At 48.6% G+C, this 83,298-nt stretch carries 73 protein-coding genes and 2 rRNA genes; 33 read left to right on the top strand and 42 right to left on the bottom strand.

The features are described from left to right. Positions 1–560: 560 nt before the first annotated feature. Positions 561–1,112, bottom strand: a complete 552-nt coding sequence (gene gmhB, locus GCE9029_RS23975) for a D-glycero-beta-D-manno-heptose 1,7-bisphosphate 7-phosphatase (RefSeq protein ID WP_062667659.1) — start codon at positions 1,110–1,112, stop codon at positions 561–563. A 128-nt stretch (positions 1,113–1,240) separates the two neighbouring features. Here gmhB and tsaA point away from each other — a divergent pair, with 128 nt between their 5' ends. Both tsaA and GCE9029_RS23965 read left to right on the top strand, forming a co-directional pair. Further along, positions 1,241–1,945, top strand: a complete 705-nt coding sequence (gene tsaA / locus GCE9029_RS23970) for a tRNA (N6-threonylcarbamoyladenosine(37)-N6)-methyltransferase TrmO (protein WP_062667654.1) — start codon at positions 1,241–1,243, stop codon at positions 1,943–1,945. 66 nt (positions 1,946–2,011) lie between these two features. Continuing rightward, the gene (locus GCE9029_RS23965) at positions 2,012–3,727 is read left to right on the top strand and encodes a proline--tRNA ligase (protein ID WP_062667641.1); all 1,716 of its coding nucleotides are present in this window, start codon (positions 2,012–2,014) and stop codon (positions 3,725–3,727) included. A 45-nt stretch (positions 3,728–3,772) separates the two neighbouring features. Here the strand turns inward: GCE9029_RS23965 and GCE9029_RS23960 are convergent, their stop codons facing one another. Continuing rightward, positions 3,773–4,705, bottom strand: a complete 933-nt coding sequence (locus tag GCE9029_RS23960) for a GGDEF domain-containing response regulator (protein ID WP_062667639.1) — start codon at positions 4,703–4,705, stop codon at positions 3,773–3,775. 201 nt (positions 4,706–4,906) lie between these two features. Between GCE9029_RS23960 and GCE9029_RS23955 the strand changes: the two genes are divergently transcribed. From GCE9029_RS23955 to GCE9029_RS23940, 4 genes are all read left to right on the top strand, one after another. After that, entirely contained in the window at positions 4,907–6,058 is a 1,152-nt protein-coding gene (locus tag GCE9029_RS23955) for a patatin-like phospholipase family protein (RefSeq protein ID WP_062667637.1), read from the top strand. A gap of 108 nt (positions 6,059–6,166) precedes the next feature. Continuing rightward, positions 6,167–7,021, top strand: coding sequence for a GGDEF domain-containing protein (locus GCE9029_RS23950; RefSeq protein ID WP_062667635.1), 855 nt, complete (start codon positions 6,167–6,169; stop codon positions 7,019–7,021). An 81-nt stretch (positions 7,022–7,102) separates the two neighbouring features. Beyond that, positions 7,103–7,309, top strand: a complete 207-nt coding sequence (locus GCE9029_RS23945) for a YaeP family protein (RefSeq protein WP_062667633.1) — start codon at positions 7,103–7,105, stop codon at positions 7,307–7,309. After that, on the top strand, positions 7,309–7,497 hold the full coding sequence (locus GCE9029_RS23940) for a DUF4250 domain-containing protein (RefSeq protein WP_062667631.1): 189 nt from the start codon (positions 7,309–7,311) through the stop codon (positions 7,495–7,497). Before GCE9029_RS23945 ends, GCE9029_RS23940 begins: the two co-directional genes overlap by 1 nt. A 70-nt stretch (positions 7,498–7,567) precedes the next feature. Here GCE9029_RS23940 and GCE9029_RS23935 read toward each other — a convergent pair whose 3' ends face one another. The 20 genes from GCE9029_RS23935 to rpsB form a co-directional block, all read right to left on the bottom strand. Next, the gene (locus GCE9029_RS23935) at positions 7,568–8,917 is read right to left on the bottom strand and encodes a sodium-dependent transporter (protein WP_062667629.1); all 1,350 of its coding nucleotides are present in this window, start codon (positions 8,915–8,917) and stop codon (positions 7,568–7,570) included. Positions 8,918–9,128: 211 nt separating this feature from the next. Further along, positions 9,129–9,440: a c-type cytochrome gene (locus GCE9029_RS23930; protein WP_062667627.1), complete on the bottom strand. Its 312-nt coding sequence runs from the start codon at positions 9,438–9,440 to the stop codon at positions 9,129–9,131. A gap of 56 nt (positions 9,441–9,496) precedes the next feature. After that, a complete protein-coding gene (gene tilS / locus GCE9029_RS23925) occupies positions 9,497–10,828 on the bottom strand; it encodes a tRNA lysidine(34) synthetase TilS (RefSeq protein WP_062667625.1) in 1,332 nt (443 codons plus the stop codon). Between the two features lie 90 nt (positions 10,829–10,918). Then, entirely contained in the window at positions 10,919–11,881 is a 963-nt protein-coding gene (gene accA, locus GCE9029_RS23920) for an acetyl-CoA carboxylase carboxyl transferase subunit alpha (RefSeq protein WP_062667623.1), read from the bottom strand. Between the two features lie 60 nt (positions 11,882–11,941). Beyond that, on the bottom strand, positions 11,942–15,421 hold the full coding sequence (dnaE, locus tag GCE9029_RS23915) for a DNA polymerase III subunit alpha (protein WP_062667621.1): 3,480 nt from the start codon (positions 15,419–15,421) through the stop codon (positions 11,942–11,944). A gap of 64 nt (positions 15,422–15,485) precedes the next feature. Further along, positions 15,486–16,088: a ribonuclease HII gene (gene rnhB / locus GCE9029_RS23910; protein WP_062667618.1), complete on the bottom strand. Its 603-nt coding sequence runs from the start codon at positions 16,086–16,088 to the stop codon at positions 15,486–15,488. Positions 16,089–16,091: 3 nt separating this feature from the next. Further along, entirely contained in the window at positions 16,092–17,231 is a 1,140-nt protein-coding gene (gene lpxB / locus GCE9029_RS23905) for a lipid-A-disaccharide synthase (protein WP_062667615.1), read from the bottom strand. Further along, positions 17,231–18,019 (bottom strand): acyl-ACP--UDP-N-acetylglucosamine O-acyltransferase, encoded by a 789-nt coding sequence (lpxA, locus tag GCE9029_RS23900; RefSeq protein WP_062667613.1) that lies wholly within the window; start codon positions 18,017–18,019, stop codon positions 17,231–17,233. Before lpxA ends, lpxB begins: the two co-directional genes overlap by 1 nt. Positions 18,020–18,021: 2 nt before the next feature. Next, the gene (fabZ, locus tag GCE9029_RS23895) at positions 18,022–18,474 is read right to left on the bottom strand and encodes a 3-hydroxyacyl-ACP dehydratase FabZ (protein WP_062667611.1); all 453 of its coding nucleotides are present in this window, start codon (positions 18,472–18,474) and stop codon (positions 18,022–18,024) included. A gap of 130 nt (positions 18,475–18,604) precedes the next feature. Beyond that, positions 18,605–19,630 (bottom strand): UDP-3-O-(3-hydroxymyristoyl)glucosamine N-acyltransferase, encoded by a 1,026-nt coding sequence (lpxD, locus tag GCE9029_RS23890; protein ID WP_062667608.1) that lies wholly within the window; start codon positions 19,628–19,630, stop codon positions 18,605–18,607. 12 nt (positions 19,631–19,642) lie between these two features. Then, positions 19,643–20,152, bottom strand: a complete 510-nt coding sequence (locus tag GCE9029_RS23885) for an OmpH/Skp family outer membrane protein (RefSeq protein WP_062667606.1) — start codon at positions 20,150–20,152, stop codon at positions 19,643–19,645. A 21-nt stretch (positions 20,153–20,173) separates the two neighbouring features. Then, on the bottom strand, positions 20,174–22,573 hold the full coding sequence (gene bamA / locus GCE9029_RS23880) for an outer membrane protein assembly factor BamA (protein ID WP_062667661.1): 2,400 nt from the start codon (positions 22,571–22,573) through the stop codon (positions 20,174–20,176). 37 nt (positions 22,574–22,610) lie between these two features. Then, entirely contained in the window at positions 22,611–23,966 is a 1,356-nt protein-coding gene (rseP, locus tag GCE9029_RS23875; RefSeq protein ID WP_062667604.1) for a sigma E protease regulator RseP, read from the bottom strand. After that, positions 23,963–25,159, bottom strand: coding sequence for a 1-deoxy-D-xylulose-5-phosphate reductoisomerase (ispC, locus tag GCE9029_RS23870; RefSeq protein WP_062667601.1), 1,197 nt, complete (start codon positions 25,157–25,159; stop codon positions 23,963–23,965). The genes rseP and ispC overlap by 4 nt, the downstream gene beginning before the upstream one ends. A 66-nt stretch (positions 25,160–25,225) precedes the next feature. After that, complete coding sequence (locus tag GCE9029_RS23865) at positions 25,226–26,074, bottom strand: phosphatidate cytidylyltransferase (RefSeq protein WP_062667599.1); 849 nt, start codon at positions 26,072–26,074, stop codon at positions 25,226–25,228. 10 nt (positions 26,075–26,084) lie between these two features. Continuing rightward, complete coding sequence (gene uppS / locus GCE9029_RS23860; protein WP_062667597.1) at positions 26,085–26,855, bottom strand: undecaprenyl pyrophosphate synthase; 771 nt, start codon at positions 26,853–26,855, stop codon at positions 26,085–26,087. A gap of 75 nt (positions 26,856–26,930) precedes the next feature. Next, complete coding sequence (gene frr, locus GCE9029_RS23855; RefSeq protein WP_002536380.1) at positions 26,931–27,488, bottom strand: ribosome recycling factor; 558 nt, start codon at positions 27,486–27,488, stop codon at positions 26,931–26,933. A gap of 57 nt (positions 27,489–27,545) precedes the next feature. Then, a complete protein-coding gene (gene pyrH / locus GCE9029_RS23850; RefSeq protein ID WP_062667595.1) occupies positions 27,546–28,274 on the bottom strand; it encodes a UMP kinase in 729 nt (242 codons plus the stop codon). An 86-nt stretch (positions 28,275–28,360) separates the two neighbouring features. Continuing rightward, positions 28,361–29,203 (bottom strand): translation elongation factor Ts, encoded by an 843-nt coding sequence (tsf, locus tag GCE9029_RS23845; protein WP_062667593.1) that lies wholly within the window; start codon positions 29,201–29,203, stop codon positions 28,361–28,363. Positions 29,204–29,334: 131 nt separating this feature from the next. After that, positions 29,335–30,063: a 30S ribosomal protein S2 gene (gene rpsB, locus GCE9029_RS23840; RefSeq protein ID WP_002536376.1), complete on the bottom strand. Its 729-nt coding sequence runs from the start codon at positions 30,061–30,063 to the stop codon at positions 29,335–29,337. Between the two features lie 322 nt (positions 30,064–30,385). Between rpsB and map the strand changes: the two genes are divergently transcribed. The 3 genes from map (at position 30,386) to GCE9029_RS23825 (ending at position 34,403) form a co-directional block, all read left to right on the top strand. After that, positions 30,386–31,183, top strand: coding sequence for a type I methionyl aminopeptidase (gene map, locus GCE9029_RS23835; protein WP_062667591.1), 798 nt, complete (start codon positions 30,386–30,388; stop codon positions 31,181–31,183). A 52-nt stretch (positions 31,184–31,235) separates the two neighbouring features. Next, positions 31,236–33,857 (top strand): bifunctional uridylyltransferase/uridylyl-removing protein GlnD, encoded by a 2,622-nt coding sequence (gene glnD / locus GCE9029_RS23830; RefSeq protein WP_062667588.1) that lies wholly within the window; start codon positions 31,236–31,238, stop codon positions 33,855–33,857. A 168-nt stretch (positions 33,858–34,025) separates the two neighbouring features. Then, a complete protein-coding gene (locus GCE9029_RS23825; protein WP_062667586.1) occupies positions 34,026–34,403 on the top strand; it encodes a DUF3461 family protein in 378 nt (125 codons plus the stop codon). 42 nt (positions 34,404–34,445) lie between these two features. On the opposite strand, the gene truC is transcribed toward GCE9029_RS23825, so the two are convergent. Both truC and GCE9029_RS23815 read right to left on the bottom strand, forming a co-directional pair. Then, the gene (gene truC / locus GCE9029_RS23820) at positions 34,446–35,177 is read right to left on the bottom strand and encodes a tRNA pseudouridine(65) synthase TruC (RefSeq protein ID WP_062667584.1); all 732 of its coding nucleotides are present in this window, start codon (positions 35,175–35,177) and stop codon (positions 34,446–34,448) included. Positions 35,178–35,188: 11 nt separating this feature from the next. Beyond that, positions 35,189–35,509, bottom strand: a complete 321-nt coding sequence (locus GCE9029_RS23815; protein WP_062667582.1) for a YqcC family protein — start codon at positions 35,507–35,509, stop codon at positions 35,189–35,191. 230 nt (positions 35,510–35,739) lie between these two features. Between GCE9029_RS23815 and GCE9029_RS23810 the strand changes: the two genes are divergently transcribed. The 4 genes from GCE9029_RS23810 (at position 35,740) to GCE9029_RS23795 (ending at position 39,325) form a co-directional block, all read left to right on the top strand. Beyond that, entirely contained in the window at positions 35,740–36,777 is a 1,038-nt protein-coding gene (locus GCE9029_RS23810; RefSeq protein WP_062667581.1) for a DUF3549 family protein, read from the top strand. 2 nt (positions 36,778–36,779) lie between these two features. Beyond that, positions 36,780–37,088 carry a DUF3301 domain-containing protein gene (locus GCE9029_RS23805; RefSeq protein ID WP_062667579.1) on the top strand — a complete coding sequence of 103 codons (309 nt, stop codon included), beginning with the start codon at positions 36,780–36,782 and terminating at the stop codon, positions 37,086–37,088. Positions 37,089–38,755: 1,667 nt separating this feature from the next. After that, positions 38,756–38,989 (top strand): DUF2789 family protein, encoded by a 234-nt coding sequence (locus GCE9029_RS23800; RefSeq protein ID WP_062667577.1) that lies wholly within the window; start codon positions 38,756–38,758, stop codon positions 38,987–38,989. A 57-nt stretch (positions 38,990–39,046) separates the two neighbouring features. Further along, a complete protein-coding gene (locus GCE9029_RS23795; protein WP_062667575.1) occupies positions 39,047–39,325 on the top strand; it encodes a DUF5320 domain-containing protein in 279 nt (92 codons plus the stop codon). Positions 39,326–39,341: 16 nt separating this feature from the next. On the opposite strand, the gene GCE9029_RS23790 is transcribed toward GCE9029_RS23795, so the two are convergent. Both GCE9029_RS23790 and syd read right to left on the bottom strand, forming a co-directional pair. Next, positions 39,342–40,115 (bottom strand): Zn-ribbon-containing protein, encoded by a 774-nt coding sequence (locus tag GCE9029_RS23790; RefSeq protein ID WP_062667572.1) that lies wholly within the window; start codon positions 40,113–40,115, stop codon positions 39,342–39,344. A gap of 6 nt (positions 40,116–40,121) precedes the next feature. Further along, positions 40,122–40,667 (bottom strand): SecY-interacting protein, encoded by a 546-nt coding sequence (gene syd, locus GCE9029_RS23785; RefSeq protein ID WP_062667571.1) that lies wholly within the window; start codon positions 40,665–40,667, stop codon positions 40,122–40,124. 62 nt (positions 40,668–40,729) lie between these two features. Here syd and queF point away from each other — a divergent pair, with 62 nt between their 5' ends. From queF to xni, 5 genes are all read left to right on the top strand, one after another. Next, positions 40,730–41,575 carry an NADPH-dependent 7-cyano-7-deazaguanine reductase QueF gene (queF, locus tag GCE9029_RS23780; protein ID WP_062667569.1) on the top strand — a complete coding sequence of 282 codons (846 nt, stop codon included), beginning with the start codon at positions 40,730–40,732 and terminating at the stop codon, positions 41,573–41,575. 80 nt (positions 41,576–41,655) lie between these two features. Then, positions 41,656–43,926, top strand: a complete 2,271-nt coding sequence (locus tag GCE9029_RS23775) for a tetratricopeptide repeat protein (protein WP_062667567.1) — start codon at positions 41,656–41,658, stop codon at positions 43,924–43,926. A 131-nt stretch (positions 43,927–44,057) separates the two neighbouring features. Further along, positions 44,058–45,614 carry a GGDEF domain-containing protein gene (locus GCE9029_RS23770; protein WP_062667565.1) on the top strand — a complete coding sequence of 519 codons (1,557 nt, stop codon included), beginning with the start codon at positions 44,058–44,060 and terminating at the stop codon, positions 45,612–45,614. A gap of 208 nt (positions 45,615–45,822) precedes the next feature. Beyond that, entirely contained in the window at positions 45,823–47,193 is a 1,371-nt protein-coding gene (ppnN, locus tag GCE9029_RS23765) for a nucleotide 5'-monophosphate nucleosidase PpnN (RefSeq protein WP_062667563.1), read from the top strand. A gap of 63 nt (positions 47,194–47,256) precedes the next feature. Further along, a complete protein-coding gene (xni, locus tag GCE9029_RS23760) occupies positions 47,257–48,027 on the top strand; it encodes a flap endonuclease Xni (protein WP_062667561.1) in 771 nt (256 codons plus the stop codon). 50 nt (positions 48,028–48,077) lie between these two features. On the opposite strand, the gene rlmM is transcribed toward xni, so the two are convergent. From rlmM to GCE9029_RS23740, 4 genes are read right to left on the bottom strand one after another with little or no spacing between them, the layout of a single operon-like run. Then, on the bottom strand, positions 48,078–49,145 hold the full coding sequence (rlmM, locus tag GCE9029_RS23755; RefSeq protein ID WP_062667560.1) for a 23S rRNA (cytidine(2498)-2'-O)-methyltransferase RlmM: 1,068 nt from the start codon (positions 49,143–49,145) through the stop codon (positions 48,078–48,080). Between the two features lie 57 nt (positions 49,146–49,202). Next, the gene (locus tag GCE9029_RS23750; RefSeq protein WP_062667559.1) at positions 49,203–49,577 is read right to left on the bottom strand and encodes a DUF423 domain-containing protein; all 375 of its coding nucleotides are present in this window, start codon (positions 49,575–49,577) and stop codon (positions 49,203–49,205) included. Then, entirely contained in the window at positions 49,574–50,209 is a 636-nt protein-coding gene (locus tag GCE9029_RS23745; protein WP_062667558.1) for an alpha/beta family hydrolase, read from the bottom strand. The genes GCE9029_RS23750 and GCE9029_RS23745 overlap by 4 nt, the downstream gene beginning before the upstream one ends. After that, the gene (locus GCE9029_RS23740) at positions 50,206–51,111 is read right to left on the bottom strand and encodes a transcriptional regulator GcvA (RefSeq protein ID WP_062667557.1); all 906 of its coding nucleotides are present in this window, start codon (positions 51,109–51,111) and stop codon (positions 50,206–50,208) included. Before GCE9029_RS23740 ends, GCE9029_RS23745 begins: the two co-directional genes overlap by 4 nt. Before the next feature lie 383 nt (positions 51,112–51,494). On the opposite strand from GCE9029_RS23740, the gene csdA reads away from it, so the two are divergent. From csdA to phaC, 6 genes are all read left to right on the top strand, one after another. Beyond that, positions 51,495–52,718, top strand: a complete 1,224-nt coding sequence (csdA, locus tag GCE9029_RS23735; RefSeq protein WP_062667555.1) for a cysteine desulfurase CsdA — start codon at positions 51,495–51,497, stop codon at positions 52,716–52,718. Between the two features lie 39 nt (positions 52,719–52,757). Further along, positions 52,758–53,183 carry a cysteine desulfurase sulfur acceptor subunit CsdE gene (gene csdE, locus GCE9029_RS23730; RefSeq protein WP_062667553.1) on the top strand — a complete coding sequence of 142 codons (426 nt, stop codon included), beginning with the start codon at positions 52,758–52,760 and terminating at the stop codon, positions 53,181–53,183. Positions 53,184–53,734: 551 nt separating this feature from the next. Further along, positions 53,735–54,475 carry an SDR family oxidoreductase gene (locus GCE9029_RS23725; RefSeq protein WP_062667551.1) on the top strand — a complete coding sequence of 247 codons (741 nt, stop codon included), beginning with the start codon at positions 53,735–53,737 and terminating at the stop codon, positions 54,473–54,475. Positions 54,476–54,491: 16 nt separating this feature from the next. Further along, complete coding sequence (locus tag GCE9029_RS23720) at positions 54,492–55,703, top strand: acetyl-CoA C-acetyltransferase (protein WP_062667549.1); 1,212 nt, start codon at positions 54,492–54,494, stop codon at positions 55,701–55,703. A gap of 48 nt (positions 55,704–55,751) precedes the next feature. Next, positions 55,752–56,099: a phasin family protein gene (locus GCE9029_RS23715; protein ID WP_062667540.1), complete on the top strand. Its 348-nt coding sequence runs from the start codon at positions 55,752–55,754 to the stop codon at positions 56,097–56,099. A gap of 64 nt (positions 56,100–56,163) precedes the next feature. After that, on the top strand, positions 56,164–57,987 hold the full coding sequence (gene phaC, locus GCE9029_RS23710) for a class I poly(R)-hydroxyalkanoic acid synthase (protein ID WP_062667538.1): 1,824 nt from the start codon (positions 56,164–56,166) through the stop codon (positions 57,985–57,987). A 62-nt stretch (positions 57,988–58,049) separates the two neighbouring features. Here phaC and tcdA read toward each other — a convergent pair whose 3' ends face one another. After that, complete coding sequence (gene tcdA / locus GCE9029_RS23705) at positions 58,050–58,850, bottom strand: tRNA cyclic N6-threonylcarbamoyladenosine(37) synthase TcdA (protein ID WP_062667536.1); 801 nt, start codon at positions 58,848–58,850, stop codon at positions 58,050–58,052. An 85-nt stretch (positions 58,851–58,935) separates the two neighbouring features. Beyond that, positions 58,936–59,835: a LysR substrate-binding domain-containing protein gene (locus tag GCE9029_RS23700; protein ID WP_062667534.1), complete on the bottom strand. Its 900-nt coding sequence runs from the start codon at positions 59,833–59,835 to the stop codon at positions 58,936–58,938. 125 nt (positions 59,836–59,960) lie between these two features. Here GCE9029_RS23700 and GCE9029_RS23695 point away from each other — a divergent pair, with 125 nt between their 5' ends. The 3 genes from GCE9029_RS23695 to GCE9029_RS23685 all read left to right on the top strand — a co-directional run bounded on the left by GCE9029_RS23695 (position 59,961) and on the right by GCE9029_RS23685 (position 63,213). Then, entirely contained in the window at positions 59,961–61,280 is a 1,320-nt protein-coding gene (locus tag GCE9029_RS23695) for an aspartate aminotransferase family protein (protein ID WP_062667532.1), read from the top strand. A 9-nt stretch (positions 61,281–61,289) separates the two neighbouring features. Further along, positions 61,290–62,123: a beta-keto acid cleavage family enzyme gene (locus GCE9029_RS23690; RefSeq protein WP_062667531.1), complete on the top strand. Its 834-nt coding sequence runs from the start codon at positions 61,290–61,292 to the stop codon at positions 62,121–62,123. A 121-nt stretch (positions 62,124–62,244) separates the two neighbouring features. Beyond that, positions 62,245–63,213, top strand: coding sequence for a TAXI family TRAP transporter solute-binding subunit (locus GCE9029_RS23685; RefSeq protein WP_062667529.1), 969 nt, complete (start codon positions 62,245–62,247; stop codon positions 63,211–63,213). A 217-nt stretch (positions 63,214–63,430) separates the two neighbouring features. On the opposite strand, the gene mltA is transcribed toward GCE9029_RS23685, so the two are convergent. After that, positions 63,431–64,513 (bottom strand): murein transglycosylase A, encoded by a 1,083-nt coding sequence (gene mltA, locus GCE9029_RS23680; protein ID WP_062667527.1) that lies wholly within the window; start codon positions 64,511–64,513, stop codon positions 63,431–63,433. 235 nt (positions 64,514–64,748) lie between these two features. Between mltA and GCE9029_RS23675 the strand changes: the two genes are divergently transcribed. Next, entirely contained in the window at positions 64,749–64,970 is a 222-nt protein-coding gene (locus GCE9029_RS23675; protein ID WP_062667525.1) for a hypothetical protein, read from the top strand. 2 nt (positions 64,971–64,972) lie between these two features. Here GCE9029_RS23675 and GCE9029_RS23670 read toward each other — a convergent pair whose 3' ends face one another. Further along, on the bottom strand, positions 64,973–65,317 hold the full coding sequence (locus tag GCE9029_RS23670; protein ID WP_062667523.1) for a DUF2850 domain-containing protein: 345 nt from the start codon (positions 65,315–65,317) through the stop codon (positions 64,973–64,975). Positions 65,318–65,494: 177 nt separating this feature from the next. On the opposite strand from GCE9029_RS23670, the gene argA reads away from it, so the two are divergent. Next, complete coding sequence (gene argA, locus GCE9029_RS23665; protein WP_197475423.1) at positions 65,495–66,850, top strand: amino-acid N-acetyltransferase; 1,356 nt, start codon at positions 65,495–65,497, stop codon at positions 66,848–66,850. Here the strand turns inward: argA and recD are convergent. Further along, positions 66,816–68,813, bottom strand: coding sequence for an exodeoxyribonuclease V subunit alpha (gene recD / locus GCE9029_RS23660; protein ID WP_062667518.1), 1,998 nt, complete (start codon positions 68,811–68,813; stop codon positions 66,816–66,818). The two genes, argA and recD, sit on opposite strands and share 35 nt — an antisense overlap. Then, a complete protein-coding gene (gene recB / locus GCE9029_RS23655; protein ID WP_062667516.1) occupies positions 68,800–72,381 on the bottom strand; it encodes an exodeoxyribonuclease V subunit beta in 3,582 nt (1,193 codons plus the stop codon). Before recB ends, recD begins: the two co-directional genes overlap by 14 nt. A 444-nt stretch (positions 72,382–72,825) precedes the next feature. Between recB and GCE9029_RS23650 the strand changes: the two genes are divergently transcribed. Continuing rightward, positions 72,826–74,439: a methyl-accepting chemotaxis protein gene (locus GCE9029_RS23650; RefSeq protein ID WP_062667514.1), complete on the top strand. Its 1,614-nt coding sequence runs from the start codon at positions 72,826–72,828 to the stop codon at positions 74,437–74,439. 26 nt (positions 74,440–74,465) lie between these two features. Here the strand turns inward: GCE9029_RS23650 and recC are convergent, their stop codons facing one another. Then, the gene (recC, locus tag GCE9029_RS23645; protein ID WP_062667512.1) at positions 74,466–77,861 is read right to left on the bottom strand and encodes an exodeoxyribonuclease V subunit gamma; all 3,396 of its coding nucleotides are present in this window, start codon (positions 77,859–77,861) and stop codon (positions 74,466–74,468) included. Between the two features lie 132 nt (positions 77,862–77,993). Next, positions 77,994–78,950 carry a TDT family transporter gene (locus GCE9029_RS23640; protein WP_497463373.1) on the bottom strand — a complete coding sequence of 319 codons (957 nt, stop codon included), beginning with the start codon at positions 78,948–78,950 and terminating at the stop codon, positions 77,994–77,996. Between the two features lie 133 nt (positions 78,951–79,083). Here GCE9029_RS23640 and GCE9029_RS23635 point away from each other — a divergent pair, with 133 nt between their 5' ends. Beyond that, positions 79,084–79,992, top strand: a complete 909-nt coding sequence (locus tag GCE9029_RS23635) for a LysR substrate-binding domain-containing protein (RefSeq protein WP_062667508.1) — start codon at positions 79,084–79,086, stop codon at positions 79,990–79,992. Here the strand turns inward: GCE9029_RS23635 and GCE9029_RS23630 are convergent. Beyond that, positions 79,989–80,675, bottom strand: a complete 687-nt coding sequence (locus GCE9029_RS23630) for a DNA-3-methyladenine glycosylase I (protein WP_062667506.1) — start codon at positions 80,673–80,675, stop codon at positions 79,989–79,991. The genes GCE9029_RS23635 and GCE9029_RS23630 overlap by 4 nt on opposite strands. Positions 80,676–80,757: 82 nt before the next feature. On the opposite strand from GCE9029_RS23630, the gene GCE9029_RS23625 reads away from it, so the two are divergent. Continuing rightward, positions 80,758–81,054, top strand: a complete 297-nt coding sequence (locus GCE9029_RS23625) for a YebG family protein (protein WP_046303019.1) — start codon at positions 80,758–80,760, stop codon at positions 81,052–81,054. A gap of 227 nt (positions 81,055–81,281) precedes the next feature. Next, complete coding sequence (gene dapD / locus GCE9029_RS23620; RefSeq protein ID WP_062667504.1) at positions 81,282–82,313, top strand: 2,3,4,5-tetrahydropyridine-2,6-dicarboxylate N-succinyltransferase; 1,032 nt, start codon at positions 81,282–81,284, stop codon at positions 82,311–82,313. 78 nt (positions 82,314–82,391) lie between these two features. On the opposite strand, the gene GCE9029_RS23615 is transcribed toward dapD, so the two are convergent. The 3 genes from GCE9029_RS23615 to GCE9029_RS23605 all read right to left on the bottom strand — a co-directional run. Next, positions 82,392–82,760, bottom strand: coding sequence for a DUF2799 domain-containing protein (locus GCE9029_RS23615; protein ID WP_062667502.1), 369 nt, complete (start codon positions 82,758–82,760; stop codon positions 82,392–82,394). A 196-nt stretch (positions 82,761–82,956) separates the two neighbouring features. Continuing rightward, positions 82,957–83,072: ribosomal RNA gene (rrf, locus tag GCE9029_RS23610) — 5S ribosomal RNA — on the bottom strand. 120 nt (positions 83,073–83,192) lie between these two features. Continuing rightward, positions 83,193–83,298, bottom strand: a 23S ribosomal RNA gene (locus GCE9029_RS23605); the annotation flags it as partial.

Below are 83,298 nucleotides of genomic sequence, written 5' to 3'. Positions count from 1 at the left end.
AATCCCCCGAAGGTTCAATGTTGTCGCTGCCGCTCGACTTGCATGTGTTAGGCCTGCCGCCAGCGTTCAATCTGAGCCATGATCAAACTCTTCAATTAAAGTTTTTGGCTCGATGAAATACTGTTGTGTTCTAACCCCTCTCTACAGAGTAAAGAAAGAGCAGAACGAATTGACTGTGCCGATATAACCGAAGTTATGTCGTTTGGTCACTCAGTAAACATCGATAAATCTTTTGTCTATCAAACACGAGTGCCCACACAGATTGCATAGGTCAAATTGTTAAAGAACTTGCTCAGCCTTGCTGAGCGGAGTGAGATTTAAACTCAACTCTTTTTTCGAGTCAAGCACTTTTGCTTTCCTCGTGTTAGCTGCGAACTTTGCCGTGCCAACGAGGAGCGCATTATAGGGAGAGATTTTTTGTTGGCAATACCTTTCTTATGAAAAAGTGGCTTTTTTTCTAAAAAACCGCTCAAGCGCTCAAAAGGCAACCAAAGAGACAAAAAAGCAGCCAATTTTGGCTGCTTTTTCTGTGTGGATTAGTCGGATTTTAATTTCGGATATCACTTTTTCAGGTATTGAGGCACATCAGCAATGCTATCAAGTACCGCTGTTGCCAGTTTTTCACCTTCCTCCGAGACTACCTTTCCAGTGCGAACCAGAATTTTAGTTGAAATACCTGCAGCTTCAGCAGCACGCATGTCGTCGGCCTTGTCTCCAATCATCACAGAATTTTCCATATCGATTTTGAGGAAATCCCGCGCAGAGAAAAACATACCTGGTTTAGGTTTACGGCAATCACAGTCTTGCTTGTATTTGTCATTGCCGTGTTCAGGGTGATGCGGGCAGTAGTAGATACCGTCAAAGTCCACGCCTTTATCAGCGAAGTTCCAATCCATCCATTCCGTCAGGTTGAGAAATTCATCTTCCGTATAGTAGCCACGGGCAATACCAGACTGATTCGTCACCAGCACAAGGAGATAGCCCATTTCTTTCAATGCACGGCAAGCATCGAAAACGCCATCTATATAATCAAAGTCATCTGTTGTACTGACATAACCATGATCAACGTTGATCACACCATCTCTATCGACAAAAACCGCTGGTCTAGCCAAAGCGCTACCCTCTATACATTATTACGCTGCGATTATGACACGCATTGCCAACGCAAGCATCCACGATTGTTAGGCCACCTTGACGAGTATGGTAAAGTTCCTCTGATAGCCTAATGAGTAAAACCAGTATGAAATATTCCCTGACGCCTGTCGGTCATATTGAATCCCCTTATAAAGAGAAATTCGCCGTCCCCCGTCAACCAGGACTTGCGCCAAGTGCTTTGGCATCTGTCGTTTTAGAAGGCGAAGCATGCAATGAAGACACAGTGCGTGGTATTGAGCAATTCTCGCACCTTTGGATTCTTTTCTTGTTTGACCAAAACCTCGAACAAGGGTGGACGCCAACAGTCCGTCCACCACGCCTTGGTGGTAATGAGCGTATTGGCGTATTTGCCAGCCGCGCAACCTTCAGGCCGAACAGTATCGGAATGTCGGTCGTGCCTTTGAAAGGGGTACGTAAAGAAGGTGCCAAAATAATCATTGATATTGGGAGTTGCGATCTTGTTGATGGTACGCCAGTCATCGACATTAAGCCTTATATTCCTTACTCGGATTCAATAGAAGATGCTTCAGGTGGATATGCTTCAGAAGCACCTCAAACACTCGATGTCCAGTTTGACACTCAACCTTTAGCCTTCTTAGCCAAAGATAAAGAAGGTAAAAATAAGCAACAGGTGATTAGTGAAGTACTCGCACAAGATCCACGCCCAGCCTATAAAAAGGGAAAAGCTGATACCAAGGAATATGCCGTTCACCTCTTTGACCTAAATGTGAAGTTTACCGTCGCTGAACCTGTAATCACGGTGACAACAATAGAAGCCTTTGGCGAATAGGGTTCTCGCTGTTAATATGACGCCCTTATACCCTCCATACTGTAATTAGATAAACGGATAGCTTAGATGCGTACCAGTAAATACCTTCTTTCTACTTTGAAGGAAACGCCAAACGACGCAGAAGTGATCAGCCACCAGCTGATGCTGCGTGCCGGTATGATCCGCAAACTGGCTTCAGGTCTATACACCTGGCTGCCAACCGGTTTGCGCGTACTGCAAAAGGTTGAAAACATCGTTCGTCAGGAAATCAACAACGCAGGTGCGATTGAAACTCTGATGCCCGTAGTTCAACCGTTTGAGCTATGGGAAGAGACAGGCCGCTCTGAAAAGATGGGTCCTGAACTGCTTCGCTTCACTGACCGCCACGAGCGTCCGTTTGTTCTGAGCCCGACGGCAGAAGAAGTGATCACTTCTCTTGTTCGTAATGAAGTGAACTCATACAAGCAACTGCCTTTGAATCTGTATCAGATCCAGACCAAGTTCCGTGATGAAGTGCGTCCACGCTTCGGTGTGATGCGTGCGCGCGAATTCTCGATGATGGACGCGTACAGCTTCGACATCGACAAAGAAGGCTTGCAGAAATCATATGAAGCAATGCACGTTGCTTACTGTGCGGCATTTGATCGTATGGGTCTGGATTACCGTCCAGTTCTGGCTGACACCGGTGCTATCGGTGGTTCTGCTTCTCACGAATTCCACGTTCTGGCAAACAGCGGTGAAGATACCATCGCATTCTCTACTGAGTCTGATTACGCTGCAAACGTTGAAATGGCAGAAGCCGTTGCACCTGCAGGTGAGCGCGCTGCACCAACTCAGGAAATGACGCTGGTAGATACACCTGATGCGAAAACCATCGCTCAGCTTGTGGAGCAGTTTGACCTGCCAATCGAGAAAACCGTTAAAACACTGTTTGTGAGAGCGTCTGACGCTGTTGATGCTGATCTGGTTGCGCTGCTGGTTCGTGGCGACCACGAACTGAACGAAATCAAAGCTGAGAAGCTTCCACAAGTTGAGATGCCGCTGCAATTCGCGACCGAAGAAGAAATTCGTGCGATTGTAAATGCAGGCCCTGGCTCACTGGGTCCAGTTAACCTGACCGTTCCTTTCATTGTTGACCGCAGTGTTGCAGCAATGAGTGATTTCGGCGCAGGCGCGAACATCGACGACAAACACTACTTCGGTATTAACTGGGGTCGTGACGTTGAGCTGGGTGAAGTGGCTGATATCCGTAACGTGGTTGAAGGTGACCCAAGCCCATGTGGTCAAGGCACTATCCTTCTGAAGCGTGGCATCGAAGTGGGTCACATCTTCCAGTTAGGTACTAACTACTCTGAGAAGATGAACTGTGGCGTACTGGGTGCTGACGGTAAGAACACCATTTTGGAAATGGGTTGTTACGGCATCGGCGTATCACGTGTTGTGGCGGCGGCTATTGAGCAGAACCACGACGAAAACGGCATCATCTGGCCAGATGCGATTGCACCGTTTACCGTTGCTATTGTTCCAATGAACATGCACAAATCTGAGCGCGTTAAAGAAGCAGCAGAAAAACTGTACGCTGATCTGACCGCAGCGGGCATTGAAGTGCTGTTCGATGATCGTAAAGAACGTCCAGGTGTTATGTTCTCTGATATGGAGCTAACGGGTGTGCCACACACTATCATTATCGGTGAGCGCAGCATGGACAACGGTGTGTTTGAATACAAACACCGTCGTGACGGCGAGAAAGTGCCAGTTGAAATGGAAAACATGGTTGAGTTCGTTAAAGCGAAACTGGCCTAATTCCGATAGCTGAATTGAAAAACGCCTCTTTTGGGAGGCGTTTTTTTATACGCAATTATCAAAGAAAGTAACGAGGTTTCGTCCTTTTTCTTTTGACTGATAGAGAGCCTGATCAGCATGACTGAAGTAATCTTCAACCCGCTCCACCCTCTCATCAGGAATGACAAAAGTAGCACCGAAGCTCATAGTCACAGGGATCACCCTCCCTTCAAACTCAAAGCGAAACCGTTCTATTTCCACTCGAATCCTTTCCAGCACCTTGTGGGCTCGCCCAGCGTCCTTCACACTAAACAGCAGTAAAAACTCTTCACCACCAATACGCCCAATCCTGTCATAAGGCCTAAGCTGTTGGCTGAGCAGTTCACCTAACTGGCGTAAAATTGCATCCCCCGCGGGATGACCGTATTTATCATTAATGCGTTTAAACCAGTCGATATCACACACAGAAAAACACAATCGACTTTCTGTTCTGACGGCACGAGAAAAATCCTCATGAAGCCTTTCAAACAAAGCACGTCGATTAAGTAATCCTGTCAATTCGTCATAACTTGCCAAATGATCGAGACGAGTCATGGCATCAACGAGTCTTGCCTGAAGTTCAAGCGTTCTTCGACCAACCTCCATCCTTGCTCTTAACACCTGAGTATTAAAAGGCTTAGTGACAAAATCGTTCGCTCCTTGATTCAACCCCTCAGCGATATGCTCTGCGCTGTCCCTTGCCGTACAAATAATGATGTAAGGAGGGTTTGCCATGTCTATCTGACGAATTTTCTGGCAAAGCTCGATACCGCTATAGCCTGGCATTTCCCAGTCAAGGATCAACAAAGAGGGAGGTTCAGGCTGCATCACCTGCTCCAGAGCCTCCAGACCATCATGGGCGACTACTGCTTCGATTCCCCATTTTTGTAGCAAAACTTCCACCAATTTGGCCGAAGCTTTGTCATCGTCAGCGATCAAAGCGCGTACTGAAAATGCCATCTCATACTCTTTATGAATGCTATTGAATAGAAATATACCATCCGTCGTTCTCTTACTATGAGGCAATGACAAAGTCGTCAGTGTCTTTTAGCTATAGATCACAATCAGTCAGCAACATTAGGAAATTCAAATGCATCTTCCTCTCAGAAGGATCGCTTCTGGTTCATACTGAAGATAAGCAAAATCAGGCAGGTACAAGTTATGTCGTCTACCGCGCGTTCCGCAATTCCTCGCAAAAACATCGCCCTGTTGTTAACAGGCGGTGGCGCGCGCGCGGCGTATCAAATTGGTGTGCTGAAAGCGATCGCAGAATGGTACCCACGAGTGCATCACAGTCCATTTACCATTTACTGCGGCACCTCGGCTGGTGCGCTCAATGCCACTTCCCTTGCCTGCCATACGTCATGTTTTCGACTCGGTGTCAAAAAACTGTCTTGGCTTTGGACAAACCTTACAACCAAAGATGTGTTTAGCAGCTCATTCTCAGGTATGTTCCAGCATATAGGGCGTCAGGGTTTTGCCCGCATGCAAGCCCAGTATCATTGCGCGCCTCCTTTCGGCCTTCTCGACAATAGGCCGCTGCGCGCCTTACTGAATAACGTCCTTAATTTCAGCAAGATAGAACATCAAATCCTCGCCGGAAATTTACGGGGGTTGGCCATCACCGCATCGAATTATCAAACCAGTAAGTCCGTCACTTTCTATCAGGGGCAATCTTGTATTGAGCCTTGGACACGATCACGGGCGATAGGGGTTCCTTGCCAGATTACCACGGAACACTTACTGGCCTCCTCTGCCATTCCCATCGTTTTTCCTGCGTCCCAGATCGGGCATAACTATTATGGTGATGGCTCTGTCCACCAAATTGCCCCACTCCGTCCAGCGTTGAAAATGGGAGCAGAACGGGTACTTATTATTGACTTAAACCCCAAGCAGATGCCAAAAAATCATGGACTTGCACATGCTCCCGGCCTAGCAACTCTTGGAGGTCATTTAATGGATGCTATCTTTGCAGATACGCTTTCTGCCGACCTAGAGCATCTGGATAGAATGAATGCCTTGGTAGGAAACATGGCAAAGACCAAAGCAGAAAAATTGGCGCTGCGGCAAGTCGATGCCTTTCACCTTTCCCCTTCAGAGCCCTTTGAACCCCTTGTTGAACGCTACTATTGTCATATGCCTATGGCAGTAAGAGGTCTGATGAGAATTCTGGGTATCAGTCCTGTTGAAGATGCGGCAATCACCAGCTATCTGCTGTTTGAGCCGAAATATATCAACCACTTAATTGACATGGGGTACCAAGACGCTCAGAATCGTCGGTCCGATTTAGCAGCCTTTCTCTCTGATGAGTAATCCCTGCTCTCTGGATGAAGCACATTAGCTCAGTAGAACTGGAACGCTTTTTGCTTTTGTTGATTAAAGCATAAACAGTGATAGTTTTTGGTTTCTGAGGCAATTTCGATGAGTACGCAACTGGAACAAGTAAAAAAAGCGGCGATTCAATCTCGTCGTGTTCCTCTGGGTGCGGATCAGCGTCTGATGGTGCTGCAGAAACTTCAAGGAAGATTGGATATCGATCCTCTGTTTGAAGTTTTTACCAGAGAGTTAGAAAAGCAAATCGACATCACCCGACTGATCTGGGAGCACGAAGAGATTTCCCATATCGTTCGTCGTGGCGGTGCTTCAGAGTACCGACAAACCTTTTCCCTCAAGTTCGCGAACACCTCGCTAGGCATGCTGCAATACAGTACTCCTTATAAACTTGATGATGACGAAATTGCCCTTATCCATACCTATCATCGCCTGCTCGCAGGTCCTTTGAGCAATGCCATTGAATACAATCGTGTTCGTAACCTTGCGCTCCTCGATAGCCTAACTGGATTGAACAACCGAACCAGCTTCGAGCAAGACATGCGTCAGTCCATCGCAATGACTGAACGTAATGATCATGGCTTAATTTTGATGATTTTTGACATGGATAATTTCAAACAGGTCAATGACACTTATGGGCACCTTGATGGTGACAAAGTATTGCGCCGTTTCTCTTTGCTATTAAAAGAGGCTATCCGAGCTTCTGACCGTTGCTACCGTCTGGGTGGGGACGAATTTGCTGTTATTCTGACACCGGCTACACGAGAGTCAGCACAGCTAGTGAACGAACGACTCAAGTCACTGATAGCTAAAGATCCACTCCTGACCGCACATAATATCTCCAGCTCTGTCGGCTGTTCAGCCTATCGCCAGGGTGACAATAATGTCTCCATGTTTGAGCGCGCAGACCGAGGTATGTACCGCAACAAACATAAACGCCGGTAACCCTTTAGATAACTGACCTCAAGGCTCCATTGCGGAGCCTTTTTACGTTATATTGGCTTCAGTTTTATTCAAGGAGTGGCTATGAGAGTCTACGATTGTTGCGATTTGATCCGTCAACGTTATTCAGAAATTGGCAGCGGCGAACAAGGTTATATTCCGCAGGCAATTGCTTGTGCTGTTCGTGCATTGAATGCAGTAGCATCTGACGAAACGGTTGCGCAAGAGCTACGCGAGCAAGCTGCCTTTGCAGCAGCAAACCTTCTGATCAGCGATCACGAGGACGCGTAATGGATCTAAAGAACTTTGACACCATGGATACCATCATGCTGATGAGTATCGTGAACATGAAGTTGCGGGACGATTTTTCTTCGCTGGAAGAGTTGGTGAAGTACTTTGATATTGATGCCGAAGCCCTGAAAGCAAAACTTGCCACTGCAGGTTTCGAGTACATGACTGAACAAAACCAGTTCCGCTAACAGCATCAACATCCAATAAAAACGGAAGCGCTACGGCTTCCGTTTTTGGTTTCTGTTTACTTGAAAAGGTTTAAACCAGCGACATCCAAATCACTGCAATAACCAGAACCGGACAAACAAATTTCACATACAGAGGCCAGACTTTCCAGAACAAGCCTTGTTCGATATCTTCGTAGCCTTGTCGAAGTTCTTCCAATTTCTGCGTACGTTTCCATACCCAACCACCATATAAACAGAAAAGAAGCGCAGCAATTGGCTGGAAATATTGTGTTGCGATAGTGGCAACCAGACCAAACAACTCACCAAAGTTAAACACAATCACCGCACTGAGAGCAGCAATCACGCCACCCAACAACCAGCTTGCAAAAGAACGTTTGGTACCAAGGCGTTCACTCACCAGCGCAACTGGACATTCAAGCATAGAGATAGACGATGTCAGCGCGGCAATCGTCATTAGCAGGAAAAACACCAGCGCAACAACAGTTCCAACTGAACCAAGGCCTTGAAACAGCATAGGCAGTACATCGAAGACCAGAGTAGAAGAGCTCAACAGCGCACCGTTAGCATCATAAATTTCAACGCCCTGACGCATAGCAGCAAACATGGCAGGCAGGATCACCAGACCAGCAATCACCGCCACAGCGGTATCCACCAGCGTGACATTCAGCGCCATTTTGGGCAGGTTCTCTTTGCGACTAAGGTACGAACCGTAAATCAACATGGAACAGCCGCCAATGGTCAGAGAGAAGAAGCCTTGCCCCATCGCGGCCAGAATCAGATCGCTATCCATCACTTTGGAAAAGTCAGGGATGAGGTAGTGTGCTAGACCATCAGTGGCTCCCGGCAATGTCATCACGTAAATGAAAAGCACAGCGAACAGAATGAAGAGTGCTGGCATCAGGCGCGTCGACCATTTCTCGATACCTTCTTTCACACCCGCCTGAACTATCAAGATAGTCAGCAGATAGAAAAGACCCGCGCCCAACAGATTTCGTTCAACCGAGAAACCCTTCAACCAGATTGCAGCGTCATGAAGCCCAATAAGCTCCGCACCTGCGGCAAGCAAGTAAGAAATTAGCCATCCACCAACGATGCTATAAAAAGCCAGTACCAGACAAGGCACCATCAGGCCGATAAGACCTACACCACCCCCAAACGTTTTTGATAACGGAGATCGTCCCAGTTTTCTCATGCTGTCGATGGGGTTTGCCTGACCATGACGGCCAATCGCCATTTCAACCACCAGCATAGGGTAGGCAACGATGAGGATCATCAAAAGGTAGACTAAAAGAAAGGCGCCACCACCGTTACTTGCTGCTTGTGTTGGGAATCCCCAGATATTACCCAGCCCCACTGCAGCACCGGCTGCTGCTAAAACGAAACCGAGTCTGGAACTAAAATGTTCGCGTCCAGCTGCCATTGTTTTTACCTCTCACGGCGTATCAGTGAGCTAGTACAATAGTAAAACCTAAAATTATCTTCAATAGCAGCAAGTTTGATCGAGCAAAAAACACTCAGGCAAAATAAAATATTGCGATCTGTCGTTAAGCAATTATCTTCCTCAACTAACTGTCAGACATAAAAAAGCCACGGCGTAGTCCGTGGCTTTCAATCTGTATTTGTCGGGGTGACTATTTCATCTGTGCAAAGTATGCAGCCAGATTTGCCATGTCAGCGTCACTCAGCATGTCTGCCTGAGGCTTCATGATCATCGCTTGCGCGCCAGTGCGTTCGCCGTTTTTGTAAGCTTTCAATGCTGAAACCAGATACTGCTCATTTTGGCCAGCAAGATTAGGGTAGCCTGGGATCACGGCAATGCCGTTGGCACCATGGCAAGCTGCACAGATTGCCGCTTTGGCTTTACCGGCTTCTGTATCTCCTGCAGCAAATGAAGGCGCAGCCATCATCATGGCTGCCAGACCTAAAGGTAAGAGTTGTTTCATCGCTTCCTCGCTTTATTGTTTTCCAGTTTTGTTAAATTGTTGCACGTAAAAGGTATTCACGCATTCAATGCTTGGGATTTGTGCCAGACAAGCTCACACTCATCCCCCACATAATCATTACAAACAAACAAATCTCCAACAGCAGCTACGGTGTCGCCATAAAGCAAAATCGGCGTTCTGCGGCGAAGCCAACTCGGGACTCCATACTCCTGAAACAGTTTTTTTAACTTTCTTTTACCTTGGCGGCCAACCGGGTGCGCAAACAACCTCTCCGGGTCAAAAATCACCCTTAGTGGCTCGTCTGTTCTCGGTGTTCGAAGCTTGAGCCCAGGAGCACCATTTTTGGCCTTCGTCAGTGCCAATACCCCTAAGTTATCCGGCAGTTGAACCGTCCTATCGACAGCCAACAATGAATCCCAATCGGAGATATCTTGATAATGCACTACAAACCAGAGTTTATTTTGATACCTGCGTACTTCTCCTTGAGATAGTCTCAAAGCCGGGTTGGCATCTTGCGCTGCATTTATGACCGATGAAAAAACCTCTCCCAACTGAGCTTGAGAAAGAGAGACCTTTCCCACGCACTTTAGCCAGCGTCTTACTAGCGCTCTCTGTAACACCATCGAGTACGAACTCACTTTGTCTATGCTAAAACTGGCATCTTCCCCTATCACTTCAGCATCGTAAGAAATAAGTAATTCATCAAGAAGGAGCTCCTGCTCAGCACAGTGATTGGCAGTACGGTTGATCGCTTTTGTTAACCCCGGCCAACGTTTGTTGGCAACTGGCAGCCATTCTTGCCTGATAAAATTACGGTCAAAGCGGTTATCCAGATTGCTTTCATCTTCAACCCAAGTCAGTCCCTGCGATTCAGCATATTCCCCAATTGTCTTTCTGTGTGCCTCAAGAAGAGGACGACATAACTCTGCATGCCCCATCGTTCGTGTTTCAGGCATAGCAGCCAAACCCGCGGGACCACTGCCACGCTTGAGTGCCAGTAAAAAAGTTTCTGCCTGATCATCGGCATGCTGCCCGGTCAACACCAGAGCATTGTCGTCAACTGATTTCAAAATAGCTTGATAGCGCGCATCCCTAGCGGCTTTTTCGAGGCTCTCCCCCTTGTGGGTGAGTGATACCCGAATACCCTTGAATGCGAAATCTGCTTCTTCAGCCCAACGCTCACATTGAGCCAACCAGGTATCGGCATTAGGACTTAAGCCATGGTGAACATGAATAACCAGATATTGATGTTGAGAATGAATATCCCGATAAGTTGCAAGCAAATCAAGCATCACACGCGAATCCATACCTCCACTGAAAGCCAACACAATTTGACGTGGGGCAGGCGTGTATTTATCAAGGACACTTTCAAACAGAGAGAACAGCATAGACACTTCGAGAATGACGAATTTTTCGAATCATAGCATCAGATACGAAAAAAGGGCCATTTGGCCCTTTCTAAATCAAACGGTTTGCGCTTAACAGTAACCGTAGCTCAGCAGACGCTGGTAACGGCGCTCACGAAGGTTATCAGAGTCCAGTTGCGCGAGCTCTTCAAGTTGACCCACCAACAGCGCTTTGACGTTTGCAGCAGTTTGCGCGAAATCACGGTGCGCACCGCCCATTGGCTCTTCGATGATGTTGTCGATAAGACCCAGCTCTTTAAGGCGAGGGGCTGTCATACCCATTGCTTCGGCGGCTTGTGGCGCTTTGTCTGAATCACGCCACAGGATTGACGCACAGCCTTCTGGCGAAATCACCGAATAAGTAGAGTATTGAAGCATGTTCACATAGTCGCCCACACCAATCGCCAGTGCACCACCAGAACCACCTTCGCCAACCACGTTAACGATAACTGGCACAGTCAGACCTGCCATTTCTTTCAGGTTACGTGCAATCGCTTCTGACTGGCCGCGCTCTTCAGCACCAACGCCAGGATATGCTCCTGCCGTATCAATGAAGGTAATGATTGGCATTTTGAAACGCTCAGCCATCTTCATCAGACGCAGTGCTTTACGGTAACCTTCTGGTTTTGGCATACCGAAGTTACGAATCACTTTCTCGCGGGTTTCACGGCCTTTCTGGTGGCCAATAATCATCACTGGACGGCCATCAATACGCGCCATACCACCAACAATTGCTTTGTCATCCGCGTATGCACGATCGCCTGCCAGCTCTTCAAATTCAGTGAAAATCAGATCCGCATAGTCCAATGTGTAAGGACGACGCGGGTGACGTGCCAGCTGTGCAACCTGCCAAGCACCCAAATCGCTGAAGATTTTCTTCGTCAATTCAGTGCTTTTGGTCTCCAATTGCTCGATTTCTTTGTCCAGGTTGACAGCCTCGGCTTCGTCGCCGCGCTTGGACACTACACGCAGGGCTTCGATTTTTGCTTCCAATTCCGCGATTGGCTGTTCAAATTCAAGGAAATTAAGACTCATAGAGAAAGAATCCTGTTAAGTAATAACATAGCCCCGCTCATTCCTGGCAGGGCCGAAGTATCAATCAAATTCCAGCTCGACCTGTTTATCGCCGAGCAGCGTTTTTAAATCATCGATCAGTTTGTCGTCTGGCGTAATACGCCACTCTGTACCTAAGACCAACTTTGCGCGAGCATCGTCACGCTGGTAGTAAAGGTTGACCGGAACCGTTCCCGCACGGTGCGGTTCCAGAATCTCACTGAATCGTTCAAAAAATTTGTTATCAATTTGCCTGTCGGTCACTGAGATAGCAAGACCACGCAGGTACTTTTCACGCGCTTGGGAGATATCAAGCACTTCTCGTGCAGACATTTTAAGGCCACCGTTGAAGTCATCAAAGCTGACCTGTCCCGATACCACCAAAATTCTGTCTTTTTCTATGAGATCCAGATACTTTTCTAGCGCATCTGAGAACAGCATCACTTCCATGCGTCCTGAACGGTCATCCAAAGTCAGGATACCGATACGGGTGCCTCGCTTGGTTGTCATCACCCGTGCGGCGATGACAAGGCCAGCCACTGTCGATACCACATCACGTTTGGTGGCATGTGCATCTTCTAAGCGCCAGGTAATGTAATGCTTCAGCTCTTTTACATAGCTATTGATCGGGTGCCCGGTGAGGTAAAGCCCTAACGTCTCGCGTTCACCTTCCAACCAGACTTTGTCTGGCCAAGGCGGGACTTTCGCATATTTGTGCTCCACTTCTTCCGGAGCATCCGTCAGTACACCGAACATATCAGTTTGACCAAAAGCTTCTGCCTGATGGTGTTGGCTTGCTGATTTCAATGCATCATCCAAAGAAGCTGTCATAGCTGCTCGGTGAGGTCCTAATCGGTCCATGGCGCCTGACTGAATCAGTTTTTCAATCACACGCTTGTTCACCTTCTTGGTGTCGATGCGAGCGCAGAAGTCGAAGAGATCGCGGAAGTAACCGCCCTCTTGACGCGCTTTGATGATGTTTTCAATTGGTGCTTCACCAACACCCTTGATTGCACCGATACCGTAAACAATTTCACCTTTTTCATTCACGTTGAAACGGTACAGACCTGCATTCACATCTGGTGGCAGCATGGTCAGTTTCATACGGCGACATTCTTCTACCAGGCCAACGATTTTGTCGGTGTTATCCATATCCGCGGTCATTACCGCTGCCATGAACTCAGCCGGATAGTGTGTTTTCAACCAAAGTGTTTGATAGGAAACCAGCGCGTAGGCTGCAGAGTGCGATTTGTTGAAGCCGTAACCCGCGAATTTCTCCACCAGGTCAAAAATCTTCATCGACAACTCACCGTCAACACCGTTGGCGATTGCGCCGCTTTCAAACGTCGCGCGCTGCTTTGCCATCTCTTCTGGCTTTTTCTTACCCATTGCACGACGGAGCATGTCTGCACCGCCAAGGGTATAGCCAGACAATACCTGAGCGATCTGCATGACCTGCTCTTGGTACAGAATGATGCCGTAGGTTGGATCCAGAATTTCTTTTAGTGACTCATGCTGCCAGGTCGCATCAGGGTAAGAGATCTCTTCGCGCCCGTGCTTACGGTCGATAAAGTTATCTACCATGCCAGATTGCAGAGGGCCGGGACGGAACAGAGCAACCAGTGCGATGATATCTTCGAAACAGTCAGGTTGAAGGCGCTTGATTAGCTCTTTCATACCCCGTGATTCGAGCTGGAATACTGCCGTGGTTTCTGAGTTCTGCAATACGCGGAATGAGGCCGTATCTTCGAGCGGAATCGACTCAATACGCACCGGCTCCAGACCACTGCGCTCCAGGCGCGGATTAATAAGCCCCAATGCCCAGTCGATGATGGTCAGGGTGCGCAGACCCAAGAAGTCAAACTTCACCAAGCCCGCAGTTTCTACGTCATTCTTATCGAACTGGGTAACCGGGAAGTGACCTTCAGCATCAGCATAAATCGGAGCAAAATCGGTGATCGTGGTTGGTGAGATAACAACACCACCCGCGTGCTTACCGGCGTTTCGTGTACAGCCTTCCAGAATACGACAGGTATCGATAAGCTCGCGGACTTCTTCATCCGCTTCGTAGATTTCACCCAGCTGCGGCTCTGCCACAAAGGCTTTTTCCAATGTCATCCCTGGATCGGGCGGCACCAATTTGGAAATACGGTCAACAAAACCATAGGGGTGACCAAGTACACGCCCCACATCACGGATTACCGCTTTGGCAGCCATGGTACCGAAGGTAATGATCTGGGATACCGCATCACGTCCATACATTTCGGCGACGTGATCAATCACCTGATCGCGTTTATCCATACAGAAGTCGACGTCAAAGTCGGGCATGGAAACACGTTCAGGGTTCAGGAATCGTTCGAACAGCAGATCGTATTCCAGTGGATCAAGGTCGGTGATTTTAAGCGCATAGGCCACCAGCGAGCCTGCACCGGAACCACGTCCCGGACCCACAGGAATCGCGTTGTCTTTCGACCACTGGATGAACTCCATAACGATGAGGAAGTAACCGGGGAAACCCATGTTGTTGATCACTTCCAGTTCGACTTCAAGACGCTCATCGTATTCTGGTCGACGCTTCAGACGCTCTTCTTCATCCGGGAACAGGAATTCCAGACGCTCTTCCAAACCTTCCCGAGACTTCATCACCAGAAATTCGGTTTCTTCCATACCTTCAGTTGGGAAGGCTGGCAGGAAGTATTCATTAAGTCGCACGGTGACATTACAGCGCTTGGCAATTTCTACCGTGTTTGCCAGCGCTTCTGGAATGTCATGGAACAGCTCACACATCTCCTCTTCTGAGCGAAGATGCTGCTGTGGGCTGTAGTTTTTCGGGCGGCGGGGATCTTCAAGCGTATAACCATCATGAATCGCGACACGAATTTCGTGGGCATCAAACAGATCTGCGGTCAGGAAACAAACCTCGTTTGTTGCCACGACAGGAAGATCTTGTTCAGCGGCAAAGTCGAGTGCGAAGTGAAGGTAAGCCTCTTCATCGGGACGACCCGTTCGCATCAGCTCAATGTAGTAGGAATCAGGAAAGTGCTCTTGGTAAAACGCGGCACATTCTGCCGCCATTGCCATGTTTCCCTTGAGCAAGGATTTACCGACATCCCCGTTCTTACCGCCAGAGAGGATAATCAGCCCTTCTTTGAGTTCAGCCAGCCACTGGTAATCTATAACCGGCTGGTGCTGAACATGACCGCGAAGGTAGGCTTTTGAAATCAGTAACGTAAGGTTTTTATAACCGACATTGTTTGCAGCGAGTACCGTAATTTGGCAAAGATCATCGCCAAAAGTGTCTGTTTGCATTTTAAAGTCAGCGCCGATTATCGGCTTCACACCCGTGCTTTGCGCCGTGTTGTAGAACTTCACCAAACCACATAGGTTAGTAAAGTCGGTCAATGCCATAGCAGGCATACCTAACTCGGCCACTTTTTTGACCAATGGCGGGACCTTGCCGAGGCCATCAACCATGGAAAAGTCACTGTGAACACGAAGGTGAATAAAGCGTGGGTCTGACATAGTACTCTTACGTTACTGATTTATTGTGTAGGTTCAGGGAGAGTTAGCTCCCTCCCTGGAAACATTATGCAATGCCGAGAGCGTTCTTAACAGGTTTAAAGCTCTTTCGGTGCTGGGGGATAGCACCATGTTCAGCAAGCGCTTCAAAATGCGCCTTGGTTGGATAACCTTTGTGCTTAGCAAAGCCATATTGGGGGTATTGCACGTCCAACTCTTCCATTTCCCGGTCTCGAACAACCTTAGCCAGAATGGAAGCTGCACTGATTTCTGCTACGCGCAAATCACCTTTCACCACCGCCTCTGCAGGGATATTCAACCCCTTTGGTACACGGTTACCATCAATCAGAACAAATTCTGGTTTGATGCTCAAACCAGCTACCGCGCGTTCCATCGCAAGCATAGTGGCCGAAAGAATATTGATATCGTCAATCTCTTCCGGTTCAGCTCGTCCCAATGACCAAGCCAATGCTTTCTCTTTAATTTCTTCGAAGAGTACAGCACGCTTTTTGTCAGTCAGTTTTTTGGAGTCGGTCAGCCCTTCAATCGGGTTGTTAGGGTCGAGAATGACGGCTGCCGTCACCACCGCGCCCACAAGAGGGCCACGGCCCACTTCATCAACACCGGCAATAAGCTCAGCGTCGGGATAAACAAAAGGTTCGAAGTCCATCGACTAACGTCCTATCAGTTTCAGTACCGCATCAGCTGACGTTTTATCAGCATCGCAGCGGATCATTTCATGAAGGCGGGTAAACTCCGCCATCAGAGCTTCATTGTCACTGTCGAGAAATCGGGAAACGTCAGCAGACAAGGTTTCTGGTGTGCAGGCTTCCTGAAGTCGTTCTGGAACCAACTCGCGGCCAGCGAGAATATTCGGCAGGGAAACAAATTCCGTCTTGAGCATGCGTTTGGCAATCCAGGCGGTGATGGCGTTAACTTCGTAACCCACAACCATAGGACGCTTCACCAACATACATTCCAGCGCAACAGTGCCAGAGGCTAGCAATACGGCATCAGAAGCGGTGATCACGTTTCGAGCCGTGTCATCCACCAGCACAAAGTCCAGTTCTAGTGCGGTTTGCTGCCATGCCTCTTCAAACTGGGCGCGGCGTTTCTCATTCACTAATGCCACCACAAAGCCTAGATCAGGATATTTTTCCTTGAGCAGTTTGCAGGTTTTGATGAAAGTCGGAGCCAACAGCTTCATTTCACCACCGCGACTCCCGGGTAAAACAGCAAGATATCGCTTGTCCTGCTCCAGTCCCAACAGTTCTTTTGCCGCTGATTTGTCGCTTACCATCGGGATATCATCTGCCATGGTGTGACCGACAAACGCACAAGGAACGTCAAACTTGTCATAAAAGGCTTTTTCGAAAGGCAGGAGTGCCAACACCAAATCGGTGGCAGCGGCGATTTTAAAGATGCGTTTCTGACGCCAAGCCCAAACACTTGGACTCACGTAGTGCACGGTTTTAATGCCGCGATCTTTAAGGTCCTTCTCAAGGCGCAAGTTGAAATCTGGCGCATCAATACCGACAAAGACATCTGGTGGGTTATCAGTGAAGTATTCGACAAGTTCACGCTTTACTTTGAGTAATCTCGATAAGCGTCCGAGCACTTCCACAATGCCCATCACCGCCAGCTCCTCCATGTCGAAAAGAGCTTCGCAACCCAGCGCCTTCATGCGAGGGCCGCCGATCCCGACAAACTCAGCATCAGGAAATTTGGCTTGGATAGCCTTGATAAAACCGGCACCTAAAATATCGCCGGAGATTTCCCCGGCGACAATTCCAATTCGAAGTGGCTTAGCCATTAGCGAATAATGCCTCGGCTTGAATTCTCGAAAAACTCAACGAAAAGCTGAAGCGCCTGTTCATCTTTCGACATTTCAACAACCTGCTTCTTCGCTTCTTCAAGTGTCTTACCTGAGCGGTACAGCTCTTTGTAAACAGCACGGATAGCTTTAATCGCACTCTTTTCAAAGCCACGACGCTTCAGGCCTTCCACATTGATACCAAACGGCGCGCAGTGGTTACCCTGAGCCATAACGTACGGAGGTACGTCCTGCACTACGATAGAACCACCACCCAGCATACAATGGCTGCCGATGGTACAGAATTGGTGAATAGCAGTCATGCCACCAACAATTGCGTAATCGCCAACAGTGACATGGCCAGCCAGTGTTGCATTGTTCGCGAAGATACAACGGTCGCCAATCACACAGTCATGTGCAACATGCGCATTGATCATGAACAGGTTGTCGTTGCCCACTTTTGTGGTGCCTTCATCCTGGATGGTCCCACGGTGCATGGTCACGCTTTCACGGATAGTATTACGATCACCAATAATCAGGGTCGTTGGCTCACCTGCATACTTAAGATCCTGACACTCTTCGCCAATAGAGGCGAATTGATAGATCTTGTTATCACAACCAATTTTGGTTGGGCCTTTGATCACAACGTGAGTTTTTACTTCGGTACCTTCACCGATTTCAACACCCTCGCCGATGAAAGAAAAAGCACCGACCTTGACGTTAGCACCAAGGATTACGCCTTCTTCCACAACAGCTGTAGGGTGGATTTGTGCGGTTTCATGAATCACGATTAGAACTCTCTTCTGGCACACTTCAGCTCAGCTGAACAAACAACCTTACCATCAACTTTAGCAACGCCTGTGAACGCAGCAATGCCACGACGCTCTTTGATGAATTCCACTTCCAGAACCATCTGATCACCCGGTGTTACCGGTGCGCGGAATTTTGCGTTATCGATGCTGGCAAAGTAGTACAGTTCGTTTTCTTTTGGTTGACCAAAGGTCTTAAACGCCAACAGACCGGTAGCTTGCGCCATGGCTTCCAGAATCAATACACCAGGAAATACTGGCAGCTGTGGAAAGTGACCAGTGAATTGAGGCTCATTGACAGAAACGTTCTTGATCGCGTGAAGGTATTTGCCTTCTTCGAAATCAGTAACACGGTCAATCAGCAGAAAAGGATAACGGTGTGGCAGCAGGTCTTTAATTTCGTTAACTGTCAGGATTTTATTTTCGCGACTCAAAGTTTTATTCCCGTATGAAATACTTATTATTTGTCGTTGAAGTAGCTGATAACACAAATGGCCCACACTGTAGGTTCATTCGATTATCGTATCGACAAGAACCACCAGAGCAGGCCATCGCGGACGGCTATTACTCGCTGTCTTCTAGCTGTTTTTCAACGGCTTTCAATCGTTTATGCATGTCTTCAATCTTCAGCACCCGCGCAGCGGTTTTGCGCCACTCTTTATTGGTCTGAAGTGGAATACCCGAAGAATACATACCAGGTTCAGTGATAGGCCGCATCACCATCGCCATTCCAGTGATCGTGACACCATCTACAATTTCCATGTGACCGTTAAAGACGCTGGCACCACCAATAATGCAGTGCTTGCCGACTTTAAGGCTACCGGCCATCGTGGTTGCCCCAGCAATGGCGGTATTTTCACCGATCGAAACATTATGAGCGATCTGGCACTGGTTGTCGATAATCACACCATCTGCGATCACTGTATCTTCGATAGCTCCACGGTCAATCGTCGTGCATGCTCCAATCTCAACACGATCACCAATGACCACACGACCAACCTGCGGGATTTTCATCCAGCGGCCTTTGTCATTTGCGTAACCGAATCCGTCAGAGCCAATGACAGTACCTGATTGAACAAGGCAAGAGTCACCCATTACCACATTATGATAGATAGTGACGTTTGCCCAAAGACGGGTATTCGCACCAAGTGTCGCGTTTTTGCCTACGAAACAACCTGCACCAACTTGCACGTTATCACCAAGCTCTACGCCGTCTTCAATCACTGCATTGTGACCAACAGACACACCATTCCCCAGCTTCGCTGTTGGGGAAACATACGCACTAGGTGCGATATCAACTGCACAGGCAGGTGTGGTATCCAGTAATTGCGCCGTCAATGCGTAACCCAGATAAGGGTCTTTCAATACCAACGCATTACCCGTGCAGTATGACAGGTCGGCTTCCTTGACCATCACAGCACTTGCCTGACATTCCGCAAGGTGTTTGCGGTATTTGCTGCTCGACAGAAACGTAATCTGCCCTTCACCAGCTTTATCCATACCTGCAATGGCACTGATTTGCACACTGCCATCACCGTGCAGCTCTGCACCCAGTTTTTCCGCTAATTCAGCGAGCGTAATAGAAGCCATTTTCTACCTTACTTATTTCACTGCTTTCAGTACTTTTTCTGACAGGTCATCTTTCGGGCTTGCGAACATCACAGCCTGACTATTGATAACCATGTCATAGCCTTCTTTCTTGGCAATTGTTTCAATAGTTTTTTGTAGTTTAACAACCAGCTTACGCTCTTCTTCCGCACCACGCTTACGCTGGTCTTCCTGAAGGTTTTTCGCTTTCAGTTTAAAGTCTGCATCCAGAGCCTGCAGTTCACGTTGCAGCTTGGTACGCTCTTTTTCGCTCATCAGTTCGCCATTGCGCTGCAGCTTTTCAACGCCTTTCTCTAATCTGTCACGCAGGCGATCCACTTCAGCAATACGATCTTTGAATTCTTTACGCAGTTTTTCGCTGACATTACTCTTCTTTGCCATCTGCGCCAGCACAGGCCCGGTCGCAACATACCCCACTTTTTGAGCCGCTTCTGCAGCAGTTGCATAGAAAGAAGCGGAAATAATGGCAAGGCTCAGGCCTGCAGCTTTGATAATAGGTTTCAAACTTTTCTCCTAACGTTGAAATCAGAACGTACGGCCAATAGTAAAGGTGAAGAACTCTTCGTCATCACCCTCGTATTTTTTGATTGGTTTTGCCAGCGAGAATACCAGCGGCCCCATTGGGGAACGCCATTGAATCGCCGCACCATACGATGCCCGGTAGTTCGATGGATCGCTGTAATCGTAAATGTATTCCTGACCACTAATCACGCGAGCGTCATTGAGGTCGTACTCGGTGTCCCATACAGATGCCGCATCAACAAACACACTGGTCCGGATGGTGTTTCTCGCTTCAGCAGAAACAAACGGCATAGGGAAAATAAGTTCAGCACTGGCCAATGCAATGGCATTACCACCGACTGAGTCATTACTACCCACAAGTGCTGGGTTATTACCTGCCCCCTGGTCATATACTGCTTTTGGACCCGCCGTATTCGAACGGAAACCACGTAGCGTTGAGTAACCACCTGCGTAGAAGTTTTCATAGAACGGCAGCAGGTAATCATTTTCGTCATTACTGCCATAACCATTGCCATAACCTAACCGGCCACGCATCAGGAAGGAGAAGTTATGATCATCATCCAACGGGAAGTAGTGACGAACATCGTATTGCGCTTTGAAGTACTGGGCATCAGAGCCTGGAACTGTCATTCGGAATGATGCACGTTGGTAATTACCTGCTGTCGGGAAGAAACCGCGGTTGAGGTTATTTCGTGTCCAACTCACCGACCAGTCAAAATCATCGACCACAAGTCCGCCATCGTCAGTCACGCTGTCGCCCATTGAATCGAGGAATTTTTGAATCTGGTAGTAACCACCAAGGTTTTCAATCTGACGGTGTGTGTAGCCCACGGAGAAGTCAAAGTAGTTGATTTCATCAAATGGGAAACCCCAGGTCAGACTGGTGCCGTAGCTTTTGTCGGTATAATCAACGATGTTTGCATCGGATGCTTCAAACTCGTTATAGAAAATACGACCACCAAGACTGATACCATCCAGGGTGAAGTAAGGGTCACGGTAATCCAGCGTCAGGTTCTTTTGGTAATCATTGATCATTGCATTGATACCAAAGCGGTTGCCGGTACCAGCAAAGTTATCTTGCTGAAGACCAGCCTGGAAACTGATCCCTGATTCGGTACCGTAACCGATACCAAAGTTCACGCTGCCAGAGTTGGTCTCTTTGACCACATATTCGACATCGACCTGATCGTCGGTACCGGGTACGCGAGAGGTACGTACATCTACCGTCTCGAAGAAGCCTAGACGGTTCAGACGATCTTTACTGGTTTCAACCGATTTTGAATTCAGCCAAGAGCCTTCCATTTGTCGCATTTCGCGGCGCAGCACTTCGTCTTTGGTGATTTGGTTACCAGAGAACTTGATGTTGCGAACGTAAATACGCTTACCTGGCTCTACGTTCACGTTAAGAGCAACGGTCTTCGCTTCATCATCGAATTCAGGAATAGTGGAAACCTGAGGATAGGCATAGCCTTGTTCACCGAGCTTACGCTTAATTTCATCCTCAAGGCGCGTCACTTTCTGGCCGCTGTACGTCTCACCGTCCTCAAAAGGCACCAAAGCCGCAAAGTCTGCGGTTTCTTTACCACCACGGAAACTCACGTCAGAAACGGTATAAGGTTCGCCTTCATTGATATTCAGCGTGATGTAAACGCCTTTTTTATCAGGAGAAATAGAAACATTGGCTGACTCAACGCGGAATTTCAGGTAACCACGGTTGAGATAGAAAGAACGCAGGTTTTCCAAGTCACCAGCCAACGCCTGCTTCTGGTACTGCTCATTAGCTAAGAAGTTCCACCATGGCACGTCTGCTCGCAACTCAAAGTTCCCCTTCAGCTCTTCATCAGAGAATACTTTGTTTCCGATAAAGTTAATCTGCTGAATTTTTGCAGAAACGCCTTCAGTGAAGACAAACTTTACGTCCGCTCGGTTTCGTGGAAGTGGAGTGATAACCGTATCTACTACAGCATTGTACTTACCTACGCTGTAGTAGAAGTCTTCCAACCCTTTTTCGATGTTGGAGAGCTTGGTGCGATCCAGTGACTCACCAACGCGCAACCCAGAAGCCGAAAGGTTCTCTTCCAGCTGCTCTTCTTTAATGGCTTTATTGCCTGAAAAAGAGACGCTGGCAATGGTTGGACGCTCGATAACCTTAACTAGTAAGTCATCACCATCACGGAAAACGCGCACGTTTTCGAAGTTACCTGTTGAGAACAGGGATTTAATGATCCCGGAAACATCGCCTTCATCGATGTTATCGCCAACACGTACCGGCATTGCGAGCAACGCAGCACCGAGGCTGACGCGCTGAAGCCCCTCAAAACGAATATCTTCCACCACGAACTCATCGGCCGTAACAGAACTTGAGAATAGAAGAGAGGCTAAAAGAAGTTTTTTCATCGCCATTGCTTGCTCTGACATTTCCTTGCTAAACGCTGAATGTTTATAGTCGGGCGAAATCGTTAAATATCGCTACAGCCATCAAAGTCATGATGATTGCTGTACCTACCCGATATCCCATATCCTGCACTCGTTCAGAGACGGGGCGACGTGTCACGGCTTCAATACCAAAAAACAACAGGTGTCCGCCATCAAGAACCGGTAACGGTAACAGGTTAATAATGCCTAAATTAACGCTGATTAGTGCGAGAAAGCCGAGAAAGTATACCAGACCGAAGTCTGCGGTCATCCCTGCACCTTTTGCAATTGAGATAGGTCCACTCAAATTCTTTACTGCCACGTCACCAGTGAACAGTTTTTTAATCATACCTGCGGTGAGTGACACCACCTGCCAGGTTTTATCTAAGGCCGCAGGAATAGCAGCCAAAGGGCCGTATTGAAGCGTCAGTTGATGTGACTCAGGCCAAGGCTCCACCTCTGGGGCAAAACCTGCATAGCCTATTGCCTTTCCATCCTGCACATTCGCATCCGGCGTTAAAGTCAGAGTGACTGTTGTGCCATCACGTTCAACAACCAAGGGCAATGCCTGCTCAGGGTTTGCACGAATGGTCTCAACCACTTCAGTCCAACCGGTTACCGCACTGCCCCCAAGAGACACCAATTCATCGTTAACGAGAAGCCCCGCTTTTTCCGCCGCGCTACCTTCGACCACATTCGCAATCACATTTGTGATTTCAGGGCGGTAAGGTGTCATTCCGAGTGTACGCAACGCTGATTGTGATTCAGGGTCAAAAGACCAAGTTGCCAAATCCAGATTTTTCTCAACTGCATATGCTGCGTTTTCATCTGGTTTGACTGCCACTGTCATGTCACTGTCACCAATATGGGCAATCAACTGGAAATTAACCGATTCCCAATCTGGCGTTTTGATACCAGAGATCTCAGTTAGTTCCATCCCTGGCTCTATGCCCGCTTGTGCGGCAATAGATTGTGGAGCGACATCACCAATGATTGGCTTAACGGCTGGTACACCGATAATCATCACCAGCCAATACGCCACGATCGCAAACAGGAAGTTAGCAATCGGGCCAGCTGCAACGATCGCGCTGCGTTGCCAAAGCGGACGATTATTAAACGCTTGCTCTTTTTGTGACTCAGGCACTTCATCCACGCGCTCATCGAGCATCTTGACGTATCCACCAAGAGGAATCATAGCGAGTGTATATTCGGTACCATCCTTGCCTACTTTCTTCCAAATAGACTTACCAAAGCCAATAGAGAACCGTTCGACTTTCACGCCGCACTTACGCGCAACCCAAAAGTGACCGTATTCATGTACCGCTATCAAAATACCGAGAGCAATGAGGAAAAACAGTAGGTTCCAAAGAATGGCGCTCATTGTGTTAACTCCGTTATCCTTTTCTGAGCCATGACACGTGCCTTGTCATCTACTTCTAAGAGGCTTTGAATACAAGAAGGTTCCGATAACTCAGCTCCTTGTAGCACAGCATCATTCACCTCGGCAATCTGCATGAAGCCAATTTGCCCCTGCAAGAATGCATCAACAGCGACTTCGTTAGCCGCATTTAATGTGGTTGTTGCGGCTTGCCCCACGTAACAAGCGTCAATAGCAAGCTTCAAACATGGATAACGGCTGAAGTCCGGCTTCAGGAAAGTGAACTCACCCACTTCACTAAAATCCAAAGGCTTCACACCCGCCTCGATACGATCAGGATAAGCCATCGCATAAGCGATCGGCGTGCACATATCCGGCAACCCCATTTGTGCCAACACAGAACCATCACGGTACTGCACCATCGAGTGAATCACTGACTGTGGGTGAATAATGACGTCCAATTGATCCCGATTCGCATTGAACAACCAGCGAGCCTCAATATATTCAAGACCTTTATTCATCATGGTGGCTGAGTCGACTGAGATTTTGGGCCCCATCGACCAGTTAGGGTGAGCAATTGCCTGAGCAGGTGTCACACGCTCTAAAAGCTCTAAGTCCGTATAACGGAAAGGACCACCAGAGCCCGTAAGAAGGATTTTACTGACGCCTTCTGATTCCAGATTGCATATACCTGGGCGGGACTGAATGCTTGCAGGAAGACACTGAAAAATCGCATTGTGTTCACTGTCGACTGGCAGAAGCTCGGCACCATACTGGTGAACTGCATCGATAAAGAACTGCCCGGACATCACCAGTGCTTCTTTATTTGCCAACAAAACGCGCTTTCCGGCTTTCACGGCCGCCATAGTTGGAATGAGACCCGCCGCGCCGACCACTGCAGCCATTACCGTATCAACGTCAGTGTGCTCAGAAATCGCAGAGAGCCCTTCAATGCCGCTGAGCACTTCTGTTGAGCAGCCTTGATTTTTCAGAGCCAGACGTAAACTTACTGCCGCATCAGCATTCGCCATAGCTGCAAATTTTGGACGCCACTTCAAACACAAAAGAAGCATTTCATTGACGTTAGCATTCGCAGCAAGTGCGAAAACCTCGTAGGCGTGAGGATTCTTTTCAATCACAGAGAGCGTGCTGGTGCCAATCGAACCGGTTGCACCAAGAATCGTTATCTTACGCATAGGAAACTCTAATATTTGTTCCATAAAGCCTGAATAAAACTCACCGGCGAAACGCCGGTGAGTCTATTACGCAAGCCAGAAATACAATACGGTGAAAACTGGGAATGCGGCTGTCAGACTATCAATTCTATCCAGTATACCGCCATGTCCAGGCAGAATGCTGCCACTGTCTTTCACACCCGCGACACGCTTAAACATGCTTTCCGCCAAATCGCCCAGTACTGACGCGAAGGAGGTGACCAGAGCGACAACGCCTAACATTGTCAAAGAAGAGAAAGGAATAGAGAAATACTGAGCTACCGCTAAGGTGACAGCGACAGCAGCGATTAACCCACCAATCAAACCCTCAACGGTTTTGTTTGGGCTTACAGATGGTGCCATCTTGCGCTTGCCGAAAGTCTTACCGGCAAAATAAGCGCCCGTATCAGCCGCCCAAACCAAAAGACACACCAAAAGCACCATCTTTGCACCAAGGTATGGGGAAGCATCATAGTTGTAGGCACGAAGCAAAAGAACGCTCCACAGAAAGGGAAGAAGTGTTAATACTCCAAACCCTTGCTGCGCAGCATTGCTGTCAGCCCACCAGCTAGTGCCCTTTGGATAACGCAACACCATGATAGTGGCAACAAGCCACCAAACAGCGCCAGCAATAGCCAAAGCACTGCCGCTGACGGCCGTCAATTGTAGTCCGTTTTCAGTGATAGGTAACGCGAACAGCGAACCGACAAGAATGATTGCAGGAAAAACAAATGCACTAAAACGGGACGAAGCGGCCACAAACTTGGTCCACTCCCAGTGGCCAAGTAGAGTGACACCTGCCACGGCAATCACGAAAAGTTGTAACGGCAAAAAGAAAATACCGGCGATAACAAGCGGTGCCAGTACCAGTGCCGTTAAGACACGTTGTTTCAGCAAACGAAACCCTCTATTTTTCTACTTGTAACATGGCCTTGATTTGCTCACCAGTACACCCAAATCGGCGCTCACGGTTAATAAACCAAGCAATGGCTTCGGTGAGACTTGTCTCGTCGAAATCAGGCCAGAATTGTTCGGTGAAATACAACTCTGCATAGGCCGCTTGCCACAGCATAAAGTTGCTAATGCGGCATTCGCCGCTGGTGCGGATCATCAAATCTACATCTGGCAAACCAGAACACGATAAATGCACCTGAAGATCACCTTCAGTGAGTTGTTCAGCAGGAATTTCGCCACGCTCTACCTGAGCAGCAAGCTTTTTCACGGCCTGCATAATATCCCACTGACCGCCATAGTTGGCAGCCACGTTTAACACCAAACCGGTGTTGTTCGCCGTTAAGGCTTCCGCCGCAGCGATTTTATCTTGCAACGACTGGCTAAAGCGCGTGGTATCGCCAATTACCTTGAGCTTTACACCATTTTTGTGAAGACGTTTCACTTCACGTCCCAGCACAGTGACAAAAAGCTCCATCAACAGGCTGACTTCTTCCTCTGGACGACGCCAGTTTTCACTACTGAATGCGAACAGAGTAAGCACCTGAACCCCTAGGCGATTAGCAGTAGAGACAGTTTTACGCACAGCATCAACGCCGGCTTTGTGACCAAACATACGGGCTTTGCCACGTGCTTTGGCCCAACGGCCATTTCCGTCCATGATGACGGCAATGTGTTTTGGAAGTAGGCTGGGATCGATTTCTTGATGGAAAGATTGGGAGCTCATCATTATCCTTCGCAAATAAAAAGCGCTGTACTGCTAGCACAGCGCTTCGGCAATGGAATCAGAGTGTAGCCGGAATTAAACTTCCATCAACTCTTTTTCTTTGGCTTCAAGAATTGTGTCAATTTCTTTAACAGCCGCATCAGTCAGTTTCTGGATATCGTCCTGACCACGACGTTCTTCGTCTTCAGAAATTTCTTTTTCTTTCAGCAAGCCTTTCAGATCGCTGTTCGCATCACGGCGGATGTTGCGCACTGCAACACGACCACCTTCAGCTTCACCACGAACAATCTTAACCAGGTCGCGACGACGCTCTTCGGTCAGTGGCGGCAATGGAACGCGAATAACAGTACCTGCAGACATTGGGTTCAGACCCAGATCTGAAGTCATGATCGCCTTTTCGATAGCTTGGGTAACAGACTTATCGAAAACAGTGATAGCCAGAGTACGCGCATCTTCAGCAACAATTGAAGCCAATTGCTTCAGTGGAGTTGCAGAGCCGTAGTAATCTACAGACAGGCCATCAAGCAGTGCTGGGTGCGCACGACCAGTGCGAATTTTAGATAGAGTGTTCTTCAGCGCTTCAACGCTTTTCTGCATGCGCTCTTTCGCATCTGCGTTAATTTCATTGATCACGAGAATATCCTTGAAGATTCTTTTTTCTAACGACGGAGATTATGCCACTAAAATTGATTAACCGTTATCAATTAGTGTGCCTTCTTGCTCACCCATCACAACTCGACGCAGTGCGCCGGGCTTATTCATGTTGAAAACACGAATCGGCATCTTGTGATCGCGAGCCAGAGTGAAGGCAGCCAAATCCATCACTTTCAATTCTTTTTCCAGCACGTCTTGGTAAACCAAGTGGCTGTATAATTCTGCATCCGGGTTTTTCGCTGGGTCGTCAGTGTAAACGCCATCTACTTTGGTTGCTTTAATCACAACGTCAGATTCGATTTCAATGCCACGCAGACACGCTGCTGAATCTGTGGTGAAGAATGGGTTGCCGGTACCTGCAGAGAAAATCACCACACGGCCGTTTCGCAGTTGACTGATAGCTTCCGCCCAGTTGTAGCTGTCACACACACCGTTCAGAGGGATAGCAGACATCACCCGCGCGTTCACATAGGCACGGTGCAGTGCATCACGCATAGCCAGACCGTTCATCACAGTCGCCAACATACCCATGTGGTCGCCCACAACCCGGTTCATACCCGCTTCTGCAAGGCCTGCACCACGGAACAGGTTACCACCACCGATAACCAAGCCAACTTGTACTCCAAGTTCAACCAGTTCTTTGATTTCTTGTGCCATGCGGTCAAGCACAGCCGGATCGATACCGAAGCCTTCTTTACCTTGCAGCGCTTCGCCACTCAATTTAAGTAAAATTCGTTGATAAGCTGGTTTTGGGTTTGTAGTCATTCTCACTACCTTTAGGCACTAACTTCTACGGATGGGATTGTGAAAAGACCGCAGGATTCTGCGGTCTTTTGGGTCTCAAAGAGGAATTAACCTTTCTGAGCGGCAGCAACTTCTTCTGCGAAGCTCATGCCAGCTGCTTTCTCGATACCTTCACCCACTTCCAGGCGGATGAAAGTAGAAACAGAAGCGCCTTTCTCTTTCAGGATGTCACCTACAGATTTCTTAGGCTCCATGATGAAAGGTTGACCAGTCAGAGAAACTTCACCGGTGAATTTCTTCATGCGGCCTTCAACCATTTTCTCTGCGATTTCTTTTGGCTTGCCTTCGTTCATCGCGATTTCTACTTGAACTTCGCGCTCTTTAGCAACTACGTCAGCTGGTACGTCGTCAGGAGTTACGTACTCTGGACGTGATGCAGCAACGTGCATTGCGATGTGCTTCAGAGTTTCTGCGTCGCCTTCACCAGCAACAACAACACCGATGCGCTCGCCGTGACGGTAAGAAGCCATCGCTGAACCTTCAACGTAAGCTACGCGACGGATAGAGATGTTTTCACCGATTTTAGCAACCAGCGCTACGCGGTCGTCTTCGAACTTCGCTTGCAGCTCTTCTGCTGTTGCTTTAGTTGCCGCTGCTTCATCAGCAACTGCGTTTGCGAAAGCAGTGAAGTTGCCGTCTTTAGCAACGAAGTCAGTCTGACAGTTAACTTCAACCAGAGCAGAAACACCATTAGCTTCTTTGATGATGATTGCGCCTTCAGCAGCTACGTTACCTGCTTTCTTAGCAGCTTTAGCAGCGCCTGACTTACGCATGTTTTCAATCGCCAGCTCGATGTCGCCGTTAGTTTCTACCAGCGCTTTTTTACATTCCATCATGCCTGCGCCAGTGCGGTCGCGCAGTTCTTTTACCAGGGCAGCGGTAACAGCCATTGTTCATTCCTCGATTCGAAACTATTTGGGTAAAAATCAGGGGCCCATAGTTGGCCCCTGCTAACCTACTTAGCTTACAGTGCTGTCTGTGACAGTCTGATGGCTAAGAACGCTCACAAGGAGCAAGTGTCTTATTCAGCGACTTCAACCAGCTCGTCTTCTGCTTGAGCTACGATGTCCTGGCTACGGCCTTCAGTGTATGACTGAGCTGCAGCGTTCAGGTACAGTTGAACTGCGCGAATCGCGTCGTCGTTACCTGGGATAACGAAGTCAACGCCGTCTGGGTCAGAGTTGGTATCAACTACCGCGTACACTGGGATACCCAGGTTGTTTGCTTCTTTAATAGCAATGTGCTCGTGATCAGCGTCGATTACGAACAGTGCGTCTGGCAGACCGCCCATGTTTTTGATACCGCCCAGAGACTTCTCAAGTTTCTCCATTTCACGGGTGCGCATCAGAGCTTCTTTCTTAGTCAGCTTCTCGAAAGTACCGTCAGTTGACTGAGTTTCCAGATCTTTCAGACGTTTGATTGACTGGCGAACAGTTTTCCAGTTAGTCAGCATACCGCCCAACCAACGGTTGTTCACGTAGTACTGATCACAGCTTTCTGCTGCTGCTTTTACAGATTCGCTAGCGGCACGCTTAGTACCAACGAACAGTACTTTACCCTTACGCTCACCAACTTTGGTCAGCTCAGCCAGTACGTCGTTGAACATTGGTACAGTTTTTTCTAGGTTGATGATATGAACCTTGTTACGTGCACCGAAGATGAACGGCTTCATCTTAGGGTTCCAGTAACGAGTCTGGTGACCGAAGTGAACACCAGCTTTCAGCATGTCGCGCATTGAAACAGTAGCCATTTTAATTCCTCTTGGGGTTAGGCCTCCACATATCCCATACATCCGACCCGCAAAGGGCACCCCGGAGCATGTGCCGATATGTGTGTGTGTTAAAAAATAAGTGTTTGTCGAAACCACCTAAACAGAACCGGAAGACCCGATTAACCATTAAGGCGTATTTCGGCGCGCTTTATACCATAAAAAGTGCCTTAGAATCCAGCATAAAAAAGTCAGTGAGTCGCCGGGTAAGGTTCCCACATGGCGATGCGATTGATAATATGTAGTAATAGCAGTCAATTCCTCCCTTGATGTATCACATAAGGGAGCCAACTGAGAGAAAGCAATGAGCGCCACTATTAAATCGGCTGAAGAAATCGAAAAAATGCGTGAGGCCGGTCGCCTTGCGGCAGAAGTGCTTGAGATGATCGAACCGCATGTGAAAGCGGGTGTGACGACTGAAGAGCTGGATGATATTTGCCACAAATACATCACAGAGACACAGCAAGCGATCCCAGCACCGCTCAACTACCATGGCTTTCCAAAGTCAATCTGTACATCAATCAACCACGTTGTTTGTCACGGCATCCCGAACAAAACTGACGTGTTGAAAGATGGCGATGTCATCAATATCGACATCACTGTTATTAAAGACGGTTACCACGGTGACACTTCTAAGATGTTCCTGGTGGGTGACGTTTCTGCTGAAGACAAAGCACTGTGCCACGCTGCACAGGAAAGTCTTTACCAAGCACTGAAAAAAGTGAAACCCGGTGCGCGCATTGGCGACATCGGCACTGAAATCCAGAAGTTCATTAAAAGCCGCCCTCGTCGCTACTCAATCGTAAAAGACTACTGCGGTCACGGCATTGGTGCTGAGTTCCATGAAGAGCCGCAAGTCGTACACTACAAGAACAGTGACCGCACCGTCATCAAAGCGGGTATGTGCTTTACCATTGAGCCTATGATCAATGCGGGTAAATTCGGTACGCTGTTGGACGACGACGACGGCTGGACGGTATACACCGTTGATGGCAAGAAATCAGCGCAATGGGAACACACGATTTTGGTGACAGAGACGGGTTGCGAAATCCTGACCTTGCGCAGTGAGGAAAAACTGCCTCGCATTCTTAACAACGCATAATGTGAAAAATAAGAGTCGGCCAATGTGCCGACTTTTTTTATCAAGGAAGACAATGAACGACATTTTGCTCTCGCCTAATGAACTGACTGCTGAGCAGCTCAATCTAACCGAGCTCAAAAATCAGCTCGCACTGTTTGCCGACCAACAGAAGATGGCGTTTCTCGACCGAGCATCTGTGACAGATTTGGTATACCAGCGTTCTGATTACATTGATGCCGTACTCGAAAGGCTGTGGCAACATTTTGAATTCCACCATCATCCCAACCTTTCACTGATTGCCGTTGGCGGTTACGGACGCAGAGAGCTTCACCCTCTTTCTGATATCGACCTTTTGATTCTCTCTGAAAACGGCATAGATAAAAGCTATCAGGCGCGCCTTAGTGAATTCGTTACTCTGCTGTGGGACTTAAAACTGGAAGTCGGCCATTCTGTACGCACCCTTTCTGAATGTATGGATGTAGGGTTAGACGATTTAACTGTCGCCACCAACTTGCAAGAAGCCCGTTTGCTGTGTGGCAGTGAGAGAATCTTCCATGAACTGAAAAACCGTATTCATTCAGAGCAATTCTGGCCCAGTGAAAGGTTCTTCAAGGCCAAAGTCAAAGAGCAAAAAGAACGCCATGCTCGATACCACGACACAGCCTACAATCTGGAGCCAGACATCAAATCGAGTCCAGGTGGCCTTCGTGATATTCACACCTTAAGCTGGATTGCCCGCCGTCACTTCGGTGCCACCAGCCTGCGTGAAATGAGTAAGTACGGTTTTCTAACCGATGCTGAATTTCGGGAACTGGATGAATGTCAGACCATGCTTTGGCGCATCCGCTTCGCCCTTCACCTTGAGCTTCGTCGCTACGATAACCGCCTGACCTTCGCTCATCAGCCATCTGTTGCTGAAACTCTCGGTTACCAAGGTGAAGGAAACCGTGGCATCGAGCTAATGATGAAAGACTTCTACCGCACATTGGGAAGAGTCTCTGAGCTCAATAAAATGCTGATCCGTCTGTTTGCACAGGCAATTGAAAACGAGCCAGACAGTAAAACCATTGAGGTGCTGAGCGATGACTTCCAACGTCATGGTCGTCAGATTGAAGCGCGCAAGCCTGCGTTGTTCCAGGCACGTCCTGACACCATCATTGATATGTTCCTACACATTGCCAATGACAAGTCGATTGAATCGATTTCAGCGCCGACACTCAGGCAACTTCGCACCGCTCGCCGTCGTTTGAACCGTTTTCTGTGCGATGTGCCAGAAGCGAAAGAGAAATTCATCTCGCTGACCCGGCACCCAAATGCGCTACACAAAGCCTTTCCCTTGATGCACAAGCACGGCGTGTTATCTGCGTATTTACCACAATGGAGTCAGATTGTCGGCCAAATGCAATTTGACCTCTTTCACGCCTACACCGTGGACGAACACACCATCCGTCTGCTCAAGCACATCAACGGCTATAGCTACGAGGAAAACCGCGAGAAACATCCTATATGTTGCGATGTATACCCTCGCCTCGCCAAGCCTGAGCTTTTGCTTCTCGCAGCGATTTTCCATGACATCGGTAAAGGCCGCGGTGGCGACCACTCAGAGATTGGTGCAGAACAAGCATATACTTTCTGTATTGACCACGGATTCTCTCGCCCAGAGGCAAACCTTGTCAGCTGGCTGGTCGGTAACCACCTCCTGATGTCTGTCACCGCCCAACGCCGTGATATTTATGATCCGGAGGTTATCACCGAATTTGCGCAAAAGGTACGTGATGAAGAGCGTCTCGACTACCTGATTTGTTTGACGGTGGCCGATATCAACGCCACCAACCCAGAGCTTTGGAATAGTTGGAAGCGCACTCTTTTGGCGGAGCTTTACTACTCCACCCAAAAAGCGCTACGCCGCGGTTTGGAAAATCCGCCAGACATCCGTGAGCGCATTCGTCACAACCAACATCTCGCTTCGGCGCTACTGCGGAAAAACGGACACACACCACGCGAAATTGAACTGCTTTGGCAACGTTTTAAAGCAGATTACTTTTTGCGCCATACCCACAAACAAATTGCCTGGCACAGCGAGCATATCCTCAGCCACGAAGGTGATGATCCTTTGGTGCTGGTGAGCAAAAATGCCACCCGCGGCGGTACAGAGATTTTCGTTTATAGCAAGGACAGACCAAGCCTGTTTGCCCGAGTGGTGGCCGCACTTGATAAGAAAAACCTCAGCGTTCACGATGCGCAGATCATGACCAGTAAAGATGGTTTTGCGCTGGATACTTTCATGGTGCTGGACTCACACAACGAAGCCATACAATCAGATCGCCATGAAAAAATCCGCGAGGGTGTCACACTGGCGCTCATTCAGGACGGGCCGATTACCATTCCGGTCAAACGTGCTTCACGTAAGCTGATGGCCTTTAATGTGAAAACACAGGTCTCTTTCCTTCCAACCCGCACGGGGCGACGTACATTACTTGAGTTGGTCGCGCTGGACACTCCAGGATTATTGGCGCGGGTGGGAGCGGTATTCGCCCGCGAAGGCGTTTCCTTGCAGGCTGCAAAAATCACCACCATTGGTGAGCGTGCTGAAGACTTTTTCATCGTCACTGACGGTGAACGGCAGGCCTTATCAGATGAAGTCCAGAAAACGCTCAGAGAGGCATTATTTGATGCCTTAAATGACGCAAGTTAATGGAATAAGAAACTGGAGAATTTCGCTCAGTCAGCATATTGGGCGATCTCGACCACAAGTCTCAGACATTGATCATATCGGTAGTTGGGGCTAGAGAAAGGATGCTGCTAAAGTGAACAGTAAGTGATTGAAACCGTAGTCTGATCTGACGAAATAGAGGGGTAGTTTATGTATCAGAACCTGCAAAACATCGGTATCGAACATCCAGAGAACATCGAACGTTACACCCTGCGTCAGGAAGCTAATTCAGACACGCTGAAGATTTACTTTCACAAAGCCAAAGGTGAATTGTTTGCCAAGAGTGTGAAGTTCAAATACCCACGCCAGCGCAAGAATGTCGTCGTCGACAGTGGTAGCGGTCGCTTCCGCGAAGTCACAGAGATCAACCGCAGCTTGTCATTGGTGGTAGATGAGCTGGATAAGATCGTTCGCCAGGAACAAAGCGAGCAAGACACCAAGAAGAAGATCCTTCGTGACCTTCGCCATCTGGAAAAAGTGGTTGCCAGCAAGATCGCAGAGATCGAAGCCGATCTGGAAAAACTCTAGAAAAAAGGTCTCAGGATATCGGATCCTGAGACCCGCTCTTCCTCAGAGCACTTTGCCCCACCCCAAGCCTTCCAATACCCGTTGCCAAACATCATCTACTTTGGCCTCAATCACCATGTTTTCACCCGTTACCGGATGCTGAAACTCCGTGCGTGACGCATGAAGCAACAATTGGTGGCATTCGAATTCCTGACGAAACAGGCGATTGTGCCTGCCATCACCATGATTCACATCACCCACAATATGATGACTCAAGTGATGCATATGACGGCGTAGCTGATGCTTACGACCGGTATGCGGTTTCATTTCCACTAACGTGTAGCGGCAGCTTTGGTAACGTCCCATTGGGATCGGTAACTCCGCATGAGCAACCGGTCGGTACTCAGTCACCGCCTCTTTGGCTTCAGGCTCAGCAGTGGAAAATTTATCAGCCACCTTATCCAGCTCTTCTTTGAGCGGATAATCCAGTGTTGCGCCCTCTTTGATCCAGCCACGAACAACCGCATGATAGGTTTTGTGAATGTCGCGCCCGGCAAACTTTGGCATCATTTGTGAAGCCATTTCGGAGGATAGCGCGAAAAGCAAAACACCGGAGGTTGGGCGATCCAATCGGTGAAGTGGAAAAACATGCTGACCAATTTGGTCCCGCAGGGTTTGCATCACAAAGCGGGTTTCGCCTTTGTCGAGCCAAGAGCGGTGTACCAACATACCTGAAGGCTTGTTGACGGCAATCAGCCACTCATCACGATAAATTATTTCTAGTTCAGTTTGCATCTTAAAAGCAGTTATTGCGGTGTAAACAGAGCATCAATGTCCATCGAAACACGAGTAATGTCAGCATGCCCTTCCTGACCACGCATGGCTTCTTCCACATAAGGAGCGATAGAGAATGATTCAGGCAAAGGCTGGCCCTGTTGCAACAGGAACGCCATTTTGGGGATAAAAATCCATTGCAGCCATTCAGCACAACTCAAAGTATCAACCGCGAAAGGCTCGACACTTGAAAGAGCCTCGCTCGAGGGAGGCTCACTTTGCCAATGACCATGCACTTCTAGCGTGTCTTTGAGTGCCAACAGCAAGGTACCGACTTTTTCGTGTTTGCTCATAGAAATTGCTCTCTTTTAACCGCTTTTGCGTCCAATGGGTTGAAATCTCTAACTGGCGCAAGCATATCACTAATCAATACCGAACGATCTGAAATCCACATTCTCATCGTTTAATAAGCATTCAGTGAAAAGCGCTGTTACGAATCCCTCGCCGCCAACAGGCGCGAGAATGGTAAACTCAACACAGTTTCACTCTCCGCCAATGAAGGCAACACGAATTAGAAGTCATCATGGAAAATACGCTCTCTCTAAACGCCATATTGAGTCAGGCAAACTGCGAATTTCTGGTATTCGATCTCAGCCGACGCGTCACGCCAATCAGTAATAAAGATTTTGTGGCGATTGAAGAAAACCGCATTGCCTACCCTTTCCCTGCGCAGCAACATGCGCAAATCGGCATCGCTTTCTGGCAACCAAATCAAGCTCCCTGGATTTGGTTTTTAAAAATGCCTTTGGATGAACGTGGCCTTCTCAATCAGGCAGCACTTGGCGATTTCATCCAATATGTGGCGCAAGCCATGGGGGCAACACTGGATAAAACACCGACGGAAGAAGAACAGGAAAAGCTTGCTGCCAATCCGTACACCTTTAATCCGCAAGATGACAAGAAAGCCATATTCCATGCTTTCCTCACCGCTAAGCTGAACCAGCCTGCCAGTCAGTATTATGACCATGCCCAGCATTACACCTCCGGCGAGCTTGGCTGGGAAGAGTGGCAAGGCGTTGGACTTCAGGGAATCGCCGATCTTTGTGCGCGCATGGACAAGCACAATAATCTAACGCGATTGCGTAAGGCGTTATCTAACATGCCACAGCCACCTAAATACGCGCTGCTTGGCTGCCTGGAACATTGTGATATCCCCGAGTCACTGGCAAATCGCCTTGAAGAAGAAATTCAGGCCATGATGTCTGGTGACGAAACCGATCTCTTCCTTCTCACCGCCCATGTACGGGCATTGGCTGGTGCGAAACCGGACGTCGTGCATCGTATCGTTGAAAGTATGCTGGAAACCGAAGAGCTTCGTCATCGCGAGATGTTGATTGCGATTGCAGGGCGTTGCTGGCAGGCATTATCGAATGAATCGCTGTTAGACGCCTTTCTTATCGCCGTTGCTGATCAGAAAGATCAGGCCTTCTTTCAGCAGATGGTGGCGGATTTAGTCATGATCCCAGCACTCCGCCCACAAGTGTTGGGGCTGCTGCATGGCTCTGCCTCTCCAGCTTTGCTTGATGCCGTGAAACAACTTCAACAATCCGTTAAGGCATAAAAATGACAGCAGATCTGTTTTGGATACTACTTATCGCTACTGTTGCCAGCTTGTTCTGGCAACAACGTCGGCAGAGTGAACTGGCGAAAAACTATATCGTTCGTCGATGTCAGCAAACCAATGTACAGTTAATTTCGATTGCGCGGGGCAGCCATTCTTTTGGTTGGCCGAAAGGGCCATTGGATATTCAAACCCGCTATTACTTCGAGTTTTCTGTGAATGGATTGGATTGCTATCAGGGCTATGCTGTGATGAAAGGGATGCGAATCAAAGAGATTTATATGCCGGCGTATCCGGTGTTAGAGGAGTAATACCAATCGTAGTAAATATCTGCTCATCCTAGCTTGTTAAAATGCCCGATAACTGCGTTGAAAAATTCGATTGTAGAATAACTACTTATCGAAATTTTTCGCCTTGTTCTCGAGCATTTTTCCTGCGCTATTTCTGATCACCTACCTACTGTGATTGGTATAATCTTTTTCGTTTTCCAAACGCACAAAAAAGAACGGGCGCGACTTTCGTCGCGCCCTTAAGGTCTTACTTGCAGCTATCCGGCTACGAAATTTGCTCCCTGCATCAATCCTTGATCAGTAGCTGATTCCTTCAGCGTTATCCTTATCTCTCCTTCCTGGAGGTGTCCTTCGGTCTTACCTTGACCCATCGAGCTTTCCCAGTCTCGACTCTCATCCTCATCCTGAGGGTGTCCTTTACTTCGTCCTGAAGTGATTCCTTAAGCCCCCAATCCCGGGTTGTCCTAAGTGTCTTCCTGACCAGCAAACTTCCTGTTTACTGTACGGTTCCTTCCGTGTCCCTAATCCGCTTTCCTTGCTGGTAACACAATCCTTGCATCACCTGCTCTTCCTGAGCTGCCAAGTTCCGTGGCGTTAGTTCCTGTTCCGTGTGTCAGTATCCTTCCGACAACGCAAAGATTACGCGAACCAATTTCCAAAACAACCAACCCCAAAGTGATTAAACTCACACTTTTATACAGAGTCAGATGAGAAATTCATATCCAATTGTTTTTAAAGGAATTAAAAAATTTAACTTTCTGGAAATCTTACTTTAAAACAGCGCATTCCCACGCCCTTGTAAGAGATCTCTCACAAGCTTGTAAGTCATCACCACGGAATAAACATGCTGTGCTGTAAAGCATAATTGAGAAAGATCAGTATATATCTCTAGATTGTTATCAGGATGTAGTCAAAGCCACGAGCGAGAAGATAAAAGAGAAGAAGATCCTGAGGTGGGAATACGACGAGGTTTTCTCGTCTGGCATTTTATAAATGCACAAAAAAGAGCGGGCGCGACTTTCGTCGCGCCCTTAAGGTCTTACTTGCAGCTATCCGGCTACGAAATTTGCTCCCTGCATCAATCCTTGATCAGTAGCTGATTCCTTCAGCGTTATCCTTATCTCTCCTTCCTGGAGGTGTCCTTCGGTCTTACCTTGACCCATCGAGCTTTCCCAGTCTCGACTCTCATCCTCATCCTGAGGGTGTCCTTTACTTCGTCCTGAAGTGATTCCTTAAGCCCCCAATCCCGGGTTGTCCTAAGTGTCTTCCTGACCAGCAAACTTCCTGTTTACTGTACGGTTCCTTCCGTGTCCCTAATCCGCTTTCCTTGCTGGTAATACAATCCTTGCATCACCTGCTCTTCCTGAGCTGCCAAGTTCCGTGGCGTTAGTTCCTGTTCCGTGTGTCAGTATCCTTCCGACAACGCAAAGACTACGCGAACCAATTTCCTAAACAACCCACCCAAACCGGACTGCAGTCACAAATTTAATCCCCCAGCGAAACAGCAACCATAAGGTATTGTTTTAATTTTACTTTATGAAAAACAGAAAGACTTTTCCTCGAGAGAAAACAGGATAGTCCTACCTATTTGTAAGAGATCTCTCACAAGCGATTGAGACGGAATTGAGCACGAGCTTCTATACTTTCGAAACACTTAAAAAGTCGTTGAGCCTATGGAGGAAACATTGATGGAAGTGTTTAACCACAATCTTGAAAACCTGTTTCAGCAGCTAGGGCTCCCCTCTGATAGAGAAGCTATCAGCTCCTTTATTGCTGATCACCATTTAGAATCAGGTGAGAATCTAACATCTGCCGCTTTTTGGTCTGCGAGTCAAAAACAGTTTCTAGAAGAGGCCAGATTGCAGGATGCCGATTGGGTTGAGCAAATTGATACTCTCGATACTTTATTGCGTAAGGACTGAAGTTGCGGTATTCATTGCCCTCTCCACGGATTTTGAATAGATGTTAGGGAAGAGACAATGAGTACAGATTTTACCCCTTTGCTTGAGCAAGCCATTCAATCTTTGTTGAGTGAGGGGAAAGAGCCGACTGTCGCGTTAATTAAAAGCCGTCTTGCCAGCCCGGTACCTATGCCGCTAATTATCAGCGCGCTTCAGCGTTGGAAGAAAAGCGGCACAGTGCCAAAAGTCGAGCTGGTGAAAAAAGAAGACGATTCGGAAGCCCGCATTAAAGACTTAGAAGATCAGGTGAAAGCGTTGACAGAACGTCTTGCAGCCCTCGAGCAACGCCTTCCTTAAGTGGGTTAAAGCGGGATTACTGAAAATCCCACGATAAGTTCGACACCAACCGACAATCGTCGCATTTGAAGTGGAATACATCGTGCAGTGGCGACTCAAGTAACCAGTCGCCGCCACATTTCGGGCATTTCCGAGCCAATTCCGATTCCGCATCCTTCCCACCAACACGGTACTGATAGTAGTAGGTGGGCACTTTGGTCAGATATTCGATACGTCCGCGAATATCCCAGCCTTTTCGGAACAGTAAACTCTCCGCATCCTGAATTTCTGCCAGCGCCGCATGTTCGGCTTTGAAAGCCCCAGCCATCTGAATTTCATCACACGCCTGCCATTCGGTTTGCCACTTTACTTCCGCTTTATGGTCACCATTGAAGGTGGCTGGAATGCGGTAAAGTGGGATTGGCAGTAAGGTTTCACCGCAGCGCAACGGTGAACAGGTATGAACATAAGTGGTGTACATCACCTGCCAGCTACGCTCAATCTCTGGCGCACTCTCTTCAGAATTGATATCACGCCCCAACACCTTCACCTTGGGTGACAAAAGACTCGCATCCGCCAGTTGGTTCAACTTCTGTTTAACCTGTGGGCTGTTGTTCTTAGGGTTCAGGCTATCTTTTTCAGGACAAACTGCTCGGACATGAAATTGCCCATCGCCCAGTACCATCGGAAACTCGCGCCCCAATACCTGACCATTGTAGCGAAGAACATCCATCAGCCCATTTACTGCGCGGTCTACTGCAGAAATTGTTGTATCGTCGAAGCACTCGAACGTCAGCTCAACCACATACATAGACGGCTACACCTCAGGCTCAAGTTGCTCAAGAAACGCTTCAATATTAGGTGCCAGCACCATTCGCTGCTTGGTACCAATACGTTCCTTAATCACTTCACCGCTGACGTTACAAATAGAGATCACGTCCAGCTCATCATCTGTCGCAGCAATAAAAATGGTCGGGTTATGCTTGAGGCGCTTTTGCATCAGAAGATGGCCCAGCATGTTCTCTTGAAGTCTCGGTAAATCTTCTTCACTCCACACCTGAATGATTTCGAGTGAATGTCCATCAAATCTTGCCGCCATGTCTCCACAATACTGACCCGCATAGAACGACTTAATATCCTCATGCAGAGAAATACCAATACCATCTTCCACATTGGAGAAGTCGGCCAGCTCTTCACGTTGAATCGGTTGCCAAATCACCACCTCGTCAGTTTCCTGCACCACACATGGCGATTCCAGATCAAGATACGCATCGCTTTGTGGCTTAGAACCGTGTTTCTGATGCCAGGCGTCCACAAAGCGCTCACTGAAAGACCAAAGCGCACGGGAGACAGAGTGATTCATTAGCAAGATTCCTCAAGATTCAGTAAACTTTGCGCATTCTAATCGATCCGTGGCAAAACCGTATGAGCAAATATCAAGATGCAAAAGAACTTGCTGGCCTGACGTTGGGTCAGAAAACGGACTATCAGGAGCATTATGCCCCTGAGCTGCTGCAACCCGTACCACGAAGCCTTAACCGCGATGACCTTGATTTAGGCGACTCGCTGCCATTCACCGGGTACGATATCTGGACGCTCTACGAACTGTCTTGGTTGAACAAAAAAGGGCTGCCACAGGTGGCAATTGGTGAAGTTCGCCTACCGGCTACCACGCCAAACCTGATTGAATCCAAATCCTTCAAGCTTTACCTGAACAGTTTCAATCAAACCAAATTTGAAAGCTGGCAAGAGGTAGTGGACGTGCTGGCGAAAGATTTGTCCGCGTGCGCAGGTGCTGACGTGGATGTCACCCTGTCTCCACTGGAAGAATTTACCAATACACCAGTGATCGCTTTTGGCGGTGAGAACATCGACGAGCAAGACATTGAAATCGACAGCTATGAGTTTGACTCATCACTGCTCGAAGGCGCGGCCGACGGCCCAGAGGTCACTGAAACCCTAAACAGTAATCTGCTGAAGTCTAACTGTCTTATCACCAGCCAGCCTGACTGGGGCTCAGTACGTATTGCTTATAAAGGTAAACGCATTAACCGCGAAAAACTGCTGCGCTACATTGTGTCATTCCGTCGCCACAATGAATTCCATGAGCAGTGTGTTGAGCGTATCTTCATTGATCTGATGAAGTACTGCCAGCCAGAACTCTTAACTGTTTATGCACGCTACACCCGCCGCGGTGGCCTCGACATCAACCCATATCGTACTAACATGGGTAAAACGCCAAGCGAAAACAATCGTCTGGCGCGCCAATAACCCTATCTACAGGCTCTGACATCAGAGCCTGTTTTTTCTTTAGTCAGGTCAGTTGACCCAAGGAACGAAAATACTCAGCCATGCGATTCTTGTCAGCCGCACTGCTCTCCTGCTCTTTGCTTTTCGCCGCTTTTGCCGATGCGAGGCTTTATTCCACGCCCATTCTTGCAGAAGCTGAAGCGCTGATCCCGACTGCACCGGAAAAGGCTCTCGAAGTCACTGAGCGCTACCTGTTGCAGCGACGACTGGCAGAAACCTCTAACCGACCACATAGCAACAACGAATCAGACCGCTCGATTCGCACACCATTGAACACGGTGCATGCTTACCTCATCACCGCCAAGGCGCATAGTGCTTTGGGAAACCATGACGCAGCTTGGGAAGCGTTAGGTAAAGCCAAAAACATGGTCGAAGAAAACGGCATGAAGCATGCGAAGCTTGAAATCATGCTAACGCAGGCAACCATTCTTTACTATTTGGATGACAAGCCTGATGACGCAGTGGCGATGCTCAACACCCTTCTCGAAAACATTGCCTCTATCAGTGGCCCACGTCCGTCCAGCATCGATCGGCTCGACTTCGAAGCCAAGCTGTTAAACGCCATCATCACTACCGAGGATGAAACAGAAGCCGATAGTTTGGCGCAGTTTACTGAAGTAGAAAAAGCGCTGGGTAATCAACCGAATATCGAACAGAAAGTCCGCTACCAGATTGCTGTTGGTAATTATTACTTGAGCATTGAGTCTTATGAGCGTGCGCTCTCTGATCTTCTGAGCGCTTACTGGCTTGCCAGCGAGAATGACTTTGCCGCACAAATTGCCAGTGCCAGCCTGTCGTTGACCAAGCTCTATAAGCAGCAAGGTGCGATGGACAAAGCGTTGCAACACGCCAACCAGGCTGCGGAGTTTTATGAGCGCTATGACCTGAACCGCGGATTATCAGAAACCCAAACTCTTCTGGCAAATATCTACAGTCAACAAGGCCGCTACAACTTTGCCTTGGTGCATTATTTCAATGCCCTTGATATTGAGAATATGCTGTCGCGTGCAACCAACATTGCAAACATCAATGTCTCCATCGCCCGCACTTACCTCAAGTTGCTGCGCTACACCCAAGCCGATGAATACGTCACCCGTGCAATTGGTGTGGCGCGAAACCATGAGCTCGCCCTTCCACTCGCGCAAGCCCTGTTGCTCAAAGGTGAACTGGCTATTCTGGAGAAAGAGCCGGATGTGGCCATAGATGCTTTAAAACAAGCCATGCAAAACGCAGAAGCGCTCAAGAATCGGATACTCATGCTTGAATGCCTTGCACGTTTGTCGCAGGCGTATGAGCAAAAAGGCGACTTCAAACAAGCGCTGAATATCCAGCGTCGCTTTGACCTTCTCGATAAACGTAACGAAAGCCACAAGCAAATTCAGGAAGCAGAATCATTCAAACACCGCCAACGGGTGATTGAACGCCAGCTGCAACTTGAAGACATGCAGCGTAAACAGGCTGCAGATGAAGAAGTCATCGTCGAGCAAAAGAAAATCAATCTCTTCCTGATTGGCAGCCTCGCGGTCCTCATACTCATATTGGTGCTAAGACATCGAGCGGCCAGCTTGCGTCAACATCAAGTCGAAGACCTACAAAAAGAGCTGTATACCCACCCAAGAAGTGGGCTAAGAAACCTGCGAATGTTGAACGATAGGCTCTCCAACTCGCTGGCCAAAAGCAGTGCCCACTTTGAGCAGTGGTACCTGGGCGAAATGATCCATGAGCCGATGAGCGACAAACTCAGCTTTGCCATGTTTGAAGTGCCTTTTCTAAAAGTTGTGTACCTGCAACATGGCTATCATCAGGGTCTGGAACTGGAGCGCAAGCTTGGCGATTACCTGCAATCCCATATCGAGAAACCCGCGCGTCTTTATCACTTCTCTGACGCCATGTTCATCTACATTGAGCCGAATGCCGAAACACTGAATGAGCCGGAGAAACTGGCAGGGAAAATTCAGTCGCTAATTGATGATTTTGTCCAGGAAAGCAGACTGGAAGACGTCGATGACCGCCTTCGTATCGGAATGGCAGATTACCCCTTTCTACCCCGTGCATTTACGTCAATTAACGACAAAGAACTTATCGATATCCTACTGATGGCAACGAGTGCAGCGCGACAGGCAAGTAAATTGGAACACACCAGTCACTGGGTACATTTAAGCGCCATAGATTCCACCCCAGCGGCCTGTTTTGCTGACAATAATGTCCGCCAAGCCTGCTTGGACGGCATCAATACTGGCCTTATCAAGGTCAAAACTTCGGCACTCAGTGGAATTAACTGGCAGACGGTTCACGAATCTGATAAAAACTGACGCCAATCTATTGATAGCCCTAGTAATAAACCGTTATAGCTAACCGTTGCACACGTGTGGTAGTGAAATAACAGCTTCAATTGCAGACTTTTTTTGCGCTGCATTGGAGATTGGAGATGTAGTCGCGTTTTATGTCCAACTTCTCGTCAGATGACGATGTCATCCTATTGAAAGAAAAGTTGCAGCATTCTCAGCTGGTTTTCCGTGATTTAGCTCTTAAATCGCGGCGCGAAGCGACGATCCTGAAACGTCTCATCTCACGATTGATAGCGGCCTCACAAGTCCATGATGACAAGGTTCTCAACGAGCGCCTCTCACAAATCCGACGCGAGCTTGACACTCAGGAAGATGTCAGTAGATTGATACCGCAGCTCGCATTGGTAGAGAGAATGGTTAACAGACACAATCAGGCAACGGAACGTGCCAAAGACTCACTGGAATGCCAATTCCAGCAAAGCGGGGAAACGCTCAAATGTCTGCCCGGCCTGCCTGCGCAGTTAAAACGCGACCTTCGAAACCTGTTAACCAGTCCTGCCGCCGAACAGAAAGGCAGCACAGAGAAAATAGTTGCATTGCTTCAGCTTTATGAGCGCGCGCTTAAATTACTTTCTCTTCCATCTAACGGCCTTAGCGCTCGCGATCTCCTCAATATCGACCGCATTAACCAGCTTTGTAGTGAGCTCCAACACCTGATCACCGAACTCGACTTTGATGGCGAAGTTGGCGACCGTCTGTTGGATATCCGTAGCCGTTTGTTGCTGTCACCGGATGCGCAAACTCTTCTTGAACTGACCCTCGAATCTGTCCAATTGATTCTTGATGGCACGCGCAATGAGCGCAAAGCGTCTCAAGCGTTTCTCTCGCAGCTCAATGAAGATTTGTCGATTCTGCAGCGCCACAATGGCCGCTCTATCGACAGCTCTCAGGCCATTGCGACTCAACGCAGCTCATTGAATGAAGAATTAGCGGCATCAGTCGATTCAATCCACACCCATCTTCAGGATGCAGAGTCACTGGAAGAATTACGTCCTAACCTGTCTCAAGTCGCAGTTAATCTCGCTTCTCTGGTAGCCCGTAACCGTGAGCTGGAAGAACGTGAGCAACAGTTAATGGAACAGCTACAGCACAATGAGCAGAAGCTCGAAGCGCTGTACCAACAGACAATGGATTACCGTCGCCGTCTTGGCGATCAGGAACGTAAACTGCTTCTTGATCCACTCACGAAGGTTTACAACCGCGCCGCCCTTGATGACCGTCTGGAGCATGAGTACCGTTGTTGGATTCGCTACCAAACTCCTTTTTGTCTCGCGATGATCGATATCGACCACTTCAAGAGCGTAAACGATCAGTATGGCCATTTAGTGGGTGATAAAGTGTTGAAGGTCGTTGCGCGCACTATCCACCAATGTCTGCGCGACACTGATTTTATCGCCCGCTTCGGTGGTGAAGAGTTCGTAATACTGTTACCAGACGCAGATGAAGAAACCCGCAAAGCACTGTTGAACAATGTGCGTGAAACGGTTTCACGTCTGCCGTTCAAATTTAAAGACACCCGATTGACCATCACGGTTTCTATCGGTGCCAGTCTGTTTAAAGACAACGACAATACTGTGGATGTGCTGGAGCGAGCTGACAATGCGCTTTACAACGCCAAACACAACGGCCGCAACAAGCTGGTCTGGGCTTAACCCTTAAGCAATCAATCACCTACCCCCTTTCTTACCCTACAGCGTTTTGGTTTTTTAATGCCTGAACTGGCTAAACCGCTTTTCTGTGTGTATGGTTAATTAACACACTGATTTTTAAACCATTGAAAATAAATTCTGATAAAAACGAAATGGTGTCACCTACACCCTCCCTCTAATACAGTGTGCTTTCTCTACACAGGAGGTGATTATGATCACTCACATCAGCCCAGTCGGGGCAATGGATCTTCTTTCCCAGCTTGAAGTAGACAGACTAAAAGATACTGCTAAAAGCGACCTCTATCGTTTGTATCGCAACTGTTCGTTGGCGGTACTCAACTCCGGCAGCCACACTGACAGTTCTAAAGAGCTGCTGGAAAAATATAAATCGTTTGACATCCGTGTCATGCGCCGTGAACGTGGTGTAAAACTTGAATTGATAAACCCACCTGAACACGCATTTGTCGACGGCCGAATCATCCGTGGTATTCAGGAGCATATGTTCTCCGTGCTGCGCGATATCATTCACGTCAATGTGCAGCTGGAACACGCTAAGGTCTTCAACCTGACTAACTCCAGCCACGTAACAAACCTGATATTCGACATCCTGCGAAATGCAAAAACCTTGGTACCCGGCAAAGACCCAAATCTGGTGGTCTGTTGGGGCGGTCACTCCATCAATGCGACCGAATACCAATACACCCGCGAAGTCGGCCATGAGCTTGGCCTGCGCGAACTGAATATCTGTACCGGTTGTGGACCGGGTGCAATGGAAGGCCCAATGAAAGGTGCCGCAATTGGGCACGCGAAACAACGCGTGACTGGCAGCCGATTCCTTGGCTTGACCGAGCCATCGATCATCGCCGCTGAGCCGCCAAACCCGATTGTGAATGAGCTGGTCATCCTTCCTGATATTGAAAAACGTCTGGAAGCCTTTGTGCGTGTCGGTCACGGCATCATTATCTTCCCGGGGGGCGCGGGTACCGCAGAAGAACTGCTTTATCTATTGGGTATCTTGATGCACCCAGATAACGTCAACCAGCCCATGCCTGTGGTACTGACTGGCCCGAAAGAGAGTGAAAATTACTTCCGCGTCATTGATGATTTTATCCGTGATGTGATTGGTGAAGAAGCCACGAAATACTACGAGATTGTGATTGGCGATCCGGCAAAAGCTGCGCGTATTATCAAACAAGGTATGCCTGCGGTGAAAGAACACCGCCAGTCAACGGGTGATGCCTACTCGTTTAACTGGTCACTGAAAATTGCGCCTGAATTCCAACTGCCGTTCGAACCGACCCATGAAAACATGGCAAACCTCGACCTGCACATGAACCAGCGTCCGGAACTTCTGGCTTCCGCACTTCGCCAAGCCTTCTCAGGCATTGTTGCTGGTAACGTGAAAGAAGAAGGTATTAGGGAAATTGAGCGCAATGGTCCATTCAAAATCAATGGCGATGTCGTCCTGATGAAGAAGATGGATAAACTGTTACGAGGCTTTGTCGAACAGCAGCGTATGAAACTGCCTGGTTCAGAATATATTCCCTGTTACGAGATCGTTCAGGGCTCTGATGGGCGATAGGCTTTCATTTATCTCTCAAGCAATTAGAATGGCCCCAACGGGCCATTTTTATTTGGGTAATCCATGTCAATTCACCTTGTCGTCATTGATGCCATGAACCTCATCCGCCGGGTGCACGCTGCGCAGCCAGATCCGGAAGATATCGCCTCGACGATCCAAGTCTGCAACCGCGCATTGACCAAGATTATCCGCTCTTCAGAGCCCACCCACATTGTCGCTGTGTTCGATCATACTGAGCAGGACAGAGGCTGGCGCGCAGAACTGGTTCCGGAGTACAAGCTGGGTCGAAAGCCCATGCCTGAAGCCCTGCAAGCTGGACTGGATAAAATTCAGGATGCGCTTTGGGATATGGGTATTGATTCGCTGCTTTCGTCCGGCGACGAAGCCGACGACATGATTGCCACTCTCGCTATCAAAGTCGCCAGCAGAGATGGTCAGGTTACAATCGTTTCCACCGACAAAGGCTATTGCCAGTTACTACAACCAACGCTGCGCATACGCGATTATTTCCAGCAGCGCTGGCTCGACAGTCCGTTTATTGAAAAAGAGTTTGCCGTTCAGCCTCAACAACTGACTGATTACTGGGGGCTGACAGGTATTAGTTCAAGCGGCGTATCAGGCGTGCCGGGTATTGGCCCGAAAACGGCGTCGACCCTACTGCAACGCTACGGTACTTTGGAGCAACTATATGCAGCAGAAGATGTTGAGCCTAAATGGCAGAAAAAGCTGGAAGGCACAAAAGAACTGGCACTTCGTTGCAAGCAGGTGGCAACACTAAAAACGGACATAACTTTGGGTTTTAACCTTCAGGATATCCGCTACACCGCTCCCTAACTCTTGCAAAGCCCAAATGTAAAGAAGGCAGCCGATTGGCTGCCTTCTTGTTATTTCAATACACGAATATGAACCGTGATTTCTTCTCGGTCATGATAAAGATGCTTTGCCTGCATCTCGAATTTCAGGCCGTTTTCAATCAGAAACTTTTTCAGATTCTGCAGATCGTCTTTCACCTGCTCAAAACGGCGATTCATTGGCAATTTCAGGTTAAAGATAGTTTCTTTCGCCCAGCCTTCAATCAGCCACTCACCCATCAGTTGTGCAACCCGGTAAGGCTTTTCAATCATGTCGCACACTAACCAGGTCACGTTTTTACGCGGCGGCTCGAACTTAAAGCCGTCGGCAGCATGGTATTTCACCTGACCGGTTTCCATGAGGCTTTCCGCCATCGCGCCGTTATCAACAGCGTGAACGAACATAGAGCGCTTCACCAGTTGATACGTCCAGCCACCCGGACAAGCACCAAGATCAACCGCCCACATTCCCGGTGCCAATCGTTCATCCCATTCATCTCGCGGAATAAAAGCATGAAAGGCTTCTTCAAGCTTCAGTGTTGAACGGCTTGGCGCATCGGCTGGGAACTTCAGGCGATGAATACCCATATAGTGAGGTGAGTTGTTGTTCGACAGTGAGTATCCGACGAAACAGCAGCCCGGCGCAGTGAAACACACATGCAGCACCGGTTTTTTCGGGTTGTCTTTTGCCAGCAATACACCGCGTTTACGCAATGCCTGACGCAATGGCACGGTGAATTTTCGGCAGAATTTCAGCAGCTCTTTCGCTTGCGCTGTATCCGGCGTTTCCACGCGGATATCACCACATTTTGGCAGTTCACCGCCAAGCGCCAGAATCGGTGAAATACGGTCACCCGGATCCAAATCATTCAGGGTATCCACAACCGCAATCATCTGACGCGCAAAAATCAGTGAGGTCAGCGGCAACGTCTGAAGCAGTTTTTCTGCATCGCCTTGCTGGTAACACTCAAACAGCACGTAGCCAGTGTTCTTTTCCACACGTGGGAAACCATACACTTCGACTCCTGTCGCTTTGTCCTGAATCTCACCCGCACACTCTTTTTCAAAGCCCTGGCGGCAATACAATAAAATCTGGTTCATCTCGGGCCTGCTACCTATAAAAATGACGCGACATTATGATGAAGCAAGGTGCTGAACTCAAGCTTTGCGCCAGAGAGAGACTGCCGCGAGTAACCAACCAACCAAAAAGCAAGTGCCTCCCAGCGGAGTAATAGGCCAAAGCCATCGCCAATCTGTCAGCGCCAAGCCATACAAACTACCACTAAAGCAGAGAATTCCTACCACAATAAACCCACACGCAATGGAGAGCAGACGCTGTGGCTGAGTTCGATACCAAAGCCCGAGAGCGAGCAATGCCAGTGCATGCCAGAACTGATACTGAACACCCTTCTCAATGATAGAGAGCTCATAAGCGGGAAGCTGCGCTTTTAAGGCGTGAGCCGCAAATGCGCCAAGCGCAACCGCAATACCAGCAAACACACAACCAAGCGAGGCATATTGACGACCATTCATTGGCACACCTCTTTGATAAACGCCGCAATATGATCAGCTGCCATCTGACGGTTACCGGTTTCGGTGTGACCCGATGCTTTTCGCGGTTTGAAACTGTGATCCCCATCTGGAATGAACGTGAGAGTGACCTTATCTGACAATCGATAGCCTTCCAGTTCAGCACGGTTACCAAAGGTGTCTCGCTCCCCTTGCAAGATCAGCGTGGAAAGTGACAAATCGGCAAGATGCTCACCCTTGTCTTTTTCTGGCTTACCTGGCGGGTGAAAAGGAAAGCCCAGACAGGCTATGCCTTTTAGTCCCTCGACATCAGCAAGGTGGCTCGCCATTCGTCCCCCCATGGATTTTCCGCCAATGACCGTCTTCTCTGTACGATATTCAGCAATCACTTCTTTAAATGCTTCCAGTAGTTTAGGCGCACGATCTGGCGGGCGTTTCTTACCATCCTCAGCGCGTTTGACCATGTAAGGAAAATTGAAACGCACGACACGAATGCCGTGATCAGCAATCATCTCTGCCACTTCCGCCATGAAATCATGTTCCATGCCAGCTCCGGCACCATGGGCAAAAATAAAAGTATGCTCGGCAGATACTGGGCCATCAATCAACACACGCTGTTCTGAAAATTCACTCATGAAGATATACTCTCCTGTTCGGCAGCAGCTTTCGCCAATACCCATTCCCTAAATGCAGCGATACGGCCTGAATCCGCATCTTTTTGTTGGCTGACGAGATAAAACGCATTCTTACTCATTAAGAAATGCTCAAACGGACATACCAGTCTGCCAGATTCCAACTCTGGCTGCGCGAGTACATTGTTACTCAATGCGATGCCCTGCCCCAGTGCCGCAGCCTGAAGCACCATGGTGGAATGACTAAAAATCGGGCCATAGTTTAGATTAATGTCACTAATCTGATAGTACTTAGCGTAAGTCTTCCAATCCTTTCTTGTTCTGTCATGAAGTAAAGTATGATGCTTCAAATCTTCTAGACTATGGAGTGGCTTAGGCCCATTGAGTACTGCAGGGCTGCACACTGGCAGCAGAAACTCCGGATAAAGCTCGTCGCAGCGCAGTCCTGGCCAATTCCCTCTCCCGTAGTAAATTGCCACATCAACATCGTCAGTCAGCGAACCATCTTCCATGTCTACCGCTTTAATGCGCACATCAATCTCTGGGTGTTGCTGGTTAAAGTCCGCCAGGCGAGGTACCAGCCACTGAATCGCAAAACTTGGCGGCAGACTGATAGTCAGCGCTCCTTTCGCACCACGTTCCAGCACTCTGTCTGTGGCATCAGCCAAAGAGGTAAATATATCCTTGATATCAAGAAAATAACTTTGACCTTCTTCCGTCAAAAGTAGCGAGCGATTACGGCGTCGAAACAGCTTTAAACCAAGAAATTCTTCCAGTGCTTTTATCTGATGACTCACCGCAGCCTGAGTCACAAACAGCTCCTCAGCGGCGCGGGTAAAACTTAGATGGCGGGCAGCTGCTTCAAAAACGCGGAGCGAATTGAGAGGGGGGAGACGTCGGGCCATAGTGCGTCCTTAATGAATAAGTTTTTCTAATGAACAGTATTATAAAATGTCGATTGTTCTGGCTCTAGAGAAAACCTATAGTTTGCGCGCACCACGGGATTATCGTTCCCTACGTACGACAAGTTTTGTGGTTGCGATGTTGTGTTTGCATATTTCGGCACCGCCGAAATTCGGTAGAGACATCTACCTTTCATACTTGCTGTATTTTTTGAATCCTATCAATCAAAAAATTTGTCGTAGCACTGAGCAAATTGCCCGGTGCTTTTTTTTGCCTTTCGTTTCGTCCTGAAACCATTTCACATCCATTACTTTCTCTTGAGTTAATATTACGAAAAAGCGATCATTCGCCTCCATTACTGAGTCAGTGAAGTGAAATCAAAATCATGACCAACCGCCCTTTTGACGTAGATACCATCCGACGCGATTTTCCATCGCTGGATCAGCATATCCATAGCCAGCCACTTGTTTATCTGGACAGTGCTGCCACGTCTCAAAAACCACGGGCGGTGATCGAGAGCATTAGCCAATACTATTCCGGTGCCAATGCCAATGTGCATCGTGGTTCTCACTCACTGACAGCATCAGCAACCAACCGCTTTGAAGCGGCGCGCCAGACTGTCGCTGACTTCCTGAATGCCCCCGTCGAAGGCATTGTCTGGACGCGTGGTGCAACAGAAGCACTCAATCTGATTGCACAGACCTACGCCCGGCAAAACCTTCAACCTGGCGATGAGATCATCGTGACTGAAATGGAACACCACGCCAACATCGTTCCCTGGCAGATAGTGGCAGAGCAAACCGGTGCAAACGTGGTTAAGTGGCCAGTTAACCCGGAGACTTGTCAGTTAGAACTGGCTGAACTGGATAACCTGCTGACGTCTAGAACACGAATGCTGTGCATTGCGCATATCAGCAACGTCACAGGTACAAGAAATCCCGTTGAAGCGGTCATTGAGAAAGCCCATTTGGCAGGCGCAATTGTGGTGGTTGATGGCGCGCAGGCCGTGGTGCATGAGAACGTTGATGTGACAACCATGAATGCCGACTTCTATGTTTTCTCTGGTCACAAGCTGTTTGCGCCTGCTGGGATCGGTGCACTTTATGGCAGGCCTTCCCTGCTGGAAACGATGCCACCGTGGCACGGCGGGGGAAAAATGGTAGAGAAAGTCAGTTTTTCCGGCACCCAGTATGCGGAATCTCCAGCGAAGTTTGAGGCAGGCACTCCCAATGTCGCAGGTGCCATTTCACTGGGGGAAGCTATTCACTGGCTGGCCAACATTGACCATAAAGGGGCAGAAGCGCATATTGCAGCGCTGCAGAACCAGCTGGTCGAAGGTATCCAAAATATCGAAGATCTGCGCATCATCGGGTTACAACACGGAGCCAGTGTCGTTGCATTCACCGTCGATGGCGTCCATCACTCCGACATCGCCACCTTACTGGATCAACAGGGTATTGCGGTGCGTTCTGGACATCACTGTGCCCATCCATTGATGGATGCACTTGGCATTAATGGTTGTGTGCGTATTTCTATTGCCCTATACAACACCGAAGACGACATATCACGCTGCGTCGCCGCCATTCAGAAAGCCTGTGATTTGCTTTAAAATATCGACAGTCTTTTTCGCTAACCATTGAGTTAACCCATGACAAACATATTGCCATCACATCCATTTGGCTCTGACATTTCTACTGATGACATTTTGAATCAGATGTTGAAATGTAGAAGCTGGGAAGATAAATACCGTCTGGTTATTCAGATGGGAAAAAAGCTACCAACCATGGATGAAACATTAAAAGCCGACAGTATTTCCGTACCTGGATGTGAAAGCAAAGTTTGGCTTACATGGAAAAATTGCGAGGGAGTCTACTTTTTCTCTGCTGATTCCGACGCAAGAATTGTTAAAGGATTGTTAGCGATAATTCTTGCTGCTGTCGAAAGAAAGTCCAAAGAAGATATTCTTTCATTTGATTTCGAGAGCTACCTGGAAGCAATGGATCTTCTCGGCCATATCAGCCAATCCCGAAGCAATGGTGTCCACGCCATCATTAATCAGCTAAAAGCCTTATAGAACCTGACCTACAGCGGTGTTTTCGCTACAAATTCACCGCTTTATCTGACCACTTTACCGTACAGGTGACACTTTAAACCTGAGAGGTCGGTCAATTATTCTATGTTTGCATTTGCAGAGTCAGAAGTTTCTTTCTTAAATTCATTTGGTGCATTTTTGAGCAGTAAAAATACCTATTTAACGCATCAATAAATGGTGAACAAAATAAGAAAATTGCTTATTAAACACAATTCCCACCCTAATAGATCCAAATAAAAACCATAAATTAACATCACGTTAACTTATGGTGTTTTGTTGTAGATCAAGATCTTGTTTCTATAATTCTCCCCTAATTCCTTTTGCCTTACTCATAAGATTGTATATCTTTAATTCCGGTGGTCATAAAACCATCACACATAATAATTATTCTAAATTCGAGACTAGATGAGTTTCCATAGTCTCAACCCTTACGCGCTAAAACTAAAAAATTACAGGTGCCTGTATTTTTGGATAACCAAATGCAGTTACAGGGGTCAAAGTTCAATTGCTTGTTGTTAAGAATGGAGTCAACAATGAAGAAACTCGCGCTCATCACCGGTTCAAAAGGTGGTATCGGCTCGGCGATCACTGAAAAATTGGTAAGTCAGGGCTATCGCGTGATTGCTACCTACTTCACCGGGAACCTTCAGTGTGCTGAGGAGTGGTTTGAAGAGAAGAAATTCGATTCAGATCAGGTACGCTTATTTGAACTTGATGTGACCAACACAGCTGAATGTGCAGAGCGTCTCCCCAAGCTTCTTGAAGAAGAAGGCACTATCGACGTTATCATCAATAACGCGGGTATCACCCGAGATGGTCTTTTCAAGAAAATGGCGGCAGATAACTGGCACGCTGTTATCGATACCAATCTCAATAGCCTTTTCAACGTAACCCAACCTCTCTTTGCTGCTATGTGCGAGAAAGGCGGTGGCCGCGTGGTCAATATCTCATCTGTTAACGGCCTGAAAGGTCAGTTTGGTCAAACCAACTACGCAGCTGCAAAAGCAGGCATGATTGGCTTCACCAAGTCTCTGGCGTTTGAAGGTGCAAGATACGGTGTGACCGCTAACGTCGTTGCCCCTGGCTACACAGCAACCCCAATGGTAGAAGCTATGCGCGATGAAGTGCTGGAATCTATCAAAAGTGAGATTCCAATGAAGCGACTGGCTCGTCCGGAAGAAATTGCAGATGCAGTCGCGTATCTTGCTAGTGATGCAGGTGCTTACATCACCGGGGAAACGCTGTCGGTCAACGGCGGCTTGTACATGAACTAATTGGGAAAGGTTACACATGGAAAAAGTGTATATTGTCGCGGCTAAGCGTACCGCGATCGGTGCATTCACAGGTTCTCTGAAAGATGTTCCAGCAGGTAAGCTGGCGGCATCTGCAATCAAAGGTGCTCTGGAAGCAGGTAATGTTGCCCCAGACGCCATCAATGAAGTTATTCTCGGCAACGTGGTCAGTGCAGGTCAAGGCATGGGCATTGGCCGTCAGGCTGCCATTTATGCGGGCTTACCAGAAACCGTTCCAGCTTATGCCATCAATATGGTTTGTGGCAGCGGCATGAAAGCGGTCATGGATGCGGTTGCACACATTCGCTGCGGCGACGCAGAAGTGGTTGTGGCAGCTGGTGTCGAGAACATGTCTCAAATCCCGTTCGCAGCGTCAGGCTCCCTGCGCGGCGGACAAAAAATGGGCGATATCGGCCTCAAAGATCTTCTGATCAACGATGGCCTGACAGACGTCTACAACCAATATCACATGGGCGTTACTGCTGAGAACGTTGCTGAACTCGTTGGCCTAAGTCGCGAGCAACAAGACGCGTATGCACAGCAGAGCCAACAAAAGGCCGTTGCTGCTGTAGAAGCGGGTCGTTTCAAAAATGAAATCGTTCCGGTTGAAATACAACAACGTCGCCAAACCGTCATTTTCGATACCGATGAATACCCTAAAGCAGACTGCACGCAAGAAGGTCTGGCGAAACTTCGCCCTGCCTTTAATCGCGAAGGCACAGTTACTGCGGGTAACGCATCAGGTCTAAACGACGGTGCCAGCGCTGTGATCGTGGCCTCTGAAGCTGCGGTTCAACGCCTTGGTTTGAAACCGTTGGCTGAAATCACCAGCTATGCGCAAGTTGGGTTAGATCCAAAAATCATGGGCCTTGGCCCTGTAGGTGCAGTAACAGAAGCTCTGAAAAAAGCAGAGTTATCTATTTCCGACGTGGATCTGTTTGAGCTCAACGAAGCCTTCGCTGCTCAGGCTCTGGGTGTTGTTCACCAATTGGCGGACACACACAGTGTAAGCACTGACAGCATTTTGGAGAAGGCGAACGTCAATGGTGGCGCAATCGCATTGGGTCACCCACTCGGAGCATCAGGTAACCGCGTGTTGGTTTCACTGATTCATGAGTTGGAAAAACGCGAAGGCACATATGGTGTTGCTTCGCTTTGCATCGGCGGCGGCATGGGTACGGCAGTTGTCGTGAAACGTGCTGATAGCTAAGAACGTTAAACCCCCTTGGATCTAATTAATACACTTAGGAGAAACACCATGTACACCGATATGTTTAAAGCATTCTCTGAGCAAACTGAAAAAACTCTGGCACCTTACGTTAAGTTCAACAAACTGGTTGCTAAGAACGTTGAAACTCTGACTGAACTTCAATTGAGCGCAGTAAAAACTTACAGCGAAATGGGTCTGGCACAAGTTAAAGCAGCTAGTGAAGTCACTGACGTAACTTCTATGACTGCATACAGCAGCCAACAACTGGCAGCGCTGACTAAACTGTCTCAGCAAATGATGGATGACAGCACCAAGCTGCAATCTATCGCGAAGGAGTTCAAGGACGATCTGGAACAACTGACTACTGAAAACCTGAAAGCTGCTCAACCAGCTTAATTTTAGGTAGACCCGCCCTCTCGCTGCAGAGGGCGGTGTTGTTTCCGATCAAGAGGGTTTACACATGTATCAGAACTTCTTCTCGGACTACCTTGTAAAACTCCAAGAGAGTAACCAGCAATGGTGGAAGGATCTTGAGCAAGGCAAGGCAGCCGTAAACACCCCCCTGAACAAAGCCATACAAGAGCAGAGTCTCGAAGACACCGCAAAACTTCTTGAGGGTGCTGCAAATCAACCTGCCGCGATGCTGCAAATTCAAATGCAGTGGTGGGAACAGCAAATGCAAATCTGGCAAAACGTTGCGCTTGCGGCAAACAATGAAGAAATTGTGACGCCGGAAAAAGACGACAAACGTTTCCAGGACAAGGGCTGGCAGGATGAAGTGTTCTACAACTTCATCAAGCAATCATATCTTCTGTTTGGTCGCACCTATCTGGAAACCATCAATGCGGTGGAAGGACTGGACGAAAAAGCGAAAGAGCGTCTGAATTTCTTCTCTCGTCAGGCTATTAATGCCATGTCACCAAGCAACTTCGTGGGTACTAACCCTGAGCTGCTTAAGCTGACTATGGAGAAAAACGGCGAGAATCTGGTGAAAGGACTGCAAAGCCTGCAAGAAGATATCGAGTCCAGCTCTGATATCCTCAAGGTACGCATGACCAACAACAACGCTTTCCGTATTGGTGAAGATATCGCCAATACACAAGGCGATGTCGTGTTCCAGAACGAACTGTTTGAGCTGATTCAGTACCGTCCTTTGACTAAAACTGTCAACGCGACACCACTTCTTATCGTGCCACCGTTCATCAACAAGTACTACATCCTTGATCTTCGTGAGAAGAACTCGATGGTGCGCTGGTTGGTCGAACAAGGCCACACTGTGTTTATGATGTCTTGGCGCAACCCTGGTGTTGAGCAGAAAGACGTTGAATTCGGTGACTATGTGACAGAAGGCGTGGTGAAAGCAGTGTCTGCGATTGAAGACATTACCGGTCAATCGCAAATCAACGCCGCTGGCTACTGCATCGGTGGTACCGTGCTGGCATCGACCATCGCGTACTACGCCGCGAAACGCATGAAAGCCCGCATCAAGTCTGCGTCTTTCTTTACTACGCTCCTCGACTTCGGTCAGCCAGGTGAAGTAGGTGCTTACATCAACGATAGCGTGATCAGTGCGATTGAGCTGCAAAACACGGCTCGCGGTTACATGGATGGCCGCTCATTGAGCGTCACCTTTAGCCTGCTGCGCGAAAACAGCCTGTACTGGAACTACTACATCGATAACTACCTCAAGGGCAACAGCCCGGTAGATTTCGATCTTCTGTACTGGAACAGTGACAGCACCAACGTAGCAGCAGCGACGCATAACTTTATGCTTCGTGAGCTGTACCTGAACAACAAGCTGGTTCAGGACAAAGGCGTTAAAGTGGGTGGCGTTTGGATTGATTTGAACAAGATCAAAATCCCGACCTATTTCATCTCAACCAAAGAAGACCACATTGCACTTTGGCAAGGGACTTACCGCGGCGCACTGAATGTGGGCGGCAACAAGACCTTTGTATTGGGTGAGTCAGGCCACATTGCTGGTATCGTGAACCACCCTGCGAAAGGTAAATATGGTTATTGGGTAAACAGCGAGCTGAGTGAATCTGCTGACGATTGGTTTGAGTCTGCCGATCACAACTCAGGTTCGTGGTGGACTCATTGGGATGAATGGCTTTCCGCTTACAATCCGAAGGAAAAGATCGAGCCGTATGCACAAGGTTCAGAGAACTTCCCAGTACTCGGTGTTGCACCAGGTAACTACGTGAAGCAAGTGCTTCCGATTCAACCTGAAGCAGAAGCAAAGCCAGCAGCGAAAAAGCCCCGCGCTAAAGCTGATGCTTAAACGCTAGAAAACGAAGAAGGCCGCGTGTATTCGCGGCCTTCTTTTTTTTGTCTCTAAGCGGTTTATTTTTTCGCGGTCAGCTTGGCGATGATGCGCGAGACAGCAACAAAACCAAAGGTTGCAGTGACCATGGTTGCGGCGCCAAATCCACTGGCGCAATCCATTCGTTTCGGGCCTTCTGCCGTCGCTTTCGTTTCACACACCGAGCCATCAGGTTGAGGATACTTCAGCTGTTCTGTTGAAAACACACAATCGATACCAAATTTACGCCCTTGGGTTTTGGTGAAGTTGTGGAAACGGCGAAGGTTGTTGCGAAGTTTTGCCGCCAGCGGATCCTGAATCGTTTTGGTTAAGTCAGCGACCTGAATTTGCGTCGGATCGATTTGACCACCCGCACCACCGACAGTAATAATTTTGATTTTGTTGCGCTTACAGAACGCCAGCAACGCGGTTTTTGGCTTGATGCTGTCGATGGCATCCAGCACGTAGTTATAATCTTTGGTGATGTACTCAGGAATATTGTCTTCCGAAATGAAGTCATCAATCAGATTGATTTTGCAATCGGGATTGATCGCGCGCACGCGCTCTGCCATCACCTCGATTTTGCTTTGACCCACAGTGCCAGACATCGCGTGAATTTGACGATTGATGTTGGTAACACACACGTCATCCATATCAATCAGAGTCAACTCACCAACACCGCTTCGGGCGAGCGCTTCAACTGCCCATGACCCCACACCACCGATACCAATCACACACACATGCGATTGGCGCAGAATCTCAAGCTCAGTAGCGCCATATAAACGGCGGGTACCGCCAAAGCGTTGCTGATAGCCTTCAGATGCAGGTTGAGTCGTTGTCATAATTGTTCGCTCTGTTTCTCGATTTCCGACGTGGATTGCGGTTTATACTCGCTTGAACGCAAAATGTCCATGCTACGGCGACGCCTTACATTCTTCTGGTAGTTGTCGGCATCAATTCCTGTTTGAGCCATGCTATTACCTGCTTAACCGGCCCCAGCCTTCGCTTATAGCCATGGCTGAAAAGGAAATATCCATACAAGCTATTAAAGCTAAGGGAAAGGGGATTAGCCACTTCCCCTCGATTGAGTGCATCCTGAATCAGAAATTGGGGGATCAATGCCATTCCCTCGTGGTGCTTCACCGCTTCCAACGCCATGTAAAAGTGCTCGAAGCCTGTGCCGTAGGTCGGACCGCTTGGCGCCACGTCCAGATAATGCCAAAACTGGTTCCAGATTTGAGGGCGGGTGATATGACTGATGGCATGTAAGGGTAATAAGTCTTCAACCGTCTGTGTATTCCCCACAAGTTCGGAGGATGCCACCAGCATCAGTCTTTCACGGATCAGCAGTTCTGCTTCCTCTTCATGAGTCGATAAAGGCAAGCAGTGGATTGCAATATCGCTTTGATACCGATTCTGACTGTCAGATGTTACGCTCGCCCGAACTGCCAGTTCGATATTGGGGTGAGCACTTCTGAATGCCTCCAACCTCGGTATCAACCACATACTTGCTAAAGAAGGCGGCACAGAGATTTCGATACGGCTTTTTGTCTCGGAAGTCTGCATAACCGTAGATGTGGCGTGTTGTAAATTTTCCAGGGCTTCAACAACAGAGGGGAGATATCGCCTACCCGCCTCCGTCAGTTCCACTTTTCCCCCCGTACGCTCAAACAGAGAGCATCCCATCAACTCTTCCAAATGCAGGATTTGCTTGCTGATTGCACTTTGCGTCAGATTCAACAGCTTTGCCGCCTTTGAAAAACTCAATGTCTGCGCAACTACCGTAAAGGTCCGCAAGGTCCTCATTGGTGGAATAGGCATAGCCATGTATTTTTCCCATGAATTTTTGGCATACCCTCTGAATTTATATCGTTTGCTGTTCAATTTCCAACCTGTCCATACTGAGCCGTATAACCAAACAAATTTTGATCAGTGAGTAGCTCAGGGAAATCATGACAAACATACTACAAAGACATTGCCACACTGAATTACCGGTTGTTGCTGGCGGCAACGGCGTATTTCTTGTGGACAGTGAAGGACGTCAGTACTTAGATGGATGCGGCGGTGCAGCCGTATCCTGTCTCGGCCACAGCCATTCGGGCGTGTTAGGTGCAATAGAAAATCAACTGCACACTATTCCATATGCTCATACTGGATTTTTCACCTCCCCAGCAGCAGAAGAATTGGCTGCACGTTTGGCAGACAAAGCGCCCGGCCCACTGAACCACGTTTATCTGGTCAGCGGCGGTTCTGAAGCAGTCGAAGCTGCCCTAAAAATGGCGCGCCAATATTTTCTGGAAAAAGGCGAAACCTCGCGGACCCGCTACATCGCGCGCCGACAAAGCTACCACGGCAACACGCTGGGTGCGCTGGGTGTGGGGGGGAATATGTGGCGAAAAGAGCCCTTCGCACCGCTGATGCAAAATGGTGAGTTGATTGCACCATGTTACGCCTATCGTGATAGGCGAAACGATGAAACCCATTTCGAGTATGGTCAGCGTGTCGCGAATGAGTTGGAAGAGCGGCTACTCGCTGTTGGTCCAGAAACTGTCATTGCTTTCGTGGCTGAACCAGTTGTTGGCGCGACCGCTGGCGCACTGGTGGCAGAGAAAGGCTACTTCAAACGCATTCGTGAAATTTGCGACAAATATGGAGTACTGCTCATCCTTGACGAAGTGATGTGCGGTTGTGGCCGCACTGGCACCTATTTTGCCTATGAGCAGGAAGATATCGTGCCTGATCTCGTGACCATGGCAAAAGGGCTGGCTGCTGGCTACCAACCAATTGGCGCAGTGATGATCCACGACAACATCTACAATGCGATTTTCCACGGAACCGGATATTTCCAGCATGGACACACTTTTATGGCTCACCCTTTGGCATGTGCAGCTGCGTGTGCCACGCTTGATGCGTTGGATGCTGGTGTTCTTAGTGAAGTGACTGAACGGGGACATTATCTGGTCAAACAGTTAAATCAGACATTCGGCGATCACCCTTATGTCGGGGATATTCGCGGAAGAGGTCTGTTCATCGGGCTGGAGTTTGTTGAAAACAAAGCGTCCAAAGCGTCGTTTGCTTCTTCACGTCCTCTCCATGCGCAAGTGAAGAAAACCGCCATGGAAAATGGCCTGATGTGTTACCCCATGGGTGGCACGATTGATGGCAAGCAAGGTCATCACGTTTTGCTTGCACCACCTTTCATCATCACAGAGAACGAAATTGATGAGTTGGTGAAACGCTTGGCTATCACATTAGATAACGTATTCGCATAGGAAAATCGGGTGCAAAAAGGAAGAACTATTATTGTTGCACCGAATGGTGCACGACGCGGAAAGGATGACCACCAGCAACTACCAATGACCATCGAAGACATGGCCACGTGTCTGGCACAATGCAAAGGTGCGGGCGCAGCGATGGCACACATGCATATACGTGATGGACAAGGCAAGCACTCGTTGGATGTTGGACTGAACAGGGAGTGGCTTGTGGAAACAAGGGCCCGTTTTGATTCCGACATGGTGATACAATTAACGACTGAGGCGGTAGGTCTCTATCAACCGGAAGAGCAAATGGCGCTGGTGCGAGGCACCGAGCCAGAAGCTGTCTCCCTCGCCCTTCGCGAACTTCGCCCAAATGCTGCGTTTGAAAAAGACGCCAGCCGTTTCTTTTACGAGCTCAATGAGCGGCGTATCTATGTGCAGTACATTTTGTATGATGCTGCAGATTTGTCGCTTTACTTTCAAATGGTTAATGACAAGACGTTGCCTAATAGCGGCCATCACCTACTATTGGTACTAGGCAAGTACAAAAAAGACATGTTGTCAGCACCAACTGATTTGCTCGAATTTGATATTAAACGCATAACCAGCGAGGGAATTTCGTGGGCAACCTGTGCATTTGGAGAACATGAGCATCAATGTCTAAGTGCAGCGATGTCATTGGGAGGAGATGTACGCGTTGGTTTCGAAAATAACCTAATGAATTTAATGGGACAGTGTGCGGATAATAATGCAGAACTTGTACAGCAAATCGCCGTTATGTCTCAAAACATGGGTTTATATATCAACTCTGCAGAAGATTTAAGAAAAAATATCTCCTGTAGCTTTGAATCGTGAGGCGCATCTCTTGCGATCGAAAAACTAACTATCAGATAATTTCGGCGCAATATGGACTCACAAATTATTAACAGCGGACTCTCACCGCGTTAGCAATCACATCATCGACAAGGACTAAAGCATGAAAGCGTTAAAACCAACTTTGGCCGCAATGAGCTTTGCAGCTGCTTTAACTGCCGTACCAGCACAAGCTAATCAATTCGTTACTATCGGTACTGGTGGTGTCACTGGTGTTTACTATCCAACAGGTGGTGCAATCTGCCGTCTGGTAAACAAAACTAAGAAAGAACACGGCATCCGTTGTTCGGTTGAGTCTACCGGTGGTTCTATCTACAACATCAACACCATCCGTGCAGGCGAGCTGGACATGGGTATCGCTCAGTCTGACTGGCAATTCCACGCTTACAATGGTTCAAGCAAATTTAAAGACCAAGGCGCATACAAAGACCTGCGTGCTGTCTTCTCTGTTCACCCAGAACCGTTCACTGTTGTTGCACGTGCTGACGCAGGCGTGAAAACGTTTGATGACCTGAAAGGCAAGCGTGTAAACGTCGGTAACCCTGGTTCTGGCCAGCGCGGTACTATCGAAGTACTGATGGAAGGCATGGGTTGGACCATGGACGATTTCAAACAGGTTTCTGAATTGAAAGCTGCTGAGCAATCTAAAGCGCTGTGTGATAACAAAATCGACGCAATGGTTTACACAGTGGGCCACCCAAGTGGTGCAATCCAGGAAGCAACCACTGCATGTGATAGCGTTATCGTTGAAGTGAACAACGCAGCCTCTAACAAGCTGGTTTCTGACAACGACTACTACCGTACAGCGACTATCCCAGGCGGCATGTACCGTGGTAACGACGGCGACGTTCAAACCTTCGGTGTTGGTGCGACCTTCGTTTCTTCTGCTGAAGTGCCAGAAGACGTTATCTACAACGTAACCAAAGCGGTGTTTGAGAACTTTGACGATTTCCGTCGTCTGCACCCAGCGTTCGCAAATCTGAAGAAAGAAGAAATGGTTGCTGACGGTCTGTCTGCACCTCTGCACCCAGGTGCGGCGAAATACTACAAAGAAGTTGGCCTGATCAAATAAGCCACTTTGATAAAATAAAAGGCGGGTTTGAAACCCGCCTTTTTTGTCTCTATTGGTTAGGGGCTGTTGACCTTTGGTGGTTAAATTTTGTTCTCGCTATAAGCGTTTTAGGCGCGGCGAGGTGTGTGCCGCCTAGTCATTCTAAGCAAATACACCTCAACAAAGCATAAAACGCTTAGAGCAGAACCCTTCGGGCAGCAGCCCCTATGTTACTGCGTTACTGCTGAACAGAATCGTCATTCTCAACGGGCTTTGTGAGCTTCCAGACACGCCCAAAGTGTTTGTGATGGCCAGCTTTAATCCCAGCTTCTTCCCCCATACCGTGGTAAAGATCGAGATGGTTCTTCTTCACCGCACCACCAGTATCTAGCGCCATCAACAGTTTCAACACGTGCTGACCGTTCCAGTTGCCTTCTTCATTAAGCTGAGGCACTTCCGCCAGCAGCACAGTGCCCATTGGTAAGAACTCCCGATCGGCTGCCACTGACGCTCCAGACAACAGCGGGATCCCCGCAGTGCCAGTCACTGGATGCGCCGCCTTGGGAGCAAAGAAAACAAATGAAGGGTTTTGATTTAATAGCTCCATCACCGTCGCTTCATCCTGCTGTGCTACCCAGTCTTTGATGGCTTTCAGTGACATTTTCTCACGTGGCACTTCGTCGCGCTCAATCAGCACTTTGCCAATACTGACGTAAGGGTGGCCATTCTTGCCGCCATAGGCAAAGTACTCAAGCTGGTCGTTATCACCAAAATGAATGAAGCCACTGCCCTGCACTTCCATGATGAAGTTATCGATCAGCGAAGCACTATAGCCAAGCTCAAGCCCCAACCCGTCCAATGCACCATTATAGATTTCTTCACGGGTAGGACATTTATCATCACATTGCGGCATTGCATAAACTGGATAACGGAATAGCGCATCCGGTTTGTGGCGCATTTCAATCACTGGAGAGAAGTAGCCAGTAAACAGCACGTTACCATAGCCGTCACCGCCCCCCATTTGCTCAAGAGACAATCCATAGTCGCCCAGTGCCGTGGGTTCACCACTTTCAGCCAGCCATGCTTTGACGCTTTCATAAACGTCTTGGTTCGCTTTGGTCAGGGAAGGTGAACGGGATTCAACCTTTTCAAGTTGAGCAGGGAAAAGGGAATAGTCACGCGCTTTGTCGGAAGCAACTAGCTCAACCGGGTTGAGAACATCATCAAAACGCCCATCAATGTATTGCTGACCGCGGTCAGTGGGACGTGCACAAGCGGCAAGGAGTAAGGAAATGCCGACAACAGAAAGGGCCTTTTTCACAGGTATTCCTGAGTAAGAAAACAATAAAAAGAGGGTGACAGAACCCCGCTCTTTCTGCAATCAAAAGGCGATGTTGACCGTATAAACCCACACATTAACTGAGACTTATAATGCGATCGAAAGCATATGCGCCGAACTTTGAAATACTTTGTCACATTTCTGTCATAGAAATTCGTTTAAATCCGATGAAAAGAAAGTGTCTTAAAAATTAAACAAAATTGTCAGGGAGCTTAGAATGGATTTAAAAGTAGGGAGAAAGACGTTACTCGACACTGACTCAATCGAATATCAATGGATTCGTACTTTAGCCAGTGATGGAAGCAGCGATGAAATGATCAATAACAGTATTCGACGCTGCCTTGGTGGGAATGAAGACATTGCAGATAGGATTCGCCGCGTAGCTCTTGGTTTGTGCCCGGTCACCGAGCTCCTCAGAGTTTTGCCGACGAACTATTGATTTCAGCGTCGGGTGAATGGTGTGCTGTAGTGATAAGGCTTTTCTCTCTGGAGCGTATTTTTATCTTCCACTGTGTAAAGATAAGTATTGTTGCCGACGGTGTAGATGAGTTTGCTGCCGGTAAACTCATAGTAACTGGTGGTGCGGGCACCTTTGATATAGATACCATCTTTTCGCACTTCAAACCGGTCTGCCGCATAAGTTGGCACACCCTGTTCCACCCACTCTCCGTAAATAAGCGTTTGGTCGACCTCAGCGAAAACAGGAATGTCATTGGCTACCAGATAGCCGATAACCCCCGATATTAGCGCGGTGAAGAGCAGTAACGATTGTCCGACGATACCCACAAATGAAATCTCAATTCAGAGAGAAACTCTCAAGTACTAACAATACTATTATAAAAAGGACATCATTGCCGACCAAGTCAGGCATTCATTGTTTGAAGCTGTATCACGCCCCTTGCCAAACCAAGAATAATTAGTCACTATCGCAGCATATAAAATCAAAAAACATGGAGTAAGGTGTTGAAACTTCGCAGTACAGCACTCGTAAACGGATTTAGGCAATCTGCGCCCTATGTGAACGCGCACCAAAACAAAACCATCGTCATCATGCTGGGTGGCGAAGCCATTGCTGATTCCAATTTTGGCAATATTGTCAATGATATAGCACTTCTCAACAGCCTAGGCTTACGACTGGTTTTAGTCTATGGTGCCCGCCCGCAAATCAGCCAAAACCTTGCGAAGCAAGGGGTTGAGACGCCTTATCATAAAGGTGTTCGGGTAACAGATTCAGCTGCACTCGAAGTGGTAAAGCAGGCTGCCGGTCAGCTTCAACTCGATATTACTGCCCGCCTTTCCATGAGCCTGAACAACACCCCAATGGCAGGCGCCCAGATCAACGTCGTCAGCGGGAACTTTGTGATTGCACAACCACTTGGCGTAGATGAGGGTATAGATTACTGCCATAGCGGGCGGATCCGCCGGATCGATATCGAAGGCATTCACCGCCAGCTCGATCAACACTCGATCGTTCTTTTGGGCCCTGTTGCCAGCTCCGTCACCGGGGAATGTTTCAACCTGACCTCTGAAGAAGTTGCCACACAGTTGGCGATTCGCCTTAATGCAGACAAGCTCATCGGCTTTTGTTCGCTGCAAGGTGTGATTGGTCCTAATGGCAATGTACTCTCAGAACTTTTCCCTCATCAGGCTGAAGAAATTCTGCGTCAGCGCGCGACCGCGGGTGATGAAAACTCCGGCACAGTCAGGTTCCTACGTGGTGCAGTCGCGGCATGCCGCTCTGGAGTACCAAGAAGTCACCTTCTCAGCTATAAAGTTGATGGTTCTTTGATTCAGGAACTCTTCTCAGTTGAAGGTATCGGTACCCAGATTGTTACCGAAAGCGCCGAACGTATTCGTCAGGCAACCATTGATGATATCGGCGGCATCCTGGAGCTTATCCGCCCTTTGGAAGAGCAAGGTATTCTGGTGAGACGCTCACGGGAGCAACTTGAACAGGAAATACCCCGCTTTACTGTGATCGATCGCGATGAACGGATCATAGGCTGTGCAGCACTTTACCCTTACCCTGAATCACAAACAGCAGAAATGGCCTGTGTCGCAGTTCATCCTGAATATCGTGACAGTGACCGTGGCACCAACCTGCTGCAATACATCCAGCAACAAGCTTCGCAATCAGGGATAAAAACGATATTCGTGCTAACGACCCGCAGTATCCACTGGTTCCGCGAGCATGGTTTTGTTGAGGCTGATGTCACTGCGCTGCCGGATGCCAAGCAAGAGCTCTACAACCTGCAGCGCCGTTCTAAGGTACTGACTTTGGCGCTTAACGGACGCGTAATGCGTCTGCCAAGCCGCTAAATCGCTGCGTTTTACGCTTCACCGCCCGCGCCAAACTAGTGCGGGTGGCATAAACATCCAACCTGTCTTTTGCGCGTGTCACGCCCGTATAAACCAGTTCCCTTGTCATCACAGGTGTTGGCGTTGGTGGTAACACCAAAATAGTATGACTGAATTCAGACCCCTGAGATTTGTGAATCGTCATTGCGTAGGCAGTTTGATGCTCGGGAAGACGGCTTGGCAGAAAGGCTTTTACTGAACCGTCCGCCATTTCAAACACCACGCGAAGTCCTTCTTCCTGCTTCACCACAATGCCGATATCACCGTTGTACAAACCCAGACCATGGTCATTCTGCGTCACCATAATGGGTCTTCCGGGATAAAAAATCTCTTCCCCTGGTGCGATCAAACCCGTTTTGGTCAGTGCTTTTTCAATTGCCGTGTTCAAACCTTTGACCCCAAACGGGCCATCAGACAGCGCACACAGCAGACGGATATCAGAGAAATGTCTGAGCAAGGTTCGATTATCTGCTCCCTCTGATAACGCTGCGAGGTAGCTTCGATACCCATTGACCGTCATTGCGATAGCTTCGCCATACACGTCACCATCAAGATCGTGAAGAGCGATATCACCGAAGCCTTGCTGCAAGACTCTATCTACCCAACGTGGCTCACCAGCGTTAATCGCGTAAGCAAGTTGCCCAACTCCAGATTTGGCATGGAATCGGTAGCTCTTACGCAGTAAACAAACACCATCCGACACGGCGGGCAGGGAGACTTCCTGCGGTAAATTGAAACCTGTCAACGAAGTCAGCGTTTTTACTCGCTCAGCGCTAAAACCACTTCCTGCATCAAGGCAGATATCGCCCAATACTGCGCCAGCTTCCACAGAAGCCAACTGATCACGATCTCCCAAAAGAATCACTCTGGCATGCTCAGGCAATGCCGAAAGCATTCGGGCCATCATAGGCAAATCGACCATTGACGCTTCATCAACCACGAGCACATCAAGGTGAAGACGGTTCCCGGCATGATGTCGAAACTCAACACGGTTTGGAATAGCGCCTAACAGTCGGTGAATCGTCGATGCCTGGGTTGGGATTTTATCTAGCACATTATTGCTTACTGGCAATGCCGCAACGGCTTTTCCGATGGATTCAGTCAAGCGGTTGGCTGCTTTACCTGTCGGTGCCACCAGCTTAATTTCAGGGCCATTTGGATTGTCGCTACTGCTAACAATCGCCGCTAGAAGCTTTGCTACCGTAGTAGTTTTTCCAGTTCCCGGGCCACCAGAGATCACAGCAAAGCGATAACTAAGCGCCACGGCTGCCGCGACTTTCTGCCAGTTCAATCGTGCAGAGTCTGGCACTAGACTCAGCACTTGAGCATCCGTAGCTTGTGCATCTAACGCCGTTTTCAGCGCGTCTACATCGACCTGAGTCAGGTCAGTGATATCGAAAAAGTCGGCCAGTTTCTCAGCTTTTTCGCTGTCTTCCCATGTGCTATAGAACTGACGAAGCAAAGCCATATCCGGTAGAAAAAGATCGTCCAGCACGCCGCGCAGTGTCATCGGCAACGGCAGCTCTGTCGCTCGTGCTGTAATTTCATTAGTTACCAAACGCTCCGCGACCCAATAGCGATGAAGATAAAGGCGGGTGCCACTCAACACCATTGGCGTCGGTACACTGCCATCGCCGACAACTGGAGATGTGGAAACCAGAGCCAGTGCATTTTCAGGCGTCATCAATATCGCAAGTTCTGCCGATTCCGAGGGCGTCAAGTCAAAGAGCCTTGCGCTGTCTAAAGCCGACAAATCAATACATACATTACCTTTACCCAGCTCAAAGCTGACTAAAGCAGCCCATCCCACCATGGGTGATTCAACGTCGCCGAGTTGTTCACCGATAAACTGGGAAAACTGACGGTCGATGGCTCTGATGGCTTTACGCTTATACAGCGCGTTGAGTTTTTCACTTATCGCCATTTAGGCTCTCTCCATCAGAAAGCTGTCCTTCGCCGGAAAAAATGGCATCAAGGCCATCGAGAAGTTCAAGAGAAGGTGAAGTATAAAAAATGCCATGACGAGTACCCGCTTCAATACCACGAACAAAGAGATAGAAAACACCACCAAGATGGTGTTCAGGCGAGTAATCCGGCAAGCGCTGGCGCAGGAAACGATGCAGGGCGAGTGAGTAAATCTGATATTGGAAATCATAGCGGTGATCCGCCATAGCTTCGGCCAGAGCCTCCTCGGTGTAATCTGCTGGCGAATCGCCAAGATAGTTCGACTTCCAGTCCAATACGTAATAACGTCCCTGCCAGCAGAACACTAAATCGATAAAGCCTTTCAGCATGCCACTGGCGGTATCAAAGTGCAGCTCACCAGCCTGCGCTGAAAGAGGATCGTGTTCGGCAATTAACCGGTTCACACGGCCACTATCAAGTCTTTCCACCGGCATCACGAATTCCATCTCGGTCAATCTTGCGGGTTCATCGACCTCAGACAGCATCAATCCTTCGTCATTAAGCGGTTGAGAGACGACATCAGACAGCAGTTTCTGCAATACAGGTATCCAGGTTTCGTCGTAGTTTTCGAGCAGCAGGTGATGGCGGATCATTTCGGCCACTTCCTCGCTGAACATGTATTGCCCAAACTCGACGTTCTCAAACAAGGTGTGCAGGAAAGTCCCCGGACGAGCACCTTTCGGAAACTGGAATATGGTCGGCGCGCTGTCGGTCTCCGTCTCATTTTCTTCGTTCTGCTCTTCTGCAGCATCAATATCAAAAGCAGGTAAATCTGGGAGCGCACTGCTGTGGCCTTGCTTCACCAAGCCGGAATAGCTGGTCAGACGCCAATCACGGCGGATACGCCCTTCGAAAGTGCGCGCTTCAATGGCTTCATTATCAGCCAACTCTGGCTCCAGTTTTCCGTCCACTACTTTTGGTGGTTCGGTTCTCTCAATATCATCACAACCGGCCAGCAGCGAATCAACCGCGGCCATCAATCCCGCAGCATCTGCCGCTTCACCTTTTTGAATCAGGTAACCCAATGCTGATTTATGAAGCCCGGTATCTCCCGAGGATTTTCTGCCGTCTTTGAGCGGTGCAAGACCAATAAAGCAGCCGTAGACGGCACGGGTCAAAGCAACATAAACGAGTCGAAGATCTTCGGCCAAACGCTCTTTATCTGCCTGTTCAATAGCAAAGTCAGGCTCAGTCAATGACAGTACGGGCGTGTGGTCTTCATCATGGAAAAAAGGTCTGTCTGATGGGCGAAAATTGCAGGCGAACGGCAAGTAAACCAGATCGTATTCCAGACCCTTGGATTTGTGGATGGTGACGATTTGCACCAGGTCACGCTCAGACTCCAAACGCACCTGCTGCTCTTCACTGTTGCCATTAGGGTTGTCGATATGGTCAGCCAGCCAGCGGATAAGGGCATGATGGCTATCCAATGTCTGACTTGCCTGCTGCAAAAGTTCGCCAAGATGCATCAAGTCGGTAAGTGCCCGCTCACCATTGTCTTCACAAAGCAAGCGCTCCGCGATACCACGGCGTTGCATCACCTGACGGAGCATAGGCATCACGCCTCGGCTAAACCAAACCGTTTGGTAGGTAGAAAACTCCATGACCGCTCTTTCCCAGGCTTTTTCGTCATGATTCAAGGTGTCGATTTCACTCGCCGTCAGCGCAAATAGGCCACTTGCCAGCGCGGCGCGAAGTGTTCGCTCACTATCAGGAGTGAGTACCGCAGCAAGTAGCCTTTGAACATCCGCTGCAAGATGGCTCGAAAACACGCTGTCGCGATTCGAGAGATAGACAGACGCAATGCCCTGCCTTGCCAGTGCAATCTTCACTTTGGCAGCCTCGCTACCGGTTCTTACCAGCACTGCGATGTTTCCCGCCTGAATAGGCTTACGTTTGTCGCCTTTGCAGAAATACGCGCTACCTTCCTGCGCTTTGGTCAGCACTTCGCGGATACTGCTAGCCGTAGCATGTGCCATTTCCTTTTCGTAATCGGCTTTCGCTACCAGCTCTGACGTTTCATCCAGCCAAAGGGTCATCGAGGCTTGTTTATTGCCATTGACCTCCCAATAGCGATTCTCAGCGCCCGGTGAGTGAGCAACTGCCGTGAAAGGAATGTCATCGTTGTAGATAAATGGCGATTCCGCATTTTTGAATACGTGATTGACCGCTTCTACCACGCCTGCTGTCGAACGCCAGTTAGTGCCTAGGTTGTAATGGTCGGCGACCTGACGGCGCGCGTGGATATAAGTGAAAATATCTGCGCCGCGGAAAGCGTAAATCGCCTGCTTAGGATCCCCAATCATAAAGAGGCCACATTCAGGCTGCTCGGCGTAAATATCGCTGAATATTTGATATTGCTGAGGGTCAGTATCCTGGAATTCGTCAATCATGGCGACCGGATACAATGTGCGGATGCGCTCAGCCAGAATACCTTCTCTGTCACTTTCCAGCGCCGATGAAAGCTGTGACAGCAAATCATCGAATGACAGCCAGCCAAAACGTCTTTTTTCCTGAGCCAGTAAAACTCTCACCTGACGAATAGCATTCGCCGTCAGCGCATCTTTCAACGTTGGGGGGTTAGCTACCAGCTTATCAATCGCCTCAAATACCGGATGCGTCGGCACTTCTCCTTTCTTGGTTTTTTCTGCCAGCATCGATGCCGAAAAGCGCTCAAGATTTTTCGGCAATTCATAGCTGGTTGTTGAACGGGATGCCCATTCCGTGACTTCAGAAAGCCAGTTTGGCAGCGATTTTTTACTGTAGCTGCGTTTATCAACGCCTGATCCTGATATCAAAGCTTCAAGATCAGCGGCAGCCTCTCGCCACAGTCTTTTCACCTCTTCTATTTTGGCCAGATTCTCCTGATGCAAATCTTCGAGGTTTTCCGGCATATCCGGCGCTTTGATGGTGACCAGCGGTCCAGAGAGGTAAGTGCTAATGTCTTTCAGCAGTGACTGTGGCGCTTCCCAATAACCCCGCACGACACCCGCAAGCGATTTGGGCAGTGGATAGAACTGGCGTCGCCAGTAATCCGACACCGCGCGTTCACGTAAAACGCTTTCGTCAGTAATAAACTCATTGGTAAACAGGCTGCCAGACTCGAAGGCATTTTGGGTGAGCATGCGCTGACAGAAACCGTGGATGGTATAGATAGCCGCTTCATCCATCTGGCGTTCAGCTTGCAGGAGCAAACGCTCAGCATATGAGTAGTCCTGCACCTCATCCAGCAATGGCCTAATTACGGGGTCATCACTGTGCCCTCGACTAAATGCCAGACGCGCATCATGGATACGCGCGCGAATACGATCACGAAGCTCCTGAGTGGCTGCTTCGGTAAAAGTCACCACCAGAATCTTGTCGACACTCAACGGCGAAGCATGCGCAGTATCTTCGTTGCCGTGTCCCAACAGCAGCCGCAAATACAAACCCGCAATGGTGAAGGTTTTCCCCGTACCGGCAGACGCTTCAATCAGTCTCTGTCCGTGTAGAGGAAATGACATGGGGTCAAGAAGTTGGGTTGGCATGCACTGTTGGCTCAATGGGGAATAATGTCCCTAGTTTATACCCAAACCACCTGAAAATGCTCGCTTTCAGAGGTCATTGTGCTGTTCAATTCGAGGCCAATTTCACCATAAACAGCCATTCCATTTCCGTAAAAGCGAATGGATGAATGCGGAAACTGAAGCTCTCTCGGCAGGCAGGAGAGCTGAGCCCTAAACACCCAGTTTGTGTAGAGATATTAATACCGTGACATTTTGTAATTAGTCTTCAAAAGCTGAATTTATCGACTTCCTTTACAGGCATGATCCAAAAGCTAGACATCTTGTGTAATGAAAAATAAGTCTGCGAAGCAGATCAATCAAAAACAATTCTCATTACGAATCGTTCTATTGATACTTTGCTCCAATTAAGTAACCCTTCGTGTTTCATTTTCGTTACGGACATCTAAACACACGGATATACTGAGTATGAAATTTGTTGCAAACCTATCTGTGCGATATAAGCTACTGCTTATAGTATGCATCTCAGTTATTAGCATTGTCCTGCTAACAGCTTTCCAAGCGAGAAGCCTGCACAAAGACCTCCTGTTGGAGAGAAAATCCAGCTTAATGCAAACCATCGAGCTGGCGACACAAATTGTCGACAGCCACTATCAGAACGATTCTTCCGAAGCCAGTCGTCAGAAGGCAATGGCAGCCATACAACCACTCACCTTTGGCGCTGATGGCTATTTCTTTGCCATTGATAAAAAAGGCACCATGCTAGCGGGTGCTAAAAGCTTGCTAGGTAAAGATTTCAGCAGCTTTCGAGATAGTAAAGGTACACTACTCCTCAGAGATTTTAGGCGAGTAGCGCAGCCTATCGAGGGCGGATTTACCAGCTACTGGTTCCCAAAGCCAGGCGGTAAAGAGCCGTTAGAAAAAGTCAGTGCAGTAAAACGCTATGAGCCTTGGGGACTGCTGATCGGTACAGGTCTTTATGTTGACGATCTGGAAGCGTTGGTATGGAAAGAAGCATCACAGGCAGCACTTTTTGCCCTTTTCGTGACTGCCGTTCTGGTTCTGCTGGCAACCGTACTTTCCCGCATGCTGGTGAATTCAGTGCGTGAAATTCAACGCGCTCTCAGCATCGTCGCGAGTGGTGATCTAACAGCCCGTGCCAATGTCGACAGCACTGACGAGCTTGGTGAGATGTCACGCAATCTCAACGCCGCTTGTGAGCAATTGCAAGGCCTGCTTTCCAACGTAGATTCCACGCTGCTTCAGCTAGATTGCGACAGCAAAACCATGGCTGATTTGGCGAACCGTTCAACGGACGGTATTCGCAACCAAAGCCAAGAGCTGGATTTAGTGGCCAGTGCGATGGAAGAAATGTCCTCTGCTATCAAGGATGTTGAATCCAGCACACTTAATGCACAAGAGAGTACGCGTCACTCCCGTAAGCTGGTGACTGAAGCTGAAGCATCACTGTCTGCCTCTCTGGGTAAGTTTGAGCAGGTGAATGATGATGTGATTGATGCTGAAAGAAGCATCCGCGAGCTGGCCGCATCAAGCGACCAAATCAGCGATGTGGTCACTGTGATTAACGACATCTCTGAGCAAACTAACCTGTTGGCGCTCAATGCCGCGATTGAAGCAGCACGTGCAGGCAGCGCAGGCCGAGGGTTTGCAGTGGTAGCAGATGAGGTACGTAAGCTAGCGCACTCTACTAAGGAGTCGACAACTCAAATCAACGCCATCATCGAAAGGCTGCAGGAGCGCGCTCAAGTCGCCGCGAAAATCATGAGCAGCGGTACAGACAAAACCGCACAAAGCCTTGAGCAGGCGAGACTTGCCCAAACTCAGCTGACAGCCCTATCTCAACTGATCAATGAATTGGAGCAAATGAACACCGCAGTGGCAGCATCCACCTCACAGCAAGCCAGCGCTTCGCAGGAAGTTGCACGCAGTGTGGTCAATGTCAGCGATATTTCTCACACCAACCGCGAAGCGTCGGAAGATACACTGGGACTGAGCGACAAGGTGAAATCTCTGAGCGACACCGGACGCAGTCAATTGTCGAAGTTCAAGATCAACGCTTGAGTTTACTAAGAAGACTGGCTCCTGAGTCAGTCTTCTTTTTTCTCGCCACTTAGCGCAGGTAGCAGCAAGGTTTTTCCAAGCTCAAAAACCTGGTCAAGCAGCTCATCCTCTATCTGTGGCCAGACACGAGCCACGTAAGCATTCTCCCCCTCGCCCGAGACCATATAGCCCCCTTCAAAGGCTGCGCGCATCTTGCTGCGCGCTTTATCCAACGAGGCGTCGTCTTCCGACCAGTGACCTTTCTTATCAATACAAGCCGCTAAGCCTGCCTGCGCAGTATTTGGCAGATAAGGCAGTGGTGCTTCCGTACCCGCAAGATAGTATTCGATGTAAACCGCAAGGCTCGACAAAGCGTCCTCTTTGGCAATAGGCCCCCACACCACATCGTCATCTACTCCGATGAAGCGTGTTTCCAGTTGCTCACCTGCCGCGCACTGGCAAAGATGATCAATCCATGCCGCTAGCTTGTCTCTCGCCCTGACTTTTCCGCTTCGATACAAAATGCGACCAGCGCGGTAACGCTCATCCAGCCAGCCTTGAAGTTTGACCGCGCCACGGGAGGTGGCGACAGAAAGATTAACCTCCAACGCTTGTCGTTTGTCGCTCAGTAATGGTTTCAATTGCGCGTACTGAGCCAATATTCCGGCTTGTTCCGTCTCAAGTGTCAATTCACCAAAATGATTGAGTGGCAAGCTGCCGCTCGCTTTCTGCTGCCTGAAAAAGGCTTCCAGTGAAGCTTCACTGTCATCATGGGCGATAACATGGGATAGAAGCGCATCGCGCAACTGGTAACGGTGAAGATTATCGAGCGCAAAGGGTTCAGCGTCTTCCATTGCCCCTTCCGGCGACTCAAAGAAGACCTTTAAGCGGCGATTAAAAAAATACTGAACAGGTAAGCGCCAAAATCGCTGAAGCTCGGCAAGTTCAACCACACCGGATTGCAGTTCAGGCTCTTCACTCAGCGCTTTACCATCAAGAAAAGGCGCTGCAAGTTGCCCTTCGCCACGCGCGGCTGGTAACCATTCCGCCGCGTAACTTTGACGACTCTCAGTAAAGGCGTGTCGGCTGAAAGGCACAAGTGGATTATGGTGATTCAAGGCTTTGAGCAGACGCTCGCCGGACTCGTGTTCGGGCAGAGATTGGTCGCCTTCAAGGCAGTATCCCAGACGGCAATAATCGAGTAATTCAGTCACCAATACAGAAGGCACTTTTTCTGTGTTGTCCTGCACGGAACGGCCTACATAGCTAATGTATAGGCGTTGCTGAGCTGATTGCAGTGCTTCGAGGAACAGGTATCTATCATCATCCCGACGGGAACGGTCACCGGCGCGGGTGCGACCCGCCATCAAATCAAAGCCAACCGGCGCGATGGTGCGCGGGTAATCGCCATCGTTCATACCAAGCAGGCACACCATCTGAAACGGGATAGAACGCATTGGCATCAGGGTACAGAAGTTCACTTGACCGGCAAGGAAGCGCTGACTGACACGCTCGCCCCCAAGCTTTTCTTTCAGATAATCACGCACGATCGGGAGTGCCAGAGTTTGGTTGAACCCTGCATCATCCAATTGGGTCAGCCAGTTATCCAGTTGGGTGCGGATAAGCTGCCCTGCTAATTCTTCGTCTGTATCCAGCGCAAACATCTCGTCAAAGAGTGATGTCAGTGCCTGCACCCAGGCATGACCGTCTTTCGCGCCGAGCAGCACTTTTTGCGTCGCCGACATCACACGGAAGAACTCTCCCAACTTACCCGCCAGCTCCGCTTCCAATCCCTGGACTTCGTCATACGCCAACACATCGTTATAAAGCCCTGCTTCGCTTGGCATTGCGTAACCCAGCAACATGCGGTTAAGACCAAACAACCAGGTGTTCTGATGTTGATGAGGCAAGGCGAAATGCTCCGCCGTCGAATCATCAAGTCCCCAGCGAATGCCGGATTCTTCTACCCAGAATTTCACCTTCTCAAACTGGCGGTTATCAAAACCAAATTGACGCATCACCGAAGGAACTTCGAGGATTTCCAGAAGCTCCGCTGCACTACAACGGCTGTCTGGAAGACCTAATAATCGCAAGAATGTTGTTAGGATTGGACTTTCCTGATCGGCAGTGCGGTCAGAAATCGAGAACGGAATAAAGCGCTCACCGGGCGCATTGCCGAATACCGCCTGAATTGCCGGGCTATAGGCATTAATGTCGGCGACCATCACGATAATATCCCGCGGAGATAAATCCGGGTCTCGTTCTAGCATCTCAAGCAGCCTGTCGTGCAGCACTTCCACTTCACGCATCGGACTGTGGCAAACCTCCACCATGACAGAGCGATCTTCAGCGGAAATACCCACCTTACTCTCACTGGTAAGGGTTTCTTGAATATTGCCCGGTTCAATCAAATCAAGAATATCAGCCTGAATATGATGGAGTAGGCTGTCACGCTGCACATCAACAAAGCCCTGATCGACCTCATTACATTGGAGGTCAGAAATCAGCAGTAGATTGTCTCGGCCAAGCTTACCCATAGAAGCCAGCAGGCTATTACCGACTTCGGCCGAATCATCTTCACTGACTAATGGCAGGGCAAACTGCGCCGGCTCTTGAGTATCACTGGCACGGCTGATGCGTGACTCCATGCTGGCAGCACGTCTCGCCAGATAACGTTTGTCGCGGATATCTCCCCAGTAATAACGACAAGGGTTGGTGAACATATAGTGGACATCAACATGCTCACCCAACGCTTTGAGGGCATCAAGATAACGCGGCGGCAGAGCAGAAATGCCGAACACAAAAACACGCTCAATACCTTTCAGACCGTCTGGTTTCCCTTTATGGGACGCTAGCGCCTCGATAAACTCTTCATAGAGATTGGCACGGTGAAACGGCGACTGCTCCTGCTGAAGGGTGTAATCGTAAAGCGCTTGCCAAAGCTTGGGTTGCCAGCTTTTCTCCTCAGCCAACTCATCAACAATCTGCTCGTTTTCCCATGCCTTTATCCACTCAGGTCGGTACACCAGATATTGGTCATAGATATCGGCAATCTTACCCGCAAGTTGGTAAAGCTTCTGATTGTCGTCATCGCCTTCGAGGTAACGCTTGAGTTCATCAAAGTCTGGTTGATCGAGGAGCTCTGGCAGGACAGTCATCAGCTTCCAGGTCATCGCTTCTTTATTGAAAAAACTTCGCTGCGGCACATCGTCCAAAATCTGAGTGAACATCTGCCAAATGAAAGTGGCGGGAAGTGGGAACTCAACGTTCGCAACAATCCCTTGCTCTTTGGCCATTTCAAGCTTGAGCCACTGCGCCATGCCCGGGCTTTGCACCAGGATTAATTCCTTTTGAAAAGGATTATCCAATGGCTTTTGCTGAATAATGGCGACCAGCAGACTTTTCAAAAGATCCAACTGGTTAGAGTGATAGACAGTGAACACGGGCAAGACTCATGAGAACGGTATTGGAGAGATTGTGGCGGAATGCCCTCAAGAGTGCAATTTCATGCAGTTAGAAATGAAAAAGCCTGCACAAGATGCAGGCTATTTTTAACAGTTTCGCGAAAATTATGCTTATGCTGTGGCAGGCATTTTCCATTGCAGGGAAATGAAGCGGCGGTAATGCATGGCTACATACCCAACCACAATGGTCGCGACCACCAATTCGATAATACCCAGCACATAGACCTGATTCACATAAGTTGCCGCCACGCCAACCGACTCTAACCAAGCCGCAGTTTTAAACAATGCTGTCGCGCCGATAACCATTGGGAAGGTAAACGCGGCATAGCCCGGTGAGAATGGCAAACGCAACAGCTTGGCAAATGACACGTAAATCACCAGCGTCATCAGTAAAGCAATCCCCAAAAGTACCGCCACAATGACAGGTGAGGGAGATTGACTCACGGTTAAGTAACCAGCCAGAGACAGGCTTGCAGGTGCGGCCAGAATCGCAATGGTTGGCTTCGCCGCATCTGGCACCTCACCACAGAAAATCAGGCGGTAAAGCATGAGTGGCAACAACACTGCATAAGCCAGTAAACCAAATAGCATAATGCCATCCGCCACGGGGCGCAGCGCAGGGTTACCCGAAAAAGCAACATCAGCAACTATCAGTCCCACTGGCGGCACAAACCAGCTTGGCACCATGTGCGTCAGAGAAAAATCACGGGCGCGGTGATAAACAAAAGAAACGAGGAACGCGACGTGAGCAACCACGGCCAGCATCCAAAGAGAATCACCCGCCAGAGGAGACACTTTGCCAACAGAAGCAGAAACAATCATCACGCCCATAGCAAAAGTAGGCACCACACTGCCGACAACAGGATGCTGCAAATCGCACCAAAGACCTTTGGGAGAAAAAGTAAATTTCAGCGCAATCATCAATAACATCACACCACCGATCACCGCTCCTAAAACTTGAGCATTCCCACCAAAATTACCGACATTTTCCCAGCTCCAACCGAGGCTTGCGATTGCCAGCGCGAGGCCAGCCATTGGAGTAGGAAGTAAGTTGAGACGTCTACGCATTGCTCTGTCACATCTTTAGAAGAAAAACACATAAAATATGATAGAACGGCATCATGATTTAGTATATCTGAATATCTTTAACCTAATGTTAAGTTAAACTTAAACTAGGTTAAATCGATGGGTAAATAGCCAGATGTCATTGTCTCTTCGCCAGCTACAGGTGTTTGTCGCGGTAGCGCAGGAAAAAACTATCACGGCTGCATCCGGTCTGCTTTTCCTGTCCAAACCTGCTGTCAGCATGGCGATCACAGAGCTGGAAAGTCAGCTGGGACACAAACTGTTTGAGCGGGTCAACAACCGTTTGATACTCAACGATCAAGGCCGTCGACTCCTTCCTATGGCAGACGAACTCCTTACCCGAAGCGATGAAATCACAAAGGTATTGAACTCTGATGGCGAACTATCCGGCCACCTCAGGTTGGGCGCAAGCGATACAATAGGAAACCAACTAGTGCCATTTTTGTTGAGGGACTTCAGGGCACAAAGTAATCATATTGACCAAGAGTTGGTGATCTCTAACAGTCAGTCGATCATCGACAGATTGCTCGCATTTGAGCTCGATATCGGACTCATTGAAGGACAGGGCGAGAATAAGCACCATTTGGGAAATGATGATTTACACATGCAGCCTTGGCTTTCTGACGAAATGTGTATTGTTTGCGCCATCGACCATCCTTTGGCGCAAAAAGCAGGAATTACACTGTTTGATTTGGAAAACCATGCGTGGCTGTTGAGAGAAACAGGCTCCGGCACCCGTGAGCATTTCCTTTCACGAATCGCCCCAAGGTTAGAGGACTGGACGGTAGCTTTTGAGCTTCGAACCACTGAAGCCATTATCAATTGTGCGGCGGCAGGACTCGGTTTGGCCTACCTTTCGACACTGGCCGCCAGACATGCCATCAGCAATAAAAGACTTCATAAGCTGACGTTGCCACTCGACCTGCGCCGTCAGTACTGGTTGGCACACCACAAAAGCAAACACCACTCGCTGCTGTTTGAACGCTTTCTAACGTTTACCAGCGAGTGGCAAGTTAACGATTAATAGCTATTATCACCCACGCTGAAAGCGATAATCTGGCTAATTTGGCAAAGTGGACGTCCACTTTCTTCCTGCCATTGATTAAACGCTTCTTGCGCCGCATGCAGAGATTTTCGGGTATCCCGGCCACCATCAATGATCTTGTGAGCCCGCAGATATCCTTCAACATCGCCAGACAAGATAAAAGTATCTTTACCCATCATGCGAAGTGAATAAGGCCCGGTATTACCACCTAAGCGACTGCCATGCTTTTTCAGGTGTGCCCATAAGCCAATGATGTCGCTTTCCGGCCACTCCGCGACAAACTTGGCAAAGCTGCCGTGTTGCTTCGCTGCGCTTTTCATCATCTGTGCATTGTGGGGAATGGTCATGACTTTACCCAGATGACGAATGATCGCTGGATTTGTGGCTTTCTCCTCCCACATTTCAGGCGGAGTTAGGCACATTTTTTCAATATCAAAGCCCCAGAAGACTTCTTCAAAACCTGGCCACTTGTTTCTCACTACCTGCCAATTCATTCCCGACTGGAAGATCTTCTGACTGAATGTCGCTAGCCATCGATCATCCGGGATCTCGCCAAGTTCTTTTACGCTCTTAGGGTGTGCCAGACGCTGCTCCAGATCGCTGTTACTTCCCTTTCTTGTTGCTGCTCGATGATAAATCTCTGAGAATTTTTCCAATGCCATCACAGTAATCACGGTTAAACTAGACAGGTAACTTTACTCTACTGTATAAACAGACAGTAAACAAATTTAAGAGAGGTTAACCATGGCCGTTATCGTCAAATATGTGGTTGAACGCAACGGAGAAGAGAAGATGACTTTTACCTCTAAAGCGGAAGCTGACGCGTATGACAAAATGCTCGACATGGCAGATGAGTTATTTGAGCTGCTGGGTAAAAGCGAAGTCACAGGCGATGAAGCGCAACGCGAAGAATTGTCCCTTTTCCTAGCGCAAAATCGTGAAGAAGTACTCTATGCTCTGGGGGCTAAACGCAAACCAACCCCAAAGCCAGCAAAGAAAAAAGCTGAAGCGCCAAAGGAAGATGACGCCGAAGCGGCTTAACTTCTCAATCAACGCTCCCATACGGAGCGTTTTTTATTTCAGCATTGTCCTAATTTTCGGTCTATTTAACCCATATTCACAGCAAGAGCCGTTAATCTAAAGGATTCTCTCCCATCACCCTTCAATCTTGATGCACTTCACTTTAAGATGTCTCCAGCTATCACAATTATCATGCAGCATCTGATATCAAACGATGCTGGTGGAAGAGACAAGGAGACTCCCGGATCATGGCCAGTTTTGCTCTAGCGTTTGGCACCGCGACCAAAAACAAAGATGGAAAAATCATCGAAGCATTTTTCCCAACCCCAGTTCTTAACCCTTCAGATTCTCTGGTTTCAGCTCTTGCTGACGTTGTCGGTTACCAGGGCGGTAACGAAGCATTTGAAGTGGAAGCAGCACAATGCGCAGCTATCGCTTCTGCTTTCGCTGCAGCTGACGAACAAGCAGCAGCATCATTTGCGACCAAAGCAGCGGAGTCTAACCAACCACTCGTTCTGGCTATTCTTGCGACTGACGAAAAACCAGCAAGCGTGGCAGAGGGCTTCCTTAAGCTTCAACTCATTTCTCACCGTCTTGCTAAGCCTCACGGCATCGTGCTGGATGGCATTTTCGGTCTACTGCACAACATCGCTTGGACTAACCAAGGACCAATCGATCTACCAGAGCTGGCTGAACGTCAAATGGAAGCTCGCTTGAAAGGTGAAACCCTGACAGTAGATTGCGTAGACAAGTTTCCTAAGATGGTTGATTACGTGGTTCCTGCAGGCGTTCGTATCGCAGACACTGCACGTGTTCGTCTGGGTGCGCATGTGGGTGAAGGCACCACTGTTATGCATGAAGGCTTCATCAATTTCAATGCAGGCACTGAAGGTGTGAGCATGGTTGAAGGTCGTATCTCTGCAGGTGTAATGGTTGGCAACGGCAGCGACATCGGTGGTGGTGCTTCAATCATGGGCACCTTGAGCGGTGGCGGCCAGATCGTTATCTCTATCGGCGAAAACAGCCTGTTGGGTGCGAACGCGGGTCTTGGTTTCCCACTAGGCGATCGCTGTACCATCGAGTCAGGTCTGTACGTGACTGCAGGTACAAAAGTCTCCATGCTGGATGCAAACGGACAAGAAGTGGAAACAGTAAAAGCACGCGACCTTGCTGGCAAGACCGACCTTTTGTTCCGTCGCAACTCAGTGACCGGTAAGATTGAGTGTCTCACTAACAAATCTGCGGTTGAGTTAAACGCTGAGCTGCACGCGAATAACTAATGCTTTGAGATATGTACTAACAATAAAGGCTGACATTCTCGTCAGCCTTTTTTATATGTATCTATGTTGTTCGGTAGCTCAGAAAGGAAAATGATCCATTTGCGATGAACCACGCCCGATGTTCCAATTTTGATAGAAGATCCAGCCGTCATTTCGATCATCACAAAATCCGTCATATCGCTCGCCCATAAATCCCATCTTGAATGCACGGGATGGGTCACAGAACTGCTCTTTTGAAGATTCGTATGAAGTTAAATAAACTTCTTTTGAGTCCATATCGGCTGCACCAAGCTCAGCTAAAGACTTATCGGAGCGTTTTGGCAATTGCAATGAAACGTCTCTTTCAGCCAGGCCAGTCCAATCCTGATTTTGTGCGAGGTCAAGCGTCGAAGTGCTGGTACACCCAGCCGCGAGTAAAACGGGCAAAAGTACTATCAGCTTTTTCATAACAACTCTCCTCTCCGCTAAAGATTTAATCTAACACACTTTTATGAACGGTTGCTGAACACTTAAGCGATTGGTTACGTAGTATATAGCCAAAGAGATTTCATTGCCGCCAAGACGTAAAAAAGCCCTGACCGTCAGGTCAGGGCTTTTTCTATTTTTTGTCTTCACTTTTTCAAAAAGTGAAAGAAAATTGGAAGCCTGGCGATGTCCTACTCTCACATGGGGAGACCCCACACTACCATCGGCGCTGTTACGTTTCACTACTGAGTTCGGCATGGAGTCAGGTGGGTCCATAACGCTATGGTCGCCAAGCAAATTCTGCTAAGTCTTCACCTTTAAAAAAGGTCAAAACCAAAATCTTGGAAAGCTGTTTCTGTGTTCTCTACACATTCAAGGTTCTATTCGAGTCCGTCAAAACCCCTTGGGTGTTGTATGGTTAAGCCTCACGGGCAATTAGTATCAGTTAGCTCAACGCCTCGCAGCGCTTACACACCTGACCTATCTACGTCGTAGTCTCCAACAACCCTTTAGAGGACTT

The organism is Grimontia celer (assembly GCF_900055185.1).
GTDB classification, from domain to species: domain Bacteria; phylum Pseudomonadota; class Gammaproteobacteria; order Enterobacterales; family Vibrionaceae; genus Enterovibrio; species Enterovibrio celer.
Note: the sequence above shows the minus strand (reverse complement) of the source record. Positions and strands in the feature narration are given on the sequence as shown.

Coding starts and splice junctions, on each gene's coding strand:
- tsaA (WP_062667654.1), top strand. CDS start 1,241: ATGAAATATTCCCTGACGCCTGTCGGTCATATTGAATCCCCTTATAAA.
- GCE9029_RS23965 (WP_062667641.1), top strand. CDS start 2,012: ATGCGTACCAGTAAATACCTTCTTTCTACTTTGAAGGAAACGCCAAAC.
- GCE9029_RS23960 (WP_062667639.1), bottom strand. CDS start 4,705: ATGGCATTTTCAGTACGCGCTTTGATCGCTGACGATGACAAAGCTTCG.
- GCE9029_RS23955 (WP_062667637.1), top strand. CDS start 4,907: ATGTCGTCTACCGCGCGTTCCGCAATTCCTCGCAAAAACATCGCCCTG.
- GCE9029_RS23950 (WP_062667635.1), top strand. CDS start 6,167: ATGAGTACGCAACTGGAACAAGTAAAAAAAGCGGCGATTCAATCTCGT.
- GCE9029_RS23945 (WP_062667633.1), top strand. CDS start 7,103: ATGAGAGTCTACGATTGTTGCGATTTGATCCGTCAACGTTATTCAGAA.
- GCE9029_RS23940 (WP_062667631.1), top strand. CDS start 7,309: ATGGATCTAAAGAACTTTGACACCATGGATACCATCATGCTGATGAGT.
- GCE9029_RS23935 (WP_062667629.1), bottom strand. CDS start 8,917: ATGGCAGCTGGACGCGAACATTTTAGTTCCAGACTCGGTTTCGTTTTA.
- GCE9029_RS23930 (WP_062667627.1), bottom strand. CDS start 9,440: ATGAAACAACTCTTACCTTTAGGTCTGGCAGCCATGATGATGGCTGCG.
- tilS (WP_062667625.1), bottom strand. CDS start 10,828: ATGCTGTTCTCTCTGTTTGAAAGTGTCCTTGATAAATACACGCCTGCC.
- accA (WP_062667623.1), bottom strand. CDS start 11,881: ATGAGTCTTAATTTCCTTGAATTTGAACAGCCAATCGCGGAATTGGAA.
- dnaE (WP_062667621.1), bottom strand. CDS start 15,421: ATGTCAGACCCACGCTTTATTCACCTTCGTGTTCACAGTGACTTTTCC.
- rnhB (WP_062667618.1), bottom strand. CDS start 16,088: ATGGACTTCGAACCTTTTGTTTATCCCGACGCTGAGCTTATTGCCGGT.
- lpxB (WP_062667615.1), bottom strand. CDS start 17,231: ATGGCTAAGCCACTTCGAATTGGAATTGTCGCCGGGGAAATCTCCGGC.
- lpxD (WP_062667608.1), bottom strand. CDS start 19,630: ATGGCTTCTATTACGCTCGCTGAATTAGCGGAAAAACTGGGTGCAGAG.
- bamA (WP_062667661.1), bottom strand. CDS start 22,573: ATGGCGATGAAAAAACTTCTTTTAGCCTCTCTTCTATTCTCAAGTTCT.
- rseP (WP_062667604.1), bottom strand. CDS start 23,966: ATGAGCGCCATTCTTTGGAACCTACTGTTTTTCCTCATTGCTCTCGGT.
- ispC (WP_062667601.1), bottom strand. CDS start 25,159: ATGCGTAAGATAACGATTCTTGGTGCAACCGGTTCGATTGGCACCAGC.
- uppS (WP_062667597.1), bottom strand. CDS start 26,855: ATGAGCTCCCAATCTTTCCATCAAGAAATCGATCCCAGCCTACTTCCA.
- pyrH (WP_062667595.1), bottom strand. CDS start 28,274: ATGACTACAAACCCAAAACCAGCTTATCAACGAATTTTACTTAAATTG.
- tsf (WP_062667593.1), bottom strand. CDS start 29,203: ATGGCTGTTACCGCTGCCCTGGTAAAAGAACTGCGCGACCGCACTGGC.
- rpsB (WP_002536376.1), bottom strand. CDS start 30,063: ATGGCTACTGTTTCAATGCGCGACATGCTGAAAGCTGGTGTTCACTTC.
- map (WP_062667591.1), top strand. CDS start 30,386: ATGAGCGCCACTATTAAATCGGCTGAAGAAATCGAAAAAATGCGTGAG.
- glnD (WP_062667588.1), top strand. CDS start 31,236: ATGAACGACATTTTGCTCTCGCCTAATGAACTGACTGCTGAGCAGCTC.
- GCE9029_RS23825 (WP_062667586.1), top strand. CDS start 34,026: ATGTATCAGAACCTGCAAAACATCGGTATCGAACATCCAGAGAACATC.
- truC (WP_062667584.1), bottom strand. CDS start 35,177: ATGCAAACTGAACTAGAAATAATTTATCGTGATGAGTGGCTGATTGCC.
- GCE9029_RS23815 (WP_062667582.1), bottom strand. CDS start 35,509: ATGAGCAAACACGAAAAAGTCGGTACCTTGCTGTTGGCACTCAAAGAC.
- GCE9029_RS23810 (WP_062667581.1), top strand. CDS start 35,740: ATGGAAAATACGCTCTCTCTAAACGCCATATTGAGTCAGGCAAACTGC.
- GCE9029_RS23805 (WP_062667579.1), top strand. CDS start 36,780: ATGACAGCAGATCTGTTTTGGATACTACTTATCGCTACTGTTGCCAGC.
- GCE9029_RS23800 (WP_062667577.1), top strand. CDS start 38,756: ATGGAAGTGTTTAACCACAATCTTGAAAACCTGTTTCAGCAGCTAGGG.
- GCE9029_RS23795 (WP_062667575.1), top strand. CDS start 39,047: ATGAGTACAGATTTTACCCCTTTGCTTGAGCAAGCCATTCAATCTTTG.
- GCE9029_RS23790 (WP_062667572.1), bottom strand. CDS start 40,115: ATGTATGTGGTTGAGCTGACGTTCGAGTGCTTCGACGATACAACAATT.
- syd (WP_062667571.1), bottom strand. CDS start 40,667: ATGAATCACTCTGTCTCCCGTGCGCTTTGGTCTTTCAGTGAGCGCTTT.
- queF (WP_062667569.1), top strand. CDS start 40,730: ATGAGCAAATATCAAGATGCAAAAGAACTTGCTGGCCTGACGTTGGGT.
- GCE9029_RS23775 (WP_062667567.1), top strand. CDS start 41,656: ATGCGATTCTTGTCAGCCGCACTGCTCTCCTGCTCTTTGCTTTTCGCC.
- GCE9029_RS23770 (WP_062667565.1), top strand. CDS start 44,058: ATGTCCAACTTCTCGTCAGATGACGATGTCATCCTATTGAAAGAAAAG.
- ppnN (WP_062667563.1), top strand. CDS start 45,823: ATGATCACTCACATCAGCCCAGTCGGGGCAATGGATCTTCTTTCCCAG.
- xni (WP_062667561.1), top strand. CDS start 47,257: ATGTCAATTCACCTTGTCGTCATTGATGCCATGAACCTCATCCGCCGG.
- rlmM (WP_062667560.1), bottom strand. CDS start 49,145: ATGAACCAGATTTTATTGTATTGCCGCCAGGGCTTTGAAAAAGAGTGT.
- GCE9029_RS23750 (WP_062667559.1), bottom strand. CDS start 49,577: ATGAATGGTCGTCAATATGCCTCGCTTGGTTGTGTGTTTGCTGGTATT.
- GCE9029_RS23745 (WP_062667558.1), bottom strand. CDS start 50,209: ATGAGTGAATTTTCAGAACAGCGTGTGTTGATTGATGGCCCAGTATCT.
- GCE9029_RS23740 (WP_062667557.1), bottom strand. CDS start 51,111: ATGGCCCGACGTCTCCCCCCTCTCAATTCGCTCCGCGTTTTTGAAGCA.
- csdA (WP_062667555.1), top strand. CDS start 51,495: ATGACCAACCGCCCTTTTGACGTAGATACCATCCGACGCGATTTTCCA.
- csdE (WP_062667553.1), top strand. CDS start 52,758: ATGACAAACATATTGCCATCACATCCATTTGGCTCTGACATTTCTACT.
- GCE9029_RS23725 (WP_062667551.1), top strand. CDS start 53,735: ATGAAGAAACTCGCGCTCATCACCGGTTCAAAAGGTGGTATCGGCTCG.
- GCE9029_RS23720 (WP_062667549.1), top strand. CDS start 54,492: ATGGAAAAAGTGTATATTGTCGCGGCTAAGCGTACCGCGATCGGTGCA.
- GCE9029_RS23715 (WP_062667540.1), top strand. CDS start 55,752: ATGTACACCGATATGTTTAAAGCATTCTCTGAGCAAACTGAAAAAACT.
- phaC (WP_062667538.1), top strand. CDS start 56,164: ATGTATCAGAACTTCTTCTCGGACTACCTTGTAAAACTCCAAGAGAGT.
- tcdA (WP_062667536.1), bottom strand. CDS start 58,850: ATGACAACGACTCAACCTGCATCTGAAGGCTATCAGCAACGCTTTGGC.
- GCE9029_RS23700 (WP_062667534.1), bottom strand. CDS start 59,835: ATGGCTATGCCTATTCCACCAATGAGGACCTTGCGGACCTTTACGGTA.
- GCE9029_RS23695 (WP_062667532.1), top strand. CDS start 59,961: ATGACAAACATACTACAAAGACATTGCCACACTGAATTACCGGTTGTT.
- GCE9029_RS23685 (WP_062667529.1), top strand. CDS start 62,245: ATGAAAGCGTTAAAACCAACTTTGGCCGCAATGAGCTTTGCAGCTGCT.
- GCE9029_RS23675 (WP_062667525.1), top strand. CDS start 64,749: ATGGATTTAAAAGTAGGGAGAAAGACGTTACTCGACACTGACTCAATC.
- recD (WP_062667518.1), bottom strand. CDS start 68,813: ATGGCGATAAGTGAAAAACTCAACGCGCTGTATAAGCGTAAAGCCATC.
- recB (WP_062667516.1), bottom strand. CDS start 72,381: ATGCCAACCCAACTTCTTGACCCCATGTCATTTCCTCTACACGGACAG.
- GCE9029_RS23650 (WP_062667514.1), top strand. CDS start 72,826: ATGAAATTTGTTGCAAACCTATCTGTGCGATATAAGCTACTGCTTATA.
- GCE9029_RS23640 (WP_497463373.1), bottom strand. CDS start 78,950: ATGCGTAGACGTCTCAACTTACTTCCTACTCCAATGGCTGGCCTCGCG.
- GCE9029_RS23635 (WP_062667508.1), top strand. CDS start 79,084: ATGTCATTGTCTCTTCGCCAGCTACAGGTGTTTGTCGCGGTAGCGCAG.
- GCE9029_RS23630 (WP_062667506.1), bottom strand. CDS start 80,675: ATGGCATTGGAAAAATTCTCAGAGATTTATCATCGAGCAGCAACAAGA.
- GCE9029_RS23625 (WP_046303019.1), top strand. CDS start 80,758: ATGGCCGTTATCGTCAAATATGTGGTTGAACGCAACGGAGAAGAGAAG.
- dapD (WP_062667504.1), top strand. CDS start 81,282: ATGGCCAGTTTTGCTCTAGCGTTTGGCACCGCGACCAAAAACAAAGAT.
- GCE9029_RS23615 (WP_062667502.1), bottom strand. CDS start 82,760: ATGAAAAAGCTGATAGTACTTTTGCCCGTTTTACTCGCGGCTGGGTGT.